The following is a 113,629-nucleotide window of genomic DNA, read 5'->3' on the forward strand; positions in this document are numbered from 1 at the left end:
CCAGGTTCGGACTACTTTGATTCCTTTGCCTCTCAACTTGTCCGAAGGCGCTCCAGGTTCGGACTACTTTGACTCCATTGCCTCTCAACTTGTCCGAAGGCGCTCCAGGTTCGGACTACTTTGGTGCCTTTCCCTCCAAGCACACTGCTTTCCGGAAACGCATAAAAGAGCCAGCCCCGTCCCGCTGCAGTCTGAATCATTCTTAACGATTCAGGCTTCAGCAAAAGACAGGTACTGGCTCCTCTAAAAATCTCCTCTATTATACATAAATCTTTTCATTCTGTACTTCGCGCACCCAGCCGAATGGGTCTTCGATTTCGCCATTCTGGATGCCTGTGAGAGTTTCATAGACTCTCTGTGATAGTTCACCTGTTTCTCCCCCAGAGATAAGCAGGCTTTCCCCTTTCCAAAGCAGTTCCCCAACCGGGGAGATAACGGCGGCTGTGCCTGTACCAAAGGCTTCCTCAAGTGTGCCGGCTTTGTGGGCTTCGTATATTTCCTCTAAAGAGATTCTGCGCTCGGAAACCGGTACTCCCCAATAGGTTAATAATTGAATAATCGAGTTCCGGGTAACACCATCAAGAATGCTTCCGTTCAAGGCAGGCGTAATGACTTCTCCGTTTATTTTAAAGAAGATGTTCATGCTTCCGACTTCTTCGATATATTTTTTTTCGATGCCATCAAGCCACAATACTTGTGCACAGCCGGTGGCATCCGCGTTTTCCTGGGCTTTTAAGCTGGCGGCGTAGTTCCCGCCTGTCTTTGCGCTGCCGGTGCCTCCCTTGACTGCACGGACATATTCCTGTTCCACACCAATTTTAACCGGCTTGATGCCTTCCTTATAATAAGATCCAACCGGAGAAAGGATGATCATGAATTTGAAATGCCTTGATGGCGCCACACCCAGGTATGGTTCGGTTGAGATAACGAAAGGCCTGATATAAAGGGATGTGCCGGGTGCTTTCGGGATCCAGTCCTGATCAATATTAATCAGCTTTTCCAGCGCCTCCAGGGCAAACTCTTCGTCAATATGCGGGATGCATAGCCGATCATGGGAAATGTTCATTCTCTGGAAGTTTTTCTCCGGTCTGAACAGCAGAATCCTTTCGCCCTTTGTATATGCCTTCAGTCCTTCAAAAACAGTCTGGCCATAATGGAAAACCATTGAAGATGGATCAAGCGCAATCTTTCCGTAAGGGACGATTTTGGCATCATGCCAGCCGATTCCTTCCGTATAGTCCATCACAAACATATGATCAGTAAAGTTTCTCCCAAAGATCAACTGGTCAGATTGCGGCTTTTCTTTTCTTGCTGTGCTTAGTTCTACTTTGATTGTATGGCCATTCATATTACTGCCTCCTGTTTTATGTGAAAAATTTAATAAAACTTATTTTACTCCTAGTTTTCATCTATATCAATGCTTTAACGTAAAAAAAAGAGCAAATTTACTGAATTTTTTGCAAACAATAAAACCGGCTTTCCATCTATCCAGCAGAAATAGCCTGAATAGCGGTGCCGGCTGGTTTTATTTTTCTTTCACCACAATCGCCGCGGTTATTTTCCTGATGATGCACTCTTCCAGATCGGTCGGCTCCAAGAAACCAAGCGTTATGGCTGACTTTATTTTCTCGTCATGCGGCCTTCTTACAATTTCAATACAGTCCGTTAAATTCATTTTCTCCAGGAGCTCTATGGTCGATTGCACCTGATAGGATTCAGCCTTCCTGACCTGCCGCTGGAGCTTGTAGCGCGGGAACTCAAGCTCTCCCCTGCCCTCCCTGCCGACTGCCTGGTCAAAATAACAGTGAAAGCTATTCTTTAATTCATTCATCTCTTTTTCAATCTGCTTTGATTGTTTATGCAGTTCATGATAGCGGGAAACCATATACTCTGTAATGACGGTATCCATATTTTTTTCCATTTGTCCCCTCCGCCGCATAGTTTATTCTAGTTTATGGGGGAATGGGACCATATAGAACTATCTTGGTTCATTGGCATGCCTGCCCCAATTGGACACTCCATCATCCTCGTCAAGCTCAATGGTCACATCCGTTACTCCTCTTTGGGCCAAGATTTTCTCTTCGATCCGGTCTTTTATATCATCGGCTTCAGCAAAGGAGATAGCAGGGTTGATCTCAATTTCAAGTTCAACATGAAGTTCATCGCCTTCCTTAATGACCGCAATTTCTCCAACATCCTTTACATCGGGGTCATTGATCACCAGCTCACCGATTCTCTGCTCCATTTCATCATCGGCTTCCCCTAGTACGCCTCGGGCATTATCCAAAAATACCTTTCCGACAACAAGGAACATCATGATTCCAATAAGAATGGATGCGATTCCTTCTGCCTGATGGAACGGAGTATAGTGGGAAAGCAGAACAGCTGCTATCGCCAGGATCCCGCCTAAAGTAGCGACAGAGTCCTCCATAAAAACGAGCTTAGTAGCCGGCTTTCCTCGTTTCACATTGGCAAAGCTCTTAGCAAGAATATCAAAGCCTGTTGCCTTGGTATCGGTTTCGTGAAGGATTTCCTTCATCGCCTTGAAAAGGACGGATGCTTCAAGGCAGGTGGCTGCAGCAAGGATGATCACGTTAATCAAAAGACCTTTTGACTCTGTCGGGTGGATAATGTGCTTATACCCTTCCACTATCGTTTCATAGGCCATGATCCCAACGATTAATACGGCTCCGAGAAGAACAAGATGAACCAGTCTGCCAAAGCCGCCGGGAAATCTTTCTGTCGGAGCCCTTTTACTGAGCGCCGAGCCGGTAAAAACAAAGAATTGGTTGGCTGCATCACCTAAACTGTGCATGGTTTCCGCGAACATTGCCACATTGCCGGTAAATATAAAAGCTGCACCCTTGATCACGGCAATCACCGCATTGACAATGGCAGCAACCATTGCAGACCTATTCCCTTTCTTTAATAACTGAAAAAACCCATTCACATTCATCCCTCTTTCTGTATAACAACCGCTACTAGTATTCTCTTTCCCGAGGAGGGATATGAAAAAACATAAATTCATTGATGCCTGACACAATAAAAAAAAGCCATTGACCAAGGTCCGGTTCCGGACATGCAGAGTCAATGGCTGTGTCTGCCATTTATCAATCAAACATCGGCGGAATTCTAGCCCATTATCCCAGACCATAGATGATCAGTCCAAAGCAGGCCGCGAATACCAGAAGGGCAAACCCCAGTAATATGATCAAACCGATGGCTGTATATTTTCTTTTTTTCATAAAAAAATATACGATGACCCCTATCTGGAGAATGAACCCAACGAGGAGAAAATAGATCCAGCCAGAGAGAGCTGCACAGAAACTGATAAATTGAATCAAGACTCCAATCCCGATCCCTGCCCATACACTGCCCTGCTCCCCTGCATCCTTCTGCGGCCCCTTCCATTCATTTCCGCTCACATGCTCCACCCCTTGTTAAAAAGACTTTGAAGACTCTCTTCCCATCATGATTTCTTCCCGGATTTTCATAAGCTCCTTCTCCTTATCATCGCGGTAAAACAGGTTATAGGTATCAAATGGAATGATCCGTCCATCTGGATGGGCAATGTGCACACAAGATTTCTTTACAGAACGCACATCAAAATTATAGGCATCCTGGAATTGCATGATAATGACACGGAATACATTATCATACCCGATGTCGCCTGGCAGGTTCACTCTTGGCAGACAGCAGAGCAGGTCTTTTAACGCCATCGATGACGAATCTGGTGAATGATTCAAGGAAAAAAGCGTAAAGATCATATTCCGGATATTTTCATCCTGTTCGAAGACAATGGTATTCCTCTCTCCTTCAAGCAAAATGTTTTTATCCACCATCCCGGTGAGCGGCGTGACTTTTCCGTCCTTTTTGAAGGCGTATCCCATGGCAAGAGAATCAGGATGGCAGGGTACAGGTACCATGTCCTTTTCCCCGAACACACCGGATTGGTCAATAATCAGCTGACGGACCTCGCTCAGTGTAAGCCTGTCAGTTTCAGGGTCGAAGTTCTCAAGCCTTCCGGCACTCTGAATCGGCTGCAGGGTTACCCCCCGGACGCATGTCTGCTTTAAGCCGTATTGGATGATGCTGCCCACTTCATGATCGTTCAAGCCCTTCTTGAGCACCACAACCAGCGTAGTGGAGATATTGAATTCATTCAGGTGGTCGATTGCTTTTTGGCGCACTTCCCTTAAATCGGCCCCGCGGAGCTCTTCCAGTGCTTCACCTTCAAAACTGTCAAACTGAAGATAAATTTCAAATCCCGGCTTATATTCAGCGAGACGTTTCACAAATTCCCTGTCATTTGCGATCCGCAGCCCATTCGTGTTGACCATGATATGCTTCACTGGCTTTTCTTTGATTCTGTCGAGAATTTCAAAGAATTGCGGATGAATGGTGGGTTCGCCGCCGCTGACCTGGATGATATCAGGCTCCTTTTCATTTGCGACGATGGAATCCAGCATAAATTGAATCTGTTCCAGGGAACGGAAGCTCCCTTTATGCGGAGAGGATTCCGCAAAACAGATCGGACATTTCAAATTACAGCGTTCCGTAATTTCCAGCAGGGTCAGACAGCTGTGCTGCTCATGGTCAGGGCACAGACCGCAGTCATAGGGACAGCCATACTTGACCGGTGTGTTCCACCTGTGAGGCATTTCAGATGGCTTAATAAAATCCCTGCACAGTTTATAGTAGTCAATATCCGTCGAGATGAGGATTTTCTCTCTTCCGTGTGTCATGCACGTTTTCACCATATAGACATTTTCATTTTCAAAAATGATCTTCGCTTCCACTTTGCGCAGGCATGTCGAGCATATGCTGATCGTCAAATCATAATATGTGTAAGGTCTGTTCGGCATTCGGGGGATCCCCCTTTAATTTTAGTGTTTTAATCATCAATGGAACATAATAAAAAATCCCCGCCGCACAGGCAATCTGGATATTATTCAAATGAAAATAAGGATGCGGAGTGGGCTTGATAAAGTCAATGACAAACCTGAATATCAAATAACTAAGCATGAACAGCTGGAACAAATAACCGTTCCATAACAACTTTTTCTTTCCTTTGATCATGAATAAGACGGACGCAAGACCGAATAAAAAGACAATCTCATACAGCTGTGTGGGATGCCTCTTGATTCCATCCCCGAAATCTACTCCCGTGATCCAGCTGGTCTGAGTCCCATATGTATGGTCATCCATACCGGTTAAGAAGCAGCCGATCCGCCCAATCATCATTCCCACAGCCAGAGGGAGGACGAAATCGTCTCCTGTGGAGCTTTTCCAGCCGATGATGAGCTTTGCTGTCTCCACACCAATTAATCCGCCCAGCAAGCCTCCCACGATCGTTTTTCCTTCCATAAGATAAACAAAATCATGCCAATAATGAAGCGTTTTAACCGGATCCTCAAGCCAATACACAAATTTGGAGCCCAGGAAAGCCCCGAAAATCGCTCCCACTACCACCCACAGTGCCGCCTCCATCGGAAGCTTCTCTTTATTCCGTGTATATAAATACACCCTGAATCCTATAAAATAAGACAAAGACTCAAAAAGAAAGTGTGGATGGATCCCAAAAATATAAACGGGAAATGTCATTGACGATCAAATCCTTTCCTGGCTGCTCCAAATTCAGTATTGCTCTCACAGCATATTTATTTTTGGAAAATTTACGAGTATACTAGTATTGTATAGGAAATTACTGGTTAAAAAAACAAAAAACTCAAAACCTCTTACATTAAGATTTTTTAAGAGAGAAGGCCTACCATAGGGACTGGAAAAGCAAGAATAGATCATCCGGGGGTTGGTTCGTTGTTTAAAATATTTCTTTATAATTGGCAGGTTCGGGAGGACTGGTTCTCCTGGTGTGAAAAGATTCCATTGGAAGAATTAACAAAAAAACGGCATGGAGGCATGGGGAGCTTTCTTCATAATTTATTTCATGTGATCGATTGTGAGCAGATTTGGGTGAATCAGATGCTGGGGAAGCCCGTACTCCAGAAAGATACAGGGAGTGTCCCTGCACTGGAGGAAGTGAAGGATTATTCAGGATCGACTAGATCTGTGACCATGGACCTTCTGAATTCCCATGAAGGCTTTGAAGAAAAATTTTTAAACCTCAAGAGAAAGGACGGCAGTATAGATAAAGTTTCCTATATAAAAGTATTAAGCCATATCGCCTCTCATGAAGTCCACCATATCGGCCAATTGTCTGTATGGGCCAGGGAGATGGGGATGAAACCCGTGTCTTCTGATCTTATTTTTCGTACATAGTACATGGAAATCCGGGCAGTTATCTGCTGCCAATGCCAACAGAGTTCACAAATTTTTGAGAAAACTAGATATATAAAAAAAGACGTATGACCATTCATACGTCTTTTAATACGCAAGCTGTCCGGCTTTTTTTATTGATGAAATAAGAAAATAGTTTCTTATCTAGACAACGCAGCCATTTCTTTTTCGGCAGGAATTCCCTCGAAACATTTCTCCAGCAGGGCCATTCGGATGAACAGCCCATTTCTCGCCTGCCTGAAGTAAGCTGCCCGCGGGTCCTGGTCCACTTCCTTTTCGATTTCCCCTGCACGCGGCAGCGGATGGAGGATCGTGCAGGTGCTTTTCATATGTTTTAAAAGCTCCTCTGTAATGATATATTTCCCTTCAGCGAGCTTATAATCTTCTTCGTTATCAAATCGTTCCTTCTGGATACGGGTCTGATAAATCACATCGGCAGCTCGGACCGCAGCGTGGAGATCCGTTTCTTCAGAGTAGGATACTCCTTTTGCATACAAATACTCTGTAACATAGGGAGGAATCTGTACATTGGAAGGAGCCGTAAAGGTGATATGGACATTTTTATAGTTTGCCAGCAAATAGGAAAGAGAATGGACTGTCCGGCCGTATTTCAGATCCCCGACCATGACCACATGAATATGATCAAGGGTCCCCAGTTCCTTTTTGATGGTATACACATCCAGAAGTGCCTGTGTGGGATGCTCGCCTCCCCCATCTCCCGCATTGATAACCGGGACAGATGCCACAGCAGCAGCCCTTTCTGCGGCTCCTATATCCGTATGGCGCATCACAATGACATCACAATATTGAGAGACGACCTGAATGGTATCCTCAAGAGTTTCTCCTTTGGTCGCAGATGAAAATTGTCCGGCGTTTTCAGTACCGATCACCTTGCCTCCAAGCCGTGAAATCGCTGATTCAAAGGATAATCTTGTTCGTGTGCTTGGTTCAAAAAAGAGAGTTGTCATGATCTTACTGGAAAACTGGGTGTTTCCTCCGCTTTTGACCACCGCTTCCATCCGGTCTGCCCGCACAAAAAGGTCCTCAAGGGAAGTACGGTCATATTGTTTGGCCCCTATTACGTGATATAGCTTCATTTAATTTTCCTCCCGGCTGATGTTTTTTTGGTGATCAACCTTTAAATCTCCATAAAAAAAGCTTCCTGCCATAGAGAGACAGGAAGCTGCTGCTTGTAAAGTAACTGAATGCAAAGGACCCTGTTCGATACCTGAAAAAGGCAGACCGATCCTATTCGTTACTTACCTTGCTAGTCTCTCTGGACTATATTTAAAGGTAATTCATTATTCAATTTGGTTAATGTGATTATGACATACTGCCTTTTCAACTGTCAATCCATAAAAAAACCGGGACCTTGACGTCCCGGCTGTTTTTCCATTATTGAACCTGCAGTGTGTCTTCACCGATTGCCTTTAAGCGCTCTGCCACTTCTTCTTCCGTCAGACCATGTTCTGGAATATAACGGTTATTAGGGTTTACGCGGCACTCATGAGAACAGCTGCGCATATATTTATGCTCGTTTTCTTCAGAGCAGAGAATTTTTTTATTGCATGCAGGGTTTGCACAATTCACATAACGTTCACAAGGTTCGCCCGTATAATAATCGCGGCCTACCACAACGTGTTCCTTGCGGTTTACCGGTACAGCGATCCTTTCATCAAATACATACAGCTGTCCATCCCATAGCTCACCTTGCACTTCAGGATCGTGTCCATAAGTCACAATTCCGCCATGCAGCTGTGATACATCCTCAAAGCCTTCTCTTTTCAGCCAGCCTGAGAATTTTTCACAGCGGATTCCGCCGGTACAGTAAGTGATGATTTGTTTGCCTTCCAGCATGTCTTTGTTTTCGCGTACCCAGTCAGGCAGGTCGCGGAAATTTTCAATATCAGGACGGATGGCGCCTCTGAAGTGTCCTAGATCGTATTCATAATCGTTTCTCGCATCAAGAAGAACAGTGTTTTCTTCATGTATTTTTTCACGGAATTCTTTAGGGCTCAGGTAATTACCAGTCAGCTCTAAAGGATTTATATCATCTTCCAGGCGGAGAGTTACAAGTTCTGGTCTATGACGCACCTTCATTTTCTTGAAGGCATGTCCTTCCGCTTCATCAATTTTAAATACCATATCCGCAAAACGCGGGTCATTTTTCATTGTTTCCATGTATTGATCGGTTTGTTCGATTGTACCGGAAACCGTTCCGTTAATCCCTTCAGATGCTACAAGGATTCTTCCTAATAATCCAAGATCCTTGCAGAACTGTAAGTGTTCTTTTGCAAATTCTTCAGGATTTTCAATGGTTACATAATGGTAATACAATAAAACTCTGTACGGTTTTTGACTCATAGTATTTGCCACCTTATCACATAATATTTGCAAGATATTAATGTAAAAATGACACTAAATTCTTACGAATCAATATTATATCAGAATAAGGTATAAAAAGCACCCTTTATTTTTTTCCTCTTCTTACATAAAGGATACCCCCATATATCTTGAAAGCAATAAGAAAATGATATAACAGGCTTAGTTTACTCCCTTATATGCAAAAGCTGACAGCCAATTATTAGGATAGATTGTGCGATCTAGAATTTATAAACCAGATCTTTCTTATCAAATCGCAGCAATCAATGAGTTGCATTCAAGAGTTCTTGATATAACGCTTTTTATGAGTCAAACGGTAAAATATGAGCAGACGATTCCGATATAAACATTAATAAATGATTTTTTAGGAGTAAATTCGTATGCAGCTTAGAAAAAAATATAGTTATGTTGGAATTGTCATACTTGTATTCATTCTTATACTTTCTGAATTGGTTGAGGTGACTTCCCCTTCGTGGCCTCCACATGCTGAGATTGTGATGAAAGGTATTTCTTACCTATTCAGCCTTGGGTCCATTTCTTTACTATTGTATTATTTCTTTAAAAACAATGAAACTACAAAACTATTAACAGAAAGTACAGAAAGATTGAAGAATATTTTTGAAAGCCTTGATATTGCGATTTGGTCTCACGACTTAAAAACAGATACATTACTTATAACTCCAGGAATCGAGAAGCTATATGGATACAGTTTAAATGAGTTTTATAAGAATCGTAATCTTTGGAAGGAAGTAATTCCTGAAGAGGACAGAGCTGTTCTTGTTGAAAGGCAAGAGAAAATCCAGCAAGGAAAAAAGGCTACCAGTGTCTATCGAATCGTGAGGCCAAATGGTGAAATTAGATGGATTCGGGATTCAGGGATCCCTGTTTATAATCAAAAAAAAGAGCTTATTGATTTCACAAGTGTTTTATTTGATATTACCCATCAAAAAGAGAGTGAATCCAGATATCAAAGCCTTGTAGAGATGTCTCCTGATTTTATTGCGATTATAAGTAATCGGCGATTTGAATATATCAATCGTACCGGCGTAACTCTTCTCGGTGCTGAATGTACGGAACAAATTATTGGCACTTCTATTGATAAGTATCTAAATCCTGATTTTCTGGATCAATCTATTATTCCTAAACTAATGGATGACAAAAGTAAAATGATGACTTTTGAAACCGTTCTGTCGGGTTCTGGAAAGAATAGAGATATTGAAGTTACTTTAATCCCCATCCAGTACGAAGGCAGACAGGCATGGCACGCAGTAGGAAGAGATATTTCTGAACGTAAGAAAGCAGAACAGACCATTCACCAAATGGCCTATCATGATGCATTAACCGGCCTGCCCAACAGGAATCTTTTGTCTAGCTACTTCGAGAAAATGTTTCGACAGGATATGGATGCAGCCGTTTTATTTTTAGATCTGGACCGTTTCAAATTAATAAATGATACTAAAGGACATTCGGTTGGCGATAAGCTTTTAATACGTGTGGCAGACCGAATCAAGAATGCTCTGAAGGATAAAGGTATCGTCTCGCGGTACAGCGGAGACGAATTTATTGTTCTACTGGAGAATCTTAAGGTCAGAGATGTTAAACATTTTGCTGAAACCATTTTAAAAAATATGGAGGACGTATTCAGGATAGATGACGAGGATTTTTACATAACTACAAGTATTGGCATAAGTATGTACCCTGAAGATGGCCACGATGCCGAATCATTAATCCAGCATGCGGATGCAGCCATGTATCTTGCAAAAGAAAGAGGAAAAAACAACTATCAGTTCTTTTCCACCGAATTAAATAAGAATACATTAAGAAAAATGGAATTGGAAAACGGATTAAGAAAAGCTCTCGAACTTAATCAATTGGTCCTCCATTATCAGCCTCAATACCATTTAGAATCAGGAGAAATTTCCGGAATTGAAGCTTTAGTACGCTGGCAGCATCCCGATTTAGGGCTGATTCCTCCAAATGAGTTCATTTCTCTTGCCGAAGAAACTGGATTGATCGTCTCTCTTGGCAAGTGGGTTTTGCGGACAGCAGTGAATCAAAACAAAAAGTGGCTTGAGGCTGGTTTTAAACCGATCCCGGTTGCTGTAAACATTTCAGTGAGACAGCTTCAAGAAAATGATTTCACCCGTGACGTGGCACTAATATTGGAAGAAGCCGGTCTTAATCCTGAATACCTTGAGTTAGAAATAACAGAAAGCATGATGCATAATACTAGGAAGGTAGAAATATTAAAAATCTTAAAGAAGATGGGAATGAAAATTGTTATAGATGACTTTGGGACAGGGTATTCTTCGCTAAATTATTTAAAGCACCTTCCAATCGATAAGATTAAAATTGATAAAGCCTTTGTGGATGATATTCATGATAGCATTAATCAAGGGCTTATCGCTAATGCTATAATAGATATTGGGACTAGCTTGAATTTTGAAGTAATTGCAGAAGGAATAGAGGAAAAAGCCCAAGTGGATTATCTGATAAAAAGTCGCTGTTCCGTAGGACAAGGCTACTACTTTAGCAGACCCCTTCCGGCAGACCAAATGAGAATGCTGCTGTCTTATGAGCCTGCAGCGCCAGTTGTACTGCCTTTTTGAAAATGTCTGAATGAAACATTATAATTTAAGTAGCCATTAAGCTGATAATATGTGCAGCCTGATGGCTTTTTATTAAGCTGTTTTTATAAGGCTGTGAAAGCTAGAAGATAAAATTGATTCCAGATCCTTGCTTTCAATAAGGGCGGTGAGCATTTCCGAAATGTCTTTATAAAGATTTAAAAAGCCAGCCAAAGAATCTGGCCGGCCCTATAATATAATGCAAATTAGTAAATTAATTAATTCAGACGTCCGGATGGCAGTCTCATTTGTTCTTTGCTCTCCTGGGAGACAGTTGTGTTATAGGCTGTATCTGAAGAGCTGTCCAGCCGGTTAGAGCTTGATTGGACTGGCGCAGAGCCTGTCAGCTTCTGTCCTGCTTCAGCCACTTTTGAGGTGATTCCTTTAATTTCTTCTGTCGCCTCGCGAGCGGCATCCATGGTATCACTTGTGATGCTTTTTACATTGTTCATTTTGCCGAATACCTCTTTATTTACCATTTCGTACAGATCTTGAGCTTCCGCAATGGCATCCTTCAATGAATTGGAGGCAGATTTGAAGCGCTGGATCATCTGCTCCTTCACTTCTCCCGGATTTTCACGAACCTGGGAAATCATCTCTACAGAAGAATCCTTGAGTCCAACGGCTGAAGATTTAACTTTTTTTCTGGTCTGTGAATCCAGAAGGGAAAGAGCCCCTCCGATAATGCCTCCAATAATTAATCCTTTTACCATCAAATTATTGTTTTTCCCATTTACCACAACAGATTGCTGTTTCATATCATGTTCCTCCTTTGAATGGATGTGCCTTGCTATATGCATTTAATTCCCCTTGATTCTGTACCTTAAACTCCCGTATGTCCAGGGACTTTCCATATAAATGTGGTTATTCCCTGTCTTAAACGGGAAAAAGGGACTGAAGCACTTGTACTTAATAACTTGCCAGGAGATGATGTATATGAAAGGTTTATTGAGTTTTGGGAAAAAACTGGGGGCCGAAATGAAAAAAGACCGTGCTACAGGGCTGGCGGCAGAACAATCCTACTATTATATGCTTTCGCTGTTTCCATTGCTGATTCTGCTGTTATCCATCCTTCCCTATTTTAATATTGATCCTTCCAAAGCGATGAAATTCATGGGGACCGTGATGCCGTCTAAAACGACCTCGGTTTTCAAGGACAATATTGAAAATGTTGTAAGCAACAGAAACGGAGGATTGTTGACTGTTGGTATCCTCGGTACCCTCTGGTCGGCGTCTAACGGAATCAACGCCTTCATCCAATCGATGAATATCGCCTTTGATGTCGAAGAAACCAGAAGCTTCATCAAACAGAGGCTGACTTCCATCCTATTGACAATCTGCTTGATCGTCACATTTATTGTGGCGCTTGTACTGCCGGTATTCGGTAATGTCCTTTATAACATGTTAGACGAAGTTTTACCCCTACCCAGCACTTTTCAGGCATTATTCAGTGTGCTGCGCTGGGTTGTAGCCATCTGCGTCATCATTGTCGTTCTTGCCTTTCTATATGCAAAGGCCCCAAATAAGCATTATCCATTTAAACAAGTGCTTCCTGGAGCCATTGTAGCGACCATAGTCTGGCAGATCATATCTTTAGGATTCTCCTTTTATGTGAGCAACTTTGGAAATTATTCATCCACTTACGGAAGCCTTGGAGGCGTCATCGTCCTCATGCTCTGGCTTTACCTGACAGGCCTGACACTGGTGGTAGGCGGCGAAATCAATGCCCTCATCCACAAGGGAAGCCTCACCAAAATCAAGACCGGCAGCAGAAAAATGACCATATCCAGATAAAGCTTGACATGCAGCCGGAAAATGAAGTCAGACACCTGCAAAATCGGTACCGCCCACATTGGACGGTGCCGATTTTGTTATGCTTCCAGGGCTTCGCTGACTGCCCAGCTTTGGTGTTCATGGAAGAGCAGGTTTAAAGCCTTTGCAGGTTCAATCCACTTTAGGAAATTGTCCGGCTCAGATGGTTCATCTGCTATCAGTAGGAGGTGCATCTATAAAAACGCCCCTCGCTGAGATAATAGCTGTATTGATTGGTGGAATAAAAATATTTCCTGGCAGCACCCAAATACGGGCCGATCTCAATATCCATCCACATTTCTTCAAGTGCTTCGCTCTTTAAGCATTCCGCGTGCGTTTCACTGCCTTCAATTCCCCATCGGCAATCTGAATGAGGGCGAGCCGGCCTTTTTGGCTGTCCAATAGAATTCCATAAACGGCCGGCCTCAAGATGTCCTGGATTCCCTCTTCTTTTTTTCCGAACTTAATGATTTCCATACTATTTCCTCCAGTGGGCTGTATTTAATTCAACTATTTTTTGTTTACATAATATATTTATGGTTTCTTTTTTTCTTTCCAAGCCTTCTATTTTTCTTTCCGTGCACCAATCCGCTAGAATGATCATAAGGACAAAAAAGGAGTGAATCAAATGACGCAAAGAGTAAAACTAGGAAGAACTGATCTGGAAATTAATCCTATCGGTTTTGGAACAAATGCAGTGGGAGGACACAATATCTATCCTAACTTAAATGATGAAACTGGCAGAGAGATGGTAAGGACAGCCATAAAAAATGGAATCAACTTCTTTGATACAGCCTATATTTATGGTCCTGAGCGATCTGAAGAACTAATCGGCGAAGTGATGAAAGAAACCGGAAGCAGGGATTCTTTCATCATTGCGACCAAGGGCGCCCACAAGTTGGTTGATGGAAAAGTGGTGTTTGATAATTCCCCTTCCTTCCTCCGGGAAGCTGTGGAAGGATCGCTTAAAAGGCTCGGCACAGACTACATAGATTTATACTATATTCATTTTCCTGATGAGCACACACCGAAGGATGAAGCCGTAGGAGCTCTTAAGGCTTTAAAGGATGAAGGGAAAATCAGGGCCATCGGAGTGTCCAACTTTAATCTGGATCAGCTCAAGGAAGCAAATAAGGATGGCTATGTGGACGTCCTGCAGTCTGAATACAATCTATTTAAACGGGATGCGGAAAAAGACCTGCTGCCTTATACCTCAGAGCATACGATTTCGTTCATCCCTTATTTCCCGCTTGCTGCTGGACTTCTCGGAGGAAAATACACAAAAGAGACAACCTTCCAGGACGGACGGGCCAAAAATCCCATGTTCCAGGGAGAGCAATTCATCCGGAATCTCGAAAAAGTGGACAAAGTACGAAGCATTGCAGAAGCAAAAGGTGCGGAAACCGCTCATGTGGTCTTAGCCTGGTATTTAACACGCAGCTCCATCGATGCACTTATCCCAGGTGCAAAGAAGCCTGACCAGGTCCTTTCCAACCTTAAAACACTGGATGTACGCCTCACACCTGAAGAGGCAGCCGAAATCGACAGAATCTTTTCCTGATCATACAAAAAAAGAGACGTTCTCCTTGGACGTCTCTTTTCTAAATCTTTCCTTCCTCCATTAACACGGCTTCAAAAGCAGCCACAACTTTTTCATCGTAGTGTGTGCCCGATAAACGCTTTATTTCCTCCAGGGCATACTGAGCAGAGAAAGCCTTCCTGTATGCACGGTCCTCGGTCATGGCATCGAAGGTATCTGCAACCGCAATGATCTTGGATTCGAAAAGAATTTCATCCTCTTTAAGTCCATAAGGATATCCAGAGCCATTCAGCCTCTCATGGTGCTGCTCGATGATTTTCAGGATTTTCCCGCTGTAGATATGCTGAATCATCTTTACACTATCCACAGGGTGCTTCTTGATAATATCAAATTCTTCATCTGTCAAACTTCCGGGCTTATTCAGGATTTCCTCCGGAACATTGATTTTTCCTACATCGTGATAGCCGGCTGCTAAATATAAACTCTTTAACTGTTCAGGTGACAGTCTGAGTTTTTTAGCAATCATTATACTATATTCAGCTACCCTTTCACTGTGCAAAAAGGTGTATCTGTCTTTCTTTTCTACTTGATTCACAAATCCCTTTAAAGTTAATATTTCATTACTTATATGGGAAAAAGAATGTTCCGTTGTAACAATCAAATAAGTGACGTCTGTCAAAGCCGTAAAATGAACAGGATCTTTCAATCCATTAACGAGGCAATAGTCACCTGGTACAAGCTCTACCTTTTCCTTATTGATTTCACCTGTTACTTTACCGCTTATAAAATATATGAATTCTGTTACGTCTGGATTGTCACTTGGATAAAGATAGAACATTCGATTTTTATAGATTGTCTGATGCATAATCTCTAATCCTGATGTACTCCCCAACAATCTTAATTCAGTTGAGTTTAGTAGGACTTTTTCAATAAACTGATCTTTTTTTCCAATCTGTAGTCCTTCCATGATATCTTCTCCTATAAGTTTAAAACGAGTTCTAAAGAAGAACTCGTTTTAAATTTATTACTGTTAGAATCCTATTACTTGTATCGGATCCACCCAAACTTCACGGTCCGCGATTTTTACAAGCTTCCATTGGCATACAGCTTCGATGCCGTATACAGCGGCTTTTTCAATTCCAGCATTCGTTAATTCGATCGCTTTGTCCTGTAAAGTTGAAATCAATTCATCTAGTGCTGCATTGTATGAAGTATTTTCAGCAGCGATTTTTTCTGCTTTTTGATTCTCAGTCAATACAGTGTCTGCAGTAAGTGCAGCCGTATTCTCATCATGTGCCGCTTTCAGTTCATCGCCTTTTGCGACGGTCTCTGCAATCAGGCTGTCGATTTGCTTGTTGGCTTCGTCAATAATTTGTAATCCTTTTTCCACATCTGAGTTTTCAGATGCGAATGCCATGGTCCCAAAGGAAAATGCAAACAACATGACAAATAATGCAGCTAAACTTTTCTTAATCATCTTTTCCCCCACTTTTTAGTGTATTAAAGCGGCTCAAATTCTAAGATGGACAGAAAAAGTTAAAGAAATGCAGCCGTGGCTTTAATAGACTAATATTTTTATAGCATTTTTTTCCTATTATATACGAATTCTGTTGAATTACGCAATAGAATTTGTCTTTTTTGTCATATAACGCATTTTCCTGTAAAAATTGGTCAAATTATTTTTGTAAAACCAAGAAAAACTTAATCATAAAATAGCTGATTTCCTTTGGAAGCAAATCCTTGATCGGTTTAAGGTATTCTTTCCCTGCCTTTTCTACAGCCTCTAAAATCAGCTGTTCCTGTTCAACTGTAAGGATTCCCCTCTGATCGATGGGCTTCCCCTCATCCACACATCGGATGATATGATTTTCGACTGTATTGGTCGACAAGCCGCGGTCTTCTGCAATTTCCTTGATGCTTTTGCCTGCTGTGAAGCTTTCATAGCTGTCCAGATAGGAGCCGCCGCTGCTTCTTTGTTCCTTTGGCCTCTTCTCTTCCGCTTCCACAGATGGATGATAATCCTCGTTTTCATCCAGGAAGGAAGCCACTGCCGCCAAAAAGCCTTCCCCATACTTCTCAAGCTTTTGTTTCCCGACTCCCTTTACCGTCTCAAGCTCCTCTATGGTGCGCGGCATCTTACTGCACATATCCAAGAGAGTTGCATCAGAAAAAATGACAAACGGAGGGACTCCCTCCCCGGCGGCAATTTCCTTACGGAGACTGCGGAGTTCCTCGAATAGAGGATCATTTTTATTGACCTGGACAGTCTGGACGATTTCCTTCCTTTTTACCTCAGTCTGTCCGAGAAGGACACTCTTCCCTTTTTCTGTTACGAATAAGATAGGAAACTGTCCTCCCGAAACTCCAATATATTGCTCGGAAGTCAGGTAATCGATGAATTCCGCGGTATCCTTCGCACTCCTATCCTTCATCAAGCCAAACGTTGAAAGATTTTGAAAGCCGAATTCCTGGACCTTCTTATTGGACGATGCTGTTAAAACCTGCGCAATCAGAGTTTTTCCGAATCTTTCCCCCATACGCTTCATACAGGAAAGAACAATCTGCGCATCTCGTGTTACATCTACCGATGACCGATTATCCAGGCAGTTGCTGCACCGGCCGCAGCGTTTTTCCGTTTTGTCCCCAAAATATCCCATGATAAAGGCTTGAAGGCAATTTTCCGTATAGCAGTATTCTCTCATCGATTGAAGCTTTTCAAGTTCATTTGCTTTAAACTGGTCTGATTCAGACTGATCAATTAAGTATCGCTGCAGCTGGATATCCTGTTCGGAGAATAATAAGATGCATTCGCTGGGAAGCGAGTCCCTTCCTGCACGCCCGGCTTCCTGATAATAGCTCTCCATGTTTTTCGGCACCTGGTAATGAAGCACATACCGGACATTGCTTTTATCGATCCCCATCCCAAACGCATTAGTGGCGACCATGACCTGTACCTCATCATTCAGGAATCGTTCCTGCTCGGAATCCCGTTCATCCCCATTCATTCCACCGTGATACTTACCGGCGGAAATCCCCCCTCTGACAAGTTTTTCGTGAATCTGTTCTACATTTTTTCTGGTAGCCGCATAAATGACACCAGAATCGGAGCTGTTTTTCTTCACGTAATTCAGAAGATATTCCTGCCTATTCTGCCCTTTGACAATCGAAAAACTTAAATTTGAACGCTCAAAGCCTGTAATGACCGCATTCCCCTCAGGTATTTCCAGTGTGCGGCATATATCCTCCCGGACCTGGGGCGTTGCAGTGGCAGTCAGAGCCAGCACTGCGGGTTTACCAGGAAGATTATTCAATAATGTTTTAATTCTTAGATAGCTCGGCCTAAAATCATGGCCCCACTGCGAAATGCAGTGAGCTTCATCCACGGCGACCATCGAAATTGGCAGCTGCCTCATTCTTTCCATGAATCCGCCCGCTTCCAGGCGTTCCGGTGCAAGGTAAAGCAGTTTATACGCACCCATTCCTGCCTCTTCAAGCCGATCCTCTATTTCGGAAGAAGACAGTGAGCTGTTGATGTAAGCCGCCGGAATTCCTGACTGCTCCAGGGCGTCTACCTGGTCCTTCATCAATGAAATTAAGGGGGAAATAACCAGTGTAATTCCTTCAAATAGAAGGGCCGGAATTTGATAAGTGATCGACTTACCGCCGCCTGTCGGCATAATTCCTACCGTATCCCTTCCAGCCAGAATCTGCTCAATGATCTGCTCCTGTCCGTTTCTGAACGCCTGATATCCGAAGTATTTGCTTAATAATTCCTTTGCCTGGTGAAGCATTTATTAGACACCTCTTTTATTCCTTATTGCCTTATTCATTGTATATGAATTAAGCTGGTAATAAAAATGGAAAGTTACATTTCCATAAAGGGGAAATGAGAATGGAAATACGGCAATTAAACTCGAGTCATGCAGATGCATACAAAAATATCCGTCTGGAGTCACTGAAACAGAATCCAGAGGCCTTTGGATCGAGCTTTGAGGAAGAAAAAGACCGAGATGTGAAAGTGTATGAAGAAAGCCTTTCAGCAGAAGGGCAATTCGCTTTTGGGGCCTTCGATGATGGAGAATTGGCGGGGGTCGTCTCACTGGTTCTTGAGCAGAAAGTAAAGCTTTTGCACAAAGCGTTTATTTTTGCCATGTATGTCAAAAAAGAAAAGCGGGGAGAAGGAATCGGCAGGAAGCTGATGCAGGCAGCCATTCAAAAAGCAAAAGAGCTTCCTCAAACCGAACAGATTCTTTTGTCTGTCGTTTCAACGAATGAATCAGCCAAAAACCTGTATTCCTCCCTCGGCTTCAAGACATATGGTTTTGAGAAAAAGGCCCTGAAAATCCAGGATGCGTATTATGATGAAGAGCATATGGTACTATTTCTGTAAGGTAAAGGGACCTTTCTATGCCCTGCCCGCCAGCTATACCGATTAAATGAGCGGCTTAAAAGGAGGGAGAGGCACCGATTCTCTGGATAATGCGGGCAAGCTGTTCAGCCGGAAGCTCTCCCCTCCACTCATCCGCCAGCCGCTGGCCTGCCCAGTCTGTATACAGATCCGGAAAAACCAGTGAACGGGCGGATTCTTTCTCGTACCCTTCTCTCCAGCCATGCTGAAAGGTGTGCAAGGCAGCCGGGTCAAGACCGTATTTGGATACATCTCCCTCTACAAGTTTAAAGATGGAATACGTGCGGGCAGTATCATAGCGCGGATCTCCAACAGAGCAATTTGTCCAGTCAAGGATGGCTGTGATTTTTTCACCATCGGTCATAACATTGAGCGGGTGAAAATCCATATGAAGGAGCGCTTTCTCTTCTCCTTCAAGCATAATTCGTTCCGAAATTACTTCTTCTTCCTTCGATCGGGGTGCAATCCAGTTTAAGGCCAATTCAAACGGGAATGCACATTTATGAATGGCAGCATGAGCGGCTCCAAAGGACTGTCCCAGAGATTCCCCGCGGCCGGGATGGAGGATCAGCTCTTCAAGGATCGTTTTTCCTTCCGCCCAGTCCAAAAGCATAATGACAGATTCCCCGCACCGTTTCACCAAACGGACAGCCGGGACTGGAAGACCCGCTTCCAGAGCCCATTCCATGATCTTTTGTTCCTGCAAAAACTGCCCTGACCTCTTGCTTGGAAGCATGCGGAGAGCATATTCCTTTCCAGCCCATTGTACCTTCCAAACAGAGCTGTCCCTTCCACCATTAATCTTAGTAATGGCAGCATGTTCCATACCTGTCTCCTTCAGCACCTCTCCAATATCCATAAAAATCTCCTCATCTTCAAGTCTTATTTCAGTCAAACACAGGCAGCCTTCCGGGGTTATCCAAATAGCTGAACAAAAGCTCCAGCTGGCCCCTGGTTATCCTGGATGGTGAAAGCTCCGGCAGTGCGTCCTTCGAAAAAAAGGCCGCATCCGCTGTCTCTATTCCTGCTTCAAGATGTCCGCCTGTAACCGAGCATTCGAAAAACAGCTTGTACACATGGTGAAGGGAAGGCGGATGCGGATGACATTTTTTGTCCAGCACTGCCAGCAGCCTTACTGCCTGTACCTCCAATCCAGTCTCTTCCTGCACTTCCTTAACCGCCACTTCTGCCGGCGATAGCCCGATATCTGCCCATCCACCGGGCAGTGACCATTTTTGATCTTCTTTTTCCTTAACCAGAAGCAGCCTGTCTTCCTGAAAGATGACAGCTCGTATATCGGTTTTCGGAGTTTGATATCCCGTTTCGGATGCAAATACTGATTGAATCGTATCGAACGGGTTTTGGGTCAGCTCTGACACCATCTCGCAGCTGATGGTTCTTAGTTCCTGAAATCTCTCTATATCGTATATATCCTTCGAATAGGCAAGCCCTGCCTGTGAGAGAGCCTGAATTTTCTTGGCCCATTCCAGCCATTTTTCTTCCATACTGCCACCTCTGACTGTTATACTTTTACCATACTCTTTTATACCCCCAGCTGATCGAGAGCCAGCAGGAGCAATAAGAGCAAAATATGAAATATAACCAGGATTCCGTACATCGTCCCATCGATGCCAGCTCCCCTTAACAAAAAACAAATCATAGTTTCTATTCCCAGAAAGATGATCAGAAATCCAATCCGCCTCGAAAGGACTCTTTGATTCCTGGGTGTAACCATTTCTGCAAAAAAAGCTGTATACTGGCTTTTCCAGATAAAGGTGCCCAGCAGGACAAAGAACACGGAAGCTGCCAGGCAGACAATAACATTCATCTTTTTCCCCCTCTCCAGGAAAAAAAGCACCCTTCCATATTTTAGCATAAAAAGTAAGAATAATCTGAAATTACTTTTCGGAAACAACCAAAATTTCACGTCCCATTCTATGGACGTACTTTCCTATTTCCGGCATATACTGATTCAGATACTCATTATGAAGGGAGACACAGCCACATGCGGCGGATCCAATTTATGATTAAGCTTTTCCTGAACCAGCCTCTCTGGTTCAAGCTGCTCACATCCATTACACTCCTTGCTTCCATCATCCTTAGCAGCTCCTATTTCTCACAATCCCCCTCTTCGCAGAGCGTTTCTAAGCTATCAGCGGCTATATTATTTTGTGTCTGTGGAATTAAAATGAAGAGAAATGTCAGAACATCCCTTCTCTTATTTGCCTGTTCGGCGGTATGCATCGTTCTGTCCATCAGAGCCCTGTATTCCTGACAAACAGTAAGATTAAAAGCAAAACTAAAAAAGGCGCCTCCAGTCAAGCCTGTCCCCCATTCTTCTAGGAATATGGATCAGGTTTTTTTGAGGCGCCTTTTCTTATTGAAAATGATGTAGGTTCAGCAATTCTTTATCTATGACGGCAGAAATGGCTGCGGCGGCTGAATTCAGGTCATGGTAATATTGCTTGCTTTGGCTTTCAATCATAAAAAGCTGATATAATCGGTCATGCTCTTCATAGCTTATTTCAATCATCTTTTTATGATTATGCTGAAGAGTATGAGATACATGGCTTTCACAATAAGGCGAACAGGCCAGATCTTCCAGCAGCTTTTTTATTTTAATTATATCCAAGTATCCCTCCCCCTTTCAGTGTTAGGGGATACAAAATACCTCTACCAATATGATAACATGTATAAAGAAGCGGTGGCATTACAGTTGGATTACAGAATTTGGAATAAAAAGGGGCATGAATCGTGGATTCTCTTTATCTTAAAAAAATGAAGCTGCGGAGGAATGAAATTGATTCCTATCAATCTTATCCTTTTACACTTCCAGCAATCAGGCTGCTTGAAGAAATCAGCTTCCACCCCAAAGTCACCTTTTTGGTCGGGGAAAATGGAATGGGAAAGTCTACGCTGCTTGAAGGCATAGCCATAGCGGCAGGATTTAATCCTGAAGGAGGCTCGCTGAACTTCAGCTTTTCTACTTACGATTCCCATTCTGCTCTTGAAGAGTACATCACGCTAGTCAGAGGAGCAGATAGACCGAAGGATGGATTTTTCCTTAGGGCAGAGACCTTTTATAATCTCGCTACCCATATTGAAGAGATGGATCAGGAGGGATTTGGCCCTAAAATTATTCATTCCTATGGCGGAGTCTCCCTTCATGAGCAGTCTCACGGGGAAGCATTCTTTTCGACGTTTACGAACCGGTTTTCGGGGAGCGGTTTATATATTTTGGATGAGCCTGAGGCTGCGCTGTCTCCGATGAGGCAGCTGTCCATGCTTGCAAAGATCCATGAACTTGTCCAAAATCGATCTCAATTCATCATTGCGACCCACTCCCCCATCATCATGGCCTATCCGCATGCCAAAATCATTCAGCTGTCCCGGGATGGCCCAGAGGAAACAACATTGGAGGAAACCGGCCATTACACTTTAATGAAACAGTTCTTTACAGATAAAGACCGCCTCCTGCATCATTTATTGGACTTCTGATTAAAGGAGGTAAAGCGGTGATGTTCCTGCTTCACTAAAGAAATAAAATTCTGTCTTTCCTCTTCGCTGTGCTTTAACAGCTTGATGTTGGCCGGCTGTTTAAGATAGATATGGATAGCCTTATTGTTTTGAATAATGTATTCATATCTGTAATCCTTTATGAGTGCGAGGAACCAGGGCTCTTTTTTCATATCTTCAATGATTGTTACAGAATTCACCGTTTTTTTTAATTGAAATAAATCGACAATGATATCCAGGGAATCAAAAAGGAAATCCAGCATGGCATCCACCTTATTTCTTTATGAGTTTCATACACTCATTTTACCTTGATTCCCCGCCTCTCATCTAGATATTTCGTATTCAAAGCCGTTTAGGAGTGATGATTTTGACAGGGAAAGAATTCGCAGCTTTATTAACCCTTGCTGCTTTATGGGGTGCCTCGTTTCTTTTTATCCGGGTCGCTTCCCCCGAGCTAGGGCCTTTTTTAACCGTGGAATTGAGGGTTGCCCTCGCCGCAGCAGCTCTCCTGATTTACGCAGTCTTTATTAAATACACATTCAGTTTCCGTGCCCATTGGAAAAAATACATAATGGTCGGTCTTTTGAATGCTGCTGTCCCTTTTGCATTCATAACGGGGGCCGAGCTTCATCTCACTGCCTCCATGGCTTCGATCATTAACGCCACTACCCCTATGTTCACTGCAGCTGCAGCCTGGGTCTGGTTTAAGACCAGGCTTTCTATGCAAAAGTTTATTGGAATGCTGATCGGAATAGCCGGAGTGGTCATCCTGGTCGGCTGGAGCACCGGGAAAACAGACGGGGCCTTTATGCTTTCAGCGCTTTATTCCTTATTGGCAGCATTGTTTTATGGAATTGCGGGCAACTACATCGCGAAGAATTTTAAAGAAGTAAAGCCCATGGATTTGGCAATCGGCCAGCAGATTGGGGCAAGCATTGTCATGCTGCCATTCACTTTGTTTACGCTGCCGCGTTCCCTGCCTTCAGTCCCTGCTCTTCTGTCTGTATTGGTGCTGGCTGTGCTTTGTACATCGCTCGCTTATCTGCTGTATTTTTATTTAATGGGAAAGTCAGGAGCCCTCAAGACAGCCAGCGTCACCTTTTTAGTTCCGATATTCGGTGTTGGCTGGGGCGCGCTGTTTCTTAAAGAAACGATCCGCGCCAATACGATCTTTGGCATGCTTGTGATCTTTGCAGGGATCCTTTTAGTCACCGGAATCCTGGGCAGACGAAAAATGGCGGCCGGGTAATTCCTAGTACAGGGATTGCAGGGCCTCTAATTCTTCCAGGAGCTGCCTGACCTCCCCGGGTGACAGCCTGATCAGCATCTGATCATAAAGCGTCACAATCTGGCCGTCCGTTTCATCCTCATGAAGCTTTAAATAATTGTATAAAGAATGGACCTGATTTTGCTTCAGGCTAGTTTCGGTATAAAAATTTTTCACCTTTTTCAAGGAAAAAACACCAGTACCGCTATCGAATTCGCCCGAAATAATCTGTCCGTCAATATAATTCATTCTCAAATCCCCCTTCTCCAATTTGCTTCCAGTATTCTTTCCAGAAGCAGGGGGATTTATCCTATTTAGGAAGTCCATACGGTTTATATTGAAATCCTGATTAATCTCATATATAATTTCACAGATGTCTATTTAAGAGGTTCATAGCTGAAACCCTCTATAAAAAACTATGGCAGATGATCATCCAGAGGCTGTCACACAGAATCTGGCTTCACCATAGTTGCTGAAAATCTAGCAGGGTGAGGCTAATTCTTTGGCAGCCTCTTTTTATTGGCTGTTTTTCACACGACTAAATAGGACCTCTATTTTCTAAAAAATTTTTTTAAGTTTGTTAACCGCATAGGAGGAATTAGAATGGCAGGAAGAAAAAAAGAAGAAATGCAGGATGTCACATTATTGGGAAACCAGGGGACTAAATATTTATTTGACTACTCTCCTGAGATTCTGGAGTCATTCGACAACAAGCACCCATACCGGGATTATTTTGTAAAATTCAATTGCCCGGAATTCACGAGCCTTTGTCCGATCACGGGACAGCCTGATTTCGCAACCATCTATATCAGCTATATCCCTGGAGAAAAAATGGTGGAAAGCAAATCATTAAAGCTTTACCTTTTCAGCTTCCGCAATCACGGTGACTTCCACGAAGACTGCATGAACATCATCATGAATGACCTGATCAAGCTGATGGACCCGAAATACATCGAAGTATGGGGAAAGTTCACCCCTCGCGGCGGTATCTCCATCGATCCGTACACCAACTACGGCAAGCCCGGCACAAAATATGAGGAAATGGCAAACTACCGTTTAATGAATCATGATTTGTATCCGGAGACTGTGGATAATAGATAAGAATGGCTTCGGGTGATTATACAGGAGATTATGTGACTTTTTGGTGACCTTTTTACACATAATCTCCTTTTTTGTGTTGTCACATCAGATATGTGACTATATTGGTGACTAAAATTTTGTGTTGGTGACTATGTTAGACTTATCCATTCTCCTCTATCCAGTTAAGAATAAAATCCCTAGTTTTTTCAGCAGGATAATACCATTTATTGCCGACCTTTCTCTTAGGAAAGTCTGGATGATAAAAGAATTCCTTTTGAATGGTATTCATACACATGCAAGTTCTTTTTTCTAATTCTTTGGTGTCCCATAATACTAACTCAGTATTAAGTTTTTTCAGATTCTCTTTGATTTCCTCTAAGTACACTTTTTTTAATTCTGCTTCATTAACCTTTATCTCTAATACTTTATTTTGTGTCATTTCTGTTCCTCTAACCACATGAGCAGAAACTCCCTTGTCTTCTTAGCTGGGAACATCCACTTGCGACCTAACCTATACTTAGGAAACCTTGGATCATAGAAGAAATACTCATTTATCGTATTCCAACTTAGGCTCGTTTGCCTTATTAGTTCCTTTGTGTCCCAGAAAGTTAATTCGGCTTCAATACGTTTTACATGTCTTTTAAGTTCATCTAAGAACATTTCTCTAATTTCTTGCTCACTAACCTCCACTTCAATAAATGGCTTTTTCTTTTCTTCTTTTTCTGTTTTCACTCGGTTGTATACCATAGTCTTCCTCCCTCACCAAAAGAAGGATAAACCAAAACTTTAATATTGTCAAAATATTCTGTTATTTAAATAAAATATATTAGTATAAGTCAATTAATTGATTAGTAATCATTATTTATTTTTATTCATAAAATATAGTTAATCCAAGGCGGGAGGTTATCTAAGTGAGTATTAGAGATGACAAAGACATTGAAACATTAATCGAAGATATATTTGATTACTCAGATGAAAACTACGACAACGGAGATGATGATCACAAAAAAAAGAAACCACTGATTAATAATCGGTGGTTCATAATTTAGAAATTTTAAAGGGTATGCTGCTTTAAATAATTTTCTCCATCTTCGGTTATTTCTGCGAATAAATACTTTGTATTCATTGATATGGTTATATTTTTGATATAGCCACCATCTTTTAAAAATATTGCAGCAGCCCTCCACTCAGGTTCAGTTACACCTGGAAAATCCTCATGATTAGGCTGTCTACCCTCGTTTAATTCCTGTAAAATTTTTAATCTTAGTTCTTCCTTGCTCATCTCCCTTACCACCCCTGTTAAATTAATTACGGTTTAAATTTTGTTATAAAGATAATTGAATATCTCTGGAATTTTCTGAGAATATTCTCTTCTAAAAAATTGGCTACTATCCTCGTTGCTATCGAGAATAATATCTTCACCTTTTAGGGAAATTATTAACTTCGAGGCTCCGAACCTTGTAGTATCTAACTCTAAATTTTTCACATCTCTTATTGGAATAACTTTTAATTTTGTTCTTTCTTCTCCCTCATAGGAGCCAATAAGAATTTTTGATTCTAAAAAAGTTATAAGCTTAAAGTCATCTGGATCGTCTTCCCTATCCGAAGTGACTTTCTGAGGATAGATAATATTTATTCCATCTTCCAGAGTAAGCTTTGTCATTTCTCGACCCACTTGAGCTGCCTTACTAGATATATCATATAATATTTCTAGCGTAAAAATGTCCATTATCATTCACCTCCCTTTGTCTACTTATTTCGACATTAAGGGAATTTTTTCCTTCCTAATAACTCCTGAAAACTGAATGCCTATTCCTTTATCCATAGTACGTGGATCACACTCCCAAAAAGACACGGTTCCATTCATCATTAACTTCTTTGCTGACACAATAATAGGTCGTATTTTCGTTTGATCCCTTACCTTTAACATAAAACAAAAGTTGCCTTCCTCAGTTGAACGATTACTTTGAATAACTTCGAATAACTTTTCCGGTTTCAAATTATCACTCCCTCAAGTAACAATTCAACGTTATGGTATTATTTACCTTTTATAATTCAGAGTAAATCTTAACTTCTCCTCTTATATTCCTTTCTAGCATCCAGGCTTCAATTTTCTTCTTTCTTTGCTGTGTTGTTGTGAAAAAATATAGTGTAGGTATTTGATTGTAGATTTGCTTTAAATGGGGGAATATCTCTTTGTAGGTATCTAGCTTTGTTTTGTTATCAGCCATTGCACGTTTATTATCAATTTCAACTATGTGTAAGTATCCATTACGACTAAAGGAAGCATCACAGACAACCTTTTTCTTATTGACCACATTCACACCCGATACTATGAAATCCAGTTTATTCTCAACAGGTAAATTGACTACAAATTCCCTTTCAGGTTTCCAGTCTAATGGGCAATTAAAATACACAAACGCTTCATTCCTTAGAAGGGTATGCTCAATCTGCCCTGATTTCTTTACTTCGTGACTTGATCCAATTAACTCTCTGCCATCCCTATTCAAGTACACAACCTTTTCCTTATTGTAAAATGTCTCATGAATATACGGCTTTAGTTTACCAACAATCCTACAAGCATTCCTATAACTCTTTAAATCATGGATGCTTCTTAGGTGTTTTATCGTTGTCATCCCCAATTGATCTATCGTCATTAATAAACTTTCTACTCGCTGCTGAGGTGATAATATCATCCTTCTGTCCCTCCATTTATTTCAAGCATCATACTGTCATCAATATATGGAACTTGAACAATCCTCTTCTTTTCTACTTTGTAGATAGCTCTTCCTGGAATGGCTGGCAACTCATTCGCTCCTGGTTCATCCAAAATAACCATACTGGATACTGTTGCAGATGCAATGAACGATATACGAGTAACTATGTTCATCTTTACCTGCATAGGTACTGCTTGCTTAGTCGGATATTGTGTACAGTAAATTAATCTCAGACCTAATCCTCCACCAATCCGGCTAATTTCACTCAAAGCAGATTGACAGAACTGAGCATACTTTTTATCCTTACCGTTCATTACTTCAGGTGCTAACTCTGCTCCTTCATCAACTATAATGAATCGCCTGGTCTTAATAGGAGTATCTACAATATTGGTGAACCCCTTAGCTTTATAAACCTTCTCTTCATCCTTCAGACCCTTCACAATATCCGCGAGGACTTCCACAGCCTCATACAAGTCACTAGCAACCTTCTTCACTTGTGGTAAGCCTTCATACTTACAAAACTCCAATCCACCCTTTAAATCCAGGATATAAAACTCTACATTCGCCTTCTGATTGAGAAGTAAGGTCTGAAATACTTCCTTAAGGAATACAGTCTTTCCGAAGCGTGTAACCCCTCCAACAAGCATGTGAGGATATTTATCGAAATCATGATACAGAATGCCTCTATGATTCTTCCCTATAGGCACCTCCCACGTATTCAGCCTTTTCAAGTCCTCTTTGTAATCCCATTTGGTTGGCAACTCCTCCTCAAACACATACAGTTTCAGAAGGTCTTTAAACTCATATTCAACCTCTTTGTTCAATGCTTCTCTAATTGCCGGTAACAAGGTTTCGAATACTTCAGAAGCTATTCCCAAAGGTAAGTTAAACAGATAAACCGTGTACGAGTCTTTCTTATACTTTTTGACCAGTTTTGGGTAAGTTACTCTTTCCCCTTTTTGAATCGATATTTTCCTATTTTCAAAGATGATTTCTATTTTCCTTTGATCAGACATTCTTTTCCTCGGAAGTAAAGCAGCACCAACAATAACGGCTGGAATTGCTAATAATTCAATCATTTGAGCCTCCAATCTTTTCTGGCGAGTAGCGACAGAAAAGAGATACTGATAAGTATCAGTTCAAGAAAAAATGAAGATAATGGGACATGATAAAACATTTAATAAAGCTAAGATTGCACCGTTCAATGACCAATTCACACCATGACATATACATTGAAGACTACTTAGAAGAAAAGGCTGCTTAAATATTTGAGAAGATAGACAATCCCTCCGAACTTGGTCACAGTCATAGTTATTGCTAACAGATCCTCAGTAATGGACACCCCATATTTCTCTAAAAAGGCTATTCCTATTAAAGATGCACCAGTCCCACCAAGTACAAGCATCCCTATTGTGAATGGCTCCATGCTGTTCACTCTCCCTGTCTTTGTATACTTCAATGTATGGATAGCAGCCTAGAATATTGCCTGTCTTTTCAGAAATTGTTGAAATAAAATACAGATATGTTTTCAAAGGAATAAAGATAAATTAGAAGAATATCTATAGTGGTGATAATTATGAAGTGTAATATTGGAGAATTGATTGATCAAAAGGGACTTAAAAAAAAGTTTGTAGCGGAAGTGGTCGGAGTATCACCCCAACAATTATCTAATTGGCTAAGTGGGAGAAACTATCCACCATTAGATAAAGCGTATAAATTAGCCAAACTTTTGGAGTGTAAGGTCGATGAATTATATAAGGATGATGAAGAGTGAATATCAACATTGAAGTTGTTCTAAATGTGAATGGAATAAATGTACTACAAAAGGGAACTTTTCCAATTAACAATCGTAGATTTAAAGAAGATCCAGATAATGAAGCTGCTTTTATTGCCCAGGAGTGGATCAAGTTGTTGAGGAAGAAATCAGGGTACTTTTATGATTCGGATATCGTTCGAGTGAAGTATAACGGAGAAAATGATATTACAAAACTGTTTGTGGAGGGATAATGGATGAGTAAGTACTGGGAACCATGCCCGAGGTGTAATTCAAATAAAGTCACGACAACAAGTAAGGCTATGCAGTTGTTTGTTATGTGGTTTTTAGCCGGTGGATCAATGGTGATAGGCTTTTTCTTCTGGCCAATGTTTATTTTCATGGTTCTATTTTTATTAGCAACCCCCATTGTATTATTCTTACCTAAAAGCAATGTTTGTGGAGAATGTAAATTTGTATGGAAAGTTAATAAAAAGAAAGCTTTGGCATAAAGAAGTAAGCCCCTCTCGATTGAGAAGGGCTTTTTATTTACACTCCAGTTTTCTCTACAGTAACATATCCCTTAAAGATCGTTGACACATTTCCAACAGAATCAGTCAACTCACACTCATGATAATAAGTTCCAGAAAGGTCTTTCGTATCAGTCGGATCAAGTTTAATTTTCAACTCGCTGCCAGTAATACTTACACCATTATCTGAAGTCTTTAGGATATCATTCTCCAAGGAATTAACCCTCTTCTTAGCTACCCACTTAACGGATGCACCTGTTAAAGACAATGGCTGTCCATTTTCATCGGTAACTGAAACTGTGAGAATTAAACTGTCCCCTGCCATCATTGTGAAACTTTGATTTGTTGCCGTCATGCCTAACCCTCCTTTGAGTCTGACATGAAGTTTTAGGATACCACTCAAATAAACATACATCTTGCGCTTACCCATTAATCGAATAGAACGGTAAAACTGCTTTATTTCACTGTCTATCTCCTGCAAAAGAGCATAGTCAAATGTTCTATTTATGTACATACTTTGCAGTGTAGTGAAATGCTGCAATAATACTTTAGATACTACTTGCTTTGTCTGAAGAGAAATATTTACGGATCTACTAATCTCTTGCCTTAAAGACAATAAATTGTTTACCGTCTTAAATACCTCTTGCCTCATGGAAAAAGGAGTACTTTGAGATATGTATATCTCCATTCTTAAGGCAAAGCTCGTTGTCTTTACCACACTTCCATTGAATATCTCCTGGAGGATGTCAAAGGCTATTGCAGTGTTCTTAAAGATTAATTGCTTAGTATTATGATCAGAAACCTGTTGATTAAATATACTCTGTTTTATGTCAGCAGTTGTTGATGTCGATCTGTAAATAGATTGCTGTGCAGAATATATCGTTGATTTGTTGGAGTAAAAAGTTTGCTGCATCGTAGGATTAACTATTTTAATCTCACACAAGTTCTGCAAAAGAGCATAATTAAAGGTTTTGTGTGTACCCGTTACCGGTGGAGTAACTGTAGCACCTGTAACCAAATGCCCTTGCTCTGTAATCTTAGTAAATACCTTTTTCCCACGTTCATCAATTTTTCCAAATACTAACCTTCCACGTTCTGTAATCGGCATACAATCACCTCAACACTTCTCGAAAGGAAATGAAGGTCGGTAAAAAATTTCTGAATTGTCTTATATCCGTAGCGCTTGAATTGGATTGAGTGCTTAGACCGCCATTATCTCCATATTCAACCCGGAACATCCCTAAAGTCGGATGCACTGGCATAGCATAAAACAAATAATTTGTCCCTGATGTAGAAATAGTAGTTCTCGCTGATGTAATATTACTCAGGTTAATGCTAATCCCTTGTGTGCTTGGAGGTGTTACCGATCTAACCCCTGCCCCCGTTAGATTAATTACGGTATTTGTTCCACTTATAACAACATCTTTTAATATTGATCCTGGTTTTGCTAAATAAGTAAGATATGGGAAAATTTGAATTGCGCTATAGTCTATGGTTGCGTCTGCCACGTTAGCCCATACCCTAACTTCTAATAAATCTCCTGGAGCAACATCAGCCCATCTAAAATGGCTACTAGTCCAATATTGTCCAGCTGTTGCTGTGTGGTTTGATTGCGCTATGGAAACCCCATTTTTAAAAATCCGGTAATTTATCGTAGTTGCAGCAGCTCCAGCTTTCCCACTAACATAAACCCCCACTGTATATTTCATACTTCCTGGGTTTGGAGTTATAACAGGTAAATCTGAGTTTTGAACTGTATAAGATACCTGATTCGCGGTACCTTCCGCACTAGGAAGCAAATTGGAAGTTATAGCAGTTTCTCTTGGTGTAGCTGTGGTTATATTAAAAGTTTTTAGTGGCCCATGAGCTTGTTTTCCAGTGTCACCAAGTATCATCAGGTGCAACCTCCCCCAATTCGGACATATCTGGAAATACTTCTAAATCTGCCCAAATCATGATCTTGTCCTCTAAATAATCATATTCCCAGGAGGTATATTCTAGCTTTTCTTGTAATATAATAGTTAATTTATCACCGCCACCTACCGCTTCCATATCTATACCTAATTCAGCTAATTTTGGCTTACAAAGAATTAATGTTAATTTATTCATTTGCTCACAATCCCATCATAGCCAATATAGGCGGCACTGGCTGACGTATTTTTAATCCGATAGTACCTCGTTGGCGTACATTTCAGCGAAAGCCCCCACGCTGCTCCGCCTGTCGATGTTCCCACTTGCTGGTCGCATAAAATATTATTTGTTCCATCGGATTGATAAATTTCTATAGTCGTATTCCCATAGTTGATATTAGAAATAATCCACTCTGCACCGCTTCCTGGAATGATATCTAAGAATGCTCCTGCTGCTACGCTAGTTACATTAGTAATTAAATCACCTTGCGCCATTTAGATTCATCCCCTTTACACCGCAAATTCCGTACCAGTAACGGTTAATTTAATATCGCTCTTATTCTGTGAATCTGCCACAACTGGAGTTGTTACCTTTACCCAGAAAGCATGACCAACAGTATCAGCAATGTTTCCAAAACTTAAAGCAGCACTTGCGGGTAAGTAAGTACCTGCTACACCTGCATTATCAGGTGCTAACTGTACCCATGTACTTTCATCTGTAGACACAGAATCTGTAGGATCAATACTTACAGACTCATAACGTTTTGTTGCATCATCATTAAAGAGAAACACTTTAGTTGCTACACTTGACCCTGTAGTTGGATGCTGAGTTGTTAAAGGGTTTGTACCATCTGTGGAGATGATATCAGTTAACCCTGAGTTCTTTGATAATTTTAATGCCATTTATACCCCTCCATTTTCTTCTTATATAACCTTCACATATTTAGTATTTGCAGTTATGTATGTACCTGACTTCAACTTGTACATCTTAGATCCTTTAACAGTAAGAGTATTCACCACTGTAAACACATCATTTTTCTTAACTGGCTTCGGTGCTTTTGCATTCCAATCTGCTTTAGTGTAGTAGTACAAGGAGTCTACTATAACTTTAATTTTGAATTCTTTAGAATCAGACTTAACAACTTCTGCTGGCTTTCTAACAGGTTCATCCTCACTGTGGTAAGCTGCTTTTAGATCCTTTTCCAATTGGTCAATGGTTACGCCGAATCTTGCCAAATACTCATCTGGATCTTGGTGCGTAGAACCTCCCCATGTTTTAGTGACGTATTTATGAGTCACAATTCCAGGTCGTCCAGCATTAAAACAGAAAGGAATATCAAACTTTTTAGGCAGATAATAACCGATCAGCCATACATAGGCAGCATAGTCTTTTTCAAATGTTGCTCTATCTTTAGTACGTGCAAGTTCAATATGCAGAGTGAACGGATTTGCCTTTGGCCCTGCTCCATATGCTTTGTAATTAGGATCTGCAAGCTCTACAATACGTCCTCCACCGCCCACGATATACTGAGTAAAAGCGACTCTGTATTCTCTGGTCATGTAATCAATTTCACCTTCAAATGTTGACTTATCATTTCCACATTCGTGACATACAATAATCTCTGGTTTTCCTACTCCTTTTTCATAAGCCTTTTGGGGTGCACCTGGGATATGTCTCTTTTCAATATTAAAAGCCATTATTAATCAGTCTCCTTTTTTATTTTCTGAGTTTTCGCCTTTGTCTTTGAGTGACTGTAAATACTTCTTAATAAATCCAGGTACTGATACGTTCATAGCATCCAAATTTTCCAATATGCTTAAGCCTTCCATGCCTATGTAATAAAAAACTGCCCCCGTTTTAGCTACAGGAGCAGAATGGAATAATGCTATATCAGTCATATTCGCAATGATTATTACTACAAAGATCATCGACTTTCTAATCATACCCTGAGACATTTTCCTGCTTCTCAACTCTTTGTTATAAAACCCTTTAGCAATTCCAGTTAATATATCAAGTGCACTTAAAACCAGCAACGCCATCATAAAAGGTGTAAAATCACCAAAAAGAAATGCTATTGGAGTGCCTAAAATTGCCGTTATTGTTGGTATCTTAATTTTTCTCACCCCTTTTCGTATTGCATACTTACACCACCCTTGCTAAACTAAAGATGGTGGTGTTATACCAAAAAAGAGACTATTTTCCTTGGCCGGGAGGGTAGTCTCTTTTTCTATTATTTAGACATAAAAAATACAACTTATTCTACTGTAGGTGCTTCCTTTTTAACCAATTGAGTTTTAAAACCCACAATTTGAACTTTGTAGTCAAAAATGTTGTTTGCTATTTCTTCATCCACTAAAAAGAAAAAAGTGAACGGATCTGAGGCAGCTATTTCTTCACCAAAATATGCTTGAGTAATATTTCCTTCATTGTCTGTATTACAGAATAATCTCCACATATTTATTTCTCCTTATACATCGATACTATACGGGCATAAGCCCAGGAATTGACGTTATTAGTTTTTAACCGTATGTATTTCCCTGTCCTCATTCCAGTAGGAACTCCCATATCAATAGTTATAGTCACCTGAGCCTGATTAGGGTCTGTTTCTGTCGTGGAATAAGAAGCCTGCATGTTCCCGCCATCTATGCCGCCACTTGTATCGTAAATTTCAACTCTTGCTACTGATCCCGCTATCTCTGAGTAAAGCTGGACAACTACATTCACATATCTGGCATCGTGTTTGAAAACGATATAGTCTATATTTTTGGCAGTTGTGGAACGTGTTCGAAAATACTTAGTTACAATTTCAACTTCTGGATCTGTATAAGAAGGAGTACCACCTTGAATGGCAAAGTCGCTATTGCTAATTCCATTTGACACTGCAACATATCCATCAGGACGTTCAAAGGATACTGAACCACCTGCAGAATATAAACCATCGCTATTAAGCTTCACATATTTGTTTGGATTTGCTGCATCAATAGCCATTAATGCATTTCCATCCCAATAAAAAAGATCCTCGTCTCCGATGATCTGAATGTTGTTTGTTTTTATTTGACCAGCAGTTAGTAAATTTGTTGTAACTCCATCTGGAGTAATTGCATTTGGAAAGTCCGTGCCACCATTAGTGGTTATACCGATACCTGAAGAACGAAATACAACGAACCGGTCAGGATCATTTGGGTCTCTAGCCAATATTCCCATACCTTGCGGATATTCCAATTCAGTCATGGAATTATTTAATGCTTCAGTTGCTCGTTTTACAGCTTCGTCATAAACGTTATAGCGCAGCTTCTTAGAACTCTCATCATAAATCTTATCAAGTACTGCCTTCTGATAATTCATCACTGACTTAACAAATGAATTTTTGGATGTAGACAGAGTAACCTTTGGTGGTATTTCTGGGTCAGTTGAATTCATTCTTGGATAATCCTCTACTTCAATAACCCTTAAGTCCAAGTCCACATTTAAAGGCTCATAGATAGTTGGAACAATGTCACCTATAGATGGGTTTCCAGTATACCCAGCATCTTTAAGAATTGTATATTCTAAGGAAATGGTCATATCAGGTTTATCTTTGAGTTGTGCCTTTAGTTCCTTTAGTAACGCAGCTGAACTGGTGGCTGTATCTGATTGGTAAGGAGGCGCATGTTTTAACCTGGGATACTTTGAAGCTTCTGGTGAGGTGTATTCAGCCACACATGAATAAACTTCATCCCCCACACGATTCCTATATACATCGAAGGTCTTTCTGGTACCATGTGCAACATATCCTCTTGATTTCCCCTTACCTGTTGAAGGCTTATTATTGGGATCATCACCTTTAAAAGTAGCAATAAGGGTGTGATTTTTAGACTCCAGACCATCAAACAATACTGTAGTAAGTTCACCTGTTTTCTTACCCCAAGTACTTATTTTCTTAGTATCATTTCCATCAAGAACAAATTCCCACATGCCGCCTTTATCATCAACCATATAACGAAAGGCTATTTTTGTTCCCGTAAATGAATAAGAAAAAGTTGCACCGACCTTTTCCGTGGCATGATATGGGTCATTTAAATCTAACCAAGTACCGGTTCGAGATGAATAATCTTCTAATTTATCCAGGATATAAGGATCGTCTAATTTCTTACCCAAACCCTTGATATAGGTATAGATATTGTTAGCATCAATATCCTTTTGAAAGGTCTTGATATTGTGATTAAAACGAAACTGCATATCAATTAATGAGCCGAGTTTCTTTACAATCCTTACTTGATTCCCTACAATATCAAATTCCGCTTCAAACTTTTCTATAGCTTGATTGAAAAGGGCAAGTGGGTTATCGTTCCCGAACTCTTCAAATGTTTCAGTATCAAATGAGTCAATTACGCTGAATGTCCAATTAGTGCCTGTGAAAATAAAAGACATGACCTGATTGATGGTTTTATCGCCGGTAGATAATATTTCATACCGGTGATCTTCCAGAAGCTCAATGAAAAAAGAATGAATTGCTGTTACTGTTTTAACAGGTGCTCGGCCAACAGTACGTTCTTGAAGACTTTTAATAATATATTCATGCCCATCCAGCTCCACAGATGAATTAGAATCAATTAAAGGATAAGCATATTGATTTAATTCAGTTTTTGGCATATAAAAAGACAGTGAACGTTCACCATTCACTGCCGATTTTCGTACTAGAGATTTATAATCTACTATTGGCTCAGTGGTTCCATTAAGATCGGTTATAGAAAGCATTTATTCACCGTCCTTTCTTTTAAAAATGGCTCTGTAAATTATAGTCAATACAATTATTAGATTGTTATTACTTCCCTTCATCCCCAAGGGGTAGTTTCCTTAATTACTTAATTATTTTAATCAGCCAATCACAAGTAATTACAATCGGAGAGACTGATAAATTTGATACTCTGATTTTCACAAAGTTGTCTTTTAACCACGCGCAATAAGTTACGTTGTTAGTCTCCCCTGTTCCGTTATAAGCGTTTACTACGACACCATACTTATAGTCGTGTGTGAGTCCTGTTCCTAGTTCAGAAATATCGACACTTTTTACTACGCTTCCATTTGCTGGAATGCTACCAAAGTCTAAGGCTTGTATAAAGTATGTAATTTCCCCCGTTACATGTTCCCATTTATTTTTACGGTAGCGATATATTCCGCTTTCCCTTTGTCCCTGAGCACTTAGGATTTTCACCATGTCTCCATCTGTCGGATTTAACTGAGTAAATGTTACACTGCACTTGATATCCGTGGCGTTTACTCTCAAAAAAGAAGTGGCTGTAGTGTCCACTTTAAAATACGGTTGGAAATCACTGTTCGAGCTATTTAAAAATAGTAATGTTCCATCTTTTAGTGTTGTCGGGTTTGTGATAACTACCACAGTTGCGAGTAAGTCTGTTTGTAGTTTCCCACTGTTTACAACCGCAAAACGATTAACTTTTAAGTCTCCGTTTGTAATATGCACCTGATGAACCAGTGTGCTATCTGTAGACGTGGCGTCTATCAATGCCCCATTAATAACTGCTTTTAAGTTTTCTAGAGTCACTGTTACTTTTGCTCGGCTTTGCTGTAATCGTAGAAGCACAAATCCAGCGTTGTCATTTGCTACATAGGAATCTTTTATCACTACATTGTCTACCTTGGCACTTGGGAAGATAGAAAGAACTGTCCCAGTGATACTATTCAATGGGAGTGATAAGTTTTCTAGTGTTAACTGAGTCACATCACCCCACACATTGATAATATTTCTCTTAGTTTGGCTATTATTTCTAATGTTGCTTATTCTGATATTATCAATCACGGTTTTATTCAAATAAATATTAGGGGTTGCTTGGTCGTTATTAAAAATTTCAATAACCCCTGTGTCAAGACAGCTTCCTTCAACGTTGTCTATCGTGATATTTCTAAAACGTCCTGTACCCTGTGACCCGTCACCTACGAAACGGATAATATCAATAGTTTCCCCTAACGAATACACGTTTTTTATGTCGATATTGTCAAAGTCCCCATTTTCACTGAGTACAATCTCTGGATAGTCACCTATTGTAAAGGGCAATAGATTGTCGTAACATGTTCCTGTTAGGTTATGGACTTTAATATTTTTACATGGAGCTTGGAAATGTAGTCCATCTGATTCATTGATACAGTTAATGTTTTCAAATACGCCATTTTCGATATTGGCAAACAAGAAACAATATTTTAATCCGTTACCAATTTCCTTTATATTCTTGACCTCAAGGTTTTTAACACGATTTAAGACGATCCCTATTCCAGCGTAAAACCCTTGAAGGATTGCGCCTGTTCGCGGGTTGTTCGCACCGTTTATATCATACTTACCACCAATTATTTTGATGTTATAATCATATGCCGTTTTACTCATCCAATTTTCATTTTTAATGATGTAATCACTAGTATTGTCTTTTAATTTAAGTACCACACCATCTGCAAGTTCGAAAGTGGTATTACTTTTGATAGTTAATCCCCTTGTGATGTAAGTACCTGCTTTGCCTATTTTCACATGTCTGTATTTGTTCAAAGCCTCTTGTAAAACCACAGTGTTCTCTACTGCTAAAGCAGATGCTCCATTTAACGATACGTCATACGCTATTTCGGCTAATTTGTTCTGTTCGGCATCTATACGTTCTTTTAAAGTCGAATATAAAACCCCATTGTTATCAATTCTCGCTTGTGCTGCTTCAACTGAAGAATCCCCATCTATTACAACTTGATTAAACTGACTCTGCACACTATCTGCTGTTTTCTTTGCTTCTTCTGAATCCAGTAAAGCTTTACTTGCTTTACCATCTATTCCGGTAGCAATAGATGTAACACGTTGAATGTCTAAATCTATATCATCAAAATTAGCATTTAAATTATTACGAAATATTCGATTAAATAAAGCATCTAAACTTCTGTATTTCCCCATATACCCACCTTCCTCACAAATAATAAAAACGGAAGTCGAATGATATCTCGAAACTTCCGCTTGTCCCTGTTAATTCAATATCGTTCCAACCTGGTGCCAGGGTTATAAGCTTTCGGTTGGTATCTTTAAATACATTGACCACTGAGTTTTTCAATGATCTGGTACGGTTGATTTCTAAAGTGTCACTTGCTGATGTTGTACCGGTATATTGCCAGGTATCTAATGTTGTATTGTTTTTGATTGTAAGATTCGTGGAAGCTCCATTATATTTAATGGTTAAAGGAAACTGCCTTGGATCAATGGTTTCGGTACCGGCATTGTAAATTTTAAATGAATTTACGGTTTGTGTATAAGTAAGTTCATCTTCTGTTAAACCTTGGCCAAATTGCCACTTCTCAGCATCAAATGTAAAAGGATCAAGTGTTGTCCCGATTGATTCAGCAAAAGGTATTGGTGAAACAAACTCAATATCAAAACTGCCTAAATATGGATTTATATAATCCGGTTTAAAAGAGGCAGAAGTCCTTACCTTCCACCTTTTACCTGGCTGGCGAATATCTATAATGTACAGGTCTTTTCTAGGGTCTAGAAGCCTGTATATTTCATCCCTGGCTAATTGAAAATCAATGTGGTCATAAGATTGCATAAAGAACTTGGCACTAAGTTTTCTTTTATCTAACGTAGTGCCAAGAATTAGACTTCCATCCGTATTGTCCAACTCTTCTTCAGTGAATCTAGGAGAAGGGGATTCAGGAATGAAACTTAAACACTTTAACCCATATTGAGACAAATCAATTTCATTCTGTGCAAGATCAAGTATTCTAATCATCAACCCTTCACCCCTTCCCATATCTTCGTTTTAATGAAGTCATTGTTCTGCAATGTATCAAGGTAGCTGTATAGAATACGAGCCATCTCGAAACCATCAAGATTAACTGGAGATGGTTGAATAGGTCTATTTGCAAACTTTTCTAGGAGCATAATTAACTGATCAAGCTTACTTGAAAGACCTTGTTCATTCCCCATTCCAATGTCTTTTCCAGCTTGTTTCCATAGTCCTTGTGCTCTGTCTCTCATAGCCGGTTCAGTTGGAATTATGTATTCTGGATAGCCGTTTTCAGCTAATGCTGCAATTTGAGGTTGAGTTGCAATACCACCAACTTTATAACCTACATAACCGCCACCTTTAGCCATATTTCTTAGGCCAGGAACATTCGAAATCCCCCCGTAGCGACTGTTCATGTAACGAATAGCAGCTACTGCGTTATGAATTGGATTCCAAATATCACCCATTCCCGACATCATATGGGATCTAAATGTTGAATCTATTGTCTGGAATAATCCCTTACTCGGATGTCCAGCTTTGAAATTCGAGTCCCATAGGTTTATAGCTTTAGGATTAAAGCCTGATTCCTTTTGAGCAATCTTCATTAAGCCATTTAGATATCCCATCGGTGTTCCTGTTATCTTCATAGCAGCTAATATCCACTGTTTAGCCTGTGCTGCTCCAGCACCTGAAAAGCTTCCACCTAATGAAGATAGGTCTGGAATTAAGTTCTTAACCCAATTCAGTCCTATATCCTTAATAGCAGTTAATGGGCTACCGCTTATATTAGTAAACCAACTAGGAAGTAATGAATCTTTTACACCGAATTTATTCAAGGCAGAGTCTAATAAAGCTTTTGGCCCCTTCATAATCCAATCAAAGGCATCACCAATACCACCCGCATAACCTGGCATTCCAACACTTTTCAAAAGTTTCTCGGTTTGTTTGTGTGGAAGTACACTTGCGCCTTTCCTTAAGTTTCTGACTTCAGCACCATTTGATCCAGACAAGTATGTACCTTTACCAGGTTCATTGATTAATTCTCTGCCTTCTTCAGATACTATTGCTAATCCACCAGGATGATAATCAGTACCATTTGCGTATGCTGATGTTTGTTCACCGGCTACTTTATTACTGCCAGCAACACCTTTTATGGACTTTGAGGATTTTTTTGGACTAGATCTTTTCTTGCCTCCACCAAATAGACCAGAGATCCAATTCCATGCTGACTTAACTTTATCCCACATTTGGTCCCAGCCGCCTTTGACTTTTCCGGTTTCCCAGTCAATTTCATCAGCATGCTCATGGGCTTGAAGTTTAGCTTCACTAACTACTTTTTTATGCATGGCTTTAGCTTTTCTTACAGTTTCATCATGTTGCCGTTTAGCTTCAGTAATCAGTTTATCAGCCTGTTCTTTGGAAATAGATCCTGTTTCATCACGTTCTCTGATAATGGCCGCAATAGTGGCTTTATACTTTTTGTCCGCATCACTAATGGCATGGTCAGTAGCTTTCTTGGAATTCCTAACAGTTTCTGCTGCCTGTTCTGCGGTAATCTTAGAAGACTCCGTCTTCAACCTTGCCATAATTGTTTTTTGCTCTACTTCCCCATTGCTCAATGTTTGTATAGCAACTTTTTGCATATTCGATTGAATTGTATTGATCTGTGTTTTCTCTGCAGAAGTTAATTGGCGTTTTTGCTGGCTGGCGGTATCCATGATTTGTTTTATCTTGGCTTCACCATCTGTGACGACTTTTGTTTGTTGATTGTATCTATTCTGCATATTATCTAGAAAGACTTTCTTTTCTGCATCTGTGAAACGATCAGTATTTTGTAAAAATGTGCTCATGGTAGTATAACTTTGGTCAAATTCTTTCTTCAAACTTCCTGTTATTGTTGCACCCATCTTTTGAAAGTTGCCAGTAATCTTATTAGCCATATCCTGAGAAACAGCCTGACCAGACCAATTGAGAAGGTTTAATTGCTCCGTCACTTTATCGTTCATGTCCTCATAAGCACCCACAGCCTTTTGAGTAGACTTGGACACTTTGTCACCGAATAAATCAACAGTCATGATTGGTTGTTGCATCTTTTTATTTAATAGATACGCCCCTACACCTAAAGCAGCTACTGCAGCAACAGCAATACCAACCGGCCCAGTTAAAATAGCTAAAGCTCCACCTAATAAACCTGCCCCTCCTGCAGCTCCAGCTAACCCTGCTGTTAATGGTGCCAATACTCCAGCAATAGCTCCTATTCCTGATATAGCTCCACCTACAACAGCCAATAGTCCACCAATAGCTGTACCAATTCCTAATACAGCAACTGAAACAAGACCACCAATAGCAATAGTCTTTTTCATTGCTGGAGATAAATTGTTGAACCAAGTAACACCGGCTTGAATCTTTTCAGTTACCCATTTAAAGGCTGGTATTAAGGCTGTGCCAATTGTGATGCCTGCAGTCTCTAATGAACCTTTTAATTGTTCAATTGTTCCCTTAAGGTTATCTAACTTTTGTTTTGCGACATCAGCCGATTTGACCTTATTAATCGCAGTCGTCATGTTGTTAATACCCTGAGCGCCTTCTTTGTACAAAATATTTCCGGCACGAATAGCATCTGTCCCAAACATGGTACGTAAATAATTCTGTCTCTGCTCGTCATTTAATCCTTTAAGGGCTTTTTGCAAAGTACCAGCAATATCAGCCATTGATTTAATATGGCCGTTTTCATCATAAAACGCACTGGAAGCTAAACCAGAAGCATGCTGCAATCGTTCAAACTCTTTAGTAAGTTTGGCTTTACTTGCTCCACTTCCCAATTCTTCTTTTGCTAACTGTTTTAGGCCATTTTGAATATCTTCTACACTTCTGCTTGCCGGTTTAATACCTTTATCAACAAGAAATTTATATCCAGCATGGACATTGTAAGTAGCAAGCCCTAAATCGCTAAAAGCTTCTGTCTGGGCTTTAGTTGTAGGTGAGAGGTTAAGAAGCATCGTTTTCAAAGAAGTACCACTATCGGATCCTTTAAGACCATTTTGAGCAAATGCTGCCAAGGTTGTTGATGTTTCCTCGAATGTAAGTCCTACACCGCTTGCTACAGCAGAAACCATTGAAAGGCCAAACTTTAACTCTTGTACATCTGTAGCAGAAGCATTTGCAGCACCAGCAAGAATGTCTGCTGCTCTCATAACTGAGATGTTGTCTTTTTTAAAGGCATTCAATGCTGTAGAAGCTACTTCTGCTGCATCTTTTAATTCTAGAGTGCCAGCCGTTGCTAAACTAAGGGCTCCATCTAGCCCGCCATTCATGATGTCTTTTACAGAAACTCCAGATTTTAACAATTCCTCAATTCCAGAAGCAGCCTCAGTTGCCGAATATTTTGTTTTAGCGCCCATCGTAATAGCTAACTTTTCAAGCTCTCCACCGAATTGTTTTACTTCGTCAGGAGCCATAACGGATTTAACCGAAGACATTTGAGACTCGAAGTCCATTGCTTTTTTAGCAGCAAGCCCTAAACCTGCACCTACAGCAGCAGTTGCTACACCAAGTGAACTTGTCATTCCCTGGCCGACTGTTCTCATCCTACTCCCTAGTCTGTTAAACCTCTCACCGGTATCTCGTAACGTATTAGAAAGTCTCCCCAGCCGAGTAGATTGAAGGTTGATTTGCCCATTTACACGGTTTAGGGCTTGCTCTGTTCTACGCATTGCAGTGACACTATTGTTATATCGAATTAAAAGGTTCTCGGTTTCTCTAGCATCCCTTCCCCTCGCTTGAACAGAACGGTCATAAGCTTCCCTAAGTTGTTCAACCCTAGATCTTTGTAGGTTGAGCATGTCATTGTATCTTCTTGAGTTTGCGCGCATTCCATCCAGTGATTGGTCGAAACCATCTACACCAGATCGTAATGCGTTAAATTCACTGTTTACGCCTCTTATCCTTCGGGAAATTTGTTGCATGGAGGCAGTAAAATCAGCTTCAGTTAAGGATAGCCCTATCCTAAGTACGCCAACTTCTTCAGCCATTAGTATCCACCCCCTTTAGAATATTTCATCGATGTAACCCCTTTTCACCTCAGTCTTACTTGTCTTGGAATTTAATAATTCAAAGTAAAACTTAGCATCCAACTTATCAATTTCATTAGGATTCATTTTCTGATCTAAATTCAGGTAAATATCCTTTATTCTTCGATAGTTTTCTGCTGGGGTGACGGCTTTTTTCCGGTTTCCTTTGCAGGCTCACCTGCAACTCCCATAACGGTGTTATGGAATTCAAGAAATGTAGATGCGAACTTCTCAACTGCAAGACCATCGTACAAATCATCAATATTGAATTGGTTATTAAAAACCTTGCACATCTGATTAAAAATTTCATCAAGCTCATCAACTGATAAATTATCCATATCTGCCCTTGTTAGAAATTCTGAGAAGTCACGTAATGAACGCATCATAATTGTTCCTGAAGTATATGTTTTTGATTTACCATCTTTAATAAGTGTTAATTTCATTTGTTTCCCTCCAATATAAAAATAGGCCACGCAAATGCGCAGCCTTATAATGATTTAACTATTTTTCATTGTTTAATTATGCTGAAACTACTTCACCATAAACGCTTTTAAACCAGTTAGCCACGACAGTTGGATCAACATTAGTGTCTGCAGACTGAACGTTAGCTTCGTATCTGTCATCAAAAGTACGGCGAATGAAAATTCCTTTAATTGATGGTGTCTGGAACTCAGTGCTATCACCTTTTGTTTTGTAAGAGTCATCTGGAACCATGAACTTACCTTTATACAGAGCAACCATCTTACTTGATTCATCTGAATTAGTTCCTTCAAACAATAATGCAAAGTAAGGTGCTTTATCGTTTACAGTCTTAATTAAAACACCATCTTCATTAACTGAATGACCTAACAGTAGAGCCTGCATTTCAGTAGTTAATTCGTTAATGCTCATTTCTACCTCAATAACTCCAACTGCAGTTCCTACTTCATCTGCACCATTATCTGCATACAGGACAGCATTGCTTGCGTTCCTGCTAACAGTCGCTTCGATTGCCTTTGCTAATCTTTTCGGAACATCATAAGTTGCTCCTGTAGCATCATCTTTAGTTAATTTTGCTACATGTGGATTCTTTAAACCTGTAATAACTTTTGCCATTATTTTGCCTCCTCAAATTTAAAGCACCCCTACTCAGGAGTGCTCGAATAACTAAATCTAATTACCTTGTGGTATGTATTTGTATTATCTTCATACAAATCAGTCTCATATGTCCTAGAAAAACCTGCTTGTTTCATTAAACTCTTTACCTTATTCACTGTTTGTTCTTGATTCGAATCAGACCAGCAATCAACTTGAATACTATGTTTGGTTTGAACCTCTTCATTATCTGCAAACTTAGTACCCATTTGATTGTACTCAAAAAAAGTAATATAACTGGTCGCTGATCCTAAATATTTCATGAAAGATACGGGGATACCTATAGGCTTTAATGTACTTGTAATTAATGCATTTAGGCTCATAGGTTCAGCTCCCTTCTTAGGGTATCTTTCATTAACCTTTGAACAGTACTCATTTCCTGCTCAAAAGTTCTTGCTACAACTGGATTGGCTGTCATCTTCTTCGTTCCAAACTCCACAAACTGCATGTAAAAATGGTCTTTATGATATCCGATTAGGATTCGATCTCCATCCATTTCAACTACAATATTGTCTGCAGCGTGTCTTAGTGTTTGTGTGCTCTTTGGAGTATTCTCAGCTAACTTTCCTTTTAAGTGATTAGCTCCAGCCCTTAATGCCTTATCAATAGCCCGTTGAGTGTGTGCTCCATGAGATAAACTGTTAAGCCTTTGTAGAATTTCATTCATTCCTGTAAGCTCTAAAGGCATTATTTAGCCTCCTTACTTACGACTGTTAAAGTCTTCTTCTGCTCATCATCAGGTAAAATTGCAACAATCTCAAAATAACGAACTGTATCACCATCTTTGTAAACAATCCGCATATCCTCATTCAATCCCCTGGTATAGCGAATTACCCATCGAGTAGTCAGTTCATTCTGAGTTGTTGCCGCTTGATTGTATTCTCTTCCACTTACAGTCTTAGGCATTGCCCATACAGTTTTAACCGGTTTCCATTCCTTTAAGGGATAGCCTTCGGAATCTGTTTCATCTGGATTAGGGCGTTGTTCAAATGTGATTCTCTTGTTAAATAGTCCTGGATTCATTTGCATTCACCACACTTACAACAGATTAATAGAATGCATGTCTAGGATTGATTTAATAACAACGTTCACTTTGTTATCCAAAACAGTAAATGTCCTATTTTCGTATAGTTCATTTGAAAGAACGAAAATAGCCATTGTTAGATCTTCCTTTGCATCTATTTGCTCTAAAGTTAAACCGGTATAGGACGTTATGTATAACTTACATGCCTCAAGAATACTGGAAAATAGTAAATCATCTTCGTCATAATCTACACGTGCATAATTCTTTAAATCCTGAATGGTGATTTCACTAACTAGCATCAACATTCACCCCCTTAAATAAGGAAAAAGGGGCTAAATTCCCTCCCCTTTTTATAAACCAATATTACTTAACTGTTAATACAGCAAGTTTTTGTGGCTCAACAATTTTAGAATCAGCTTCAACAAATGCAGCGATTCCCACAGCATGTTGAGCAGCATATAATTCGTTCAATACTTGTACTTCAACATTTTGAGCTAGTTTAACATAAAGACCAGAGAAATCACCGTATGCAATAGCCTTAGCACCTGTAGCAACAGAGTTAGGCATAGATTCAGAGATATAAACTGGCTTTCCAAGTAGTGACCATCCGAAAGCTTGAGTTACATCAGCATTTAGAATATATTGTCCGTTTGCATCCTTAAGTTTACGTAGAGATTTAAGAGTATTTTTGTGCATAAGGAATGCTGATCCTGCTTGGTAAATTTCAGGTACAGTCATTTGTAGTTCAATGATATCGTCAGTAACAAGAGTAGCTGCTGTAGCAGTTTGTACACTATTTGCAGAAAGAATACCAGTCATCTTACCAGCAGTGCCATTAATCAATTCTCTTTCAAGGAAATCAGCAATTGTCTTAGCAACCGCATTTACAATGTAACCAAGCACATCAAAATCAGAACGGTTCATTAGAGAACGAGATACTTTAGCCAAAGAACCAATAACAAAGTTAGTTAATTTTACGTTAGTGAATGCTCCACCAGATACAGTTAGGTCTTGGAATTCAGTTGCATAAGCTGCAGAGTGTTGAGTGTAATCGTAAACAGGGAATTGAAGGTCTCCACCAACGTTAAAAATTGTTGATTTAGCATAGATAGGAGATAGTTCACGTACCTTGTCAATGATTTTGTTGGCAATGTGAGTTGGAATAACTGAACCATTGCTAGCTGCATCTAGAGCACGAACGTCACCTTTAACGAATTCTAAGAAACGCTTTTCTTCTGCCACCTCGAATGCACGTTGCTCTTCTACACCATCGGCCTTTTTAACTGACTTTTTCTCAAATGATCTTGACTCTTCTTCAGCCGCTAAAGTTTTATCAATTTGAGCCATTTCTTTCTTAATAGCTTCAAAGCGATTACTTTCTTCTTCACTGAACGCACGTGTTTCAGCTTTAGACTTGCTTAGAAGTCCTTCGATTTCCTCAAGCAGGTTATTACGTTGTTCTACAAGTGTAGGCATTGATCTTACTTCAATTTTCTTTTCGTTTAACTTTTTCACTTTAATTTTCCACCTTTCATTTTTAGGAACTCTATTTCTCTTTCGTAATGTGAGTAATCAATTTTTTGTTCTCGTCTTTCTTCTTTAGTTAAATCTTCAATTGAGGCTGTAAATTCTTCATTTCTTTGCTCAGTAACAAGTTGTTCCTCGCCTCTTGCCTCAATAGAAGTTGCTATGTATGCAGGAGTTTTATCCAAAATGGATACCTCTATAAGGTCTAAGTCTTCAACATATCTCTTTTGAATACCGTTTTGGCCTTCTTCCCACCGATCTCTATGGGAAATAAAACCAAACGACCAGCCTTTCAACTCGCCATTTTTTGCCTTTTGGATGACTTCATCATCAGTTACAGTAGCAATCGCCCGTAGACCTATGTTATCTTCATACAATTCAAGATTTTGGTCTTGGATTGATCCTAGTTTTCTGTCCCTATCATGATTGAAGAGTAAATCAACATTGTCGGCTTTTTGCAAAGCTCGCTCAAAGGTTTTAGGAACAATTTCCTCTTTAAACCGACCATTCGGACTTGGTAAAACTCTACTTTCTCTGGCAACGGCATTTACGTACCCGTCAAGTAGTACCTGATTCCCCCGAATCTCTATTCGCATTGTCTTCACCTCCCTCCGATGCACCAACACCTGGTTTTTCCATATTCGTGGACTTGTTAGTGTTAGGTGTATAGATTTCTTTTGTTTGCGGATTGTAAAGAACATCCTGTAATCCAAGTTTGATGAAGTTTAGTTCTAAAGGTTCAAGGTTCTCACGATACCTGATTTCATCAATTTGCATAATTCCGTTTTTAGCAGCTATCTCATAAGCTCTAAAACGTTTTTCCATATCCCCTTTAATTAGTTCGCTTGTGTCAAACGCAAAATAAAAAGACTCCTTCTCAGATGGCAGAAGCAAGTCTTTGTTTAAAGCTGTTTCGATAGCTTTTAATTTAGGCACTATGCAATTTTTAAACCAGTTGTTATAAACATCTTCTGTAGCAATGCCCTCCAGTATAGAATGAGGTGTAAGAAATATCTTGCAAATCTCCATTGAGTTAGTCTTCTTTTGTTCATTTAATTGCATCTCAACAGATGTATTGGAAGCCTCTTGAAAGTCTAGTCCATTGTTTAAAACCACGACATTCTCAGAATTGTTCTTATAAAGGTTATTCCAAGCTTGTTTTAGTTCTTCTATAGCTTCTTTACTTAATTTACCTTGGCTTTTCAAGAAACCCTTTTTATTACCACCTGTTTTTACTAACACTTCTTCAAAAATCAGTGAATTATAAGCAACAGACAGAATCTTGTTATTTTCTTTGATGATACCGGTTCCTGTAACACCATCTTTTGACTTTCGAGTTAATTTAATAAATTGAAAGTCCCTGTATGTCTCACCATTGACCAAAATATCATAACTTTTATGTATTGGATCTGCATTCATGTTCACTGAAACATTAGAATTACTAACAAAATGTAAACTTTTTACCTTATTTCGTTTTCTTTCTATGTAGGAATATCCTGATCCTGCTAATAAATAATCTTCAACCAATGCCTTTTTAAATTGAAAAGCATCTAATGTATCCTTAGTATCATCATTCAGAAGCTTGACTCGATCATCACTTTCCATTTTTGTAACTTTTCCATTATCAGCTTTATAGAGGTATACAGGTATACTTGCTATAGTGTCTGATATTAAGTCTGTACAAGCACTTACAGCAGGAATACTTAAAGCTTCTTGTTTAGTGATATCACCGGTTATAATCCCTGCACTCAATAGAAGTTCTTCTAGAGTTGCCCTTTCTTCTTTCTGATACTGCCTAAATTCTTTCCATTGTTTCATCCATCCCAAGTTATCACCCCCTTTTTAGATGACTTGTACTGTCCAGCCACCATCTGAATTAAAAATAACGTCTTGCTGTAATAGATAAATAGCGTTAATTAGACTAACAACCATATCCACTTTTCCGTCAGACTTCTTCTTATTAACGTAAAGATTCTTGTTATTGTCCTCAGTTGCTTTAGCATTTTGAAAGTTAATTTCTAATAATTTATTTTGCGTATAATGGAATTCTTGGTTAAGGATTTTTTCTTTCAGAAGTTTTGTAGCTGGATGCAAAACACTGGAATGTTGTTTAACTTCGACTGTAGTATATCCTTCTCGCTCGAATCTTTGAGCTGATGATAAGCAATTCCATCTGTCGTAAGCGATTTTAACCACTGTAACATTGAACTTGCTTTCAACTTGCAAGATAATATCCTCAATAAAACCATAATCAACAGTCATATCACCGCATGGATAACACTTACCCTCTCGTATGAAGTCCTGATAATTTATTTTTTCCATTTTATTTTTTTCAGGAATTCTCTCCGACGGAACAAATGCAAAAGAATCTGCATAAATCTTTCCATCCTCTTCAGTTACAATGCTGTACGATGTGTTGTCTGATGTTAAAGCTAAGTCCAATCCAAGCCACACTTGCCTACCAGACCAATCAAAATTATCAATTTTACATTTCCTTAGATCTTCAATATTAATGTAAGTTTCACCACTGTTTGTAGGTAAGAAGTGATTCATGTGTTTACAGAGGTATTCTTCACGCTCAGAAGGCTTCTCTAATGCTGTTTTACGGCTATCCCTAATTTCGTTATAGTTAGCTTCAATCCTCAACGGATTTGCTTGATATAAGCCGGTATCGTCCCATAAATGTTCAGGCTCCGCATAATAAACTAATGCAAACATTCTATCATCATCAATAAGCCCATTAAAAACTTTCTTGATGTACGCTAACTCTTCAAGCATTATGGATTTATCCTCTGCATAAGCAGTAGTCAATTTAAATCTAAGTGGATTTTTTACGTTTAATTGACCGGATTTCATGGCATTTATATTACCGTAATCCTTAAATGCTCCCACCTCATCAGCAATAAAGGCACTTGGACGAATAGAGTTATTCCTATTTGCCTCTGCAGTTCTTGCTTGATAATAACTATTGGTCAATTTGCATTTGATTTTTCCACTCAAAGTTTTTGGCACAATAAAATATTTCCCTATGTCAGGACTAGCATCTAAAATCTGAGTAATGGCCTTTTTTACCTCACCAGCTAACTCACGGTCTAAACAAATGGAATAGAACTCAGAATAATCGTCTTCCGTTAACATTAAGATGATTAAAATCAGAGAACAGATGAAGGTTTTTGAATTCTTACGTGGGATAAATAGTGTGATATCACGGTTTTTAAACTTTTCTTTATTGTCTTTAAATCTCCAGGCAAACACATTTACAATAAAAAAAGCCTGGAATCCTTCCAAGCCCTCTAAGATTGATTTGCCTATAACACCTAATCCAGTTGCAAAATTAAGTAAGCCGAGTATGCCTTCAATCTTTTTTACTTCATAATCATCAAAATAATAAGGGAAGTTGTCATCATGTTGCCTTTCATAATAGTCCTTCAAGAACCAATCACACTGAATTTTTACTTCTTTTGTTGTAATTTCCTCACCTGATAATACTTTTTCAGCATAATCAATAGCTTTTTCTAAAATCACTTCTTACCACCAGCCAACACTTGCAACAGTTTATCTTCTTCCTTTTGTTTCGATTGAAGATTAATATTGCCTAATTTCGCTCGTGATTGAGGGGATAATGATAACTCATTTGTACATCTAAATAGGTCTTTAGTGTATTTATCCTTGGCACTCATTAGATTTTTATCTAACAGTTTATCAGCATCTTTATTGATCATTTTTTCAATTTGATTCAAACGATCAATAGCAAGTGCACACGTAGACAAAATGTATACATCTAGATTCCCCAGTATGTTACTGGCTTCCATTTCCTGAACTATGTATCTAAAAATCTTCTTCTGTCTTGCGTTCAAATGACTTGGAGGGGAAATGTTATCGGCTGCACCTTTTAATTTCTCCTCAGTTTCTTGTCTGACTTGAACTTCTTCCTTCGTCAGGTTTTTACTCATCGTTGTAACACTTTTACTAGGTCTCGCCATTCCCTTTCCACCTCCTTTTCCTGTGCTCGTTCATTTAGGGATAGTTTATCGACCAGAGGCCACTCGTCGATGTACAGAACTTTTGAAAAAAGTCAGACTCAAGACCGGGGGGATTAAAAATTATTTTTTTCTTCTTGCTCCTTGACAATCTCAAATAATTCTTCTCTACTTATTTCCCCACGTTCAGCCATGGAATGATGATGAGGACACACGCTGATCAAGCAGCTATCATTCAGTCGTTTACTGTAATCCTCAGCAACAGGAATGATGTGGTGCACCTGGATATTAGTGAAGTTGTACTTAATACGAGTATCATACAGCTCCCTAATGCATACCTGGCACATGTGTTTGTCTCTATCTTCCCTGATCTGTTTCCGTTTATTCTGCCATGCTCTAGTCCATCTGAACTTATCAACATGTGTTAGTTTCTTTTCTCTCTTAGGTTTACTTGAACACTGGTGCTGCCTATCGTGTATGCTGCCACAATAACTACAGCTCTTAAGCATTATCCTTCCTTCGTTTCTTAGCTACAGTTTGATTATGCTTTATAACCAACTTATCTAACGCAATAGACAACCTATCTAATCCATGTCTTACAGCCTCAATACTAACCAATACTTCTGCAGTAGCAATATCGACACTAACTTTAATGTCACTCATCTTCATAATTATTCTCCCTCTCCAATAGTCTTCTGGATTTTTTCGCACTGCTTAATACCTTTAGCTATAAGTGATTGCGTCTCCTCAACTATCTCTTCAAATGTTCTCGGCTGCTTAGTTTCCTCAATGCAATGATCTATAAGATCTTTAGTTGTTAATCCGAAGTCAGTCATCAAACTACCCATGATTAAATCCTGGTCTTCCTGTTCCAATTCCAAATACTTTTCATTGCTGAAAATACTCTTATAATAACCGTGTCCATTTGTAATTGATTCATAAATCTTGTCTCTAACTTGATAAACTAATGCTTCTTCAAACATCTACTCACTCTCCGATTCCATGGACAAATAAAAAAAAGCCACCTAAATCGGTGACTTCAAATCAATCTATTCACTTACAATATCTTGCCTGAAATTAATATCCCTACACTGTTACCTACATTTTGATACTGGTTGTGTTTTAAGGAAATATACTTTTCATTCTGAAGCTGATTAGCAACCTCTCTAACAACCTCATGTTCGTAATCATTTATCATTCCAAGCACTATAGAAAAATTCTCTCCATCAAAACTCGATACTTTAATTTTATTTAATAAAGTTCTTTTATCCATATTTATCCCCCCTATAAATAACTATTCGGCATTTGTAAATAAATACCTTTATATGGGATATATATCCTGTATAATATAGGTACAGAGTATTACAAGGGGAGAAAAATAGAATGACAGATCCCAATTCTTATGATGGGAAAATCCTTACTTCGGATTCCGATTTTAATACGAACATGCTTTTTACTATTTTCGTTGATGTTGAGCATCTTAAAGCTGATGGTCTACTAACTACCGGCCTAATACAAGAATTTAATAAAAGGTATGTCAAAATAAACGATAAGCTATACAAAAGGAACTCCTATTTGTTTATTTCCAGACCTGATAAATAAAAAAGACCTCTAAAAAGAGGTCTTCACACATTCTCCAATTATGCGCCAATCGGGGAATTATTAACTATATAGATATTTATTGGTAATGTCAAATAAAAACAAGCCCTCATTGTTGAGAGCTTTATCGCAACTTTCTTTTTAAAGTCTGTTCTACCTCGTTTACCTTAAGGTAAGTCGCAGCTTGCATGTCTTGTAATTCATGAAGTTCATCAATACTTTGTTGATGCTTAGTTTCTTCTTCAAACAAATTTATTGCTTCCTTTATGGAGTCGGCCCTTTTATTTATTCCATAAGATATAAACCTGTCTAACGCTTCATTATATAAATATTCTTGTGGTACTATTGAATCCTTATGTAGATATTGGTTGCTATTATTTATTTGTTCTTTAAGGTGCTCAATTCGTACTTTATTTTCACTTAATTTTTTCTCAAGTAAACTCTTATTTATTTTACCTAATCCGTAAATGTATAAAGAAGTATAAGATATAAAAATAATAGAAGCTACTAGATTTCCTCGTTCACTTATTTTAAGGAGATTTTCTAGACCACCAAGTATAAATGCCCATAATAATAAGTTTAGTATCCAATGTAATTTTGGAGGTGATTGAATTTGGTTTAGTTCCTGTTGATCGTTAATTAGTTTGTTTAATTCTTTTTTAGTATTTCTGAGATTAATAATAAATATTTCACGTTCCGACTCTGTTTGCAATGTCACCACTCCTTATCAGTAAGTCAATTCTACTAATTAAGGATATTATTGTAAATAGGTGATGGAGTAATAACAATATAAAAAGCTCTCGAATTAATCGAGAACCTGGGTATTATAATTTTTTATTCGTCGGCCTTCCAAAGTGTATAATGACTTCTTGTCTTGCTTTTTGCTCCGCATTCAGGACATTTAACAATTATTTCTATATTTGCTGCGTGAGCTTTCCCGTTATTAGCTGGGAAAGTTTCATAAGCTACTACATCATCAGTGATTACTCTGTCCTCAAATACCCTTGCAACTGTTTCCAGGTTTCTTTTCCCCTTAACAATGGCAACATATTTAATCTCATTCTTACAAATCAAGCACTTAGTTTCACTTTTTACGATTTCATCATGTAGCGTTGATAATTTTTCCATAATCAACCCTCCTTTCCTCTAACAAGTTCACCATCAGAGGAAGAAAGTCCTGCAAAATGTAAAATTATGTATTAAACTGATACCGCTTATATTCCACTGTATTAATCTACAACTATATTTTTATTTGAATAACCAAGTACTGTATACTGAATCGTTTGCCATACGCAACCAAATTCTTCGGCCATAGCCTTATAGAAGTCAATCTTCCTACCCGTCCATAAACCAAAAGCTTCTTTAATAAATTGTACATCCTCTTTTTTCAACCTTTTACTTTCTTTCCTGTCATAGATGTTTTCGTGATTCTTTTTCTTAGTAACTAATTTTAGATTGGCAAAACAATTATCATGCTTTATTCTGTTACGATGATCAACCTGCAAATTCTTAGCTTTCCACCAGCTTATTGGAAACTCAATCGCAGCAGACATTACAGCACAATGTACTCCCACTGGACTACTTTCTCCTTGATCATCAACTAGCCAATTATAGACATACCCTATGTCATTTGGTTTTGAATTTAACCACTTACCTAGTTTTTTACTATAAATATGACCTTTTTCAATATCTGCTAAATAATTACTATATCCTGGTATTTCTTTAATTGTATCGTTTGCTTCTACTTCTTCCATTTATAAACCCTCCAATAATTTTTTCTCGGTGCAAGCAAAAAAGACCCTTCAACCTTTTTCAAGATGGGTCTCTCTTCTTGCATCATCTAAACTATGGGAGTGGGTGCTTCACAGCATTCCTTTTCTAATCTCCAGGAAATGTCCACCACTGAGGGAGAGGACAGCGTGGACATTTCATCCAAATTAGAAATAAAAAAGACACCAGCACAATAAACTGATGTCTTAATTTACTTATTATTATAATTTTGAGAGGGAGATATTTGCCCTTTCACTTGTACACTAGCTTTTATTTCCTTTAAAGGTCAGTATTGTGATTGACCACAAACCCCTTCAAATCAACGTTAATACTAATTTATTTGATTAAGTTGAATAAGAAATTCTTTTATATCAAGGGTTTAAGCCTATTCAGATTCGCTAACTCTTCCTTTACAGACGATTAAGAAATTTACATTCTCTCCATAAGTACAAAATTTTTAAAAACCGAAAAAAGTCAATGGTATCAATGGTTTTACCGTTTTTCTATTTGCTAACTTTTTTTCTTCTTTTATCCGTGGTTAGCTTCACTTTTCTTAATCACTAACTACAGTAGGGGCCGGAGCAATTTTTAAACTGTCTTAAATTAACGGAAGGCAAGTTAGCACTACTGATCCTATAGACTTTCATGCGGCAAACATTAAGCCGGCTTTTGCGCTATAACTTCTCCTTCCTATTGGACACCTTTTAAACCCAATGGTATCAAGGGTTTGAGCCGTTTTTCGTTACATTTTTTAATCATTTTTTGCCTTTTTTATTTTTCTTCCTTTAAAGACGATTATCTCCTAATTATGTATAAGCCTTGTTAATCCTTACTCCCCAAAGGGTTTGAGCCACCTTCTGTTTATTTATTTTCGTTCACTCATCGTAACTCAGCGTGACTGCCCCTTCCTATTAAACACAGATTAAACCCAGTCGTACCAGAGGTATAAGGCACTTTTTTGTTCCTTTTTTACCCGTTTTTCATCTATCACTTGTATACTTTATTTATAATAAAGATGGGAATCGACAGCAGTCCTTCAATAAACTAAAACGAATAAGTTACATTTTCGTCCTATACTTAATATAAGATTAGATATTAATTATTAAGTAATTTATAAAATTAATTAATAAAAAGGTTAATTATAAACTGACATATAATATAATCGATAATCACTCTATATTATATGTAGGCCAGATTTATAACTTATTCAGATTCCAGTTAATACGGCAACATTTCCAGCGGAACATCGGCCCAATCCTTCCTGGTTTCTTTCCATTTCACCTCTTGCATCTTAAAGTATTGTTTAATCTCTAACCGTTGGATTTTTTCGTATGGTACAGGTTGATCTGTAAATAAATCAATATCATTCGCTATGTATGAATTAGCTTTCCTTTTCCCATCCTCCAAAACTAAGCAGAAGAAGTCCTGATTGTGTATTCCTTCAATAACACTATATTGTCTTAACATTGATAAAGAGTCCTTCATAGTTGTAGATGGTATACCAGTTAATACAGCTAATTCTTGCATGGAGCAATCGAACTTACCATTATGCTGCTGGTTTTTCATTTTTATAAAACTGTATAAATAAAATCCTGTACAGCCAATATCCTTATTACTCATACAAAATAGAAAGACTTCAAATGGAATCATATGAGTGTTATGGAATTCATAAAACGTTCCATCCATAACCTCATTGTCATACCGGTAAAATGCTTTAACAGGAAATTTTATAGAATATTTCCTACTAAGGTTCTTAGTGATAATTAGTTGAACATCCTCTTCCATTTCACTGAGCATTGTGAACTCTAAACCGTTATCATCATCAAACTGCCAGGATAGAGGAATGTCTTTTACTGTTTCGGTGTACCCTAACTCGTCTAGAAGTCCATCCTTCTTACAGAGATAATCAATCCCTTTTGTTTCAGAGTTGTATCCCAGGATTTTCTTTATCTTCTTATTATCAATTGTATGACTGCCAAACTTAGCGTGACGATACAACCAATTAATCAGGTAATAATAAGAATAAGCCACTGGGATATGTATTTTTTTATGTATGCTATTCTGTAAATCTTGAAAAATTTCATTAGGTATAAACACCTTAGATTCTTTCTGATCATATTGAATCAAAGTTACAATTTCTTCGTAGGTCATAAATAAATTTTTCTCCCCCTATTCTTTACTTTCAAACTTTTGCTATATTGTAAACATAATCAATATATTGTATCTATTAAGTAGTTGACACACTATATATAGTTTGGTAGACTTATCCATACGAAAGCATTTTCTGAAAAAGGAGTACAAATCCCATGCCTAAAAAAACTAGTTCACAAAAGACCACAAGTAAGAGCGTTGCGTCTGTTGCTTCTAAAATTTTACGTGATGGAAGATCAAGTTCTAGTTCTAAAAAAGTTGCTGGTTCTGCATTAGCTCAAGCAAGGGCTAAGAGAAAATAAATTATTTCATCAAGGACTAGGAAACAATCCGAGTCCTTTTTATATTGTTTCTCGTAATTTTCGTGTTGTTAAATTAACAAACTGCACTTAGTATCCATCATTCTAAGTACAGAGGTCTCTAACAACATTTTTCTAAGGAGCGTATAGATAAGATTAAAAATGCAAATGTTACTTTTAGTGCAAATGGAGGTGTTTCTCATGGATGGAATGAGATTACGACTGGAAATAAAAAACTTGTATCTAAAAGTCGGTAATGTTACTCGTGAAAATGAAAGTTATGTATTGATGACAGCGCACGATAATTCAAATAATGAAATTGTTTTAGAACTTACCCATGAACAAGCAGGATGGTTAGAAGATCAATTTTACAATGCTAACCGCAGATGGGAAGAGCGAAATTCAACCCATTCAGTAATACAACCTAATGTGCAACCAGGTATAAATGATGATCCTAATCAGTACCAAGGGACTCAGTACCATAGGTATCAAGAATAGGCTCAATTCTTGGTGATAATGCCTGCACTCCTTGATTTCCAGGGAGTGTTTTTAGATTATGGAGAAGTGTATACAAATTCCAACGGATTACTTTAAGTCATCCATCAACTGTTCAACATCTACTAGGTAAGCATCGGACTTCTTTCTATCTAAGAAGGTTAGAAACTGAGCCTTCAATCCACTTTCTTCGACAAAGTCCTTGATTAGAGTTGAGTATTCATCATTCAATCCTTCATTGATTACAACACCTTGGGAAAACTTAATGGATACTTCATCAAGTTTCTTATACACTGCATCCAATTCCTGTGTGAGATCAGCTACAGCATTATCCACCACTAACTCCCCTGCTGCCTTTTTACGTTTCTCTACGGCCTTTCCAAAACTTACAACTGTCATATGCTATCTCTCCCCTTTATTTATTGTCCAATAACTGCAGTACCAGTGAAGCAATTTAAGGCATCACCCCTTTCAATGGATACTAATTTATTTTGCTTTCCCTAACTGCTTAATCTTTATAGGCCGGCCATAATACTCGATGTATTCTTTCCTAAGTTTCCACTCCAACAGATTAATTACATTATTCACTGAAGCACCTCTCTTCGATAAAATAAATTAACAAAAGTGTTGACAGTGTTCTAATCTTGTATATAATTAGATTTAGATACAAGATTAACATCATTCCATATTATTCTGAAAAAATAGTATATAGGATACAAAAAGAAGACGTTTAAAAGCAGAAGGTGCTTAACGTCTATTTGGCATATATTTTGTATCGGTCTTTTTAATATACCATTTACTTCCTGCCATAACAATACGTTTTATTAATTTATTTTATTTAAATTTGTCGATACTCCCCCTGTTATCCAGGGGGATTTTTATTATCATTAAGCTATTTCAACTTCCTCCCACTGCATATCCAGTCCGAGTATATTGATGATGAACAAGTCTTTTAGGGTCGTTAGGCTAAGGGTATGTAGATCCATTGTCATATCGTTTACAAAGCAATCTGCTTTGTTTAAAGCTTCTTCATCATTGTCTGATTCAACTTCCATTGATACAAAAAGATCAAGGTCTGCACATTCGTTTCCATCCAAACCTTCTTCAAAATAGTGATCATTGACAGTTAATCTGTGAGTTAACCCGGAGATGCTACTTACAAATAGCTCACGATCCATAAGGATGTTTAAAGAATTAAGTTTCCCTGCAATACCTCTGATATCTAATACTGTTGACAATGTACCGAATACCGTTTTCTTAGCCATTTAACTCCACTCCCTTTACTTTTTTAAATAAATCTTTATCTTTCTAAAGATAATATAACTTATTCTAAATATGGATGTCAACACCTATTTTCATTTTTTTAAAGCTGTGCTACACTTTTTTAAAGATAAACTTTATAAAAGGGGGTTAGGGAATGTTTTCTTATGCACCATTAATGTCTACACTACATAAAAGAAAATTATCAAAGACTGAATTGCAAAAGCTAATTAATGTTTCATCGGCCACAATAGCCAAAATAAGTAAGGATCAACATGTTTCTCTTAAAGTTATAGATGATATTTGTGAGGTCTTGGATTGCAATGTTGATGATGTAATAACGCATATAAAAGTAAAAAATCACCAATCTATATGACTGGTGATTTTTTATTTAATTTAAAAGTTTTCTTCTAATATTAGAAGATCTAATTTATTGACTGTTCCTCAAAGTATGGGGTAATAATCTTTCTATCTCGCCGGGATCGAAGGTATAATCTTCTGTATCCTTTAAAGCTTTCCTAGCCTTTTTAAAATCCGTATATATTGTCTTTGGTGCATTTTCATAAACATCATTTAACTTACTAATTAACTCGTCTCTCTGTTGAATAATAGCAACATCACCTAAAAGACCATCTTTTTGATCAATGAGTAGCAATAATAATTTATCCCTTAATACCAATAATTGGAAAGAAGCTGTTTTGTGAGCATTTAAATCATCGTCATTCGATGAAGAAAAATCATATATTGATAATCCAGTCGCAAGTAAAGTTATAATTAATGTAATTGTATTTATAACTATATTCAAATTTGGATTATGTTTTAATATGGGATTCAATGCATCAGAAAATGCAGAAACTACGCCAACAGAGGTTATAGAGAGTAATGTCACTTGTGTAACCTTAAAAAATTTAATCTTTTTCATTAATCTCTGAACTGCTTGTTCTTGTATAGCATGTGAATATACAACTCTACCATATATTTCTTTAATACTTTCAATATTATTAATCATGATGTAACTCCATTTAAAAAATCTCCAAATAGCTTTCTAAGAAAATAATGTGAATTATAGGTATCTTGATATTTTATTGCTGACAAAAAATCATCTAAAGATTTAAGTGCTTTTTTCTCAAACTCATAATTTTCCCTATATAGTATATTGTTACTTCCAGGTACATACCAATGGTTGAGTCCATTCTGTTTACCTAAATAAAGGAGAAAATATCCAAAAGCAAAAGCTGTAGAATCAAACTTTCTATCTTCTGATAGGAAAAAATTTGTAGCTAAAGCATCAATTAATGCACCAGATATGTCAACATTGTTTGTAACTTTCCAAGCCCTTGTTAATCGACATACATTCTTTACTTGTCCATCGAAAACTTTATTCACTATATTTATTGCCTTTATTTCTTTAGCAGGATCACATTCTAACCAGGTACCACTTTTATTTGAATCCGGATAGGTCAAAGTTCCATTATCGTTCTCAAAAGAAGGAACAATTTCAAATTTTATACCGTCACTAAAAATAACTACAACTACCTGACCATCACCTTTGGTAGATGTACGTGAATAACTAAAATCAAGTGCTTTTTTCACATTTTGCAAAAGTGCTGATTGTCCATTAAATCGGTAACTATTAAACCTTTGAAATTCATTTTTAGGGAGTTTAACAATTATATCCACATCACTAAATCCTTTTATTGCTGTTCCTCTTCCGTACGATCCAACATAGCGACAATTCTTATCGTCAGAGCTAATGCCCCAATAATAGTTATTTATTGTTTTAACAATTCGATGGTATCTGTATGAAATAATATCATGGTTCTTAGTCCTCAGCCCTTTGAGAAGTGGAGTAAGGTTCATAATACACTCTCCATTATCTAATTGCTCCGTTTCTTCTTAAATTCTTCATTATATCTGGATTGTCATTTTCAACACTGTAGAAGAACACTTCATCCACATGGTTTTCAATGTCCCAGTTCTTAATACTCCATTCATTTGTAGTTATTAATATTACTTTGCTTGATTGAGAGTTTTCAATATCGTTTAAAAAGGCTGAGTACCTTTTAATATCATCGAGAACCGTTTGAACCGGGTGAAATAATGTAAAAGTATTTTTGTTACCTCTAGGATTAGACCTTGTATTATTTGAATAGCTGTTTACCCTAACAGTCATTCTACCTATTTTGTAATTATTTGTTGATGTAACTGTACTAGGCAGGAGTTTTTTATTAAAAGCACGATAAATGTGAAAAGATAGGTCTGACATAGAGCTTGTTCTAATTATCCCTTTTTCAAAAACGCTATTTAAACATGATAGAACCACATTTAATTTAGCATCGTTATCGTAGCCTCTTACTAACAATGTTTTCTTGTCTTTGTTCCTTAGAAATTTTAATACATTCTCTTTTGCATTTTCTTTATCAATCACCTTGATTCACCTCCATGCCGAACTTATAAAACTGGATTTCCTATATATGTTAATATCATAACCTACTATTCTATTCTGTAAAACAATCTTTATGATATAATTCACTTAAAAGGTCACAACTTTTTTCATAAGGAGTTGTGATGTGTGAGTAATATCAAGAAAGATAGCAAAAGAGGTACTTATTACTTTGTTTTGGATGGCGGAAGAGATCCGATAACGAAGAAAAGAAAACAGTATAAACGGACTGGTTTTGAATCAAAACATGAAGCTCAGTTAGCCTTGGCTGAGTTGCAGATTAAACTTAAAGAAAATAACTATGTAGTACCTGACAAAGTGCATTTTGAAGAATTCCTTCATAAGTGGATGGAAACGAAGAAATTAAAATTAAAAGCAAGTACATTGCAAAATTATCAAGAACAAATCAGGTACAATATACTTCCCTTTTTCAATAGCATTCGTCTTTCAGAACTAAACGAAGAAATTGTTCAGCAGTTTATTCATTATTTATCTAAGGAAAGAGATTTAGCTCCTGCAACAATTAGAACTACTTACGGTATTCTTGCTGAAGTAATACATCAAGCAGCTAAAAAAAGACTTGTGAGTGAATCGGTTTTAGATGACATTGTACTACCGAGGGAAACGAAACAGGTACAGATTTGGAATGAAGAGGAGATTAATACCTTTCTAAATGCCCCTTCGATTATCTTAAAACTTACTCGGCTATATATAGGCTATGTAGTTATGGTTATGGGTGGCTTAAGAATGGGAGAGGTTCTAGGTCTTAGGTGGTCTGATATAGACCTTGATAAACGTCTTATAAGCATTAGGCAGACTCTGGCTAAAACGGATGCAGAAGGAAATTATGGCTTTGTTAACGAGGGTAAGACAGAGGCAGCTATAAGATTTATTTACATACCTTCTTCATTGGGGTATTTATTATCGGAACACAGAAAACTTATAGATAAAGAACAAAAAATATTAGGTGATTCCTATAAGAATTTTGATTTAGTGGTTTGTACTACTAATGGGAACTTTGTTCACCCTAACAATTTCAGAAGAGGATTTAAGACCACTATATCTCAACTAAATCTGCCTTTAATCAGGCTGTATGATTTACGCCATGTACACGCCTCTTATTTATTGGCTAAAGGGGTTAACATCAAGATTATCCAGGAGCGTATGGGTCATAAGGACATTAAGCAAACCTTAAATACTTATAGTCACCTATTACCTTCAATGCAGCTTGAAGCAGTAGAGAAATTCGAGGAAATTTTTAGGATTGGTGACTAAGATTGTGACTTCTTAAAATTCCGTATCACGAAAGACTTGTGTAACAGGTGTATTTTAAAGTTAGACTTCCACGAAGACTGCATGAACATCATCATGAATGACCTGATCAAGCTGATGGACCCGAAATACATCGAAGTATGGGGAAAGTTCACCCCTCGCGGCGGTATCTCCATCGATCCGTACACCAACTACGGCAAGCCCGGCACAAAATATGAGGAAATGGCAAACTACCGTTTAATGAATCATGATTTGTATCCGGAGACTGTGGATAATAGATAAGAATGGCTTCGGGTGATTAGCTATCTGTGATTTTAGTGGTCTTTTACACAGATAGCTAATATTTTTTTAGAAGTCACACAATACTAAAATCGTTATTTTCAGTGAGCAATGCCATCGAGCCTCTACGTTCATTTATAAGGTGGACTTTGGCGATTACATTTTCCCCTTCATCAGCAAATCAACACTTACTGCAAAAGAAGTTGCTTCTGAATCTTTAAACTTTACATTATTTGGATCGGGATTAAGAATTTTTACAATTACTTTTCTATGAGGGTTTAATAACTCGTGCCTGCTTTTAATATTAGCAATTTTGTTATTCAATTCCTTAATGCTTGAAGCATGGGTTATTGTGACCATCCCATTCATCTCTATCACTCCTTCACCAAATAACCATATTCAATATAAATATTCCGCAAAGGATAAGTAAAGTCCTGTCTTTATTGAAATAAAAACAGCCCCTAAAGGCTGCTTTAAAATTCATTTAAGTCTAAGCGCTTGACCTACATAAATCCGATCACTTTTTAATTTATTAATCTTTTTCAAGTTAGATACAGTAGTTTTAGCTTTCTTACTGATGCTGTAAAGTGTATCACCTTTCTTTACTTTGTAAGTAGAAGAAAGATCTGTACCTGAAGTTGATCCTGTAAGTTTTAACTTCTGACCAACTCTTATACTATCACTCTTTAAATTATTCAGTTTCTTGATAGCTGAAACATTCGTATGATTATTCTTGGCAATCCGATATAGAGTGTCTCCCTTTTTAACTGTGTATACTTTGACTGTATTATTTACTGGCGGGTTTTGAACAGAAGGAACTTCGCTTTCTTTATCCTCATCCATAAGGAACCACATATCTTTTGTAAATAACACTTTATGTTTGCTCTTATAACTTAATGCAGCCTTTTTGAATAATGAATCTTGCTTAGAAGCATAAGCATTGAAATTATCTACAGCCTGTGCATATTCGTTTGCTGCTAAATCGCCATTTAAAAAGTCAATCGAATCTAATTCTAAGTTATACATCTCAACTAACGTATTGTAAATATATTCATCCATTTTTTGTAACTCAGAGTTTGACCCATTTACTGCATAATTATCATCTAATGCTTTTTCAAAGTAAGACAGGTACTGATCGTAAATTTTACTCTTTTGTGCATCGGTTGAAGCATTCTCAATCTTTTCTTTATAAGAAACTAAAGTACGCAAGACAGTGGCATAGTGAGAAGCAAATTTATTTAAATCATTTTGATAGTTTACTACTTGTGTCGCAGCAGAAACGTGAGGGACAGTAGTTGCAATACCACCTGAAAATAGAACAGAAGTAGCAAGTAATGAAGCAGTGATCTTTTTCGATAAAATCTTCATAGTTTTCCCCTTTTTGTTATAAATTGAATGGAACAACTACATGTTACCATGTCTCTACTGGAAATTAATATACATTTTTATAGATTTTATCAAATTCTACTTGTTTTAAAACTACCGCACTAGTTTCACACCCACTGAATTTATCACAACTTCATCTATCTCATAACTGATATTAGTACGATAATAAGGATATATTTTTATAGGTTAGTATTTATAAACCATCAACTCAATTAACTGGAAGTTCCGGTTATGAAATGTTCTATTATCATTTCCACCATTTTTTACAGGTGTGATATATAAATTAGACTACTCTGGAAACTGCTTGTTTATTAGTCTTGATACTAATTCTATATTTATAATCACTATATAACTCACACAACCTTTTCTAATTTTAATAGATATTTTCTTCCTCTATACTTTGGAATCCTTCTTGTACAATAAGGGATTCAACAAAAAGGCAGTTATTCCTCCTGGACCACCCCACCCGTTTCTGCTATGACTCTTTGGTTTAGTGATGAACTTCTTTTATCTAATGGCTGGTACAAAAACAATAAACGCTTGGACGGATCCAAGCGTTTTTGTTTGGTTTAAATGATCATTTTTTTATTTTCATTTAGATTTAATTCTTGTTCAACTAAGCCATCCATTTCACGGTTTTTCTTGATTTTAAAATGGTAGATTAAATAACAAATCCCGACAAAAGGAACTCCTAAATAAAGCGCCAGCCGCTGCTCAGAATCAAATGCTAAACTTACCAGTACAAGACAGTTTAGGGTTAAGCCAATAATCGGCAAAGCAGGAAAAAGAGGTGTCTTAAATTTTAAATCCTCCACTTTACCGCCTTCACGAATAAATTTCCTGCGGAAGGCTATTTGTGAAGCAGTAATGGAAATCCATCCAACTTGTGCACCAAGTCCGGCAACCGATAACAGCCAAACAAAAACCGTTTCCTCTGCAAAAAAACCGGATAATAAAGATAATAGTGCAATCCCCAGGGTTAAGACAAGCGCGTTAAACGGAACTCCTTGCTTGTTGACTTGCGCCAGCTTAGGACTTGCCATCTTCTCTTTTGACATCGCATATAACATCCGAGTAGCAGCGTATAAACCAGAGTTAGCTACAGAAAGCAACGCAGTTAAGATAACAAAGTTCATGATATCTGCTGCATACGGAATTCCGATGCTGTCAAACACAACAACAAATGGACTTTCAACTACTCCTGCTTGTTTCATTGGGATTAAGCTTGCTAAAACAAATATGGCCAAAACGAAGAAAAACAATGTACGCCAGACGGTTTGTTTAATCGATTTTGGAATGGTTTTCTCAGGTTCTTCGCTCTCCCCTGCTGCAATCCCAATTAATTCAGTACCTTGAAATGAAAAGTTTACGGTTATCATAGTAATCAAAAGAGCGGTAATTCCATGTGGCAGCAGACCATGGGCTGTGAAATTCGTTAAAAATGGTGCTGGCTGCTGACCCTTCATGTGGATTAATCCAAACATCGCTGCGCCCCCTAAGACTATGAACGCTAAGATTGCGAAAATTTTAATACTCGAAAACCAGAATTCCGTTTCGCCAAAAGCACGGGCAGATAGAGCATTCAGAGAGAATAAAACAATTGCAAAAATAGAGCACCATACCCAAACAGGTGAACCGGGAAACCATCTTTGCATGAGCTGACCGGCAGAAAGTAGTTCCAATGCAACGGTAACGGACCAGCCTAACCAATACAGCCAGCCTAGTGCAAAACCTGTACCTGGACCTATAAATTTTGTGGTATAGGTTTGAAAAGATCCCGAAACCGGCATTGCGACCGATAACTCCCCTAAGCAAAGCATGGTTAAAAACATGATAAAGCCGCCGACAATATAAGAAAGAATTGCACCCATTGGACCAGCCTGGCTAATCGTATATCCAGAACCCAGGAACAGCCCTGATCCAATAACTCCTCCTAAAGAAATCATGAATAAATGCCTGGACTTCATTGTTCTTTTTAATTCATGCGTTGTCTTGTTTTCTTTTACATTCATTCTATTTCCCCCTTTCCAATTGGCACTGCAAAATTAGTTCAAATCTACAGAGTATTACAACAAAATCCGTTTAACAGAGCCTTACCAAATAAGAATGCGCTTACAATACTCTCTATCCCAATTCCCTTTCGGAAACCAAACAGGAATATTTATCCAAAAAATCTGAGCCATATTATTATTCCTTCGCCTAAAACTTTTCCACATTCCAATTATTATATTGCAAGTTTTATGCCAAAATTGTAGACGCTTATTTGTAAACACTTTGTGAACTGCGTGCCAATTTTTTTGGCACTTTTTAAAAATAATTTTGCATCGAAACATGCAAAAGTCCCCTTTCCACCTTTTGGAAAGGGGACTACCTGCTCAATCACTGCCAGTTATAATCAAATCATCTTTTATCACTGCTAGGACAGTTTCAGTGTCGACCTTTTGTCCGTCCTTCACATTCAATGAGGTGACATGTCCGCTAATGCCGATCGAAATCTCTTCAATCTTGCCGCTATTTGCTTTGATTAAAAATAATCTCTCCCACTCATATACATGGTTGTCTTTTTTTGTTAAAACTTTTTTAACGATACCAGAAAATGGACTGTAAACAGTTTCTTCAATCCTTGGCAAGTTGTTCACTCCTCAATTTATGATTTCGTACCGGCATGACGAACTGATTATTCTAAACCCAGCCGCGGAAGCTGGAGGCTTCAGCTACCTTTTTAATCCCTACCATATAAGCTGCCAAACGCATATCTACTCGATGAGACATAGCAGTTTCATAAATAGTGTCAAAGGATTTCCTCATTACCTTTGAAAGCTTTTCTTCTACTTCTTCTTCAGACCAGTAATAGCCTTGATTATTTTGAACCCATTCAAAATATGAAACTGTAACTCCACCAGCACTTGCCAAAATATCTGGAACAAGTAAGACACCGCGTTCCGTTAAGATCGAAGTAGCCTCAAGCGTAGTTGGTCCATTGGCAGCTTCCACCACAATCGCTGCCTTAATATTTGCAGCATTTTGCGCTGTAATCTGATTGGATATAGCCGCAGGTACGAGAATGTCACAATCGATCTCCAATAGTTCTTGATTGGTGATAGTTTCGGTAAATAATTGCGAGAATGTCCCAAAGCTGTCTCTTCTATCAAGCAAGTAATCAATGTCAAGGCCCTTTGGATCGTAAATACCGCCATAGACGTCAGAAACAGCTATTACCTTTGCTCCTGCATCATGCATAAATTTAGCTAGATAACTTCCGGCATTCCCAAAGCCTTGAATGACCACACGGGCACCTTTTAAATCCTTGCCTTTTTTCTTTAAAGCTTCTTCAATACAGATCGTTACGCCAGCTGCTGTGGCTGTTTCACGGCCTTTTGAACCACCAAGGACTAAGGGTTTCCCGGTAATAAACCCTGGTGAGTCAAACTCGCGTAAACGGCTGTATTCATCCATCATCCATGCCATGATTTGCGAATTAGTATAGACGTCCGGAGCAGGAATATCTTTCGTAGGCCCAACAATTTGGCTGACCGCCCGAACATAACCACGGCTGAGTCTCTCTAGCTCTCCAAACGACATTTGCCTTGGATCGCATATAATTCCACCTTTACCACCGCCATAGGGAAGGTCGGTAATACCGCACTTTAGACTCATCCAAATCGACAATGCCTTAACCTCTTCCTCATCCACCTCTGGATGAAATCGGACGCCGCCCTTTGTTGGCCCTACAGCATCATTATGCTGTGAACGGTAGCCTGTAAAAACTTTAACCGTACCATCGTCCATTCTGACAGGAATTCGAACCGTCAAAAGACGAAGAGGATCCTTTAAAAGCTCATACATTTCGTTTGAATACCCTAATTTATTTAACGCTTTTCGGATCACTGTTTGTGTAGAATAAAATAAATTTAATGACTCTTGTACATTCTGCTGTTCCTTTGACATTTCAACAACCAATTGATTCGCAGGCATCTATGCCACCCCTTATTATGCTAGAGTTTGATCTTTATAATAAAACCGTTTGAATTTTTTCAATAGCCCAATCAATTTCCTCTTTTGTAATAATGAGCGGAGGGGCAAAGCGAATAACAGTATCATGGGTTTCTTTACACAGTAGCCCTGCTTCTTTTAATTGTTCGCAATAGGGTCTTGCTTCTTCGGTTAATTCCACTCCAATAAACAGGCCTTTTCCTCGAATCTCTTTAATGATTGGATTGTTAATCGTTTTTAATTGGTCAAGGAAGTACTTTCCTAAATCAAGCGAGCGTTCAGCCAGATGTTCTTCCTCAATAACATCTAAGGCAGCAAGTGAAACGGCGCAAGCAAGCGGGTTTCCCCCAAATGTTGAACCGTGAGAACCTGGATTAAATACACCCAAAACGTCAGAATTTGCAACAACGCATGAGATTGGGAATACTCCCCCTCCAAGTGCTTTACCTAAAATCAGCATATCTGGCTCAACATCTTCCCAGTCACAGGCAAACATTTTTCCCGTACGAGCCAAACCAACTTGAATTTCGTCAGCTATAAATAATACATTATTTTCTTTACATAATTCAGATGCTTGTTTTAAGAATCCATCAGGAGGCAATAGGATCCCAGCTTCCCCTTGAATCGGCTCCATTAAAAAGGCTGCTGTATTCGGTGTAATGGCTGCCGATAATGCCTCTAAATCACCATATGGAATTAATTTAATGCCAGGAAGCATTGGACCAAATCCACGTTTGTACTCTGGATCCGATGATAGCGACACAGCTCCCATAGTCCTGCCATGGAAATTCCCTGTGCAGGCAATGATCTCAGCCTGGTTTTCAGCAATGCCTTTTACATCATAACCCCAGCGGCGTGCTGCCTTGAGAGCTGTTTCGACCGCTTCAGCACCTGTATTCATTGGAAGTGCCATATCTTTATTTGTAAGTTTAGAAACTTTCTCATACCAAGGACCGAGCTGGTCATTATGAAAGGCACGAGAGGTCAGCGTTACTTTATCCGCTTGATCTTTCAGCGCCTGAATAATTTTCGGATGGCGGTGCCCCTGGTTAACAGCAGAGTAGGCACTCAGCATATCCATATAGCGATTGCCTTCTGGACTTTCCACCCACACACCTTCTGCTTTTGAAATAACGATTGGCAGTGGATGATAGTTTTTTGCACCAAATTTATTTGTTTGTTCAATAATTTCCGTCGTTTTCGTAAGGACCGTCATGTTCGTTTCCCCCTTTATTTTTTGGGAGCAGCATTTTGCCCCCGCCCCTTGTAATCTTAAAGCATTTCTGATGTAGTTTTCGCCTGCATATGAAGCAATAAATAATCCGGTCCCCCTGCTTTTGAATCGGTTCCAGACATATTGAATCCACCAAATGGCTGATAGCCTACAATAGCACCCGTACACGTACGATTAAAATAAAGATTTCCTACATGGAATTCTTGTCTTGCCTTTTCAATATGCTGTCGGTTATTTGAAATAAGTGCCCCTGTTAAACCATAATCGGTGTTGTTCGCAATTTTCATCATATGGTCAAAGTCGCGCGCCTTACAGAAAGTTACCACTGGCCCAAAAATTTCTTCCTTCATAAGGCGGGCATCCTCATCCAAGTCAGCGAATATGGTTGGTTGAATAAAATAACCCTTAGAGCCATCACCTTCGCCGCCAGTCATTAATCTGCCTTCTTCTTTCCCTATTTCAATATAGCTCATGATTTTGCTGAATGATTTTTCGTCAATAACTGGTCCCATATAAGTGTCTTGTAATTCTGGATTACCAAGGGAAAGCGTTTTCGTTAGCTCAACCGCCTTTTCGAGAACTACTTCATACACGTCTTGATGAACAACAGCGCGGGATCCAGCTGAACATTTTTGACCAGAGTATCCAAATGCTGAGTAGACAATTGAGGCAGCTGCAAGATCCAAATCTGCTTCATTATCGACCACAACGGTGTCTTTTCCACCCATCTCGGCAATCACCCGTTTTAACCAAATTTGTCCTGGATTTACTTTTGCAGCACGTTCGTAAATACGGCATCCTACTTCGCGCGAACCTGTAAACGATACAAATCGGGTTTTCGGATGATCTACTAAATAATCACCAATTTGAGCACCGCTGCCAGGTACAAAGTTTAGAACTCCTTTTGGCAATCCAGCTTCATGCATCAGCTCTACAAATTTTGCAGCCACGATTGGTGTGGAATTAGCCGGTTTTAATAGAACCGTGTTTCCAGTTACGATTGCTGCAACCGTAGTTCCAGCCATAATGGCAAGCGGGAAGTTAAATGGTGAAATAATGATTCCCACTCCAAGCGGAATGTAGTTAAATTGATTATATTCTCCTGCCCTGCTTTTTACAGGTACACCCTCTTTCATGCTTAACATTTGTCTAGCATAATACTCGATAAAATCAATTGCTTCAGCAGTATCTGCGTCTGCTTCCTTCCATGGCTTCCCTGCCTCCTTTACAAGATAGCTGGAGAATTCATGTTTACGCCTGCGCAGCATTGCAGCTGCACGCAAAAGGATATTGGCACGATGTTCTGGGCTCCATCTTTTCCAATCTTCAAATGCTGCTAAGGCGGCTTGCATTGCTTGTTCAGCAAGTTCTTGATTTGCCATTGAAACACTGCCAACAACCTCTTCTTTATTGGCTGGATTGATTGATTGGATTATTTCTTCTGTTGTGATGGATTCGCCGTCAATAATAACTGGATAGTGTTTTCCGAGTTCGCTATCAACAAAGGCAAGTGCTTCTTTAAATGCTTTTATATTTTTTTCTTCCGTAAAATTAGTGAATGGTTCATGTGAGTATGGATACATGTTTTTTCCCCCTTTTGTTTGTACGTAAAAATATAATGCAAGTTTCGTGCCAACTTTAGTTTTTGCAGTTTAAAAGCTTTTTTGCAGGATTACGTGCCAATTATTTTTGCGCAAAAATTACTTTTTTAACAAAATAGCAAAATTTTTTTGCCATCAAAACATTATTTTGATTTAATAGATGCATAGAGGAAAAACAAGGGGTATGACACAATGGAAAAAACGAGGAAAGACTTAGTCTATTTAAATGGGATGTATAAGAGGATCTTGGACGAAATCAATGTAGGAGTCCATGCAGTCGATGAGACAGGTAAAACCATTATTTATAATAAAAAAATGATGCAAATGGAATCGATGGATTTTCAGGATGTCATGGATAAAAATTTGCTGGACGTGTTTATGTTTAAAGACGACCAATCTAGTACTCTAGTAAAAGCGCTCCAGGAAGGAAAAGAAACTAGTAACGTAAAACAAACCTATTTTAATAATAAGAGCAGAGAAATTACTACCATTAACAACACGATTCCGATCTATTCTGATCATGAACTACAGGGTGCCGTGGAAATTGCTAATGATGTGACTAAGCTGGAAAAAATAATCAAGGGCAACATGAAAAAAGGAACTACGAAGTATACCTTTGATCATATTATTGGGACCAGCACAGCAATAAAGGAAGTAATCGAAACGGCTAAACGTGCGACGAGAACCTCGTCCTATGTTTTGATTGTTGGTGACACCGGTACAGGGAAAGAGCTTTTTGCACAAAGCATTCATAACGGGAGCGATCGGTTATCAGGGCCTTTTATTTCGCAAAATTGTGCGGCCTTGCCAGATAATTTAATCGAGAGTCTTTTGTTCGGCACAAAACGTGGAGCGTTCACAGGGGCTACGGATACCCCAGGATTATTTGAACAAGCGAACGGCGGTACATTGCTGCTTGATGAAATTAACTCCTTGAATTTAAGTCTTCAAGCAAAATTGTTGCGAGTCCTTCAGGAAAAAACAATAAGAAGGCTTGGGGATACAAAGGACATGCCCATCGATGTCAGAGTGATTGCCAATATGAATGAAGATCCAATTGACGCTGTTGCTAATAATCGGATGCGTAAAGACTTGTATTATCGACTTGGAGTAGTAACCATCTTTGTGCCGCCCTTAAAAGATCGTAAGGAAGATATTCCATTATTATTAGAAGAATTTATTGAAAAATACAATGAACGGTTTCAAATGCAGGTAAAAGGATTATCAGAGGAGGTCAAACATTCTTTCTTTGAGTATGATTGGCATGGAAATGTACGAGAACTAGAGCATATAATAGAAGCAGCCATGAACATCCTGATGGACGGCGAAGATTTCATCATGTACCGCCATTTACCCTACCAGTATCGCAATAAAATGCAGATGAAAGAACGAATGATGCCCCTATCAACCGTTGAAACTTTTATGAAGGAAACGGGAGACGTTACGGTACCATTAAAAGAACAACTGGAATTGTTTGAAAAATCCTATATTGAGCATGTCCTCAAGAAAAATGACTTTAATATTTCTAAAACAGCGAAATTACTAGGATTAAGTCGTCAAAGCTTACAGTATCGATTAAAGAAGTTAAACTTTGAGGTAAATCCTTTATAGCAATAAGGAAAATATAGAACGTACATTGGGCATTTATATAGTCCACTTTCGACAAATTACGACATATATCTTTTATAATAACAACTCTATCAGAATAGAGAGGATATAATGAAAAAAAAGATTAGCAGAACACTGCATAAAATGATTGAAAAAAATAAACGGGAGATTTTATTAAATCAAATTACTATGAACGATATAGAGAAAAAGATAGATAGTAAAATTATTGCTAATGGTAAATAACATCCCTCAAATTAAAAAGGGGCATCCCGACTGGAGATGCACCTTTTGGTAAATAGATATTATTTTAAAGTCAGACCCAATTCCTTGCCAGCTTTCAATATATATTGACGGTTAGTATCAATCATTTTTACTGCTTGTGACTTAACTGCTCCAACTGGATCATCCACTTTTAAACTGTCAACTAATAATGTTGGATAAATCACGATTAGACCGCTTATTGCCCCCTATCACAATTGGCACTCCATTGTGGTACATAGGCACAGCCTGCAGTGATAGCGACCAAGCCAGCTAGTACTCCATTTATCATCATACTTGGATTAACTTTCCAAAAACGCCTTTTATTGGAGCGACAAAGCAGTAGGAGAAGAAGGTAGGAGAAGAATTATTTTTCAATTCTGGCTAATCGAAAATATTATCTTTTAGGCAAAAAAGATACCACCCAAATTATTGGATGGTAACCTGGTGCCTATTAGAGATTTACAAATGCATCTTTACTATTAACTTTCGTTTTCACTACTTTGTTGTCCTTCAGCCACTCCGCAACATTCTTCCATGTTTGCGGATCTTGATAACCAAATGCTTTTTCTTTTGCATCCATTAAAGGAAGTAGAATTTGCAAGCTCTTTGTTTCAACATCCTTATCCAGCGGAGACGATTTATCTGCGTTCTTCAATAAAATAGATAAACCCTTTTCTGGATTTTCCTGAACATATTTTTGTCCCTTTGTGATAGCAGCCATAAACTTTTTAAACACTTCTGGTTTTTCTTTAAGTCCTTTTTGGCTTCCAACCAAAACTAATTCATAATAATCTGGAACGCCATATTCCTTTGGGTTTAATGCAAGCATGGGGTGGCCCTCTTTTTCAAGCAATAATTTCTCATGATTGATGTAACCGCCGATAAGCGCATTTGTTTTTTTCGTTGCCATCGCCGGAATCAAATCCCATCCAACGTCGACCATTTTAATCTTCCGTGGATTACCGCCCTCAGACTTAACCATCGTTTGAACAATGGCCTCATCCAATGGAATCGAAGGATATCCAATTGTTTTACCTTCTAAATCCTTTGGTGATTTAATCGGACCATTAGCAGGAACCATTAATTGATTTAATGGATGACGAACAAGAGCAGCGAATGATTTAACAGGAATATTTTCTCCTCGTGCTACAAGGACCTCCGGTTGATAGCTGATAGCCATGTCAACTTGGTTGGCAGCAACCAATTTTAGAGGATCGTTTGTATCAGCAGGCATCTTTAAATCCACATCCAGGCCTTGATCATTAAAATATCCCTTTTCCTTTGCTACATAAAGCAAGGAGTGAACCGCATTCGGATACCAGTCTAACATTAAGGTAACCTTTTGAACCTTTTCCTTTGAAGTCTTCTTCGTCCCTGCCTGGTTATCCTTGCTGCCCGCACTGCAGGCACTTAATAATAGTAATAACAAACTAATTAGTACTAAAAAACTTTTTTTCATTTCCTTTTACTTCCCTTCTGGTTTTTAACGGATTTCAATAATAGCTTTTCTGCCAATCCAATTAGCAAAAAAAGCACTATACCCAGTAATGACAGCAAAAATATGGCGGCAAACAAGGCATCGGCCTGCAAATTGCCAGACATCCTTCTGCTAAAGTAACCCAATCCTTCACTCGCACCCAGCCATTCTCCAATCGTGGCCCCGACAACACAATAAACAACGGACATTTTCAATCCAGAAAAAAGGACAGGCAGCGCCAGCGGTACCTGGACTTTCTTGAAAATTTGCCAGCGATTGCCCCCCATTGTTAACAATAATTCCCGGTACTCTTCTCCCCCGGTTTTAAGCCCATCATATGTACTAACTACGATTGGGAAGAATGCTGTTAGTATGGTAACGGCAATTTTACTCCAAATAGAGTAGCCGAACCACATGATAAAAATAGGAGAAATCGCAATTAGCGGCACTGTTTGTGAAATAACGAGAAATGGATATAGTACTTTTTCTAACGCTCTTGAAAAATGCATGCCAACCCCAATTATCACACCACCGATTAAGGACAGGATAAAACCAAGCAATACCTCTTTTAGAGTGGCAGGTAAATGCTGTTCCAGCAAAAGCTGCCGGTTTTCCATCAATGATTGCCATATGGAAGTGGGAGCAGGCAAAATAAAGGATGGAATAAATCCTTGTTTAACGACCCATTCCCATACACTTATAAGGAGAACAACAACCAATAGAAACAGGCCATAGTTCTCTGCCCAAGTCTTGAATCTATTTTTCATTGTGAATCAGCATCTCCAATTCTTTTCTCATAGCAATGAACTCGGTTTGATAAATAAGTTCAGAACGTCTCGGCCGCGGTATCTCCACCTTTAATTCTTTTATAGCTCCTTTATCTAGCAGAAGAAAAATTCGATCGCTTAACAGAATCGCTTCTTCCAAATCATGAGTTATGAACAATACTGTTTTTTGCAGATCTTCCCAAAGTTCTAACAACCAACTGTGCATATTATGCTTCGTCATTGAATCGAGGGCGCCAAACGGCTCGTCTAATAATAAAAGTTCTCTTCCAGTCATAATTGTTCTTAAAAAGGCGACCCGTTGCTTCATTCCACCGGAAAGTTCATGGGGATAGGCTTTTTCAAAACCAGCTAAGCCAAATCTGTTCAACCCTTCACTAATTTCACTCGTTTTCTCTTGCTTTTTTTCCTTGCTAATCTCAATTGGCAGCATAACGTTGTCAGCCACAGTTCTCCAAGGTAAAAGCAGATCCTTTTGGGGCATATACCCGACTTTTCCTAATCGCTTTCCAGATTTTTGGCCATTAATCCAGATTTGTCCCTGGTCAGGCTCCAATAAACCGGCAATCAGTTTAAATAAAGTGCTTTTTCCTGAGCCGCTTGCACCAATAACTGAAACAAACTCCCCCGGCAGGACATTCATTGAGATGTTTTGAAATATGGACTTTCCAATCTCTTCACCTGAAAAAGCATAGGAAAGATTTTTTATTGATAATATTGATGTACTAGACAGGCCACTCGCCTCCCCGGTAGACCATATCCCAGAACATATATTCAAACCTGGATGTCGTCAGGAAATGACCTTCGAGGACTTCTAGTTCCCGATCTGGTTTCCCATCAGTCAATTGGTCTAACAAATCAATCAGCCAGGTGGCCAAGGAACCAAATTCATCTGATGAATACATTTTGATCCATTCACCATATAAAGGATGCTCTTTTGATCCTGGATACATTTCAGCAAGCATCTTTCCTATTTCCCAATAGCTCCACATACAAGGCAGCAGTGCAGAGATTAATTCTTCAAGAGAACCATTCTGAGCCACATTTAGCATATAACGTGTATAGGCTAAATTCACGGGAAGTGGCTTCGTTTCCTCAAGCTGTTGGTTGGTAATACCAAATCGTTCAGCATATTGGCGGTGCAAATCCATTTCACCATGCAATGTCTCATGAAGCAGCTTTGCAAAAGCGGCCATCGTCTCGATATCTTTTGCCTTGACCGCACCTAGTGCAAAAAGCTTGGAATAATCGATTAAAAAGACATAGTCCTGTTTCATGTACCGAATAAACGATTTAACAGGCAATTCCCCTGTCCCCATCCCCACCACAAAGGGATGCTGGTGAGTCTTTTGCCAGATTTCATTTACTTTTTCAAAAAGAATGTCCGTAAATTTCATGTGTTACTCCTCCTTTCTGGTATTGCACCATTCTGCAATAAATGTGGCTAATACTTTCGTAAAATCTAGCAATTGACGTACTTCCACCTTTTCATTGACAGAATGTGCATCTTCTAATTTTCCCGGTCCGAAAATGACAGTCGGAATCCCGGCCCTTCCCAGCCATCCAGCATCAGTAACTGTAGGCGACATTCCTATTGTTGGCTTTTGTATTAATAACTCTTCATACGAATCGGCTAAAAGAAGTGTTCCAGGGTGCTCTGAATCAATTTCCAAGGAAGGAAAAATCTCTCCACGATCCTCAATCATAGATTTTCCTCCCCATTTGAATTCTGGCGGATTTTCTCTTAACCATGGATCCGCAGCGGACACTGCATAAATATGCTGTTCAATTTCCTTGATAACTTCTTCATAATCTTCATTCGGATAAAAATGTACCGTAATCCAAAGTGAGCAACGATCAGCAACAAATGCGGCATGCCTGCCACCTTCAATCACAGCAGGATTGATTGTATTGACACCAGGTTCAAAGCCCTCATAACTCTTCGTAATCGCCCAGTGGCGTTCCAGGTCTTGAAGGCCAGCGATGATTTTCATCATTTTCTCAATCGCACTAGCCCCCTTCACGCCTCCACCTGCATGAATCATTTTCCTGCGCAAACCGTCGTGATTGGTTTCTTTACTTTGAATCGTTATCCAACCGGTAATGACCCCGCCTTGGCCTTGGATATGTAAATCACTTGTATCGACTACTACTGCATAGTCAGCAGTATACCCCTTTTCTGTACAATCGAGTGTTCCCGCTTCACCCACTTCTTCCCCGATCACTGACTGAAATTGCAAGTCACCTTGAAGAGTAATATCGAGTTCTTTTAATAGTTTAATAGCAAACAGCGATGCTGCAATGCCACCTTTCATGTCGGCAACGCCACGTCCATAAATATATTGATCTTTAAAATAGGTATTAAAGGGAGATTTATTCCATTCTTTATCATCTCCTACTTCTGCCACATCCACATGACCATTTATGATTAAACTATTATATTGCTCAGAAGCATTTCCTTTTAAGATCCCAACTACATTAGAATCTCCTGGGTAAACATCCCACTTTTCCGTTTTAAAGCCCAGGTCTTTTAAGTAGTCTTGAATAAATTCTTGTACTTCATTTGTATTCCGACCAGGAGGACTTACTGTTGGGAAAGTAATTAATTCGGTTAGAAGCTCCATTAATTCTTCTTGTCTAGATTCCACTTCTTGTGCAATTTTTTGAGATAAATTTCCGGATATAGCCTTCATTTTTTCCGCTCCTTAATAATATACAAAATAAAAAACCACCCACTTCTAGAGAAATGAATGGTTTGAAGGATAATGTCATAATAAATGAAGCTGACATAAAGATTCGCTCCACTTCCCTCCGCTGGTATCATCCAGATCAGGTTCAAAGGGTCTAGAACAATGTTCTATCTCAGCCAAAGGCCCCCCTAGTGTAATTCGATCAAAATATTAAGTTGGAATATAGTAAAACTATAGCACACGATTAAAAAATGTAAAGTAATCAGAAAATTGTTTTTAAATTACAATTCTTTTCTATCCAGCACCGGACAGCTGCTCCGCAGTTCATTTACTCTATGGAGCGAGTAGATAGATTGTGTTCAATAAGCATTAACTATTTTTAACCACAATTAAAATAGGTTTTAGACCTTTTTAATTACTTTATCACCATTAAAGATTGAATTCTTTACAATAACATAATCTACAGTACGGATTGCTGACAGCTTATTTCCCCCCGCATAGGAAATGTAGGATAGATGATCCTCCTTCATTTCATTCAGGGTATCCTTTAAAGAAATGAAATTAACCTATAAATTAGCTCTTCAGGACCAAGGCTTCGGGTGACCTTTCTGCACAATTTAGCAGTCTTATTTACTTTGAGACATTTATGATTTAAAGAACATACTAAAAAAGACAGTCCTTAAATAAGGACTGTCTTTTTAATACTTATTGCAGCCTAAAGCGATTTATTTCATTCCGGATTACTTTGTTTATAATAGTTCAGGGATATCTGTATCTTCAGCTTTATTATTTTTAAGTTAATAAAAGGCTGTTTTCGCAAACTTTGTGGTTTTGGAACGATGAGGTTGATTTCCGCTCCAATCAACCAATTAAATAATGGAGTCGTCGTCATTCACACAAAAGGTCTGTATAACTTTTTTAAATGAATTAGATTAATCGACCACTATTAAGGTTAAATAATTCATAGGTCATTCTAAAAGGAGAGAAATCTATGACAGTAACTACAGAATCCATACAAAAATTAGCGGAAGAAGTGGTAAAGGAAGCAATGCCGGAAGGCTTTGAACGTTCAGATTCATCGGCTTTTTACGGTTATGTGAATTTATTAAAGGAGAATTTGGTTAATGATCATGATATCGAGGTTTTAGGTGCCGATGATCATACTAAGAAGCTCCTAAAGCAGGATTTCGATAGAATTTTGGAGTCGAAAAAATAAGCTTTAAGAAGGACCGCCCAGTTTTTATTGCGGGCGGTCTTTATTCGTCCTTACACGGAACACTCTTTTCTGTACTTCATATCTAGTACTCCTATAGTACAAACTTATCCAATTCCAAAAACTGCTTCTCTCCATCATGCACCTCATTCAAATGTAGTAAATTCGCATTCTCCTGTCATATTATGAGATAATAAAAGAGTGGTCCTTACAAAGTCAATCCTCAGCAATGCTCACTTCCATTAAAGTTTGTCATAGAATTTACATAGCCTATTGCAAGATGTTCTGGTCAATTTGAACCTACTAAGAAGGAATAAGGAGTTTATATGAAAAAATACAGAATATATTATTCCATTTATAAGCACGGTACTGATGACATAAACAACAGCATAATCGTTAACTCTGTTGAAGATGATTATGAAATTTTGAAGCTTGGAAGGAAACAAATCACCAAAAAAGAAAGCGTTTTGAGCCAGAATGTATCTATTACAAAAATTTCCCCTCTGATTTAAGAAGGACTTTTTTTCATTTCTCTTATTAAAAAACATTTGTACAAACGGATTGAAGCTTTGCAAGAGAAAAATTCAGCAATTCCCCACATACAGTCCAAAGTTGTGTTATACTGTACTAAACCTTTAAGCTTTAAATTATTTTTATATTACCTGTACCATGTCCCTGCTCGAACGCCGAGCAGGGTTTTTTAATGTATTTTTATAAAGCTGTTTTCGCAAACTTTGTTGTTTTGGAACAAGGTGGTTGATTTCCTCTCCAGGATGCTCGCTTTCCGCGGGGCGGGCGGTAAGCCTCCTCAGCTGCGCCTGCGGGGTCTCACCTATCCCGCTAATCCCGCTTAGAAAAGCGGAAAGCGGTGCCTGCTAAATATGACAATATTAAGAGCTCAATGTTCATCTATATAAAAATAAGCAGTGAACCTCTTGGCAGGCAGAGACCCGACAAGCATAAGACGAGCCGGCTGTGGGGAGTGTTTTTCTTCCCATAGACGGATTGGCTTATGACTCGAGGGGCTCAGCTTGGAGCTGGATCAGGAGTCTCGCACCTTCCGCTCCAATCAACCTGATTTAACAATGAGATCGACTCTCAAAACTCTTTAAAAAACAATAAAAGAGACTTTTATAAAGAGAAAAATAAAAAACAGACTCTATTACAGAGTCTGTTTGGGATATTAGTATTTACTAATTAAGCTTTTTGAACGTTAGCTGCTTGAGGTCCGCGTGCACCTTGCTCAACGTCAAAAGTTACTTTTTGACCTTCGTCTAAAGATTTGAAACCTTCAGATTGGATAGCTGAGAAATGTACGAATACGTCTTCTCCGCCTTCGCGCTCGATAAATCCAAATCCTTTTTCTGCATTAAACCATTTTACTGTACCTTGTTCCATTTGTGTTGCCTCCTAGTGCATTCTGCACAATGTAATACTATCCTTGCCCAAAGTGATTCTCAAGACGAAAAGTCGATACTCCTGCGATCCTTAAATCCGAACAAAAATAATTCTTCTAAATCATAACAGGAAACCACATGGAATGCAAATGGGAATATAAATTTCCACTGTGCTTTGATCAATGAAGCTCTCGGAATGCCAGTCCTACCCAAACAAGGAGCACTCTTCATCAGGTACCAGCATACTATACAGTATTATTTTTCTCTTTGTAAAAGCAACAAACTATTTCAAACCATAGAAAGGGTGTCTTATATGCCTTCTTTTGGATATGGACCAGTCCAGATTACCCATAACTCTGCAGGAGGAATCATTCAATTCGGTGATTCAGTAGTGATTTCGCCCAAGGAAGCGAATAAAACCACAAACGGATCAGGGTCAGGAAATACAGCTCTTATGGTTGTGAATAATAATCTGTTAAACGGCAATTCTGTCATCGATCCTAATATTGTGGATCAGCCGATGATTGGAAATAACTAGAACGGTGCCTAAAAATAGCCGTTCCCCTATTTGATGGCAAGTAGGATCTATCTTGTCTATAAAAGTAGTCCCAAAAAAGGGCTGCTTTTTTCAGTATCTAAAACGCTCCCAGCCAGCTTAATACCAGCCAGGCACGTGCCGGTACATATCCCACTGCTCCATGGTGCGAAGCAGAAGCCTCTTAATATCACGGATCCTTACTTCCCCGCACTCTTTCTTATTCAGTAATCCGCACAAAGCAATTAGGTCTATTAGTTTGGCTTTTTGCAGCCAATTGTCTGGTAAACAACCTCCATTAACTTGATAACTTTGCATAAATGAAGAAAGAAACTCCGGATACTCTATATCTTCATATCTCAACATGTTCCCAATGTCCATTAATGCCGTCCCGCTTAACGCATATTCCCAATCCAATACACCCGTTATGTGCACCTCGCCTTTTTGTTCTTCAGCCAAAAGATTTAATGGGTTGAAGTCTCCATGTACTAAAGAGGTTTGCTGCCCCAAATCATCCATCATACCTGCATGGGCAGAAGAAAAACGATAAACTTTTTCTGCTAGATCGGTTCCAAGATGCTTCCGTGCAAATCCACTTACAACGCTATCTTCGATGTATAATAAAAAATTCTCTGCATCTAATTCTAAAGGTTCCTGAATCGTTAACTCTTCATTAAAAAAGCCAGAAGCCGAAAAGGTAACACGATGGATTTTGGCTAATACTTCCCCTGCTTTTTCTGCCGCATTTGAAACGGCTTTCTTTTCTCCTCTCTTTATGATCTCAGACAACTGAACTCCTTGTATCCAGCTCAAGATCATAAACGGATACTTATATCCTGTGCAGGAGGAATCGTGATAAAGCGGCAAAGGAACAGGAATCCCATCGAGCAGCTTTAAAATTCCTCTTTCAACTTCCATCCTTTGTTTATGGCCGGGATAAATCCTTAATACATACTCTTCATTTGTTTTCGTGACAATTTTAATATTAGAGTTATTCAATCCACCGCTTAATAATTGAACCTGCTGAACTTCAGATTCCTTTAGAAAAGGACGTACCATCTGATGGACAGTATCTAATTCCGGAATAATCAATTCCCGCGAGCGTTCCCAGCCTGATTTCATTTTACCCCTCCTGATATTTCACAATGAAACTCTTATCTTTCTGCTCCCCAATATGTAACTCCTATTACATAAAAGATATCATATGAATTTTCATAAAAAAACAAGCCCTCCTCCTATGGAAGAGAGCTTGAAACTAAGGGGGTATTCATCATGATAGGTATACTTTACCCCCCTTTCCTTATTTTTTCCTTAATAGATGCACGTTTTTATTTCTGTATGAGTTCAAGGTGGAAATCTCCTACCGCTCCCTCTTCATAAAGATTGGTGAAGGAGGTCCAGTAATTGCAAATGGATCCCTGGAAAGCAAGGGTTCTTTCAGGCACTTCGATCTCAAATTCATTTTGATATAAAAGTGTCGTGATGTCATGATATTCTTCATGTGATACCTGAAAATCAAAGATAAGCTTCTTCAGGGAGTTCTCACCCTTCTGAATGGTTTCTTCCTTATAATTGCTGACAGACAGTGGATATTTATTTATAATAACTTGAGTTTCCATGTACATTCCCCTTTACCAAAAGTCATATGAAATACTGAAATACATATACTAAATAGTATACGAAAAAAGAAATAATATAAACGAACCTGCCTGGAATCAGTCTGTTATACTTTTTTATTAAAGGAAGATCGATATGCAGATTAATTTAGAAGTAACCATTTTCGCCCACTCCACTACTTTTATGAAGAGGGGAGCTTTCCCTGTCCAGCCAAGGGCATATAAAGAAAATCCCGATCTCGCTGCTGCGGAAACCGCCTATAATTGGATTCAATCCATTAAAATGCAGACCGGCTATGCTCCAGACACGAGGATTGTGAAGGTCATTTATAATGAAAGCCATGATATTACTGAGCTCGTCCGAACATATAAAGAAACCGGCAGCCTGCCCTTTTGATTAACAACCGTCTAACTGGGTAAATAACTAGTAACTTTCTTTCTTAATTTTAAATACCTTCTCCCTGGTTTTCTTTGCAGGAGGCAAAGAGAACCTGGCGGGAGGTGTTCAAATGAGAAAGGTCTATGGAGTGCATAATTTAATCGTATACCTTGCATCAGTGGGCTTTCCGCTCACTGAAGAGGAGGTCCACAATCTGATTCTAAATAAAAAGATTCCTCATCTTCGGCCACATAGCAGCATGATTGTCTTTAATTTAGATCACATCGATTGGTGGATTGAGCAAATGCGGTTAAACCATAGATAAGGGCCCTGCTCCGGCAGGGCTTTTTTGATAGAGAATTTCCCTTATACCAGGTTTATTTGAACTTTACATCAAGCTTGTTAACTCTTACATATTTTCCGAAAAAATTTTTTATAAAATGTTTGAAAAGACTGTTTTAAGGAAATATACAAAACAGTACCAAATACCTAGGTCTAAGTACGGGGGAGTAGAGATGGATATGTACAAAGTAATCTATCAAGGCAAGGAATATTGGCTATTATATACCTATACGTCCGGGTATTGTGAAATCAAGGAAAGCGATGGATTGGAGCAGGTTAAGCTGGTTGCTTTATCCGATTTGCGCTTTGCAGGATAAACATGGTTCAAGTGAATCGCTGCAGCAGAAATCGATCTCTAACTTTAATGAGGTTGGAATGGAATGTTTACATAACCCATTTAATGCACCCTGGCATCTTTCTATATCTGCCCAGGTGTTTTTTGAATTTTGAAAACATTTACATTTAAGTAAAAAACAGTTTAAATTTTTAAAGTACTGCCGATATTAAACTAGAAAATGATGGATATCTCTAGCGATTTTATGTAAAAGGGCGGTAATATGAAATACGAATATATGTATGAAACGACCAATGAACTTTCCAACCAGATTTATGAACTGCGGACTGCATTGATTAACACAGGCTTAAAGGAAGGACTTCTGAGCACCAACACCCTCGAAATCAGCCGCCAGCTGGATACGTGCCTGAACAAATATCAGATATTAACCAATCCAAGTTCTTATAAAAGGAAACGATCAAAATAAATTCATGCACAGATATAAGGAAGGAAGAATAAAGGTGATTTTATTCCTCCTTCCCTTTTTTTATGAACAGCATCATCTATTCAAACACGTAGTCCTATGGTAAATTAATGGTATTCACAATATTCAAAAAAAGGAGGTGTTTCAGTGGCCCTGATTGCCATCTTCATTGTAATAGCTCTTATCCTCTCGATTGTGCTCATAAGTGTCCTGCTAGGAAAGTCAATCGAATTTTTTCAAGAAGTCCTAAATAAAACATATTTAGCCAACTTAGAAAGAAAAAAGAAGTATAGACTGCTGCTGGCGCTCACGATCATTCTATAATCGTTACTGGTTGTATTTCAATGCATCCTATTTAAGACACCATTTTTTTCTGGAACCATTATTTTTGTAACTTCGGGCTTTCTACTCACAATCGTCTACTATCTGGTTAGATCTTAGAATCCTCCAAAATGGATAAAGCTCAAATGAGGTACCGCAGCTTCCACCTTTGCCTCTCTAAGAAAAAATTACTCCATAGACATTTTCACACTCTTTATATACACGGCTTGCTGGGCTTATCAAAATCCCTATACAGAATAGTGCCAGAAACTTGCCGGCGGTTTACAACAAACTCGACCAAATTATAGTCGCTCAAAGTCATTAGGACTTATGGATATTATTCAAGGCGATGCACTGGATGCAGAAGGCCGGAATATCAATTACCCAATGTACTTTCCCAATGACAGACCTGAAGAATACAAAATGAAAATTACTCTTGCTTTTTATCTTCCTTATTCTTTTTTGCAATAAAAACTGGGAACGTTCATGCGGCGTCATTTACTGATCGATCTCCCTTCCATATAGATTCCATTCATTCTATGAAGGATGATGGAAAGGTCAGGACCAGAAAAAAGTTTAAGAATAGATTCACATTACATATTAATTCATTTAAAATGATATTTATGTAGAAAAAGGGGGGATTGTAATTTTGGAATCTTCACAGCGAAGGCTGAACCGGACGCTGAGGCTCATGCCCATCGTCTTTTTGGGCTTGGCCTACATGTCTCCGTTTGCGGTATTTGATACATTTGGAGTAGTATCTATGGAAACGAAAGGACATGTCCCGGCATCCTATATTTTAATCACCATCGCCATTTTATTTACAGCTTTAAGTTATGGAAAAATGGTAAAACTCTTTCCGGATGCAGGATCGGCCTATACATATACAAAGAAAACCATGAGTCCCGAGCTCGGATTTCTCGTCGGCTGGTCAGCATTATTGGATTATCTCTTTCTGCCTATGATTAATGCCATCCTTTCAGGGATTTATTTATCGGCAAGTTTTCCGAATGTCCCTGCCTGGGTTTGGGTAGTAGGATTAATTGTTATCATCACTGTTTTAAATATTGCCGGCATAAGGATTGCCGTATCCGCCAATACTCTTTTTGTTCTTTTTCAATTGCTTGTGGCCATTATCTTTGTTATATTTACTGTTCATTCCATCGTAAGCACTGATAACAGCAGCTCCTTTACGGTAAACCCATTCTTTTCAGGAGATATGAATATAAATCTTTTATTCTCAGGAGCCTCGATTCTAGCTCTTGCCTTTTTGGGATTCGATGCCGTTACAACCCTGGCGGAAGAAACGATCGCCCCTGAAAAAAACATCCCAAAAGGAATCTTTCTGATTGCCTTGATCGGAGGGGTATTTTTTATCGTTGTCACCTACTTTATGCAGGCATTGTATCCTGATGTGTCTGTTTTAAAAAATATTGACGGCGCCTCTCCGGAGATTGCAAAACACATCGGAGGCATTCTTTTTCAATCAATTTTCACAAGCGGTGCACTTATTTCTGTATTAGCCTCCGGTCTGGCAGCACAGACCAGCGCATCCCGTCTGCTTTTTTCGATGGGCAGGGATGGTGTACTGCCAAGAAAATGGTTTGGATCTCTGAATGCAAAGTATCACACCCCTGTCTTTAATATCGTTTTTATCGGTATATTATCGCTGAGCGCATTATTTCTGGATTTAGTTACCGCTACATCGCTGATTAATTTTGGTGCCTTCACGGCCTTTTCATTCGTCAATCTTTCTGTAATCGTCTATTATGTGAAGAACAAGCAAAAACAAAAGCTGAATTTCTTCTCTTACATTCTAAGTCCTTTGATTGGACTGGCCTTCTTGATTTATCTATGGATCAGCCTGGATGCACTGGCGATTAAATTTGGATTAGGCTGGTTTGCAGCTGGATTGATTTATCTGCTCTGGCTGACGAAAGGCTTCAGGGTAAAGCCGCCAGAATATGATTTTGTGGAGAATAATTAACAAAAAAACCGCGTTTCTATAGAAATGCGGTTTTTTGTTGGCTGCCCGCTGTTTCCTCTGGTAAGGAATAAGTGGTTTGGCTCCAATGTTTGGTATTCGTTTTTTTCTTCCCCTTCCAGCCATTTTCTGAAGTTCAATGCCAATCAGTCTATTTAAGAATCCATTTCCCACTGAGGCGGCTGATGAATGTGTCTGTGCATATTCGGCCAAGGCCCCCGCCGCCTTTTCCGCCCTCTTCCTTGCGCTTTTAAGCGATTCATTTCCCCCAGAATAACCGAGAAGCCAAAAACATCTAAAAATGACTCCCCATAGATTCGGCTTTAGTTTGATTCCCCAAAAATCGAATAAAGAATGGGGTATCTCTGCTTCACGAAACAAAGGATCGGTGATCAGTGTTACATCCTCCTTTAAAAGGATAGCAGATTCAAGGGACCTTGTTAGATCACTGGCTATAACGATGTTTGCATTCGATATCCGTTCAATGGTTTCTGGAGGATAGGATTTTTCCGGCTGCACGCCGCTTCGATCATATAGGCTTACCCATCTTTTTAAACTTGCGGCAGGGTATCGCCTTATTCTGAATGCATGTGGATTGTCCATGGGGATCAATGAAATTTCCATAATTTTTTCCGGTCCTTTCCTTTTTCTTTTAAATTTCTTGTGTTCAAACACTTCATACCTTCATCTTAACACCTGGTCCTAATCTTGAGTACCCTATATTTAAATGTCATAAAGATCCCGCGTTTCTTAAGATACGCGGGAATTTTTACGATTTGGCCGGCTTATTTTCTTTTTCTTAGCGCTGCAAAAATTAACGCAGCCAATGACAGAACAAGTGAAATAATGGATAAAACGGTTGGCAGCATGGTATGGTCCTTATGTGTGTCTGTCTCATCTGCTGCTTTGTTTTCTTTAGCTGTATCATGGAAATGAGCAATTTGGCTGGGGAAAAGCCATTGCCTTTTATGAGTTTCGTCCAAAGTAAAAAAGGAGGGCTTTAAGCACCGAAATTCAGAAGAAAAGGAAAGTGAGCAAGAAAGCTCAACAGCTCCGCAAGCAGAAAATATACAAGGTACTGGCTCATCCTTACATATTCCGCCTCTCAATCTTTTGAGATCATCCTTGTATAGATCATGGTAATCGAAGTACCTGATGAACCACAGGGATAAAAACCCAGTTGTTTATATAAGTTCACGGCCTCTGTGTTCACAGGATCAACACTTAGAGACAGAGCATCATATCCATCCGCTCCTGCCTGTTCCACAATCGCCCTCATGAGTGCCTTACCTGCTCCTGTCCCCCTGGCTTCTTTAATAACCGAAATCCCCAATTCCGGTGTATGATCGTCCACATAGCCGTATCCTTTATTTTCTTCCGTAAATAATCGATACCAGACTGCACCAATAGGCTGTTCATTTCGAACGGCGACCAGCGCTCTGTCTCCATCCCTGCCCCAATCCTCACTATATTTCTTTAAATGAGGAGAATTCAGCAATACTTCTTTGGGAGGTTTATCTTCTGGAATATGAATCGATTCGTAGATCATATCAAAAAGAAAATCGATCTCACTTCTCTCCAGGCTTCTTATTTCTATCAAAACGTTCACCCCTCTAGTATAGGCTCGATGAGATCGGTGTCCGGCGGGACATATCCCAGCTGCCTCCCGATTTTTACAATCTGCCCTTTGTGATGAAATTCGTGGGTGGCGGTGTGTGTAAACAGCCATAGAGCGGTTGGATTCATAGTGGCCCCATTTCGTAAGGTAAGAGGGATGGTTCGATCCCATTTTCCTTGAAACTCATTCAGAAAGCTATAAACTAATTCATCCGTTTTCCTGAATACTCCGCGCATATCATTTACATTATTCACCGTCTCCGGCATAATGTCCGGCTCAGCATTTCCAAGAGCGCGGATTCCAAGCCATACTCGATAACAATCCGCGACATGAACATGAAGATTACGGATCGAATCTCCGCCAAAGGCTTCGAGCTCCTTAATATAATCTGCATCTGACAGAGTTTCGCAATAAGAGAATAAGGTTTCCCTTGTCCTCCTGATCCAATTGTATTGACTGAAAAATACCTCCATCTACTGTTCCTCCCCCATAATCAACCTGCCAGAATGTGTTTGGTGATGTGATGCTCCATATGATTGAGATAATCCTTGATCAGCCACTCAAAGGTCCTTTGCTCCTTATTGTTTAATTGACAGAGAAGGGATAAACGCTCCTCAGGAATGTTTTGGATAATATGTATGATTTGATTATTTAAACAGCAAAAAAGTTCTAATACATCCTCAACCGGTCGATCCTGGTAATTATGAAGCTGCACCCACTGGTCTTGATTATAAGGCTGGAACAGAAAAGGCTGGTCTTCATATTGTATTTTGATAAACCGTTCCATATTATTCACTGCCGAGTCACAGAGATGTCCTACAATTTCTTTCTTCGACCACTTATTTGGTGAAGGCCTCACTGACAGCTCAATTTCCGTTTTAGTCCGGAATTCCCGCTGCAGATTCCCTATCCAATGATTTAGCCGCTGTACGATTTCCTTCAAGAATCTCACTCTCCTTTCATTCAATCCTTTAATGTCCTGAGGAACGGTGTTTGTGGCCCAGTAAAATCAGTTAGTTCAATATAAATAAAGAATATATTAAAAACAGGGTCCCAAAAAGAAAATCCATACAATAAGCCCATTTTTCTGATTTTAATAAAAGGTTTTCTAATCCAGCTAAAAAGTACGTAATGGAAGAGATACTAAATACGATCTTGATATAGATCGTGTTATCATCATGTCTAAAACCTAAAATCAACATGGTTATCCCGACCATAGTCAATAAAATTTGCAAAAGGAAAATCGATGTAATTCTTTTCTTGAACATCGATTTAATTCTGGTTATCATCTCCCCTCCTCCTTACGATTTCATTTTATAGATTATATTCTAGTCCTTTCTTTTATTTTCCTTTATATTTTTCAGTACTCCAGTGGATCTGCACTAGTTCTAAACCATCAAGTTGTGTTCCAATGAAAAAATCTCACTTAAAAAGTTTAACGAGTTTTTCAATTAGTATAAAATAGTAGGTAAGTCTAAACGAAAAAAGGTGAAACAATGAGTCAATTATCCGAGATCTTGTCAAAGAATCATAATCAGAATATCGAGGAATTAAAAGAATTGCTGCGAATTCCAAGTGTCAGTTCCTTATCCGAGCATAAAGAGGACATTCAAAAAGCAGCTTCCTGGATTTCCGGCAAATTAGAAAGCATTGGATTAGAACATGTGGAAATCGTTCAGACAAAAGGGCATCCCATTATCTATGCGGACTGGCTTCATCAGGAAAACGCCCCAACTGTATTAGTATACGGCCATTATGATGTTCAGCCAGTTGACCCTATTCATTTATGGGAAACACCTCCTTTTGAACCGGCGATCCGTGATGAAAAAATCTTTGCCAGAGGGGCAACCGATGACAAAGGACAGACATTCTTACATATCAAAGCAGTGGAAACTCTTTTGAAATCGGAAGGTACACTGCCGGTAAACGTTAAATTCTGTATTGAAGGGGAAGAAGAAATCGGCAGCCCTCATCTTCCAGAGTTTTTATCCGAAAACCAGGAAAAACTAGCCTGTGATGTAGTGGTAATTTCTGATTCAGATATGTGGGATCGAGGTGTCCCTGCCATTACCTATTCCTTGAGAGGGCTGTGTGCACTGGAATTTTCCCTTAAAACCGCAAATTCCGATTTGCATTCAGGCATGTTTGGCGGCGGAGTTCAAAACGCCAATCATTTATTGATTCAGCTGCTTTCCACTCTTCATGATGAAAATGGGAAAGTGACGGTTGATCATTTTTATGATGACGTCGTGGAACTGACAGAATATGAAAAGGAACAAATTAAAGCATTGGGCTTCGATGAAGAAAAGCTGAAAAAATCGTTAGGATTAACAGATTTAACGGGAGGAGAAAACAATTTCCCTTACCCTGAGAGAATCAGTTCCCGGCCCACATTAGAAATCAACGGTTTATGGGGCGGCTTCCAGGGAGAAGGAACCAAAACGGTCATCCCGAATGAGGCTCATGCCAAAATTACCTGCCGTCTGGTACACAACCAAAACCCTGAAAGAATCCAAGGATTGATCAAACAGCACCTGGAAGAACGCGCTCCAAAAGGATGCACGGTGGAAGTGTCACTGCAAGATAGGGGTAATCCTTTCCTGACACCGATTGACAGTCCCATGATCCAAAAAGCAGCAGAAGCCTATCAAAACGTTTATGGGAAAGCGCCTGTATATAAAAGAGAAGGCGGTTCTATTCCGATTGTGTCAGACTTCAGCCACTCCCTGAATGCACCTGTAGTCCTGATGGGATTCGGCCTGCCAGACGAAAATCTTCATGCTCCAAATGAACATTTCAACCTAGAAAATTTCGATAAGGGCATTTTGACGATTTGCTCCTTTTTTGAACTGCTCAGCAGGTAAAAAAGGACCTTTCTAGTCCTTTTGCCATGTCATCTAATAAAATCCCTGGAAAGTCCTCCAGGGATTTCTTTTATTGATTGATATACATCTGTCATGCTAATAGTCAATGAACTCAGGAACTAATCCATAAAAATTTTCCCTGGATTTAAGATTCCCTTTGGATCCAAGACATCTTTGATCGCCATCATTATATCCAAGGCCTCTCCATGCTCTCTGCGCTGATAATGAGCTTTCCCCACTCCTACACCATGTTCTCCCGTGCAGGATCCTCCCCGGCTTAACGCATACTCAACCAAGTGGGCGTTAAACTCTTTGGCTTTTGATACTTCTTCCGGATCATTTAAATCGATCATTAAAATAACATGGTAGTTTCCATCTCCTACATGCCCCACTATGCCCGCATCCAGCTCGGAGCCGTCAATGTGATTACGCGCATCCACGATGGCGCCGACTAACTCTGAAATGGGGACGCACACATCTGTAACCATCATTTTCTTCCCCGGGGATTTGTGGACAAAAGCGTAAGCTAAGCTATGGCGTACATCCCAGAGCTGGGAACGAGCCTTCGAATCTGTTTCAAATAGGAATTCCTGACAGCCGTTTTCCAGCGCTATGTTTTGAGTGAATTCTATATCGTACGATAGCCCCCCTTCACTTCCGTGGAACTCAATAAAAAGGGTAGGTTTCTCTGGATAAGTTGTGTTGTTATAAGCATTTACTTGTTTAATGGATCGTGCATCCACCAATTCCATGCGGGCGATGGGAATACCGGCTGACAACGTTGAAACAACTGTGGTAACAGCATCTTCTACGCTGGAGAATACAGCACGTGCCGCTGTAATAACCTCCGGTAAACCGTATACACGCAGCGTCAGTTCTGTAAATACACCCAACGTACCCTCTGAACCGACAAACAGACTGGAAATATGATATCCGGATGATGATTTTGCTGTCATGTTTCCTGTATGAATGATGCGTCCATCTGCCAGTACCACCTCAAGATCGCGCACCTGGTCACGCATAATTCCATACCTCACAGAGGTGGTACCGCTGGCATTTGTTGCAGCCATCCCTCCAAGCGTTGCATCTGCACCTGGATCCACCGTAAAAAAAAGCCCATGTTTCTTTAATGCTTTGTTTAACTGGCTCCGTGTAACTCCCGGCTGTACCCGTACCAAAAAATCTGTCGGGCGCACCTCCAGTACTTCATTCATCAGCTGAAAATCTAATGATATTCCTCCTTGATACGGAATCACATGACCTTCTAGGCTGGTCCCCATTCCAAAAGGAGTGACAGGAATGTTCTTTTCATTAGCAAACTTCATGATCCTGCTGACTTCCTCAGCGCTTTTTGGAAATACAACGACATCTGGCAAATGAGGAGTATGATACGATTCATCTTTACTATGCTGTTCTAACACAGTAGGGTTGGCAGTGATCTGCTCCGCCGGTATAAATTTCTTTAATTGGCCGACTAAGTCGTTTTCCATTGTATTCAACTTTGATTCCCCCACAGTAAGTAAACTTTTCTTTTAGTATGCTGGCATCATAATTATAATTAAATTCAGAATCTTAAAAAAGTTTTTTGCCTCCATCTAAAAAGATCAATTAAAAATTATACTTGCCATATAGGCAATTAGAGGAATTGTGAGTAAAGAACACATAGTAGAATAAACTGTAGCCATAACCGCAGTCCCTTCATCATGGCCATAACGTGCAAATAAGACAGTAGCTATCATAAAAGTGGGCATTGATACCTCGACCAAAGCAATTAATTTAAGTTCATTGGCGACAGGTATCCATTGTAAGACAGCAAGAATTATTAAGGGAAAGACCAACAGTTTCATCATAAGCGAAATACTTATGAAACGAATAGGTAGTTCCTTCTTTTCTTTGAAAAATGCAGATATTAATAAACCAATGTACAGCATGGCCAATGGGGCAGCTAAATCTGATAATGTTGCTGCTAAATTTTTCACAAGTATTGGCGGTTTATACCCAATCATTGCAATGGTTAACCCAATCACAATGGCAAAAATCGGAATGTTAATCATTGCTTTAAGGCTTCTTAATGAAAATTTCCCATCCTTATTCAATAGCACAGTTACCAATGTAAAAATGATTACATCAAGACCTGCATCAAATATTGCCGCTAATAAGCCCCCCGAAGGCCCAAACAATGACGTACAGACAGGAATGCCGATAAATCCGGTATTCCCCAAACCTGCCAGGATGGCTAATTTTCTGGATTTCACCGAACGAAAACCAAACACTATTGCACTCATCCAACCCAATCCGATACCAATCGTATTGAAAAGAATCGAAAGTAAAAATAGAGTTATCATTTTTGATAACAATTGATCATTGATTTCCATAGTAAATATTCCGTTTAAAATAATGGAAGGTACCGCAATATTGAGAATGATGGTAGTAAGCAAGCGTTTTGATTCTTCTGTAACAGAGAAGCTTATACCAATTATCACCCCAAGTAAAATAATAATTGCCATCATGCTTACTGCTGATAGAACTGTTGATATATCCAAAGATCCTCCCCCATTCTACAATTGTAATTTTTCTTCCATCATTTTAATTGTGAGAAAAAAAGAAAAGAGAAAGCAATTTTCTCACTTTCCCAAAATTCCAGTTTCATAGCCTAGTATATATTATTAAGATCTTTATACTCTTTATTCATCATTGTCTTCACTTAGCTTATTCAAGCCAATCGGTCTAAAATCCGGGAACTCTCTACAATACGTTCAACTACAGCATTTCCGATTTGAATAGATGCCGTTGCTGCAGGTGACGGGGCATTGCAAATATGCAGCGAATTGGTCCCCGAAAATATTGCAAAGTCATCCACCATGCTGCCATCATGCATAAGAGCCTGTGCCCGCACTCCGGCATGTGTTGGAATGATATCCTTCTCCGTCAACTCGGGGATTAGCCGTTGTAGGCTATGCAAAAAGGCCTGTTTGCTGAAGGAACGTACATATTCCTTGATGCCTTCTTTCATATTTGGCATGGCCATTTTCCAAAAGCCAGGATATGTCAACACTTCGAATAAATCCTTAACATTAATGTCTTTCTTGGTATAGCCCTCACGTTTAAAGGCCAATACCGCATTTGGCCCAGCGTGAACCTCGCCATTGATCATACGGGTAAAGTGAACCCCGAGGAACGGGAAGTCCGGGTTGGGAACTGGATAAATCAAGTGCTTCACGAGATGCCTTTTTTCCGGAGCCAGCTCATAATATTCGCCTCGGAAAGGAACGATCTTCATGCCGGTATTCATCCCGGTCATTTTTGCCACACGATCGCTGTGCAAGCCGGCACAGTTAATGAGAAAACGCGATTTAATTGTTCCTCGGTTTGTTTCTATCGCGACCCCGTCCGTCCCATCCGTGATATTTTCCACTTTTGTGTCGAGACAGATGTCTCCTCCGCCTTCCTGGATGATCTCGGCGAATTTCTGGGAAACGCCTTTATAATCAGCAATTCCGCAGCTTGGAACCCGGATTGCGCCCAAACCCGCGACATGTGGTTCTATTTCGGACAATTCCTCAGATCCAATTTTAATGACTTCCAATCCGTTTTGAATGCCGCGGTCGAACAGATTATCCAAAAGCGGCAGCTCTTCCGAATTGGTGGCGACAATCACCTTTCCACATACATCATAATCGATCCCATGCTCTTGGCAAAATCGGACCATTGCTTTGTTGCCTTCGCGTGCAAATTTCGCCTTTAAACTGCCTGGTTTATAATAAATACCGGAATGGATAACTCCACTGTTATGGCCAGTTTGATGATGGGCCCAATCCTTTTCCTTTTCTATCATGACTATTTTTGTGCCGGGATACCGCTTCGTCAGCGCCATACCTGTAGATAAACCAATGATTCCTCCACCTACAATTGCAAAATCATACATAATTATCCCTCATTTGCATTATGATAGATCCCTAGCTTTTAGGATTCACTTTCAGTCTACCTGCCTAGTTTTATTGCCAGCTTTGGCAGGATTTTTGATTCATTTAAATCAAGAAGCTTCTAATATCCCCCGGTTCTAAAAACCCATCGATATATATTTTTCCTCCAAATATTCTTCAAGGCCTTGATAGCCGCCTTCCCTTCCCATACCGCTCTCTTTCATTCCGCCAAATGGAGCCTGTGCAACAGTGGGAATGGCATCGTTAAAGCCGATAATTCCGAACTCCAGGGCTTCCGATACCCTAACTCCCCTGCTTATATTCTGTGTATAAAAATAGGCCGCCAGACCGTACTCTGTATTATTGGCAAGCTCGATCACTTCTTCTTCTGTATCAAACGGGATGATTGGTGCAACCGGACCAAATGTTTCCTCGAATGTGATAAGCATATCCTTGTTCACTCCACTAAGAACGGTAGGTTCATAGAACAATCCATCCGACAATTCCCCTTCGATCCTTTGTCCGCCACAAAGAAGGCGGGCACCTTTTGCCAGGGCATCTTGTACATGCTCCTCTACCTTTGCCAGCCCGTCACTGCTGACAAGAGGCCCGACTTCAACGGTAGGATCAATACTATTCCCGACTTTAAGAGCTTGTACCTTTTCAACAAATAGCGCAGAGAATTTATCGATGACAGAACGGTGGACGTAAATTCGATTTGCACAAACGCACGTCTGCCCTGTATTTCTGAATTTGCTTGCCACGGCACCAGCTGCTGCTGCTTCCAATTCAGCATCTTCAAAAACGATAAATGGCGCATGTCCACCAAGCTCAAGAGAAAGTCTCTTGAGTTGCGGGGCTGACTTGGTAACCAGCATTTTGCCTACTTCAGTAGAACCGGTAAAAGAAATTTTTCTTACTACGGGGTTTTCAAAGATTTCATCCGAGATAGGTCCGGCACTACCCGTTACTATATTAACCACCCCAGCAGGCACTCCCGCCATTTCTACCAATTTACCAAATGCTAACGCACTAATAGGAGATTGTTTCGCAGGCTTCACAATGGCTGTACATCCAGCGGCCATTGCAGGTCCTACCTTCCTAGTCATCATAGCCAACGGGAAATTCCAAGGAGTAATTGAGGCTACCACCCCGATCGGCTGGCGGATCACCGACAGCCTTTTATTGGCAGCAGAAGCAGGGATCGTTTCCCCATAAATCCGGCGTCCTTCTTCCGCAAACCATTCCAGGTAGCTTGCAGCAAAAGCCACTTCACCCTGGGCTTCAGTAAAGGGCTTCCCCATTTCCAGACTCATAATTTCTGCTAATTCATCTTTATATTCATGCATAAGATCATGCAATTTCTTTAGGTATTTACTACGTTCCTGAGCCGTCAATTTTGACCAGGTTTTAAACGCTTTTTCAGCAGCTGCAATTGCCTCCTGAGTTTCTTGGCGTCCACCATTTGGGATTTTAGCCACCACCTTCCCTGTTGATGGATTTGTAACGGGTATAGTTTCTCCGTTCTGTGCTACTGACCATTCCCCATTTACATACATTTCCAGTTCGGTTAAATCGACTAATCGACTAGTTTTTAGCATAGTTAAGTCTCCTTTTTTAACAGAATTATAATCTCTTCATTAATTTTTAAAGTTGTTTAATCCATAGGGTAATGACCGATCAGAATCCTGAAGCTTTAGTTCCTCCATCAATGTCCGAGTTAATGGAAATCCTCTCGTTTTTAAGAAGGAAGGTATATCCCACAGCAGCAAGAAGGCAAAGAACTACCGGTATAATCAGAGCTATATTGAAATTATTGAGCTTCGCTACTAAAATCCCTGTCACGGCTGGAGCTAACCAACCAGAAAGGTTGCCCACTAAATTTTGCAACCCTGCAAGCTTTCCTTCCGCACCTTTTGGAGCAACATCCGAAACAGTAGCCCAGAGAATGCCCGCAGCCAATCCTTCACCGCCGATCGCTATGGAAATATACGTAAGTGCCATAATGGCGCTGTCTGTATAGATAGTCGGTATAATGGCTAATGGAAATAGCATGCCTATGGCTAAAACGGTTTTTCTCGCTTTGATTGAATTCCAGCCTCTTTTAATTAAAATATCGGACAACACTCCTCCCAGGATATTTCCCAAAAAGGACATAATCCAAGGCAGCATCGTGAAAATTCCTGCTTTTAAAAGTGTCATTCCTCTTTGGTTTACAAGATAAGTAGGAAGCCAGGTCATCATTAAATAAGTAAGATAGTTATGTGCAAACAAACCGTATAACATCGGGTAAACATTTCTGTATTTAAAGAATTTAAATGGTGAGATGGTTAGTGTCGGTGCTTTTTCCGCTTGGGTTTGCCCCTCTTTGATATAGTCCACTTCCGCCTCATTTGCGATCTTACTTTGTTTTGGATGGTTTTTGAAAAAGAGTAACCAGAATGCCAGCCATACGAATCCGAGGCATCCGATTACCATAAAGGATGCTTGCCAACCCCAATTTTGGATAATCCATGCTAAAATCGGTGTCGTTATACCAATACCGATAGCAGTACCAGAATTAAAAATCCCGTTTGCGATGCCCCGTTCGTGTGACGGCAGCCAGTCTGAAATAACGCGCGTGTTGGTTGGAAACGCAGGGGCCTCTCCGATTCCCATTAAAACTCGGATACCGATCAGTGCGCCAAGCGAACGTCCAAATCCAGTAAACACTGTACAAAGCGACCACCACACGATGGCGATGGAGTACGTTAAGCGGGCTCCTAATTTATCAACGATTACCCCGACCGGAATCTGCATTAAGGCATACGACCAAAAGAACGCTGACCCTAATATTCCGAATCCTACCACCGAAATCGAAAGATCCTTCATCATCGAGGGCCCTGCAATGCCAAGAATGGCCCTATCCATATAGTTGATTGTCGTAGCGATGAAAAGGAGTCCTACTACAAGCCATCTTCCATTTGTCTTTTTCATATTTGCACCTCGTTATGGATAATATTTTTGGTAGAAAAACGTTTCGGGAAATTCATATGGCCCGAAAAAATTTGAAATGAGAAAAATGTTTTGAAATTACCAGAAATATCTAGATGACTATTACAGTACAATGGTAGTAATTTCGATTGCCTTTATACATTCATGATGGCCGGTTCTAGACTTTTGGAACCGAAAGCATCCCGATGAAAACATTCTAAATCTCCATGATAAGCCTTCTCAATTATCAGTTGGATATCAGATGCCTTTGTCAGCCTCGGATTAACGAACACGTTACCGCTCCTCATGGAGTCATCCACCAATTTCGGCAAAACGTCCAGTGAGACTCCAAGCTCTTTAATATTGAGAGGAATATTCATACATTGATTCATCTCGATGACAGTATCTATTGCTTTTTCGGCTGCTTTCTCGATAGATAAACCGCTTACATTTCTTCCTAAAGCTATCGCTATTTCTCTATACTGTTCCGCACATGCCGGCAGATTGAATTTCATAACGAATGGCAATAGAGCTGCATTTGCGATGCCATGCGGTATATTAAAGACACCTCCAAATGTATGGGAAATAGCGTGTACATTACCCAATCGCGACTGTGAAAAGGCTACGCCAGCTAACAGGGAGGCTACAAGCATGTTTTCCCTGCTTTCCAAGTCCGTCCCCACAAAGTACGATCGTGTTAAATTTTCACCGATCATCTTGATCGCCTGCATGGCAAAAGCCTTGCTGACAGGGTTTGCTGATTTGGATGTGTAGGATTCAATCGCATGGGTTAAAGCATCCATACCAGTAGCTGCAGTAATCTCTTGAGGCAAATGCAATGTAAGGGCAGGATCCAATATTGCTAGGTTTGGAAATAGAAGTGAACTAAGAACACCTAATTTAAAAGAGGTTTCCTTATTCGTTACCACTGTCGAATTAGTGGCTTCACTACCTGTTCCAGCCGTAGTCGGGATGGCAATGATCGGGAGTGGATGATTGGAAATCTTTCCAACCCCTTCATAATCCAGGATATGGCCTGCATTAGTAGCCATTGCCGCAATTCCCTTGGCTGTGTCTATGCTGCTTCCTCCGCCTACAGCCAGAACTGCCTCAATCTTTTGCTGCTTAAGATACACTGTCCCCTGTTGGATTGTTTCAGCTGATGGATTGGGCTCTACCTCATCGTAAATCTCATAATAAAGGTTTGCCGAAGAAAGGGATTTTTCAATGCCTTGTAAGAGTCCGGCTGCTCTGACCCCTTTATCTGTGACAATGAGCACACTCGATACCCCTAAATCTTTAATTAGTTCTCCTGTTTCTTCAGATATTCCGTTTCCGCATTCCACTCGTGTCGGCATAAAATATGTAAAAGGTATAAGAGACATCTTGCACCATCCTTTCATTTTTTTATTAGATAGCGAAACTCTTTCTTTTCCGGTCTGCAGATCCATTCTCTTTATACTAATTTACCCTAAACTGCGATAAGTGCTTTTAACCATTCGGTTATCTTACAGGCCGGGGGATGTGGACCCTGGTTTCTTATACAAATAATCTAAATTATAAAGCTTTTCTAAGTAATTCTTCTAAACTGCGTTTAGTTGGCACCCTTGGGTTATTACGGACAAGTCGATCAATCTGGAGTGTCTTCTCAGCAATTTCGGGAATATCCTCTTCTTTGATCCCAATCTCTGTTAGTCTGGTAGGCAGTCCAATTTCCCCAAGCAGGGCAAGCACAGCTTTTGAAGCGGCCAAAGCGACTTCCCTATCGGATAGGCCATCCGAGTTCACATTGAATGCCTGGGAAATTCTCACCATTTTTTCTGTTTCTACGGCTGCATTGTATTCCATGACATACGGAAGCAAGAGCCCCGTAACCTCTCCATGAGGTGACTTCACAAGCCCACCAATTGGGTAAGCCAATGCATGGGCTGCTGCTGTACCTGCATTTGAAAAGGACATTCCAGCAAGCAGGCTGCCCATCAGCATATTGGAACGGGCCTCAAGATTGCTGCCCTGCTGCACAGCAAGCGGCAGATTTTTTGCGATTAATTCAATTGCCTTGTATGCCAGTGCATCGCTGATGGGGATGGAACCCTGGAATAAGATACTTCCTTCTGCCTGGATAAATGCATAAGGTTTGGCTGTGAAGGCCTCTATCGCATGTGACAAAGCATCAATTCCGGAACAAGCTGTTACATAAGCAGGAAGCCCCACCGTTAATTCTGGATCTAGTAGAGCAACGGTTGGTCTTAGATAATTATCTGAGATACCAACTTTCAGGTTATTTTCAACATCGGTCAATACCGCAACAGATGTTACTTCTGAACCGGTTCCAGCGGTCGTCGGAATCGCTACAAGTGGGGCGATGGGTCCGGGTACCTGGTTTTCTCCACCATAATAATCCAAAGGATGTCCGCCATGGGCGACCAACAAAGCAACAATCTTGGCCATATCAATGCTGCTGCCTCCACCAAGGCCAATTACTGCATCAATATCCATTTGAGATTTAGCAAACTCATAACAGTTTAGCGCCGATTCTACCGGCGGCTCCGGTACGACCTGGTCATAGATCACTGTTTCGTAGTTTGCTTGTTCCAACAATGAGGTAATTCTGTCCACGATACCTGCATTTTTGATCCCTGGGTCAGTAACGAGTAAAATGTGTTTCGCCTTTAATCTTTGAAGGATCGAATCCAATTGCCTGATCGCCCCGTTTCCAAATACGATCCTTTCTGTAGAATAAAAATCCCATGTATTTCTCATGCCCCTTACCTCCAAATTCTATAAATTGATGACGACAAGTTTTTCGTCCGTCATTTCTTGAATGGCATAATGCGGTCCCTCTTTGCCAATTCCGCTATCCTTCACGCCGCCATACGGCATAATGTCGGCACGGTAAGTAGAAACATCATTGATAATCACACCGCCAAAATGGAGTTCCTGTGTTGCCCGCATGGCTAAAGTGATATTCGATGTAAAGAAACCAACTTGTAAGCCGAACTTCGTATCATTCGCCTGACGGAAAGCCTCCTCGATGCTATCGAAAGGAATAATGCTAATCACTGGCGCGAACACTTCCTGGCAGACTACCTTCATTTCCGGCTTCACATCTATTAAAATAGTAGGTTCTAAAATTGAATCCCGCCTTTTTCCTCCATATACCACTTTGGCCCCAAGACGACTGGCTTCTTGGATCCATTCTTCCGCTCGCCTTGCTTCTTTTTCGGAAATCATAGGGCCAATGTCTGTGGAAGAATCTGCAGGATTTCCGACCTTCAAGCTCTGTGCTACCTTGACTGCCTTCTCCACAAACTCATCACAGATATCTCTATGAACGTAGATGCGCTGTACAGAGATACAGGCTTGACCTGCATTCACATACCCCCTGGTGACACAGAGTTCAACTGCTCTGTCTATATCAGGGACATCCTTGTGAACGATATTAGGGGAGTTATTTCCTAATTCCAAGGTAACCTTACGAATACCCGTACTGCTCTTAATGTGCCGCCCTACGCTTGGACTCCCTGTAAAAGTGAACATCGCAATGCGTTCATCCTCCAAAAGATATTGGCCTGTTTCCTGTCCCAACCCGTTAACCACATTCAGAAAACCTGCAGGTAATCCTGCTTCAGAAAAAATTTCTGCGATCTTGCATGCAATAAGGGGCGTCACTTCCGCCGGCTTCAATACTATGGTGTTTCCCGCTGCTAACGCAGGAGCTACCTTATGTATAGTGAGATTGAATGGGAAATTAAACGGGGTAATCGCACCAATAACCCCAACAGGAACTCGGATGGTGAAAGCCATCTTATTGTCGTTACCAGACTGCCCCAAAGGTACGCCTGTCCCAGCAATCCGTTTTGCTTCTTCCGCTGAATGAACCATGGTTTGAATTCCTCTATCGATTTCCCCTCTAGCATCCTTCAATACTTTACCGACTTCCTGTACGAGAATCATCGCCAACTCTTCTTTTCTTGCTTTAGCGATATTCGCTGCACGCATTAGAATCTCGTAGCGTTGATTGGAATCTAGCTTTTTTGTATTAAAGGTTTCCAGGGCATTGGTTACTGCATCAGAAACAGTTTTTCGGGATGCATTGCCAATCCGGGCAATCTCTTCTTTTGAATATTTGTTCAAAACTGGAATTGTATTGTGATCGGAGATCCAGCTGCCATTAATGAAATGGCCATAAACCTCATTTTTTTTAGCTGTCACTGTGTTCATAGTAGCTTCCTTCCTCCTCTGTCCATTAAAGATCGAACCTTCCTACGTTTTTACAATTTACGAGAGTTTCTACCAGATGGATATAAAGCGCTTTCATTGAAATGAATTCCTTTGCTATAACTTTAATAAGCTATTGTAAACCGTCAAAATAATATATAATTATTTTCAATAATATATCATATAATATATTATTTTGTAAATACTATTTTATTTAAAATATTCTGATATCTATATATTTTGTTGATATCAAAGGCTTTATCTAAATATAATAAAAAGAATCTCGGACGCCGCATGCCTTATACGGTTATTATCGTATATTATTTTTATGATTTTTTGGCTTGATATACAATTTCCATTGTGAATGATATATTTAATAAGTAGCAAATTGGAAATAAGTAGTTCTCAACTAGTCTACCTCGGTCCATTTGCAAATTTTGAAAACCAACAAGGTTTTACTTTATTATCATATTGATACCTTTGTTTCTTTAAATAAAGAAGTTACAGATACCAATGTAGGGTTTACTACCATATATCTTCCACACAAATTTTAAAAAGATAGGAGAACTTCCATGATAAGGGAAAAGGAAAGAGGAGAGACAACAGAGTTAGTCTATAATTTATTAAAGGAAAGAATTTTTGATTGGAGTATATCACCTGGGCAAAAGATTAATATAAGTAATCTAACAAAGGAAATCAACATCAGCGCCATTCCTCTAAGAGAAGCACTCTCACGCCTTAGTTCGGAAAAATTAGTGATTTTGGAACCAAATAAAGGGTATCGTGTCAGTGATATTTTAGATGCAGATAATATGAAGAAAATGCTAGAAGCCCGCACTTTATTGGAAGTCAATGCCATTCGGAATATTATCCGCTCAAATAATTTGAGTGTGGTGGAACACCTTTCTTGGCTTACAGAACAAATGTATTCTATTCCCCCAGGTCCAATAAATAAAAAAATACTCGATTTTACACATTTAGATCAACAATTTCATCTTTCTATTATGAAAGCCGGAGAGAACCCATTCCTTACTGAAGCTTATGAAGGCATGCACATCCACCTGCATATTGGTCGTTTTTACCACGTCAGAGGTCAGTTAGATCAAACAGAAGCACCATCGGAACATCTGGAAATTATTAAAGCGATTAAAACACGAGATGTTTACAGAGCCGAGCTTGCTATTTCTGGTCATATCCAAGATTCCATCAATCGTTTGGTGAAAAGGCAAGATGACTCAAAACCTTGAAATCTAAGGTGCCTACAGCCTTAAAAGAAAGTCTATTTAAAATCATAAATAAATCTTCACTCACTCCTACTTTTGTAATATCAAAATACACAAGGAAAAGGGTGAATAGGACAATAAATAAGGCGAAAACTGATAGTTTTCGCCTTTCTCTTTTTAAAAGAATGATCATTGAAATACAGGCTTATTGATCATTTTTTCTTTCGCCAGCCAAGCTCCTCCAATAACACCTGCGTTATTACCTAGTGTAGCAGTGACAATCTCGACACCTTGTACTACTCTCGGAAAAGCAAATTGCAGAAATATGTCTTTTAATGGCCGCAACAAGGTATCATAAGCTTTCGAAACCCCGCCTCCAATCACAATTGTTTCAGGATTTAAGACATTCGCTAAATTTGAAAGAGACAATCCTAATTGAAAGGCAACCTGTTCGACTACTCGGTTAGCAAGTACATCTCCTTCCTTCGCCGCATCAAAAATGTGCTTGGCGGACAAAGTTTGATGTACCTCATAATCTCGTAAACAGCTGCTCTCATTTGAAGATACTAATTCTTCTTTTGCCAAGCGGACAATTCCTGTCGCTGACGCTACCGTTTCCAGACATCCTAATTTCCCACAGTTACATGGTGCTCCGTTTTTCGGTACCGAAGTCATATGGCCAATTTCACCACCGCCTCCATTTACCCCATGTACAACCTCACCATTAACGATAATTCCGCCACCAACACCTGTTCCTAAAGTAACACAAATTAAGTTTTTAGCCCCTTTGCCCGCACCTTTCCACATTTCACCGATTGCCGCTAGATTTGCATCGTTGTCGACGACAACAGGCAGAGATGTTTCCCTCTCGAGGATAGTTTGTAATTGGAATCGTTCCCAGCCTAGGTTCACCGCCACTTCAACGGAGCCGTCCTCCTCATTCACAGGGCCTGGCGCACCAACCCCGATTGCAACTAACTGATTGTTCGTTTGATTTAATTCTTCTAACTTTTGATCAATCGATCTTGCAATCGATTCAGGTATGTGTATGCCCTTATTACTTATATCAGTATAGATCTCCCAGCTATAAATGATGTCACCCTGCAAACTGATAAAAGCCATTTTAATCGTGGTCCCGCCTATATCAACACCAACTAACCATCTTTCTTCCATAACCCTTCACTCATTTCCTTCATGACTTCCTTCCCACTCCAAAAAACGCCATTCTTACAAAAGAGGCATCTCAATTGAGACGCCTCTTGTTAAGGTTGAGAATTGTCTAGCTCTAACGCCCAGTAACTAACGGGCGCTTCTGCCTTTCTCGTTATTTTACAGCGGCAGCTGTTTTTTCAAGATTAACCCATTGACCTTTTTCAGCAGATGCCAGAATCGCATCAGCAATCACTTCAATCTGGTAGCCATCATTGAAGTTAGGTGAGAATTCAGTATCCTCACTGATTGCTTTAAAGAAATCATATGTTTCAATGATCTTTGTTTCGCCGTAACCAATACCCAGAGCAGGAATTGGCCATAATCCTTCGCCGTACGGAGTAGCAGGTCCTGTATAAACGGTTCTGAAGCCCTTTGCATCACTTGGATCATCTGCGAAGCAAACTTGAAGTTCATCACGGCGCTCATAGTTAAAGTATAATGAACCATTTTCACCATGAATTTCAAAAGTTAGGAAGTTGTTCCGGCCATGTGCATTACGTGTTGCTTCAATCGTTCCGATAGCACCATTATCAAACTTAACCATCGTAATAAATTCATCATCCACATCTACAGCTGCTTTAGGTACATCGTCGCCACCTGATTTTACTGTACCTAACTTGTCGATGCCGCCAGTTTGAATCGGTCTTTCAGGGATCCATGTTTTTGTGATCGCATTTACATCTGTGATTTCGCCAACAAGGTAACGAGCATAATCAACTACGTGTGTACCAATATCACCTAGTGCACCTGACCCAGCGATTTTCTTTTGGAAGCGCCATGATAATGGAGAGTTTGGATCAGCTGACCAGTCTTGTAAGTACGTTCCACGGAAGCTTAGAACTTTACCGATTCTTCCTTCTTCAATATATTTTTTCGCAAGTGCAACAGCTGGTGTTCTCCTGTAGTTAAAAGCAACCGCGTGTTTTACACCTGCTGCTTTTACTGCTTCTAACATTTCTCTCGCTTGTTCAGCCCCTAATGCTAATGGCTTTTCACAGATAATATGCTTTCCAGCTTTTGCAGCTGCAATCGCAATCTCTGCGTGAGTATTATTTGGAGTTACGATATCAATCACATCGATTTCCGGATTGTTAACAACTTCTCTCCAATCGGTAGCATAGTTATCAAAGCCTAATCTTGCTGCTGCATCTTTAGCTAATCCTTCGTTAACGTCTACTACTGTGTGGCGATGAGGAATTGCCGGTGCTGGCCAGAAAAACATTGGCATACCTGCATATGCAAGTGAATGCGCCTTACCCATAAATCCTCCGCCGATCATACCTACGTTTAATTTTTTCATTTTAGTATCCTCCCACTATTTCCTTCATATTTTTAAAGTTTGATATTCCTAATGGATAAGAAACGTTTATGCTTGATTTACTTTATCAAATTGATTTAAATAGCTGCGGCTGATTTTAGCCCCTTCTTTTGGATCTTGGTAGCTGTCTAACTCGACCGTAATCCAGCCATCATAGTTTGCTTCTTCTAATGCTTGAACCATTTCATCGAATTTCTGATGACCTTCCCCTAATGGTAAAAACTCTCCATCGGCATAATCTTTAAAGTGAACATATTTGATGCGGTCCACATATTTTCTTATGACAGCCACTGGATCTCCACCTCCAGCTTCAATGTGAGCTGTATCTGGGCAAAGGTTAATCTTTGTTAATGGCATTAGTTTATCTAATTGTTCAGGAGCCTGAACGTTCGTTCCTAAATGCGGATGATAACTTGCAATCAGATTATATTTTTCAGCAATTTCAACTACTTTATTAAGCGCATTACCAAGAGCCGTAAAATCGCTTTCAAGTATGCCATTCGCACGCACCGCACCGCCGCCTATTACAAGGTGGATTGCACCTGCTTCTGATGCGAATTGTGCTACACTTTCGATTTTTATTAATTCTTCTTCTAAAATATCAGGGAAAATAAAATTCCCGCCTGTATATACACCAACCAAGGATAAAGAATGGTCATTCATCAATTTTAAAAATTCTTCTTTTTTATCTTTATATTGCATCAGGTTTCCATCGAAGATTTCAAAGCCGTCATAGCCAGCTTCCGCAATGTCCTTTAATGCATCTTCCGTTGATCCATAGGCAAGGTAGTAATTATCCTTCACACTAGTCACACCTGCCGGATGACCAACTACGCCGCCCCAAGTATTTGTTTGATAACCTAATTTCATTTGATTACCTCCATATCTTTTGGAATTTAGTCTGCCATATTTCATCCTATAAAAATCGAAGCAACTCACCTTTAATTATAGTAATCGATTACATTTTCATTTTGAAAGATTTCTAAACTTTCAATAATACTAATATTAAATGCATTATTTACGTTTTAGCGAAATGTAATCCATTACATTTTTATATACATATGAACTGCTGTTTTTAGTAGGAAGGAATGAATTAATATCTATTTATTTCTTGGAATAAAAGATATTGTACCGCTTACATGAACTATTGTAATCGATTACAACCAAATTTGCAACCTATAATTTTATATTGTCAGAAAATGCCGCCTTTTGTTCACCATACGCTTAAGAGGAAAGGAAATCCTAAAAAACTTCCCTTTCCTCTTATACGATTAACATGGATAAATCCTTTTACAACGGTCAGCGGGTTAAGCGATACCTACTGCCAGTTTTCAAGATGTTGAAGATGATCCACTGTTAAACCAATCAGATTAGAGGCTTGCAACGGAGCCACCATCAACTCGAAGGTTTACACCATTAATAAAAGAAGCCTTTGCGGATGCAAGGTACACAACAGCTGAAGCAACTTCTTCCACTGTCCCTGGCCGTTTCACTTCAACATGCGGGCGATTTTCCTTTAAAAATTGCTGGATTGCTTCATCATAACTGATGTTCTGCTTCCTGGCATTATCCTTCAGCAGGTCCTCAAGCATAGGTGTCATGATAAACGCAGGCGATACCGTATTCACAATTATCCCTTCTGCGGCATATGCCTTGGATAAGCTTTTTGTAAAATTAATTAGTGCTGCTTTAGAAGCATTATAATGAGGCATGAATGCGTCTGGCTGAATCCCGGATTCTGATGAAATATTAATAACACGGCCAAATCCTGTTCTTTTCATAAAAGGAATAACCGCTTTCGTTATACGTACAGCTCCAAAAAGATTGACCTCAAAAATATTCTGCCATTCCTCTATATCCAATGATTCAAAGTCATCAAATCCACTTGCAATCCCCGCATTATTAACGAGGATGTCGATGGTCTTAAAACGCTCAATAGCAGAAGCAACAAGATGGTCGACGTCTGCTTGTTTCGTTAAATCGGCTTCAATAGCAAGAACACGTCCTCCGGTTTTTTCTATTTCAGCCGACGCCTCATTTAACGCTTTAGCGCCCCGTGCACAAATTACAACGTTGGCACCTTCTTCCGCAAACGCCATGGCAATTGCTTTCCCAATACCTTTACTGCTGCCAGTCACAAGTGCGGTTTTATTTTTTAATTCCAGATTCATTTTTTGATCCATTCCTTTCTATGCTAACCTGATCAGCAAGCTGCCAAATAAGGATTAACTCTAGCTGGTACTCAGCCCGGAGTTAATCCTTATGTATTTCCCATATTAATTTTTCACGGTAGCCTCAAATAATTCTGCATGGATGGGTTCAGCAATAATGGGTTCAACAGCTTTTATGAATCTTTTAAAGTGAGGGGTTTCCTCATGTAATTGAATCGCCTCTTCATCCTTCCATTTCTCAACAAAGATAAAGCTGTTCGCCTCTTCCGGATTTTCATAATATTGATAACTACTATTTCCGGACTCCGCTTGAGATTGTTTTGTTACAAGCCCTGCCTCTTCCAAGAATATTTCACGAAAAGGCGCATTTACCTTTATGCTGGCATGAATGATAATCATGGTACATCCCCCTTAATTGTTGATGGTATTTCTAAAAAACTACCCTGCATGTTTTTCTAATACGATTTCTTTTTTATTTTTCTCTTCGGAATCAATTTTCATAAACTTCATTAAATAAGCACCAAGGAAATACGTGCCTGCGAAAATCCAAATAACCCCTTTCGCACCGATAAGTCCGATAAATATTCCAACGATTGCCGGTGCGATAAAGTAAGACATTCCTGCACCAAAGCTTACAATCGCCATCGCCGACCCTTTTTTCTCAGGGGCAAGTGATGCTACCAAAGCTGAAAGTGGAACGAAACCGCAAAGAACAATTCCCATAAAAATTCCAGCAATATTTAATGCCAAGAAACTGCTGCCAAATACTTCAGGTGTGTAAAGCAAAGCAAGTAGCATAACGCCCATACCGAAGCTGCCGAGCCATTGAATTGTTTTTCTCCAGCCCAGCCATTTATCGCTGATGTATGGAATGATCAGGTTAAAGATAATATTTGCAAACCACATGGTTCCCCACATTTGTAAAAACTGTTCAGTGGTGAATCCGTAATTGGACTTCAAGTACATTGGGAAAAAGATTGGCAGTGAACCGATTCCTGTTGAATTGATAATCCGGACCACGCCGCCGATTGCCACTTTCGGCTGTTCGACACAAATGGTAAATCCACTCAATAAGCTCTTTAGCTTGTCCTTTGGATCTCCCTTTTGTTCCTTTTTCACATCACCTTTTACTACAATAAGACCAACAATTCCTCCAACTAATACCCAAGCTACAGCACTCCACAATAACCCGATATATCCGATTTTCGGAAGCATATAAGCAGGGAAATAACTTCCAACAACATAAAGTCCTCCGCTCCACGCTGCCCAGAACAATCCTACAGCTGTTGCCAGAATCCGCTCTGGACTGCGATAAGTAACCCACACTAAGAAAGAGTAGCAGAATAATGGATAACCTAAACCACGAAGCCCATATGTCGGGAGCATAATAGCGAAATTGTTTAACTTTAAACCATATTCAATAAATAGAACCTGACCGATTAACCAAGTAACAAGACCGATAACCATTACTCTCCTTGGTCCCCACATCTCGGTGAGTACACCTGAAAAGTAAGATGCAATTGCCAGCACAGCACCATATACAGCAAATAAAGTCGCGGATTGTTGAACGGTCAATCCCTTTTCAATCAGATAGGGAGACAACCATGCATGCTCGAGACCGTCACCGGCCATAAAAATTAACGTTGCAACAAATCCCCAAACGACTCCCATTGGAAGTCCGCCTAAAGTACGTTCTTGACCTACAAGCGTTTTCATTTTTACCACCTCGATTTTATTAGTTGGGTGCGGGGGAACGGTTTTCTAAGCCCACCACATTTCCGATACTTGCTCTTTAAACAACGTACCTTTTAACAGTGTGATCGCTTTCATTAAGCCTTCATCGATAGACGCCAGCATATCTTCATGTTCAATGGAAACCACATAATCATACCCTATCGCACGAAGTGTACTGATCATATCTTTCCACATTTTTTCGTTATGGCCATAGCCAACTGTGCGGAAGGTCCATGAGCGATCCAAGACTTGACTGTAATGCTTCGTATCGAGAACACCATTCACCTTGATATTGGCTTGGTCTAAATAGGTATCTTTTGCATGAAAATGGAAGATCGCATTTTCTCTGCCCAATTTTTTAATCGCTTCGACCGGATCGATGCCCTGCCATACCAAATGACTTGGGTCGAAGTTTGCCCCTATGTTTGGTCCTGCATATTCTCTTAGTTTGAGTAGGGTTTCTGGATTATACACAACAAAGCCCGGATGCATTTCGAAAGCAATTTGGTGAATCCCATGCTGTTCAGCGAATTTTGCCTCTTCTTTCCAGTATGGAATAACTACATCATTCCATTGCCACTCTAAAACTTCTGTATACTCAGGCGGCCAAGAGCATGTCACCCAGTTTGGAAACTTGGCACCCGGATGATCTCCCGGACATCCGGCAAATCCATTGATAACCGGCACCTCTAATCGCTCAGCCAGTAAGACTGTTTTTCTCCAGACATCATGGGCGTCTTTGGCAGCCTTTACATTTGGATGAAGCGGGTTCCCATGGCAGCTTAGTCCGCTGATGGTTAATCCCCTGCTTTCAATCGCCCTTTTGAACGATTTGATTTTATCCGTATTTCCTAACAATTCTTCCGGATTACAATGATTGTTTCCGGGATAGTTGCCCGTCCCTATCTCCACCGCCTCTACTCCCATTTCGGCTAATTTATCAAGCATGGCTTCGAAAGGAAGATTTTGATAGAGAACGGTAAACACACCCAGCTTCATACTAAAACCTCCTTTTCCGCCTGAACTTTGACCCATTTTTGCTGTTCGTGACTTTCCAGAATGGCATCAGTAATCGCCATTGAAATGTGACCATCTTCAAATGTGGCAAAATTGGCCTTATCCTTCAGTGGGTCTTTGCCATCACGTATGAAGGCATAATAATTTAACATCATATTTTTCAGTGCATCTGGCCAGCCTTCGTTATGTCCTCCTGGATGATGGATGGCTGATCTTGCTTCAGGTGCGAACAGTGCCGGATCGGCCAGAAGGATTTCATTCGGCTGATCTCTGTGCCCCATCCATAGTTTTTCAGGCTCTTCCTGATTCCAGAAAGCAGAGCTCTCGCTGCCATCGATTTCAAAGCTTAGTCGATTTTTTCGGCCCGCACTTACTTGCGAAACCGTAAAAACTCCTCTTGATCCATCTTCAAAACGAACTAGTACGGATGCATAGTCTTCTGTATTGATTGAAATATCTTCATATTCTACATCTTCAGTACTGTGTGTGCTGAAAGTGGCCACACTTCCAATTGCTTTCTTTCTAACTGGAATGACCGTTGCTAAATCAGCAAATACTTCTACAATCTTTTTACCGGTAACAAATTGAACGGTGTCACACCAATGAGACCCTATATCTGCTACTGCGCGGGATTTTCCGCCGACTTCAGGTGCTAAACGCCAGTTAAAATCCGTTTCAAAAAGTAACCAATCCTGCAAATAGCTTCCGTGAACCAAATTCACTTTCCCAAGGTCACCGTTAGCAATTTTAGCTCGCAGGTTTTGCACACTCGCATGCTGCCTGTAATTAAAGTTCACACCATGGACAACACCCTGTTTTTGAGCCAAAGCCAACAATTCCGCTGACTCTTCACTATTCATCGCAAGCGGTTTCTCTGAGATCACATGTTTACCTGCTAAAATAATTTCTTTATTGATCGCAAAGTGCACATGGTTTGGGGTACAATTATGAACTACCTGAATTTCGCTGTCACGCAGCATTTCATGATAATCTCCGTATGCTTTCGGAATTCCAAGTTCAGCTGCCTTTCTTTCCGCCTGTTCTTGACTCGTCTCCGCTAATGCTACGACTTCCACGAATCCAAGTCGTCTGATTGCTTCAATATGTGTCGGGCCAATGAAGCCTGTCCCGATGATTCCTACTTTTATTTTTTCCATTTGATATCCGTCCTCCAATCAAACTTTTCGATTCACCCTAGAATCAGCAGAAGCTATTCCATGTAATCGATTACACTAACTTCAAAAAAAAATATGTGTTTTGCCTTAAAAAAATAAATAATTTACTAATCTTTCAAACTTCTCAAAAATGTAATGGATTACATTTTTGTCGAAAAAAATTTGAATTTATTCATACATTTTAATTTAAAAATACCCTTTCAGAATAAAATATGTTTTCACTTAGCATTAAAATATTTTACTCTTTTTTTCGACACCCTTATTGTAATCGATTACACTGGAGAATTCAATATTTTTTTATTACTTCCTCGATTCTTTTTTAATCAGAATGATAAAAACTACTCTGGAACCAATAGAGTCATTGGTTTCCTAATCATGATAAAAAGGGAATAAACCAGTATTGCGTTCACTCCCTTTTGTTTTTCATTATTCTAATTCTAACAGGAATAGGCTGACTACTCTTCTATGGTAAGTTCTTTGCATGATTCACGGACAATGAGTTTATCAGGAAGAATAAATTGATCTTTCTCTAATTCTTCGTCTTTAATTAAATTTAACAGTAAACGCATCGCTTTTTGACCCATATCAAACGTTGGTTGTGCTACGGTTGTTAGAGCAGGTTCAAAAATCGATGCAAATTGAATATCATCAAAGCCCACAACCGATAAATCTTCTGGAACTCTTAAACCTTTAGATTTAGCGGCTTTAATGGCACCCATAGCCATTTCGTCATTACCGGCAAAGAGGGCTGTAGGAGGATTCTCCAGTGACAAAAATTTCATCATTAAATTAAATCCACTTTCAAAAGAGAATTCGCCTTCCTGTATCAAACTTGGATCCACAGACAGGCCGTGCTGCGCCATTGCTTGATGAAACCCCCTGTATCGATCTCTTCCAACAACAATATTCAAGGGTCCGGAAATGTGTCCAATTCTCTTGTGGTTTAAGCTAATTAAATATTCGGTTGCCTTTCTTGCACTACTAACATTATCAATGGAGACCGTAGGCAGCTTGGAACCCTCATAATATTCACACGCCAATACCACAGGGAAATCCTGGGATAAATCTTCTAATATTTTTTGATCGGTCCTTGCCGTTAATAATATCAACCCATCTGCTTTTTTCTGACCTAATATCGTTAAAAAACTAGTTTCGCTTTCGACATCGTTTCGCGCATCTCCTAGAAGTACTTGATATCCGTTTTCGATGGCAACGGATTCAATTCCCCGCAGCACCACAGAAAAGAAAGTATTGGTTATATCAGGAACCACCACAAGAATGGTTTTGGTTTCAGATCTTCTTAATTGTCTTGCCAGCATATTAGGCTGGTAATTTAATTTTTTTATGGCTTCTAAAACTTTTTCAGCTGTTTCTTTTTTTACAGTCCCAGCATTACTTATCACTCGGGATACTGTGGCTGTTGAAACATTTGCCAACTTTGCAACATCCGCAATTCTGACCATGCATTGCTTTCCCCTTCGGTGTTCGTTTACATTTATTGTAATCGATTACATTGAGAATTACAATATTTTTCGTAAATCATCCATAAAATGGAATTATTTAAAAACATTTTTATCCAACAACTTTAAATTAAATGTAAATCAGCCTATAAAAATCTGGCTTGCACTTTAAAGTACGCATGAATAGAATCATCTTAAATTCCACCTTTTATACTTAGTATCTTTTATGATAGTGCTTCAACAATG

Annotated in this window: 132 protein-coding genes, 3 pseudogenes and 1 riboswitch (1 of these 136 only partly in view); of the genes and pseudogenes, 30 read left to right on the forward strand and 105 right to left on the reverse strand. The window is 39.4% G+C overall.

The genetic code is table 11. The features are described 5' to 3' along the window. Positions 1–32: 32 nt before the first annotated feature. The 7 genes from H539_RS0113980 to H539_RS0114010 all read right to left on the reverse strand — a co-directional run bounded on the left by H539_RS0113980 (position 33) and on the right by H539_RS0114010 (position 5,526). Positions 33–224: a hypothetical protein gene (locus H539_RS0113980; RefSeq protein ID WP_026694037.1), complete on the reverse strand. Its 192-nt coding sequence runs from the start codon at positions 222–224 to the stop codon at positions 33–35. Positions 225–259: 35 nt separating this feature from the next. Next, a complete protein-coding gene (locus H539_RS0113985) occupies positions 260–1,348 on the reverse strand; it encodes a branched-chain amino acid aminotransferase (protein WP_026694038.1) in 1,089 nt (362 codons plus the stop codon). Between the two features lie 177 nt (positions 1,349–1,525). After that, positions 1,526–1,921, reverse strand: a complete 396-nt coding sequence (locus tag H539_RS0113990) for a hypothetical protein (protein ID WP_026694039.1) — start codon at positions 1,919–1,921, stop codon at positions 1,526–1,528. 57 nt (positions 1,922–1,978) lie between these two features. Beyond that, the gene (locus H539_RS0113995) at positions 1,979–2,950 is read right to left on the reverse strand and encodes a cation diffusion facilitator family transporter (RefSeq protein ID WP_026694040.1); all 972 of its coding nucleotides are present in this window, start codon (positions 2,948–2,950) and stop codon (positions 1,979–1,981) included. Positions 2,951–3,140: 190 nt separating this feature from the next. Then, positions 3,141–3,425, reverse strand: a complete 285-nt coding sequence (locus H539_RS0114000) for a hypothetical protein (protein WP_026694041.1) — start codon at positions 3,423–3,425, stop codon at positions 3,141–3,143. A gap of 15 nt (positions 3,426–3,440) precedes the next feature. Further along, positions 3,441–4,865 (reverse strand): radical SAM protein, encoded by a 1,425-nt coding sequence (locus H539_RS0114005; RefSeq protein WP_026694042.1) that lies wholly within the window; start codon positions 4,863–4,865, stop codon positions 3,441–3,443. Continuing rightward, on the reverse strand, positions 4,837–5,526 hold the full coding sequence (locus H539_RS0114010; protein ID WP_245602187.1) for a prolipoprotein diacylglyceryl transferase: 690 nt from the start codon (positions 5,524–5,526) through the stop codon (positions 4,837–4,839). The genes H539_RS0114005 and H539_RS0114010 overlap by 29 nt, the downstream gene beginning before the upstream one ends. 291 nt (positions 5,527–5,817) lie before the next feature. On the opposite strand from H539_RS0114010, the gene H539_RS0114015 reads away from it, so the two are divergent. Beyond that, a complete protein-coding gene (locus H539_RS0114015) occupies positions 5,818–6,279 on the forward strand; it encodes a DinB family protein (protein WP_035322669.1) in 462 nt (153 codons plus the stop codon). A 158-nt stretch (positions 6,280–6,437) separates the two neighbouring features. Here the strand turns inward: H539_RS0114015 and pyrB are convergent, their stop codons facing one another. Further along, positions 6,438–7,394: an aspartate carbamoyltransferase gene (gene pyrB, locus H539_RS28555; protein WP_051348582.1), complete on the reverse strand. Its 957-nt coding sequence runs from the start codon at positions 7,392–7,394 to the stop codon at positions 6,438–6,440. 298 nt (positions 7,395–7,692) lie between these two features. Further along, positions 7,693–8,661 (reverse strand): oxygen-dependent tRNA uridine(34) hydroxylase TrhO, encoded by a 969-nt coding sequence (gene trhO, locus H539_RS0114030; RefSeq protein ID WP_026694045.1) that lies wholly within the window; start codon positions 8,659–8,661, stop codon positions 7,693–7,695. 398 nt (positions 8,662–9,059) lie between these two features. Here trhO and H539_RS0114035 point away from each other — a divergent pair, with 398 nt between their 5' ends. After that, positions 9,060–11,288 carry a sensor domain-containing protein gene (locus tag H539_RS0114035; RefSeq protein ID WP_035322670.1) on the forward strand — a complete coding sequence of 743 codons (2,229 nt, stop codon included), beginning with the start codon at positions 9,060–9,062 and terminating at the stop codon, positions 11,286–11,288. A gap of 236 nt (positions 11,289–11,524) precedes the next feature. Here the strand turns inward: H539_RS0114035 and H539_RS28560 are convergent, their stop codons facing one another. Then, positions 11,525–12,064, reverse strand: coding sequence for a hypothetical protein (locus H539_RS28560; RefSeq protein ID WP_051348583.1), 540 nt, complete (start codon positions 12,062–12,064; stop codon positions 11,525–11,527). A gap of 178 nt (positions 12,065–12,242) precedes the next feature. Between H539_RS28560 and H539_RS28565 the strand changes: the two genes are divergently transcribed. Beyond that, positions 12,243–13,100, forward strand: coding sequence for a YihY/virulence factor BrkB family protein (locus H539_RS28565; protein ID WP_051348584.1), 858 nt, complete (start codon positions 12,243–12,245; stop codon positions 13,098–13,100). Positions 13,101–13,177: 77 nt separating this feature from the next. On the opposite strand, the gene H539_RS33115 is transcribed toward H539_RS28565, so the two are convergent. Together H539_RS33115 and H539_RS32845 are read right to left on the reverse strand one after the other, a co-directional pair. Next, the gene (locus H539_RS33115) at positions 13,178–13,312 is read right to left on the reverse strand and encodes an NUDIX hydrolase (protein ID WP_281171424.1); all 135 of its coding nucleotides are present in this window, start codon (positions 13,310–13,312) and stop codon (positions 13,178–13,180) included. Positions 13,313–13,436: 124 nt separating this feature from the next. Further along, positions 13,437–13,595, reverse strand: a complete 159-nt coding sequence (locus H539_RS32845) for an NUDIX hydrolase (RefSeq protein WP_245602188.1) — start codon at positions 13,593–13,595, stop codon at positions 13,437–13,439. 151 nt (positions 13,596–13,746) lie between these two features. On the opposite strand from H539_RS32845, the gene H539_RS0114060 reads away from it, so the two are divergent. Continuing rightward, complete coding sequence (locus tag H539_RS0114060) at positions 13,747–14,679, forward strand: aldo/keto reductase (RefSeq protein WP_026694047.1); 933 nt, start codon at positions 13,747–13,749, stop codon at positions 14,677–14,679. A 40-nt stretch (positions 14,680–14,719) separates the two neighbouring features. Here H539_RS0114060 and H539_RS0114065 read toward each other — a convergent pair whose 3' ends face one another. From H539_RS0114065 to recQ, 3 genes are all read right to left on the reverse strand, one after another. Continuing rightward, positions 14,720–15,625: an HD-GYP domain-containing protein gene (locus H539_RS0114065; RefSeq protein ID WP_026694048.1), complete on the reverse strand. Its 906-nt coding sequence runs from the start codon at positions 15,623–15,625 to the stop codon at positions 14,720–14,722. Between the two features lie 63 nt (positions 15,626–15,688). Continuing rightward, positions 15,689–16,135, reverse strand: a complete 447-nt coding sequence (locus H539_RS0114070) for a hypothetical protein (RefSeq protein WP_026694049.1) — start codon at positions 16,133–16,135, stop codon at positions 15,689–15,691. Between the two features lie 199 nt (positions 16,136–16,334). Next, positions 16,335–18,449, reverse strand: coding sequence for a DNA helicase RecQ (gene recQ / locus H539_RS0114075; RefSeq protein ID WP_026694050.1), 2,115 nt, complete (start codon positions 18,447–18,449; stop codon positions 16,335–16,337). Positions 18,450–18,550: 101 nt separating this feature from the next. Here recQ and H539_RS0114080 point away from each other — a divergent pair, with 101 nt between their 5' ends. Then, a complete protein-coding gene (locus H539_RS0114080; RefSeq protein ID WP_026694051.1) occupies positions 18,551–19,048 on the forward strand; it encodes a GNAT family N-acetyltransferase in 498 nt (165 codons plus the stop codon). Between the two features lie 55 nt (positions 19,049–19,103). Here H539_RS0114080 and H539_RS0114085 read toward each other — a convergent pair whose 3' ends face one another. From H539_RS0114085 to H539_RS0114110, 4 genes are all read right to left on the reverse strand, one after another. Beyond that, positions 19,104–19,961 carry a phosphotransferase family protein gene (locus H539_RS0114085; RefSeq protein ID WP_155890054.1) on the reverse strand — a complete coding sequence of 286 codons (858 nt, stop codon included), beginning with the start codon at positions 19,959–19,961 and terminating at the stop codon, positions 19,104–19,106. After that, positions 19,954–20,571 carry an NUDIX hydrolase gene (locus H539_RS0114090; protein WP_026694053.1) on the reverse strand — a complete coding sequence of 206 codons (618 nt, stop codon included), beginning with the start codon at positions 20,569–20,571 and terminating at the stop codon, positions 19,954–19,956. Before H539_RS0114090 ends, H539_RS0114085 begins: the two co-directional genes overlap by 8 nt. Before the next feature lie 38 nt (positions 20,572–20,609). Beyond that, the gene (locus H539_RS0114095; protein ID WP_026694054.1) at positions 20,610–20,894 is read right to left on the reverse strand and encodes a hypothetical protein; all 285 of its coding nucleotides are present in this window, start codon (positions 20,892–20,894) and stop codon (positions 20,610–20,612) included. Between the two features lie 549 nt (positions 20,895–21,443). After that, positions 21,444–21,698, reverse strand: coding sequence for a hypothetical protein (locus H539_RS0114110; protein WP_026694056.1), 255 nt, complete (start codon positions 21,696–21,698; stop codon positions 21,444–21,446). A gap of 119 nt (positions 21,699–21,817) precedes the next feature. Between H539_RS0114110 and H539_RS0114115 the strand changes: the two genes are divergently transcribed. Continuing rightward, the gene (locus tag H539_RS0114115; RefSeq protein WP_026694057.1) at positions 21,818–22,564 is read left to right on the forward strand and encodes an AAA family ATPase; all 747 of its coding nucleotides are present in this window, start codon (positions 21,818–21,820) and stop codon (positions 22,562–22,564) included. On the opposite strand, the gene H539_RS0114120 is transcribed toward H539_RS0114115, so the two are convergent. Then, on the reverse strand, positions 22,546–22,845 hold the full coding sequence (locus H539_RS0114120) for a hypothetical protein (RefSeq protein WP_026694058.1): 300 nt from the start codon (positions 22,843–22,845) through the stop codon (positions 22,546–22,548). The two genes, H539_RS0114115 and H539_RS0114120, sit on opposite strands and share 19 nt — an antisense overlap. A gap of 104 nt (positions 22,846–22,949) precedes the next feature. Between H539_RS0114120 and H539_RS0114125 the strand changes: the two genes are divergently transcribed. Next, positions 22,950–23,831, forward strand: a complete 882-nt coding sequence (locus tag H539_RS0114125) for a DMT family transporter (protein WP_035322671.1) — start codon at positions 22,950–22,952, stop codon at positions 23,829–23,831. Positions 23,832–23,834: 3 nt separating this feature from the next. Here H539_RS0114125 and H539_RS0114130 read toward each other — a convergent pair whose 3' ends face one another. Continuing rightward, a complete protein-coding gene (locus tag H539_RS0114130) occupies positions 23,835–24,098 on the reverse strand; it encodes a hypothetical protein (RefSeq protein WP_026694060.1) in 264 nt (87 codons plus the stop codon). A gap of 354 nt (positions 24,099–24,452) precedes the next feature. Here H539_RS0114130 and queF point away from each other — a divergent pair, with 354 nt between their 5' ends. Continuing rightward, positions 24,453–24,950 carry a preQ(1) synthase gene (queF, locus tag H539_RS0114135; RefSeq protein WP_026694061.1) on the forward strand — a complete coding sequence of 166 codons (498 nt, stop codon included), beginning with the start codon at positions 24,453–24,455 and terminating at the stop codon, positions 24,948–24,950. Positions 24,951–25,089: 139 nt separating this feature from the next. Here queF and H539_RS0114140 read toward each other — a convergent pair whose 3' ends face one another. Continuing rightward, a complete protein-coding gene (locus H539_RS0114140) occupies positions 25,090–25,368 on the reverse strand; it encodes a group-specific protein (protein ID WP_035322672.1) in 279 nt (92 codons plus the stop codon). Beyond that, positions 25,365–25,676 (reverse strand): group-specific protein, encoded by a 312-nt coding sequence (locus tag H539_RS0114145; protein WP_051348585.1) that lies wholly within the window; start codon positions 25,674–25,676, stop codon positions 25,365–25,367. The genes H539_RS0114140 and H539_RS0114145 overlap by 4 nt, the downstream gene beginning before the upstream one ends. Before the next feature lie 164 nt (positions 25,677–25,840). Between H539_RS0114145 and H539_RS31550 the strand changes: the two genes are divergently transcribed. Beyond that, the gene (locus H539_RS31550; RefSeq protein ID WP_155890057.1) at positions 25,841–25,978 is read left to right on the forward strand and encodes a hypothetical protein; all 138 of its coding nucleotides are present in this window, start codon (positions 25,841–25,843) and stop codon (positions 25,976–25,978) included. Between the two features lie 5 nt (positions 25,979–25,983). On the opposite strand, the gene H539_RS0114155 is transcribed toward H539_RS31550, so the two are convergent. From H539_RS0114155 to H539_RS0114180, 6 genes are all read right to left on the reverse strand, one after another. Next, positions 25,984–26,211 (reverse strand): hypothetical protein, encoded by a 228-nt coding sequence (locus H539_RS0114155; RefSeq protein ID WP_026694064.1) that lies wholly within the window; start codon positions 26,209–26,211, stop codon positions 25,984–25,986. 33 nt (positions 26,212–26,244) lie between these two features. Further along, complete coding sequence (locus tag H539_RS0114160; RefSeq protein ID WP_026694065.1) at positions 26,245–26,658, reverse strand: hypothetical protein; 414 nt, start codon at positions 26,656–26,658, stop codon at positions 26,245–26,247. Positions 26,659–26,682: 24 nt separating this feature from the next. Beyond that, a complete protein-coding gene (locus H539_RS0114165; protein WP_026694066.1) occupies positions 26,683–26,928 on the reverse strand; it encodes a hypothetical protein in 246 nt (81 codons plus the stop codon). A gap of 49 nt (positions 26,929–26,977) precedes the next feature. Continuing rightward, positions 26,978–27,586 (reverse strand): hypothetical protein, encoded by a 609-nt coding sequence (locus H539_RS0114170; RefSeq protein WP_155890059.1) that lies wholly within the window; start codon positions 27,584–27,586, stop codon positions 26,978–26,980. Positions 27,587–27,621: 35 nt separating this feature from the next. Next, positions 27,622–28,725 carry an FtsK/SpoIIIE domain-containing protein gene (locus H539_RS28575; protein WP_035322674.1) on the reverse strand — a complete coding sequence of 368 codons (1,104 nt, stop codon included), beginning with the start codon at positions 28,723–28,725 and terminating at the stop codon, positions 27,622–27,624. 164 nt (positions 28,726–28,889) lie between these two features. After that, positions 28,890–29,072: a hypothetical protein gene (locus H539_RS0114180; protein WP_026694068.1), complete on the reverse strand. Its 183-nt coding sequence runs from the start codon at positions 29,070–29,072 to the stop codon at positions 28,890–28,892. A 150-nt stretch (positions 29,073–29,222) separates the two neighbouring features. On the opposite strand from H539_RS0114180, the gene H539_RS0114185 reads away from it, so the two are divergent. The 3 genes from H539_RS0114185 to H539_RS0114195 are packed head-to-tail and all read left to right on the forward strand — an operon-like array spanning position 29,223 to position 29,911. Further along, on the forward strand, positions 29,223–29,420 hold the full coding sequence (locus H539_RS0114185) for a helix-turn-helix transcriptional regulator (protein WP_035322676.1): 198 nt from the start codon (positions 29,223–29,225) through the stop codon (positions 29,418–29,420). Next, positions 29,417–29,653 (forward strand): hypothetical protein, encoded by a 237-nt coding sequence (locus tag H539_RS0114190; RefSeq protein WP_026694070.1) that lies wholly within the window; start codon positions 29,417–29,419, stop codon positions 29,651–29,653. Before H539_RS0114185 ends, H539_RS0114190 begins: the two co-directional genes overlap by 4 nt. 3 nt (positions 29,654–29,656) lie before the next feature. Next, positions 29,657–29,911, forward strand: coding sequence for a hypothetical protein (locus H539_RS0114195; protein ID WP_026694071.1), 255 nt, complete (start codon positions 29,657–29,659; stop codon positions 29,909–29,911). A 37-nt stretch (positions 29,912–29,948) separates the two neighbouring features. On the opposite strand, the gene H539_RS0114200 is transcribed toward H539_RS0114195, so the two are convergent. The 31 genes from H539_RS0114200 to H539_RS0114355 form a co-directional block, all read right to left on the reverse strand. Then, positions 29,949–31,037, reverse strand: a complete 1,089-nt coding sequence (locus H539_RS0114200) for a hypothetical protein (RefSeq protein WP_026694072.1) — start codon at positions 31,035–31,037, stop codon at positions 29,949–29,951. Between the two features lie 4 nt (positions 31,038–31,041). Next, positions 31,042–31,824: a hypothetical protein gene (locus H539_RS0114205; RefSeq protein WP_026694073.1), complete on the reverse strand. Its 783-nt coding sequence runs from the start codon at positions 31,822–31,824 to the stop codon at positions 31,042–31,044. Continuing rightward, positions 31,811–32,038: a hypothetical protein gene (locus H539_RS0114210; RefSeq protein ID WP_026694074.1), complete on the reverse strand. Its 228-nt coding sequence runs from the start codon at positions 32,036–32,038 to the stop codon at positions 31,811–31,813. The genes H539_RS0114205 and H539_RS0114210 overlap by 14 nt, the downstream gene beginning before the upstream one ends. Beyond that, positions 32,035–32,334, reverse strand: a complete 300-nt coding sequence (locus H539_RS0114215) for a hypothetical protein (protein ID WP_026694075.1) — start codon at positions 32,332–32,334, stop codon at positions 32,035–32,037. The genes H539_RS0114210 and H539_RS0114215 overlap by 4 nt, the downstream gene beginning before the upstream one ends. A 15-nt stretch (positions 32,335–32,349) precedes the next feature. After that, the gene (locus H539_RS0114220) at positions 32,350–32,742 is read right to left on the reverse strand and encodes a hypothetical protein (RefSeq protein ID WP_026694076.1); all 393 of its coding nucleotides are present in this window, start codon (positions 32,740–32,742) and stop codon (positions 32,350–32,352) included. A gap of 21 nt (positions 32,743–32,763) precedes the next feature. Next, positions 32,764–33,537 (reverse strand): N-acetylmuramoyl-L-alanine amidase, encoded by a 774-nt coding sequence (locus H539_RS28585; RefSeq protein ID WP_051348586.1) that lies wholly within the window; start codon positions 33,535–33,537, stop codon positions 32,764–32,766. A 6-nt stretch (positions 33,538–33,543) separates the two neighbouring features. Continuing rightward, complete coding sequence (locus tag H539_RS0114230) at positions 33,544–33,963, reverse strand: phage holin family protein (protein ID WP_051348587.1); 420 nt, start codon at positions 33,961–33,963, stop codon at positions 33,544–33,546. Between the two features lie 131 nt (positions 33,964–34,094). Beyond that, positions 34,095–34,295, reverse strand: a complete 201-nt coding sequence (locus H539_RS0114235) for a hypothetical protein (RefSeq protein WP_026694078.1) — start codon at positions 34,293–34,295, stop codon at positions 34,095–34,097. 2 nt (positions 34,296–34,297) lie between these two features. Further along, positions 34,298–36,577, reverse strand: coding sequence for a phage tail protein (locus tag H539_RS0114240; RefSeq protein WP_026694079.1), 2,280 nt, complete (start codon positions 36,575–36,577; stop codon positions 34,298–34,300). Between the two features lie 103 nt (positions 36,578–36,680). After that, entirely contained in the window at positions 36,681–38,765 is a 2,085-nt protein-coding gene (locus H539_RS0114245; RefSeq protein ID WP_026694080.1) for a glycoside hydrolase family protein, read from the reverse strand. 13 nt (positions 38,766–38,778) lie between these two features. Next, positions 38,779–39,594, reverse strand: a complete 816-nt coding sequence (locus H539_RS0114250; protein WP_035322678.1) for a phage tail family protein — start codon at positions 39,592–39,594, stop codon at positions 38,779–38,781. Next, entirely contained in the window at positions 39,594–43,622 is a 4,029-nt protein-coding gene (locus H539_RS28590; RefSeq protein ID WP_026694082.1) for a phage tail tape measure protein, read from the reverse strand. The genes H539_RS0114250 and H539_RS28590 overlap by 1 nt, the downstream gene beginning before the upstream one ends. 155 nt (positions 43,623–43,777) lie before the next feature. Continuing rightward, the gene (gene gpG / locus H539_RS28595; RefSeq protein WP_051348588.1) at positions 43,778–44,104 is read right to left on the reverse strand and encodes a phage tail assembly chaperone G; all 327 of its coding nucleotides are present in this window, start codon (positions 44,102–44,104) and stop codon (positions 43,778–43,780) included. A 76-nt stretch (positions 44,105–44,180) separates the two neighbouring features. Further along, a complete protein-coding gene (locus H539_RS0114265; RefSeq protein WP_026694083.1) occupies positions 44,181–44,756 on the reverse strand; it encodes a major tail protein in 576 nt (191 codons plus the stop codon). A 29-nt stretch (positions 44,757–44,785) separates the two neighbouring features. Beyond that, positions 44,786–45,118 carry a hypothetical protein gene (locus tag H539_RS0114270; RefSeq protein WP_026694084.1) on the reverse strand — a complete coding sequence of 111 codons (333 nt, stop codon included), beginning with the start codon at positions 45,116–45,118 and terminating at the stop codon, positions 44,786–44,788. Next, positions 45,115–45,483: an HK97-gp10 family putative phage morphogenesis protein gene (locus H539_RS28600; protein ID WP_051348589.1), complete on the reverse strand. Its 369-nt coding sequence runs from the start codon at positions 45,481–45,483 to the stop codon at positions 45,115–45,117. Before H539_RS28600 ends, H539_RS0114270 begins: the two co-directional genes overlap by 4 nt. Continuing rightward, the gene (locus H539_RS0114280; protein WP_026694085.1) at positions 45,483–45,818 is read right to left on the reverse strand and encodes a phage head closure protein; all 336 of its coding nucleotides are present in this window, start codon (positions 45,816–45,818) and stop codon (positions 45,483–45,485) included. The genes H539_RS28600 and H539_RS0114280 overlap by 1 nt, the downstream gene beginning before the upstream one ends. Positions 45,819–45,833: 15 nt before the next feature. Further along, positions 45,834–46,118, reverse strand: a complete 285-nt coding sequence (locus tag H539_RS0114285) for a head-tail connector protein (RefSeq protein WP_026694086.1) — start codon at positions 46,116–46,118, stop codon at positions 45,834–45,836. A 64-nt stretch (positions 46,119–46,182) separates the two neighbouring features. Continuing rightward, positions 46,183–47,334, reverse strand: a complete 1,152-nt coding sequence (locus tag H539_RS0114290; RefSeq protein WP_245602189.1) for a phage major capsid protein — start codon at positions 47,332–47,334, stop codon at positions 46,183–46,185. Next, the gene (locus H539_RS0114295) at positions 47,331–47,942 is read right to left on the reverse strand and encodes an HK97 family phage prohead protease (protein WP_026694088.1); all 612 of its coding nucleotides are present in this window, start codon (positions 47,940–47,942) and stop codon (positions 47,331–47,333) included. Before H539_RS0114295 ends, H539_RS0114290 begins: the two co-directional genes overlap by 4 nt. Further along, the gene (locus H539_RS28605) at positions 47,905–49,164 is read right to left on the reverse strand and encodes a phage portal protein (protein WP_245602196.1); all 1,260 of its coding nucleotides are present in this window, start codon (positions 49,162–49,164) and stop codon (positions 47,905–47,907) included. The genes H539_RS0114295 and H539_RS28605 overlap by 38 nt, the downstream gene beginning before the upstream one ends. A 24-nt stretch (positions 49,165–49,188) precedes the next feature. Further along, positions 49,189–50,871 carry a terminase large subunit gene (locus H539_RS0114305; protein ID WP_026694089.1) on the reverse strand — a complete coding sequence of 561 codons (1,683 nt, stop codon included), beginning with the start codon at positions 50,869–50,871 and terminating at the stop codon, positions 49,189–49,191. Beyond that, complete coding sequence (locus tag H539_RS0114310; protein ID WP_026694090.1) at positions 50,868–51,329, reverse strand: phage terminase small subunit P27 family; 462 nt, start codon at positions 51,327–51,329, stop codon at positions 50,868–50,870. Before H539_RS0114310 ends, H539_RS0114305 begins: the two co-directional genes overlap by 4 nt. Positions 51,330–51,442: 113 nt before the next feature. Continuing rightward, a complete protein-coding gene (locus H539_RS32850) occupies positions 51,443–51,673 on the reverse strand; it encodes an HNH endonuclease (protein WP_245602190.1) in 231 nt (76 codons plus the stop codon). A gap of 154 nt (positions 51,674–51,827) precedes the next feature. Continuing rightward, positions 51,828–51,995, reverse strand: coding sequence for a hypothetical protein (locus H539_RS31555; RefSeq protein ID WP_155890061.1), 168 nt, complete (start codon positions 51,993–51,995; stop codon positions 51,828–51,830). 2 nt (positions 51,996–51,997) lie between these two features. Beyond that, a complete protein-coding gene (locus tag H539_RS0114325; protein ID WP_026694092.1) occupies positions 51,998–52,309 on the reverse strand; it encodes a hypothetical protein in 312 nt (103 codons plus the stop codon). A 74-nt stretch (positions 52,310–52,383) separates the two neighbouring features. Beyond that, a complete protein-coding gene (locus H539_RS0114330) occupies positions 52,384–52,599 on the reverse strand; it encodes a hypothetical protein (protein WP_026694093.1) in 216 nt (71 codons plus the stop codon). Positions 52,600–53,049: 450 nt separating this feature from the next. Then, positions 53,050–53,637: a hypothetical protein gene (locus tag H539_RS0114340; RefSeq protein WP_026694095.1), complete on the reverse strand. Its 588-nt coding sequence runs from the start codon at positions 53,635–53,637 to the stop codon at positions 53,050–53,052. 122 nt (positions 53,638–53,759) lie between these two features. Continuing rightward, on the reverse strand, positions 53,760–54,053 hold the full coding sequence (locus H539_RS0114345) for a hypothetical protein (protein WP_026694096.1): 294 nt from the start codon (positions 54,051–54,053) through the stop codon (positions 53,760–53,762). A gap of 101 nt (positions 54,054–54,154) precedes the next feature. Beyond that, positions 54,155–54,679 carry an HNH endonuclease gene (locus H539_RS0114350; RefSeq protein ID WP_026694097.1) on the reverse strand — a complete coding sequence of 175 codons (525 nt, stop codon included), beginning with the start codon at positions 54,677–54,679 and terminating at the stop codon, positions 54,155–54,157. Positions 54,680–55,913: 1,234 nt separating this feature from the next. Beyond that, on the reverse strand, positions 55,914–56,846 hold the full coding sequence (locus H539_RS0114355) for a hypothetical protein (protein ID WP_026694098.1): 933 nt from the start codon (positions 56,844–56,846) through the stop codon (positions 55,914–55,916). Positions 56,847–57,001: 155 nt separating this feature from the next. Here H539_RS0114355 and H539_RS32420 point away from each other — a divergent pair, with 155 nt between their 5' ends. Together H539_RS32420 and H539_RS0114365 are read left to right on the forward strand one after the other, a co-directional pair. Then, positions 57,002–57,148 (forward strand): hypothetical protein, encoded by a 147-nt coding sequence (locus H539_RS32420; RefSeq protein ID WP_169816033.1) that lies wholly within the window; start codon positions 57,002–57,004, stop codon positions 57,146–57,148. Between the two features lie 198 nt (positions 57,149–57,346). Continuing rightward, positions 57,347–57,643: a hypothetical protein gene (locus H539_RS0114365; RefSeq protein ID WP_026694099.1), complete on the forward strand. Its 297-nt coding sequence runs from the start codon at positions 57,347–57,349 to the stop codon at positions 57,641–57,643. A gap of 87 nt (positions 57,644–57,730) precedes the next feature. Here the strand turns inward: H539_RS0114365 and H539_RS0114370 are convergent, their stop codons facing one another. Together H539_RS0114370 and H539_RS0114375 are read right to left on the reverse strand one after the other, a co-directional pair. Next, positions 57,731–58,039, reverse strand: coding sequence for a hypothetical protein (locus H539_RS0114370; protein ID WP_026694100.1), 309 nt, complete (start codon positions 58,037–58,039; stop codon positions 57,731–57,733). A gap of 488 nt (positions 58,040–58,527) precedes the next feature. Next, positions 58,528–58,905: a hypothetical protein gene (locus H539_RS0114375; RefSeq protein ID WP_026694101.1), complete on the reverse strand. Its 378-nt coding sequence runs from the start codon at positions 58,903–58,905 to the stop codon at positions 58,528–58,530. A gap of 152 nt (positions 58,906–59,057) precedes the next feature. Here H539_RS0114375 and H539_RS0114380 point away from each other — a divergent pair, with 152 nt between their 5' ends. Then, complete coding sequence (locus H539_RS0114380; protein WP_026694102.1) at positions 59,058–59,276, forward strand: helix-turn-helix domain-containing protein; 219 nt, start codon at positions 59,058–59,060, stop codon at positions 59,274–59,276. 54 nt (positions 59,277–59,330) lie between these two features. Here H539_RS0114380 and H539_RS0114385 read toward each other — a convergent pair whose 3' ends face one another. Genes H539_RS0114385 through H539_RS0114395 form a run of 3 tightly spaced genes read right to left on the reverse strand, consistent with a single transcriptional unit; the run spans position 59,331 to position 61,328 of the window. Further along, a complete protein-coding gene (locus H539_RS0114385) occupies positions 59,331–59,909 on the reverse strand; it encodes an SLATT domain-containing protein (protein WP_026694103.1) in 579 nt (192 codons plus the stop codon). Continuing rightward, the gene (locus H539_RS0114390; RefSeq protein ID WP_026694104.1) at positions 59,906–60,760 is read right to left on the reverse strand and encodes an SMODS domain-containing nucleotidyltransferase; all 855 of its coding nucleotides are present in this window, start codon (positions 60,758–60,760) and stop codon (positions 59,906–59,908) included. The genes H539_RS0114385 and H539_RS0114390 overlap by 4 nt, the downstream gene beginning before the upstream one ends. A gap of 13 nt (positions 60,761–60,773) precedes the next feature. Next, on the reverse strand, positions 60,774–61,328 hold the full coding sequence (locus H539_RS0114395) for a hypothetical protein (protein ID WP_026694105.1): 555 nt from the start codon (positions 61,326–61,328) through the stop codon (positions 60,774–60,776). Positions 61,329–61,472: 144 nt separating this feature from the next. Between H539_RS0114395 and H539_RS0114400 the strand changes: the two genes are divergently transcribed. Both H539_RS0114400 and H539_RS28610 read left to right on the forward strand, forming a co-directional pair. Beyond that, positions 61,473–62,618, forward strand: a complete 1,146-nt coding sequence (locus H539_RS0114400; RefSeq protein ID WP_026694106.1) for a site-specific integrase — start codon at positions 61,473–61,475, stop codon at positions 62,616–62,618. A gap of 63 nt (positions 62,619–62,681) precedes the next feature. Next, a pseudogene (locus tag H539_RS28610) lies at positions 62,682–62,897 on the forward strand (7-cyano-7-deazaguanine reductase); the annotation flags it as partial. A gap of 153 nt (positions 62,898–63,050) precedes the next feature. Here the strand turns inward: H539_RS28610 and H539_RS0114410 are convergent. The 7 genes from H539_RS0114410 to pruA all read right to left on the reverse strand — a co-directional run bounded on the left by H539_RS0114410 (position 63,051) and on the right by pruA (position 71,090). Beyond that, positions 63,051–63,263, reverse strand: a complete 213-nt coding sequence (locus H539_RS0114410) for a hypothetical protein (RefSeq protein ID WP_026694107.1) — start codon at positions 63,261–63,263, stop codon at positions 63,051–63,053. Between the two features lie 111 nt (positions 63,264–63,374). Continuing rightward, positions 63,375–64,262, reverse strand: coding sequence for a LysM peptidoglycan-binding domain-containing protein (locus tag H539_RS30185; protein ID WP_026694108.1), 888 nt, complete (start codon positions 64,260–64,262; stop codon positions 63,375–63,377). Between the two features lie 587 nt (positions 64,263–64,849). Beyond that, the gene (locus H539_RS0114420; protein WP_026694109.1) at positions 64,850–66,292 is read right to left on the reverse strand and encodes an amino acid permease; all 1,443 of its coding nucleotides are present in this window, start codon (positions 66,290–66,292) and stop codon (positions 64,850–64,852) included. Positions 66,293–66,655: 363 nt separating this feature from the next. After that, positions 66,656–66,910: a biotin/lipoyl attachment domain-containing protein gene (locus H539_RS0114430; RefSeq protein WP_035322681.1), complete on the reverse strand. Its 255-nt coding sequence runs from the start codon at positions 66,908–66,910 to the stop codon at positions 66,656–66,658. A gap of 52 nt (positions 66,911–66,962) precedes the next feature. Next, positions 66,963–68,228, reverse strand: coding sequence for a Glu/Leu/Phe/Val family dehydrogenase (locus tag H539_RS0114435; protein ID WP_162144739.1), 1,266 nt, complete (start codon positions 68,226–68,228; stop codon positions 66,963–66,965). A 61-nt stretch (positions 68,229–68,289) separates the two neighbouring features. Further along, entirely contained in the window at positions 68,290–69,489 is a 1,200-nt protein-coding gene (locus H539_RS0114440) for an ornithine--oxo-acid transaminase (protein WP_026694113.1), read from the reverse strand. Between the two features lie 56 nt (positions 69,490–69,545). After that, positions 69,546–71,090 carry an L-glutamate gamma-semialdehyde dehydrogenase gene (gene pruA / locus H539_RS0114445; protein WP_026694114.1) on the reverse strand — a complete coding sequence of 515 codons (1,545 nt, stop codon included), beginning with the start codon at positions 71,088–71,090 and terminating at the stop codon, positions 69,546–69,548. Positions 71,091–71,339: 249 nt separating this feature from the next. Here pruA and H539_RS0114450 point away from each other — a divergent pair, with 249 nt between their 5' ends. Next, complete coding sequence (locus tag H539_RS0114450) at positions 71,340–72,719, forward strand: sigma-54 interaction domain-containing protein (RefSeq protein ID WP_026694115.1); 1,380 nt, start codon at positions 71,340–71,342, stop codon at positions 72,717–72,719. Positions 72,720–72,827: 108 nt separating this feature from the next. After that, positions 72,828–72,959, forward strand: coding sequence for an FbpB family small basic protein (locus H539_RS31560; RefSeq protein ID WP_155890063.1), 132 nt, complete (start codon positions 72,828–72,830; stop codon positions 72,957–72,959). A gap of 143 nt (positions 72,960–73,102) precedes the next feature. Here H539_RS31560 and H539_RS30850 read toward each other — a convergent pair. The 7 genes and pseudogenes from H539_RS30850 to H539_RS31565 all read right to left on the reverse strand — a co-directional run. Beyond that, positions 73,103–73,284: pseudogene (locus tag H539_RS30850) on the reverse strand (ammonium transporter); the annotation flags it as partial. Between the two features lie 144 nt (positions 73,285–73,428). Continuing rightward, positions 73,429–74,436, reverse strand: a complete 1,008-nt coding sequence (locus H539_RS0114465; RefSeq protein ID WP_026694116.1) for an ABC transporter substrate-binding protein — start codon at positions 74,434–74,436, stop codon at positions 73,429–73,431. Beyond that, positions 74,433–75,221 (reverse strand): ABC transporter permease, encoded by a 789-nt coding sequence (locus H539_RS0114470; protein WP_026694117.1) that lies wholly within the window; start codon positions 75,219–75,221, stop codon positions 74,433–74,435. The genes H539_RS0114465 and H539_RS0114470 overlap by 4 nt, the downstream gene beginning before the upstream one ends. Then, on the reverse strand, positions 75,211–76,011 hold the full coding sequence (locus H539_RS0114475) for an ABC transporter ATP-binding protein (RefSeq protein WP_245602197.1): 801 nt from the start codon (positions 76,009–76,011) through the stop codon (positions 75,211–75,213). Before H539_RS0114475 ends, H539_RS0114470 begins: the two co-directional genes overlap by 11 nt. Beyond that, the gene (tenA, locus tag H539_RS0114480) at positions 75,965–76,636 is read right to left on the reverse strand and encodes a thiaminase II (RefSeq protein ID WP_026694119.1); all 672 of its coding nucleotides are present in this window, start codon (positions 76,634–76,636) and stop codon (positions 75,965–75,967) included. Before tenA ends, H539_RS0114475 begins: the two co-directional genes overlap by 47 nt. Before the next feature lie 3 nt (positions 76,637–76,639). Then, entirely contained in the window at positions 76,640–77,932 is a 1,293-nt protein-coding gene (locus H539_RS0114485) for an acetylornithine deacetylase (RefSeq protein WP_035322683.1), read from the reverse strand. A 96-nt stretch (positions 77,933–78,028) separates the two neighbouring features. Continuing rightward, a riboswitch (TPP riboswitch) is annotated at positions 78,029–78,129 on the reverse strand. Positions 78,130–78,330: 201 nt separating this feature from the next. Further along, a pseudogene (locus H539_RS31565) lies at positions 78,331–78,483 on the reverse strand (GMP reductase); the annotation flags it as partial. Between the two features lie 437 nt (positions 78,484–78,920). On the opposite strand from H539_RS31565, the gene H539_RS0114500 reads away from it, so the two are divergent. Together H539_RS0114500 and H539_RS0114505 are read left to right on the forward strand one after the other, a co-directional pair. Continuing rightward, positions 78,921–79,145 (forward strand): hypothetical protein, encoded by a 225-nt coding sequence (locus H539_RS0114500; RefSeq protein ID WP_026694121.1) that lies wholly within the window; start codon positions 78,921–78,923, stop codon positions 79,143–79,145. Positions 79,146–79,468: 323 nt separating this feature from the next. Then, the gene (locus H539_RS0114505) at positions 79,469–79,654 is read left to right on the forward strand and encodes a hypothetical protein (protein WP_026694122.1); all 186 of its coding nucleotides are present in this window, start codon (positions 79,469–79,471) and stop codon (positions 79,652–79,654) included. A 685-nt stretch (positions 79,655–80,339) separates the two neighbouring features. Here the strand turns inward: H539_RS0114505 and H539_RS0114510 are convergent. After that, a complete protein-coding gene (locus H539_RS0114510) occupies positions 80,340–80,540 on the reverse strand; it encodes a cold-shock protein (protein WP_026694123.1) in 201 nt (66 codons plus the stop codon). 312 nt (positions 80,541–80,852) lie between these two features. On the opposite strand from H539_RS0114510, the gene H539_RS0114515 reads away from it, so the two are divergent. Then, a complete protein-coding gene (locus H539_RS0114515; RefSeq protein WP_026694124.1) occupies positions 80,853–81,077 on the forward strand; it encodes a spore germination protein in 225 nt (74 codons plus the stop codon). Between the two features lie 117 nt (positions 81,078–81,194). Here H539_RS0114515 and H539_RS0114520 read toward each other — a convergent pair whose 3' ends face one another. Both H539_RS0114520 and H539_RS0114525 read right to left on the reverse strand, forming a co-directional pair. Next, positions 81,195–82,196: a phosphotransferase family protein gene (locus H539_RS0114520; protein ID WP_026694125.1), complete on the reverse strand. Its 1,002-nt coding sequence runs from the start codon at positions 82,194–82,196 to the stop codon at positions 81,195–81,197. A 206-nt stretch (positions 82,197–82,402) separates the two neighbouring features. Continuing rightward, complete coding sequence (locus H539_RS0114525) at positions 82,403–82,693, reverse strand: DUF3219 family protein (RefSeq protein WP_026694126.1); 291 nt, start codon at positions 82,691–82,693, stop codon at positions 82,403–82,405. Positions 82,694–82,826: 133 nt separating this feature from the next. On the opposite strand from H539_RS0114525, the gene H539_RS0114530 reads away from it, so the two are divergent. The 6 genes from H539_RS0114530 to H539_RS0114560 all read left to right on the forward strand — a co-directional run bounded on the left by H539_RS0114530 (position 82,827) and on the right by H539_RS0114560 (position 86,477). After that, positions 82,827–83,087, forward strand: a complete 261-nt coding sequence (locus H539_RS0114530) for a hypothetical protein (protein WP_026694127.1) — start codon at positions 82,827–82,829, stop codon at positions 83,085–83,087. A gap of 112 nt (positions 83,088–83,199) precedes the next feature. Next, positions 83,200–83,394: a hypothetical protein gene (locus H539_RS0114535; protein ID WP_026694128.1), complete on the forward strand. Its 195-nt coding sequence runs from the start codon at positions 83,200–83,202 to the stop codon at positions 83,392–83,394. Between the two features lie 190 nt (positions 83,395–83,584). Then, complete coding sequence (locus H539_RS31570) at positions 83,585–83,728, forward strand: hypothetical protein (protein WP_155890065.1); 144 nt, start codon at positions 83,585–83,587, stop codon at positions 83,726–83,728. 240 nt (positions 83,729–83,968) lie between these two features. Then, a complete protein-coding gene (locus H539_RS0114545) occupies positions 83,969–84,172 on the forward strand; it encodes an aspartyl-phosphate phosphatase Spo0E family protein (protein ID WP_026694129.1) in 204 nt (67 codons plus the stop codon). A gap of 144 nt (positions 84,173–84,316) precedes the next feature. Then, the gene (locus tag H539_RS31575) at positions 84,317–84,493 is read left to right on the forward strand and encodes a hypothetical protein (RefSeq protein WP_155890067.1); all 177 of its coding nucleotides are present in this window, start codon (positions 84,317–84,319) and stop codon (positions 84,491–84,493) included. A 688-nt stretch (positions 84,494–85,181) separates the two neighbouring features. Continuing rightward, positions 85,182–86,477 carry an APC family permease gene (locus H539_RS0114560; protein WP_051348630.1) on the forward strand — a complete coding sequence of 432 codons (1,296 nt, stop codon included), beginning with the start codon at positions 85,182–85,184 and terminating at the stop codon, positions 86,475–86,477. Here H539_RS0114560 and H539_RS31580 read toward each other — a convergent pair. The 5 genes from H539_RS31580 to H539_RS0114585 all read right to left on the reverse strand — a co-directional run bounded on the left by H539_RS31580 (position 86,382) and on the right by H539_RS0114585 (position 89,381). Further along, positions 86,382–87,098 carry a histidine phosphatase family protein gene (locus tag H539_RS31580; protein WP_155890069.1) on the reverse strand — a complete coding sequence of 239 codons (717 nt, stop codon included), beginning with the start codon at positions 87,096–87,098 and terminating at the stop codon, positions 86,382–86,384. The two genes, H539_RS0114560 and H539_RS31580, sit on opposite strands and share 96 nt — an antisense overlap. A 481-nt stretch (positions 87,099–87,579) precedes the next feature. Then, positions 87,580–88,074 (reverse strand): GNAT family N-acetyltransferase, encoded by a 495-nt coding sequence (locus H539_RS0114570; RefSeq protein WP_026694132.1) that lies wholly within the window; start codon positions 88,072–88,074, stop codon positions 87,580–87,582. A 5-nt stretch (positions 88,075–88,079) separates the two neighbouring features. Continuing rightward, positions 88,080–88,565 carry a DinB family protein gene (locus H539_RS0114575; protein ID WP_026694133.1) on the reverse strand — a complete coding sequence of 162 codons (486 nt, stop codon included), beginning with the start codon at positions 88,563–88,565 and terminating at the stop codon, positions 88,080–88,082. Positions 88,566–88,585: 20 nt separating this feature from the next. Further along, positions 88,586–89,035, reverse strand: a complete 450-nt coding sequence (locus H539_RS0114580) for a DinB family protein (RefSeq protein WP_026694134.1) — start codon at positions 89,033–89,035, stop codon at positions 88,586–88,588. A 70-nt stretch (positions 89,036–89,105) separates the two neighbouring features. After that, complete coding sequence (locus H539_RS0114585; RefSeq protein ID WP_026694135.1) at positions 89,106–89,381, reverse strand: hypothetical protein; 276 nt, start codon at positions 89,379–89,381, stop codon at positions 89,106–89,108. A 207-nt stretch (positions 89,382–89,588) separates the two neighbouring features. Between H539_RS0114585 and H539_RS0114590 the strand changes: the two genes are divergently transcribed. Next, complete coding sequence (locus H539_RS0114590) at positions 89,589–90,956, forward strand: dipeptidase (RefSeq protein ID WP_026694136.1); 1,368 nt, start codon at positions 89,589–89,591, stop codon at positions 90,954–90,956. Between the two features lie 119 nt (positions 90,957–91,075). Here the strand turns inward: H539_RS0114590 and H539_RS0114595 are convergent, their stop codons facing one another. The 8 genes from H539_RS0114595 to H539_RS0114630 all read right to left on the reverse strand — a co-directional run bounded on the left by H539_RS0114595 (position 91,076) and on the right by H539_RS0114630 (position 102,076). Then, entirely contained in the window at positions 91,076–92,446 is a 1,371-nt protein-coding gene (locus tag H539_RS0114595; protein ID WP_035322752.1) for an FAD-binding oxidoreductase, read from the reverse strand. 114 nt (positions 92,447–92,560) lie between these two features. Next, positions 92,561–93,499 (reverse strand): AEC family transporter, encoded by a 939-nt coding sequence (locus tag H539_RS0114600; protein WP_026694138.1) that lies wholly within the window; start codon positions 93,497–93,499, stop codon positions 92,561–92,563. 170 nt (positions 93,500–93,669) lie between these two features. Continuing rightward, complete coding sequence (lhgO, locus tag H539_RS0114605) at positions 93,670–94,881, reverse strand: L-2-hydroxyglutarate oxidase (RefSeq protein WP_026694139.1); 1,212 nt, start codon at positions 94,879–94,881, stop codon at positions 93,670–93,672. Between the two features lie 135 nt (positions 94,882–95,016). Then, complete coding sequence (locus H539_RS0114610) at positions 95,017–96,480, reverse strand: NAD-dependent succinate-semialdehyde dehydrogenase (RefSeq protein WP_051348592.1); 1,464 nt, start codon at positions 96,478–96,480, stop codon at positions 95,017–95,019. A gap of 79 nt (positions 96,481–96,559) precedes the next feature. Then, positions 96,560–97,855 carry an MFS transporter gene (locus tag H539_RS28620; protein ID WP_051348593.1) on the reverse strand — a complete coding sequence of 432 codons (1,296 nt, stop codon included), beginning with the start codon at positions 97,853–97,855 and terminating at the stop codon, positions 96,560–96,562. A 152-nt stretch (positions 97,856–98,007) separates the two neighbouring features. Beyond that, positions 98,008–99,237 carry an iron-containing alcohol dehydrogenase gene (locus tag H539_RS28625; protein ID WP_081415888.1) on the reverse strand — a complete coding sequence of 410 codons (1,230 nt, stop codon included), beginning with the start codon at positions 99,235–99,237 and terminating at the stop codon, positions 98,008–98,010. A gap of 172 nt (positions 99,238–99,409) precedes the next feature. After that, on the reverse strand, positions 99,410–100,615 hold the full coding sequence (locus H539_RS0114625) for a hydroxyacid-oxoacid transhydrogenase (RefSeq protein WP_026694141.1): 1,206 nt from the start codon (positions 100,613–100,615) through the stop codon (positions 99,410–99,412). A gap of 18 nt (positions 100,616–100,633) precedes the next feature. Beyond that, entirely contained in the window at positions 100,634–102,076 is a 1,443-nt protein-coding gene (locus tag H539_RS0114630; protein WP_035322688.1) for an aldehyde dehydrogenase family protein, read from the reverse strand. 569 nt (positions 102,077–102,645) lie between these two features. Here H539_RS0114630 and H539_RS0114635 point away from each other — a divergent pair. Further along, the gene (locus H539_RS0114635) at positions 102,646–103,320 is read left to right on the forward strand and encodes a GntR family transcriptional regulator (protein ID WP_026694143.1); all 675 of its coding nucleotides are present in this window, start codon (positions 102,646–102,648) and stop codon (positions 103,318–103,320) included. Between the two features lie 165 nt (positions 103,321–103,485). Here H539_RS0114635 and H539_RS0114640 read toward each other — a convergent pair whose 3' ends face one another. From H539_RS0114640 to H539_RS0114685, 10 genes are all read right to left on the reverse strand, one after another. Further along, positions 103,486–104,469: an ROK family glucokinase gene (locus H539_RS0114640; RefSeq protein ID WP_026694144.1), complete on the reverse strand. Its 984-nt coding sequence runs from the start codon at positions 104,467–104,469 to the stop codon at positions 103,486–103,488. A gap of 151 nt (positions 104,470–104,620) precedes the next feature. Further along, positions 104,621–105,808 carry a levoglucosan dehydrogenase gene (locus H539_RS0114645; protein ID WP_026694145.1) on the reverse strand — a complete coding sequence of 396 codons (1,188 nt, stop codon included), beginning with the start codon at positions 105,806–105,808 and terminating at the stop codon, positions 104,621–104,623. 66 nt (positions 105,809–105,874) lie between these two features. Beyond that, positions 105,875–106,696 carry a sugar phosphate isomerase/epimerase family protein gene (locus H539_RS0114650; protein WP_026694146.1) on the reverse strand — a complete coding sequence of 274 codons (822 nt, stop codon included), beginning with the start codon at positions 106,694–106,696 and terminating at the stop codon, positions 105,875–105,877. A 500-nt stretch (positions 106,697–107,196) separates the two neighbouring features. Next, on the reverse strand, positions 107,197–107,997 hold the full coding sequence (locus H539_RS0114655) for an SDR family NAD(P)-dependent oxidoreductase (RefSeq protein ID WP_026694147.1): 801 nt from the start codon (positions 107,995–107,997) through the stop codon (positions 107,197–107,199). A gap of 105 nt (positions 107,998–108,102) precedes the next feature. Next, the gene (locus H539_RS0114660) at positions 108,103–108,396 is read right to left on the reverse strand and encodes a putative quinol monooxygenase (RefSeq protein ID WP_026694148.1); all 294 of its coding nucleotides are present in this window, start codon (positions 108,394–108,396) and stop codon (positions 108,103–108,105) included. Between the two features lie 39 nt (positions 108,397–108,435). After that, positions 108,436–109,713 (reverse strand): MFS transporter, encoded by a 1,278-nt coding sequence (locus H539_RS0114665; protein ID WP_026694149.1) that lies wholly within the window; start codon positions 109,711–109,713, stop codon positions 108,436–108,438. Between the two features lie 45 nt (positions 109,714–109,758). After that, positions 109,759–110,730 (reverse strand): sugar phosphate isomerase/epimerase family protein, encoded by a 972-nt coding sequence (locus H539_RS0114670; RefSeq protein ID WP_026694150.1) that lies wholly within the window; start codon positions 110,728–110,730, stop codon positions 109,759–109,761. After that, entirely contained in the window at positions 110,727–111,905 is a 1,179-nt protein-coding gene (locus H539_RS0114675; RefSeq protein WP_026694151.1) for a Gfo/Idh/MocA family protein, read from the reverse strand. Before H539_RS0114675 ends, H539_RS0114670 begins: the two co-directional genes overlap by 4 nt. Before the next feature lie 473 nt (positions 111,906–112,378). Then, positions 112,379–113,386 (reverse strand): LacI family DNA-binding transcriptional regulator, encoded by a 1,008-nt coding sequence (locus H539_RS0114680; RefSeq protein ID WP_026694152.1) that lies wholly within the window; start codon positions 113,384–113,386, stop codon positions 112,379–112,381. Between the two features lie 221 nt (positions 113,387–113,607). Next, positions 113,608–113,629: the 3' end of a sugar phosphate isomerase/epimerase family protein gene (locus tag H539_RS0114685; RefSeq protein ID WP_026694153.1), read on the reverse strand. The gene runs 812 nt beyond the window's last position; the window shows 22 of its 834 coding nt (coding positions 813–834); its start codon lies beyond the right edge, outside the window — the gene reads right to left on this strand; its stop codon occupies positions 113,608–113,610.

The organism is Peribacillus kribbensis DSM 17871, from assembly GCF_000430765.1.
GTDB classification, from domain to species: Bacteria; Bacillota; Bacilli; order Bacillales; family DSM-1321; genus Paraperibacillus; species Paraperibacillus kribbensis.

What these genes read in the sequence shown, in the direction of transcription:
- H539_RS0114145 (WP_051348585.1), bottom strand. Translation starts at nt 25,676, where the DNA reads ATGGTATACAACCGAGTGAAAACAGAAAAAGAAGAAAAGAAAAAGCCA.
- H539_RS28620 (WP_051348593.1), bottom strand. Translation starts at nt 97,855, where the DNA reads ATGAAAAAGACAAATGGAAGATGGCTTGTAGTAGGACTCCTTTTCATC.
- gpG (WP_051348588.1), bottom strand. Translation starts at nt 44,104, where the DNA reads ATGAAATTAACACTTATTAAAGATGGTAAATCAAAAACATATACTTCA.
- H539_RS0114295 (WP_026694088.1), bottom strand. Translation starts at nt 47,942, where the DNA reads ATGCGAATAGAGATTCGGGGGAATCAGGTACTACTTGACGGGTACGTA.
- H539_RS0113990 (WP_026694039.1), bottom strand. Translation starts at nt 1,921, where the DNA reads ATGGAAAAAAATATGGATACCGTCATTACAGAGTATATGGTTTCCCGC.
- H539_RS0114200 (WP_026694072.1), bottom strand. Translation starts at nt 31,037, where the DNA reads ATGCCGATTACAGAACGTGGAAGGTTAGTATTTGGAAAAATTGATGAA.
- H539_RS0114465 (WP_026694116.1), bottom strand. Translation starts at nt 74,436, where the DNA reads ATGAAAAAAAGTTTTTTAGTACTAATTAGTTTGTTATTACTATTATTA.
- pruA (WP_026694114.1), bottom strand. Translation starts at nt 71,090, where the DNA reads ATGTATCCATACTCACATGAACCATTCACTAATTTTACGGAAGAAAAA.
- H539_RS0114005 (WP_026694042.1), bottom strand. Translation starts at nt 4,865, where the DNA reads ATGCCGAACAGACCTTACACATATTATGATTTGACGATCAGCATATGC.
- H539_RS0114265 (WP_026694083.1), bottom strand. Translation starts at nt 44,756, where the DNA reads ATGGCAAAAGTTATTACAGGTTTAAAGAATCCACATGTAGCAAAATTA.
- H539_RS0114065 (WP_026694048.1), bottom strand. Translation starts at nt 15,625, where the DNA reads ATGGAAGGACTACAGATTGGAAAAAAAGATCAGTTTATTGAAAAAGTC.
- H539_RS32420 (WP_169816033.1), top strand. Translation starts at nt 57,002, where the DNA reads ATGCCTAAAAAAACTAGTTCACAAAAGACCACAAGTAAGAGCGTTGCG.
- H539_RS31580 (WP_155890069.1), bottom strand. Translation starts at nt 87,098, where the DNA reads ATGGAAATTTCATTGATCCCCATGGACAATCCACATGCATTCAGAATA.
- H539_RS30185 (WP_026694108.1), bottom strand. Translation starts at nt 64,262, where the DNA reads ATGAAGATTTTATCGAAAAAGATCACTGCTTCATTACTTGCTACTTCT.
- lhgO (WP_026694139.1), bottom strand. Translation starts at nt 94,881, where the DNA reads ATGTATGATTTTGCAATTGTAGGTGGAGGAATCATTGGTTTATCTACA.
- H539_RS0114080 (WP_026694051.1), top strand. Translation starts at nt 18,551, where the DNA reads ATGGAAATACGGCAATTAAACTCGAGTCATGCAGATGCATACAAAAAT.
- H539_RS0114640 (WP_026694144.1), bottom strand. Translation starts at nt 104,469, where the DNA reads ATGGAAGAAAGATGGTTAGTTGGTGTTGATATAGGCGGGACCACGATT.
- H539_RS28585 (WP_051348586.1), bottom strand. Translation starts at nt 33,537, where the DNA reads ATGGCTTTTAATATTGAAAAGAGACATATCCCAGGTGCACCCCAAAAG.
- H539_RS28560 (WP_051348583.1), bottom strand. Translation starts at nt 12,064, where the DNA reads ATGAAACAGCAATCTGTTGTGGTAAATGGGAAAAACAATAATTTGATG.
- H539_RS31560 (WP_155890063.1), top strand. Translation starts at nt 72,828, where the DNA reads ATGAAAAAAAAGATTAGCAGAACACTGCATAAAATGATTGAAAAAAAT.
- H539_RS0114220 (WP_026694076.1), bottom strand. Translation starts at nt 32,742, where the DNA reads ATGGCATTAAAATTATCAAAGAACTCAGGGTTAACTGATATCATCTCC.
- H539_RS0114385 (WP_026694103.1), bottom strand. Translation starts at nt 59,909, where the DNA reads ATGATTAATAATATTGAAAGTATTAAAGAAATATATGGTAGAGTTGTA.
- H539_RS0114180 (WP_026694068.1), bottom strand. Translation starts at nt 29,072, where the DNA reads ATGGAGCCATTCACAATAGGGATGCTTGTACTTGGTGGGACTGGTGCA.
- H539_RS0114185 (WP_035322676.1), top strand. Translation starts at nt 29,223, where the DNA reads ATGAAGTGTAATATTGGAGAATTGATTGATCAAAAGGGACTTAAAAAA.
- H539_RS0114330 (WP_026694093.1), bottom strand. Translation starts at nt 52,599, where the DNA reads ATGGATAAAAGAACTTTATTAAATAAAATTAAAGTATCGAGTTTTGAT.
- H539_RS28605 (WP_245602196.1), bottom strand. Translation starts at nt 49,164, where the DNA reads ATGAAACAATGGAAAGAATTTAGGCAGTATCAGAAAGAAGAAAGGGCA.
- H539_RS0114485 (WP_035322683.1), bottom strand. Translation starts at nt 77,932, where the DNA reads ATGAAGGCTATATCCGGAAATTTATCTCAAAAAATTGCACAAGAAGTG.
- H539_RS0114285 (WP_026694086.1), bottom strand. Translation starts at nt 46,118, where the DNA reads ATGCTAGTTAGTGAAATCACCATTCAGGATTTAAAGAATTATGCACGT.
- H539_RS0114645 (WP_026694145.1), bottom strand. Translation starts at nt 105,808, where the DNA reads ATGAAAAAATTAAACGTAGGTATGATCGGCGGAGGATTTATGGGTAAG.
- H539_RS0114575 (WP_026694133.1), bottom strand. Translation starts at nt 88,565, where the DNA reads ATGGAGGTATTTTTCAGTCAATACAATTGGATCAGGAGGACAAGGGAA.
- H539_RS0114630 (WP_035322688.1), bottom strand. Translation starts at nt 102,076, where the DNA reads ATGAACACAGTGACAGCTAAAAAAAATGAGGTTTATGGCCATTTCATT.
- H539_RS0114420 (WP_026694109.1), bottom strand. Translation starts at nt 66,292, where the DNA reads ATGAATGTAAAAGAAAACAAGACAACGCATGAATTAAAAAGAACAATG.
- H539_RS0114660 (WP_026694148.1), bottom strand. Translation starts at nt 108,396, where the DNA reads ATGATTATCATTCATGCCAGCATAAAGGTAAATGCGCCTTTTCGTGAA.
- H539_RS0114155 (WP_026694064.1), bottom strand. Translation starts at nt 26,211, where the DNA reads ATGAGCAAGGAAGAACTAAGATTAAAAATTTTACAGGAATTAAACGAG.
- trhO (WP_026694045.1), bottom strand. Translation starts at nt 8,661, where the DNA reads ATGAGTCAAAAACCGTACAGAGTTTTATTGTATTACCATTATGTAACC.
- H539_RS0114370 (WP_026694100.1), bottom strand. Translation starts at nt 58,039, where the DNA reads ATGACAGTTGTAAGTTTTGGAAAGGCCGTAGAGAAACGTAAAAAGGCA.
- H539_RS0114525 (WP_026694126.1), bottom strand. Translation starts at nt 82,693, where the DNA reads ATGGAAACTCAAGTTATTATAAATAAATATCCACTGTCTGTCAGCAAT.
- H539_RS0114635 (WP_026694143.1), top strand. Translation starts at nt 102,646, where the DNA reads ATGATAAGGGAAAAGGAAAGAGGAGAGACAACAGAGTTAGTCTATAAT.
- H539_RS28600 (WP_051348589.1), bottom strand. Translation starts at nt 45,483, where the DNA reads ATGCCTTTAGAGCTTACAGGAATGAATGAAATTCTACAAAGGCTTAAC.
- H539_RS0114070 (WP_026694049.1), bottom strand. Translation starts at nt 16,135, where the DNA reads ATGATTAAGAAAAGTTTAGCTGCATTATTTGTCATGTTGTTTGCATTT.
- tenA (WP_026694119.1), bottom strand. Translation starts at nt 76,636, where the DNA reads ATGAAATTTACGGACATTCTTTTTGAAAAAGTAAATGAAATCTGGCAA.
- H539_RS0114235 (WP_026694078.1), bottom strand. Translation starts at nt 34,295, where the DNA reads ATGTGGAGATTATTCTGTAATACAGACAATGAAGGAAATATTACTCAA.
- H539_RS0114450 (WP_026694115.1), top strand. Translation starts at nt 71,340, where the DNA reads ATGTATAAGAGGATCTTGGACGAAATCAATGTAGGAGTCCATGCAGTC.
- H539_RS0114500 (WP_026694121.1), top strand. Translation starts at nt 78,921, where the DNA reads ATGACAGTAACTACAGAATCCATACAAAAATTAGCGGAAGAAGTGGTA.
- H539_RS0114510 (WP_026694123.1), bottom strand. Translation starts at nt 80,540, where the DNA reads ATGGAACAAGGTACAGTAAAATGGTTTAATGCAGAAAAAGGATTTGGA.
- H539_RS0114365 (WP_026694099.1), top strand. Translation starts at nt 57,347, where the DNA reads ATGGATGGAATGAGATTACGACTGGAAATAAAAAACTTGTATCTAAAA.
- H539_RS32845 (WP_245602188.1), bottom strand. Translation starts at nt 13,595, where the DNA reads ATGGAAATCATTAAGTTCGGAAAAAAAGAAGAGGGAATCCAGGACATC.
- H539_RS0114670 (WP_026694150.1), bottom strand. Translation starts at nt 110,730, where the DNA reads ATGAAGCTGGGTGTGTTTACCGTTCTCTATCAAAATCTTCCTTTCGAA.
- H539_RS0114625 (WP_026694141.1), bottom strand. Translation starts at nt 100,615, where the DNA reads ATGAGAAATACATGGGATTTTTATTCTACAGAAAGGATCGTATTTGGA.
- H539_RS31570 (WP_155890065.1), top strand. Translation starts at nt 83,585, where the DNA reads ATGGATATGTACAAAGTAATCTATCAAGGCAAGGAATATTGGCTATTA.
- H539_RS0114205 (WP_026694073.1), bottom strand. Translation starts at nt 31,824, where the DNA reads ATGATACTTGGTGACACTGGAAAACAAGCTCATGGGCCACTAAAAACT.
- H539_RS0114345 (WP_026694096.1), bottom strand. Translation starts at nt 54,053, where the DNA reads ATGGAAAAATTATCAACGCTACATGATGAAATCGTAAAAAGTGAAACT.
- H539_RS33115 (WP_281171424.1), bottom strand. Translation starts at nt 13,312, where the DNA reads ATGCACCTCCTACTGATAGCAGATGAACCATCTGAGCCGGACAATTTC.
- H539_RS0114095 (WP_026694054.1), bottom strand. Translation starts at nt 20,894, where the DNA reads ATGAATGTTATTGTCTGCCTGGCAGCTTCCGTGTTCTTTGTCCTGCTG.
- H539_RS0114210 (WP_026694074.1), bottom strand. Translation starts at nt 32,038, where the DNA reads ATGAATAAATTAACATTAATTCTTTGTAAGCCAAAATTAGCTGAATTA.
- pyrB (WP_051348582.1), bottom strand. Translation starts at nt 7,394, where the DNA reads ATGAAGCTATATCACGTAATAGGGGCCAAACAATATGACCGTACTTCC.
- H539_RS0114280 (WP_026694085.1), bottom strand. Translation starts at nt 45,818, where the DNA reads ATGAATCCAGGACTATTTAACAAGAGAATCACATTTGAACAACGCCCT.
- H539_RS0114520 (WP_026694125.1), bottom strand. Translation starts at nt 82,196, where the DNA reads ATGAAATCAGGCTGGGAACGCTCGCGGGAATTGATTATTCCGGAATTA.
- H539_RS0114160 (WP_026694065.1), bottom strand. Translation starts at nt 26,658, where the DNA reads ATGGACATTTTTACGCTAGAAATATTATATGATATATCTAGTAAGGCA.
- H539_RS0114120 (WP_026694058.1), bottom strand. Translation starts at nt 22,845, where the DNA reads ATGCTGGATTTCCTTTTTGATTCCCTGGATATCATTGTCGATTTATTT.
- H539_RS0114610 (WP_051348592.1), bottom strand. Translation starts at nt 96,480, where the DNA reads ATGCTAAAAACTAGTCGATTAGTCGATTTAACCGAACTGGAAATGTAT.
- H539_RS0114545 (WP_026694129.1), top strand. Translation starts at nt 83,969, where the DNA reads ATGAAATACGAATATATGTATGAAACGACCAATGAACTTTCCAACCAG.
- H539_RS0114655 (WP_026694147.1), bottom strand. Translation starts at nt 107,997, where the DNA reads ATGAATCTGGAATTAAAAAATAAAACCGCACTTGTGACTGGCAGCAGT.
- H539_RS0114195 (WP_026694071.1), top strand. Translation starts at nt 29,657, where the DNA reads ATGAGTAAGTACTGGGAACCATGCCCGAGGTGTAATTCAAATAAAGTC.
- H539_RS0114530 (WP_026694127.1), top strand. Translation starts at nt 82,827, where the DNA reads ATGCAGATTAATTTAGAAGTAACCATTTTCGCCCACTCCACTACTTTT.
- H539_RS28565 (WP_051348584.1), top strand. Translation starts at nt 12,243, where the DNA reads ATGAAAGGTTTATTGAGTTTTGGGAAAAAACTGGGGGCCGAAATGAAA.
- H539_RS0114515 (WP_026694124.1), top strand. Translation starts at nt 80,853, where the DNA reads ATGCCTTCTTTTGGATATGGACCAGTCCAGATTACCCATAACTCTGCA.
- H539_RS0114355 (WP_026694098.1), bottom strand. Translation starts at nt 56,846, where the DNA reads ATGACCTACGAAGAAATTGTAACTTTGATTCAATATGATCAGAAAGAA.
- H539_RS0114060 (WP_026694047.1), top strand. Translation starts at nt 13,747, where the DNA reads ATGACGCAAAGAGTAAAACTAGGAAGAACTGATCTGGAAATTAATCCT.
- H539_RS0114270 (WP_026694084.1), bottom strand. Translation starts at nt 45,118, where the DNA reads ATGAGCCTAAATGCATTAATTACAAGTACATTAAAGCCTATAGGTATC.
- H539_RS0114325 (WP_026694092.1), bottom strand. Translation starts at nt 52,309, where the DNA reads ATGTTTGAAGAAGCATTAGTTTATCAAGTTAGAGACAAGATTTATGAA.
- recQ (WP_026694050.1), bottom strand. Translation starts at nt 18,449, where the DNA reads ATGCTTCACCAGGCAAAGGAATTATTAAGCAAATACTTCGGATATCAG.
- H539_RS0114680 (WP_026694152.1), bottom strand. Translation starts at nt 113,386, where the DNA reads ATGGTCAGAATTGCGGATGTTGCAAAGTTGGCAAATGTTTCAACAGCC.
- H539_RS0114130 (WP_026694060.1), bottom strand. Translation starts at nt 24,098, where the DNA reads ATGAATTATATTGACGGACAGATTATTTCGGGCGAATTCGATAGCGGT.
- queF (WP_026694061.1), top strand. Translation starts at nt 24,453, where the DNA reads ATGGCAGGAAGAAAAAAAGAAGAAATGCAGGATGTCACATTATTGGGA.
- H539_RS0114675 (WP_026694151.1), bottom strand. Translation starts at nt 111,905, where the DNA reads ATGGAAAAAATAAAAGTAGGAATCATCGGGACAGGCTTCATTGGCCCG.
- H539_RS0114390 (WP_026694104.1), bottom strand. Translation starts at nt 60,760, where the DNA reads ATGAACCTTACTCCACTTCTCAAAGGGCTGAGGACTAAGAACCATGAT.
- H539_RS0114665 (WP_026694149.1), bottom strand. Translation starts at nt 109,713, where the DNA reads ATGAAAACGCTTGTAGGTCAAGAACGTACTTTAGGCGGACTTCCAATG.
- H539_RS0114245 (WP_026694080.1), bottom strand. Translation starts at nt 38,765, where the DNA reads ATGGGGAAATACAGAAGTTTAGATGCTTTATTTAATCGAATATTTCGT.
- H539_RS0114505 (WP_026694122.1), top strand. Translation starts at nt 79,469, where the DNA reads ATGAAAAAATACAGAATATATTATTCCATTTATAAGCACGGTACTGAT.
- H539_RS32850 (WP_245602190.1), bottom strand. Translation starts at nt 51,673, where the DNA reads ATGTGCCAGGTATGCATTAGGGAGCTGTATGATACTCGTATTAAGTAC.
- H539_RS28625 (WP_081415888.1), bottom strand. Translation starts at nt 99,237, where the DNA reads ATGTCTCTTATACCTTTTACATATTTTATGCCGACACGAGTGGAATGC.
- H539_RS0114435 (WP_162144739.1), bottom strand. Translation starts at nt 68,228, where the DNA reads ATGTCAAAGGAACAGCAGAATGTACAAGAGTCATTAAATTTATTTTAT.
- H539_RS0114375 (WP_026694101.1), bottom strand. Translation starts at nt 58,905, where the DNA reads ATGGCTAAGAAAACGGTATTCGGTACATTGTCAACAGTATTAGATATC.
- H539_RS0114595 (WP_035322752.1), bottom strand. Translation starts at nt 92,446, where the DNA reads ATGGAAAACGACTTAGTCGGCCAATTAAAGAAATTTATACCGGCGGAG.
- H539_RS0114585 (WP_026694135.1), bottom strand. Translation starts at nt 89,381, where the DNA reads ATGATAACCAGAATTAAATCGATGTTCAAGAAAAGAATTACATCGATT.
- H539_RS0114560 (WP_051348630.1), top strand. Translation starts at nt 85,182, where the DNA reads ATGCCCATCGTCTTTTTGGGCTTGGCCTACATGTCTCCGTTTGCGGTA.
- H539_RS0114410 (WP_026694107.1), bottom strand. Translation starts at nt 63,263, where the DNA reads ATGAATGGGATGGTCACAATAACCCATGCTTCAAGCATTAAGGAATTG.
- H539_RS0114215 (WP_026694075.1), bottom strand. Translation starts at nt 32,334, where the DNA reads ATGGCGCAAGGTGATTTAATTACTAATGTAACTAGCGTAGCAGCAGGA.
- H539_RS0114590 (WP_026694136.1), top strand. Translation starts at nt 89,589, where the DNA reads ATGAGTCAATTATCCGAGATCTTGTCAAAGAATCATAATCAGAATATC.
- H539_RS0114310 (WP_026694090.1), bottom strand. Translation starts at nt 51,329, where the DNA reads ATGGCGAGACCTAGTAAAAGTGTTACAACGATGAGTAAAAACCTGACG.
- H539_RS0114250 (WP_035322678.1), bottom strand. Translation starts at nt 39,594, where the DNA reads ATGATTAGAATACTTGATCTTGCACAGAATGAAATTGATTTGTCTCAA.
- H539_RS0114650 (WP_026694146.1), bottom strand. Translation starts at nt 106,696, where the DNA reads ATGAAATTAGGTTATCAAACAAATACTTGGGGCGGCGTAGTTGGTCAT.
- H539_RS0114535 (WP_026694128.1), top strand. Translation starts at nt 83,200, where the DNA reads ATGAGAAAGGTCTATGGAGTGCATAATTTAATCGTATACCTTGCATCA.
- H539_RS28590 (WP_026694082.1), bottom strand. Translation starts at nt 43,622, where the DNA reads ATGGCTGAAGAAGTTGGCGTACTTAGGATAGGGCTATCCTTAACTGAA.
- H539_RS28575 (WP_035322674.1), bottom strand. Translation starts at nt 28,725, where the DNA reads ATGATTGAATTATTAGCAATTCCAGCCGTTATTGTTGGTGCTGCTTTA.
- H539_RS0114140 (WP_035322672.1), bottom strand. Translation starts at nt 25,368, where the DNA reads ATGACACAAAATAAAGTATTAGAGATAAAGGTTAATGAAGCAGAATTA.
- H539_RS0114350 (WP_026694097.1), bottom strand. Translation starts at nt 54,679, where the DNA reads ATGGAAGAAGTAGAAGCAAACGATACAATTAAAGAAATACCAGGATAT.
- H539_RS0113985 (WP_026694038.1), bottom strand. Translation starts at nt 1,348, where the DNA reads ATGAATGGCCATACAATCAAAGTAGAACTAAGCACAGCAAGAAAAGAA.
- H539_RS0114090 (WP_026694053.1), bottom strand. Translation starts at nt 20,571, where the DNA reads ATGGAAGAAAAATGGCTGGAATGGGCCAAGAAAATTCAGGCTCTCTCA.
- H539_RS0114240 (WP_026694079.1), bottom strand. Translation starts at nt 36,577, where the DNA reads ATGCTTTCTATAACCGATCTTAATGGAACCACTGAGCCAATAGTAGAT.
- H539_RS0114470 (WP_026694117.1), bottom strand. Translation starts at nt 75,221, where the DNA reads ATGAAAAATAGATTCAAGACTTGGGCAGAGAACTATGGCCTGTTTCTA.
- H539_RS0114440 (WP_026694113.1), bottom strand. Translation starts at nt 69,489, where the DNA reads ATGACGGTCCTTACGAAAACGACGGAAATTATTGAACAAACAAATAAA.
- H539_RS0114170 (WP_155890059.1), bottom strand. Translation starts at nt 27,586, where the DNA reads ATGACGATAGATCAATTGGGGATGACAACGATAAAACACCTAAGAAGC.
- H539_RS0114035 (WP_035322670.1), top strand. Translation starts at nt 9,060, where the DNA reads ATGCAGCTTAGAAAAAAATATAGTTATGTTGGAATTGTCATACTTGTA.
- H539_RS31555 (WP_155890061.1), bottom strand. Translation starts at nt 51,995, where the DNA reads ATGAAGATGAGTGACATTAAAGTTAGTGTCGATATTGCTACTGCAGAA.
- H539_RS0114380 (WP_026694102.1), top strand. Translation starts at nt 59,058, where the DNA reads ATGTTTTCTTATGCACCATTAATGTCTACACTACATAAAAGAAAATTA.